At 61.4% G+C, this 114,789-nt stretch carries 103 protein-coding genes, 1 tRNA gene and 1 pseudogene (1 of these 105 running past the window's edge); 51 read left to right on the plus strand and 54 right to left on the minus strand.

All coding sequences use genetic code 11. The features are described 5' to 3' along the window. Positions 1-242: 242 nt before the first annotated feature. On the minus strand, positions 243-851 hold the full coding sequence (locus tag G6K99_RS09160; protein ID WP_174196351.1) for a hypothetical protein: 609 nt from the start codon (positions 849-851) through the stop codon (positions 243-245). Between the two features lie 193 nt (positions 852-1,044). After that, positions 1,045-1,121 (minus strand) — tRNA-Arg (locus tag G6K99_RS09165). 235 nt (positions 1,122-1,356) lie between these two features. Between G6K99_RS09165 and G6K99_RS09170 the strand changes: the two genes are divergently transcribed. Beyond that, positions 1,357-1,644, plus strand: coding sequence for a hypothetical protein (locus tag G6K99_RS09170; protein ID WP_062455412.1), 288 nt, complete (start codon positions 1,357-1,359; stop codon positions 1,642-1,644). 9 nt (positions 1,645-1,653) lie between these two features. Here G6K99_RS09170 and G6K99_RS09175 read toward each other — a convergent pair whose 3' ends face one another. The 4 genes and pseudogenes from G6K99_RS09175 to G6K99_RS09190 form a co-directional block, all read right to left on the minus strand. Next, positions 1,654-2,211, minus strand: coding sequence for a hypothetical protein (locus G6K99_RS09175; protein ID WP_174196352.1), 558 nt, complete (start codon positions 2,209-2,211; stop codon positions 1,654-1,656). Between the two features lie 232 nt (positions 2,212-2,443). Next, positions 2,444-3,268: pseudogene (locus G6K99_RS09180) on the minus strand (transglutaminase domain-containing protein); the annotation flags it as partial. 36 nt (positions 3,269-3,304) lie between these two features. Beyond that, the gene (locus G6K99_RS09185) at positions 3,305-4,246 is read right to left on the minus strand and encodes an alpha-E domain-containing protein (RefSeq protein ID WP_062455418.1); all 942 of its coding nucleotides are present in this window, start codon (positions 4,244-4,246) and stop codon (positions 3,305-3,307) included. 12 nt (positions 4,247-4,258) lie between these two features. After that, positions 4,259-5,668: a circularly permuted type 2 ATP-grasp protein gene (locus G6K99_RS09190; protein WP_062582734.1), complete on the minus strand. Its 1,410-nt coding sequence runs from the start codon at positions 5,666-5,668 to the stop codon at positions 4,259-4,261. 370 nt (positions 5,669-6,038) lie between these two features. Between G6K99_RS09190 and G6K99_RS09195 the strand changes: the two genes are divergently transcribed. Further along, positions 6,039-6,920, plus strand: a complete 882-nt coding sequence (locus G6K99_RS09195) for a DMT family transporter (protein ID WP_174196354.1) — start codon at positions 6,039-6,041, stop codon at positions 6,918-6,920. A gap of 942 nt (positions 6,921-7,862) precedes the next feature. Here the strand turns inward: G6K99_RS09195 and G6K99_RS09200 are convergent. Both G6K99_RS09200 and G6K99_RS09205 read right to left on the minus strand, forming a co-directional pair. Further along, on the minus strand, positions 7,863-8,681 hold the full coding sequence (locus tag G6K99_RS09200; RefSeq protein ID WP_174196355.1) for a calcium-binding protein: 819 nt from the start codon (positions 8,679-8,681) through the stop codon (positions 7,863-7,865). A 201-nt stretch (positions 8,682-8,882) separates the two neighbouring features. Then, positions 8,883-9,773: a LysR substrate-binding domain-containing protein gene (locus tag G6K99_RS09205; protein ID WP_371816152.1), complete on the minus strand. Its 891-nt coding sequence runs from the start codon at positions 9,771-9,773 to the stop codon at positions 8,883-8,885. 103 nt (positions 9,774-9,876) lie between these two features. On the opposite strand from G6K99_RS09205, the gene G6K99_RS09210 reads away from it, so the two are divergent. Further along, positions 9,877-10,893 carry an NADP-dependent oxidoreductase gene (locus tag G6K99_RS09210; protein WP_174196357.1) on the plus strand — a complete coding sequence of 339 codons (1,017 nt, stop codon included), beginning with the start codon at positions 9,877-9,879 and terminating at the stop codon, positions 10,891-10,893. A gap of 70 nt (positions 10,894-10,963) precedes the next feature. Then, positions 10,964-11,266, plus strand: coding sequence for a putative quinol monooxygenase (locus G6K99_RS09215; protein ID WP_174196358.1), 303 nt, complete (start codon positions 10,964-10,966; stop codon positions 11,264-11,266). Positions 11,267-11,440: 174 nt separating this feature from the next. Here the strand turns inward: G6K99_RS09215 and G6K99_RS09220 are convergent, their stop codons facing one another. After that, entirely contained in the window at positions 11,441-12,157 is a 717-nt protein-coding gene (locus G6K99_RS09220; protein WP_174196359.1) for a YafY family protein, read from the minus strand. Positions 12,158-12,278: 121 nt separating this feature from the next. On the opposite strand from G6K99_RS09220, the gene G6K99_RS09225 reads away from it, so the two are divergent. After that, the gene (locus G6K99_RS09225) at positions 12,279-12,914 is read left to right on the plus strand and encodes a LysE family translocator (RefSeq protein ID WP_113110876.1); all 636 of its coding nucleotides are present in this window, start codon (positions 12,279-12,281) and stop codon (positions 12,912-12,914) included. A gap of 133 nt (positions 12,915-13,047) precedes the next feature. Here G6K99_RS09225 and G6K99_RS09230 read toward each other — a convergent pair whose 3' ends face one another. From G6K99_RS09230 to G6K99_RS09240, 3 genes are all read right to left on the minus strand, one after another. Next, positions 13,048-14,799: a DEAD/DEAH box helicase gene (locus G6K99_RS09230; protein ID WP_244631417.1), complete on the minus strand. Its 1,752-nt coding sequence runs from the start codon at positions 14,797-14,799 to the stop codon at positions 13,048-13,050. Between the two features lie 477 nt (positions 14,800-15,276). Then, positions 15,277-15,630 carry a hypothetical protein gene (locus G6K99_RS09235; protein ID WP_062455439.1) on the minus strand — a complete coding sequence of 118 codons (354 nt, stop codon included), beginning with the start codon at positions 15,628-15,630 and terminating at the stop codon, positions 15,277-15,279. 276 nt (positions 15,631-15,906) lie between these two features. Continuing rightward, the gene (locus G6K99_RS09240) at positions 15,907-16,236 is read right to left on the minus strand and encodes a hypothetical protein (protein WP_113110811.1); all 330 of its coding nucleotides are present in this window, start codon (positions 16,234-16,236) and stop codon (positions 15,907-15,909) included. Positions 16,237-16,474: 238 nt separating this feature from the next. On the opposite strand from G6K99_RS09240, the gene G6K99_RS09245 reads away from it, so the two are divergent. Next, positions 16,475-20,185, plus strand: coding sequence for a response regulator (locus tag G6K99_RS09245; protein ID WP_174196360.1), 3,711 nt, complete (start codon positions 16,475-16,477; stop codon positions 20,183-20,185). A gap of 12 nt (positions 20,186-20,197) precedes the next feature. Here G6K99_RS09245 and mnmD read toward each other — a convergent pair whose 3' ends face one another. Continuing rightward, positions 20,198-20,938 carry a tRNA (5-methylaminomethyl-2-thiouridine)(34)-methyltransferase MnmD gene (gene mnmD / locus G6K99_RS09250; protein ID WP_174196361.1) on the minus strand — a complete coding sequence of 247 codons (741 nt, stop codon included), beginning with the start codon at positions 20,936-20,938 and terminating at the stop codon, positions 20,198-20,200. On the opposite strand from mnmD, the gene G6K99_RS09255 reads away from it, so the two are divergent. The 10 genes from G6K99_RS09255 (at position 20,937) to G6K99_RS09300 (ending at position 27,706) form a co-directional block, all read left to right on the plus strand. Further along, on the plus strand, positions 20,937-22,139 hold the full coding sequence (locus G6K99_RS09255) for an FAD-binding oxidoreductase (RefSeq protein ID WP_174196362.1): 1,203 nt from the start codon (positions 20,937-20,939) through the stop codon (positions 22,137-22,139). The genes mnmD and G6K99_RS09255 overlap by 2 nt on opposite strands. Positions 22,140-22,251: 112 nt before the next feature. Beyond that, entirely contained in the window at positions 22,252-22,959 is a 708-nt protein-coding gene (locus G6K99_RS09260; RefSeq protein ID WP_062582757.1) for a DUF1045 domain-containing protein, read from the plus strand. 71 nt (positions 22,960-23,030) lie between these two features. Beyond that, on the plus strand, positions 23,031-23,987 hold the full coding sequence (gene puuE, locus G6K99_RS09265; protein WP_180215471.1) for an allantoinase PuuE: 957 nt from the start codon (positions 23,031-23,033) through the stop codon (positions 23,985-23,987). Beyond that, complete coding sequence (uraD, locus tag G6K99_RS09270; RefSeq protein WP_174196363.1) at positions 23,984-24,481, plus strand: 2-oxo-4-hydroxy-4-carboxy-5-ureidoimidazoline decarboxylase; 498 nt, start codon at positions 23,984-23,986, stop codon at positions 24,479-24,481. The genes puuE and uraD overlap by 4 nt, the downstream gene beginning before the upstream one ends. A gap of 62 nt (positions 24,482-24,543) precedes the next feature. Continuing rightward, a complete protein-coding gene (locus G6K99_RS09275) occupies positions 24,544-24,834 on the plus strand; it encodes a nucleotidyltransferase family protein (protein ID WP_062455459.1) in 291 nt (96 codons plus the stop codon). Next, positions 24,831-25,193: a DUF86 domain-containing protein gene (locus G6K99_RS09280; RefSeq protein ID WP_174196364.1), complete on the plus strand. Its 363-nt coding sequence runs from the start codon at positions 24,831-24,833 to the stop codon at positions 25,191-25,193. Before G6K99_RS09275 ends, G6K99_RS09280 begins: the two co-directional genes overlap by 4 nt. A gap of 1 nt (position 25,194) precedes the next feature. Then, positions 25,195-25,701 carry an ureidoglycolate lyase gene (locus G6K99_RS09285; protein ID WP_371816153.1) on the plus strand — a complete coding sequence of 169 codons (507 nt, stop codon included), beginning with the start codon at positions 25,195-25,197 and terminating at the stop codon, positions 25,699-25,701. Further along, positions 25,698-26,054 carry a hydroxyisourate hydrolase gene (uraH, locus tag G6K99_RS09290; RefSeq protein WP_174196366.1) on the plus strand — a complete coding sequence of 119 codons (357 nt, stop codon included), beginning with the start codon at positions 25,698-25,700 and terminating at the stop codon, positions 26,052-26,054. The genes G6K99_RS09285 and uraH overlap by 4 nt, the downstream gene beginning before the upstream one ends. After that, positions 26,054-26,800 (plus strand): metallophosphoesterase, encoded by a 747-nt coding sequence (locus G6K99_RS09295; RefSeq protein ID WP_174196367.1) that lies wholly within the window; start codon positions 26,054-26,056, stop codon positions 26,798-26,800. The genes uraH and G6K99_RS09295 overlap by 1 nt, the downstream gene beginning before the upstream one ends. A 120-nt stretch (positions 26,801-26,920) precedes the next feature. Continuing rightward, positions 26,921-27,706, plus strand: a complete 786-nt coding sequence (locus G6K99_RS09300; RefSeq protein ID WP_174196368.1) for a hypothetical protein — start codon at positions 26,921-26,923, stop codon at positions 27,704-27,706. A 31-nt stretch (positions 27,707-27,737) separates the two neighbouring features. Here G6K99_RS09300 and G6K99_RS09305 read toward each other — a convergent pair whose 3' ends face one another. Further along, positions 27,738-28,499, minus strand: a complete 762-nt coding sequence (locus tag G6K99_RS09305; protein WP_174196369.1) for an SDR family NAD(P)-dependent oxidoreductase — start codon at positions 28,497-28,499, stop codon at positions 27,738-27,740. Positions 28,500-28,699: 200 nt separating this feature from the next. Here G6K99_RS09305 and G6K99_RS09310 point away from each other — a divergent pair, with 200 nt between their 5' ends. Next, positions 28,700-29,116: a response regulator gene (locus G6K99_RS09310; protein WP_062455479.1), complete on the plus strand. Its 417-nt coding sequence runs from the start codon at positions 28,700-28,702 to the stop codon at positions 29,114-29,116. Positions 29,117-29,131: 15 nt separating this feature from the next. Here G6K99_RS09310 and G6K99_RS09315 read toward each other — a convergent pair whose 3' ends face one another. The 4 genes from G6K99_RS09315 to puuD all read right to left on the minus strand — a co-directional run bounded on the left by G6K99_RS09315 (position 29,132) and on the right by puuD (position 35,345). Beyond that, entirely contained in the window at positions 29,132-30,277 is a 1,146-nt protein-coding gene (locus G6K99_RS09315) for an alpha-hydroxy acid oxidase (RefSeq protein WP_062582781.1), read from the minus strand. Between the two features lie 188 nt (positions 30,278-30,465). Next, positions 30,466-32,436: a methyl-accepting chemotaxis protein gene (locus G6K99_RS09320; protein WP_174196370.1), complete on the minus strand. Its 1,971-nt coding sequence runs from the start codon at positions 32,434-32,436 to the stop codon at positions 30,466-30,468. A 315-nt stretch (positions 32,437-32,751) separates the two neighbouring features. Further along, on the minus strand, positions 32,752-34,095 hold the full coding sequence (guaD, locus tag G6K99_RS09325; RefSeq protein WP_174196371.1) for a guanine deaminase: 1,344 nt from the start codon (positions 34,093-34,095) through the stop codon (positions 32,752-32,754). A gap of 8 nt (positions 34,096-34,103) precedes the next feature. Further along, positions 34,104-35,345 (minus strand): urate hydroxylase PuuD, encoded by a 1,242-nt coding sequence (gene puuD, locus G6K99_RS09330; protein WP_174196372.1) that lies wholly within the window; start codon positions 35,343-35,345, stop codon positions 34,104-34,106. A 183-nt stretch (positions 35,346-35,528) separates the two neighbouring features. Here puuD and G6K99_RS09335 point away from each other — a divergent pair, with 183 nt between their 5' ends. Beyond that, the gene (locus tag G6K99_RS09335; protein ID WP_113166803.1) at positions 35,529-35,957 is read left to right on the plus strand and encodes a GFA family protein; all 429 of its coding nucleotides are present in this window, start codon (positions 35,529-35,531) and stop codon (positions 35,955-35,957) included. A 5-nt stretch (positions 35,958-35,962) separates the two neighbouring features. Here G6K99_RS09335 and G6K99_RS09340 read toward each other — a convergent pair whose 3' ends face one another. After that, the gene (locus tag G6K99_RS09340) at positions 35,963-36,916 is read right to left on the minus strand and encodes a GGDEF domain-containing protein (RefSeq protein WP_371816154.1); all 954 of its coding nucleotides are present in this window, start codon (positions 36,914-36,916) and stop codon (positions 35,963-35,965) included. 179 nt (positions 36,917-37,095) lie between these two features. Here G6K99_RS09340 and G6K99_RS09345 point away from each other — a divergent pair, with 179 nt between their 5' ends. The 3 genes from G6K99_RS09345 (at position 37,096) to G6K99_RS09355 (ending at position 40,052) form a co-directional block, all read left to right on the plus strand. Next, positions 37,096-39,102, plus strand: a complete 2,007-nt coding sequence (locus tag G6K99_RS09345) for a GAF domain-containing protein (protein WP_062455494.1) — start codon at positions 37,096-37,098, stop codon at positions 39,100-39,102. Continuing rightward, a complete protein-coding gene (locus tag G6K99_RS09350) occupies positions 39,103-39,486 on the plus strand; it encodes a response regulator (protein WP_174196373.1) in 384 nt (127 codons plus the stop codon). A 257-nt stretch (positions 39,487-39,743) separates the two neighbouring features. Next, a complete protein-coding gene (locus G6K99_RS09355) occupies positions 39,744-40,052 on the plus strand; it encodes a hypothetical protein (protein WP_180215472.1) in 309 nt (102 codons plus the stop codon). A gap of 13 nt (positions 40,053-40,065) precedes the next feature. On the opposite strand, the gene G6K99_RS09360 is transcribed toward G6K99_RS09355, so the two are convergent. Continuing rightward, positions 40,066-40,962, minus strand: a complete 897-nt coding sequence (locus G6K99_RS09360; protein ID WP_174196374.1) for a LysR substrate-binding domain-containing protein — start codon at positions 40,960-40,962, stop codon at positions 40,066-40,068. 116 nt (positions 40,963-41,078) lie between these two features. On the opposite strand from G6K99_RS09360, the gene G6K99_RS09365 reads away from it, so the two are divergent. Continuing rightward, positions 41,079-41,303 carry a hypothetical protein gene (locus G6K99_RS09365; protein ID WP_210261661.1) on the plus strand — a complete coding sequence of 75 codons (225 nt, stop codon included), beginning with the start codon at positions 41,079-41,081 and terminating at the stop codon, positions 41,301-41,303. 8 nt (positions 41,304-41,311) lie between these two features. Here G6K99_RS09365 and xdhC read toward each other — a convergent pair whose 3' ends face one another. The 5 genes from xdhC to G6K99_RS09390 all read right to left on the minus strand — a co-directional run bounded on the left by xdhC (position 41,312) and on the right by G6K99_RS09390 (position 48,555). After that, complete coding sequence (gene xdhC, locus G6K99_RS09370) at positions 41,312-42,166, minus strand: xanthine dehydrogenase accessory protein XdhC (RefSeq protein ID WP_174196376.1); 855 nt, start codon at positions 42,164-42,166, stop codon at positions 41,312-41,314. A gap of 32 nt (positions 42,167-42,198) precedes the next feature. Continuing rightward, a complete protein-coding gene (xdhB, locus tag G6K99_RS09375) occupies positions 42,199-44,538 on the minus strand; it encodes a xanthine dehydrogenase molybdopterin binding subunit (protein ID WP_174196804.1) in 2,340 nt (779 codons plus the stop codon). Then, positions 44,538-46,010, minus strand: coding sequence for a xanthine dehydrogenase small subunit (gene xdhA / locus G6K99_RS09380; protein WP_174196377.1), 1,473 nt, complete (start codon positions 46,008-46,010; stop codon positions 44,538-44,540). Before xdhA ends, xdhB begins: the two co-directional genes overlap by 1 nt. Before the next feature lie 662 nt (positions 46,011-46,672). Then, positions 46,673-47,449, minus strand: coding sequence for a 3-hydroxybutyrate dehydrogenase (locus G6K99_RS09385; protein ID WP_062455520.1), 777 nt, complete (start codon positions 47,447-47,449; stop codon positions 46,673-46,675). Between the two features lie 155 nt (positions 47,450-47,604). Continuing rightward, entirely contained in the window at positions 47,605-48,555 is a 951-nt protein-coding gene (locus G6K99_RS09390; RefSeq protein WP_082472015.1) for a sensor domain-containing diguanylate cyclase, read from the minus strand. 248 nt (positions 48,556-48,803) lie between these two features. On the opposite strand from G6K99_RS09390, the gene glpK reads away from it, so the two are divergent. After that, positions 48,804-50,297: a glycerol kinase GlpK gene (gene glpK / locus G6K99_RS09395; RefSeq protein WP_062455523.1), complete on the plus strand. Its 1,494-nt coding sequence runs from the start codon at positions 48,804-48,806 to the stop codon at positions 50,295-50,297. A 42-nt stretch (positions 50,298-50,339) separates the two neighbouring features. Here glpK and G6K99_RS09400 read toward each other — a convergent pair whose 3' ends face one another. Beyond that, positions 50,340-51,629: a hypothetical protein gene (locus G6K99_RS09400; protein WP_174196378.1), complete on the minus strand. Its 1,290-nt coding sequence runs from the start codon at positions 51,627-51,629 to the stop codon at positions 50,340-50,342. A 316-nt stretch (positions 51,630-51,945) separates the two neighbouring features. Here G6K99_RS09400 and G6K99_RS09405 point away from each other — a divergent pair, with 316 nt between their 5' ends. Then, on the plus strand, positions 51,946-53,280 hold the full coding sequence (locus tag G6K99_RS09405; protein WP_062455530.1) for a D-alanyl-D-alanine carboxypeptidase: 1,335 nt from the start codon (positions 51,946-51,948) through the stop codon (positions 53,278-53,280). Between the two features lie 4 nt (positions 53,281-53,284). Here the strand turns inward: G6K99_RS09405 and G6K99_RS09410 are convergent, their stop codons facing one another. The 4 genes from G6K99_RS09410 to mqo form a co-directional block, all read right to left on the minus strand. Beyond that, on the minus strand, positions 53,285-53,821 hold the full coding sequence (locus G6K99_RS09410; RefSeq protein WP_062455533.1) for an SH3 domain-containing protein: 537 nt from the start codon (positions 53,819-53,821) through the stop codon (positions 53,285-53,287). Positions 53,822-53,978: 157 nt separating this feature from the next. Next, a complete protein-coding gene (locus G6K99_RS09415) occupies positions 53,979-54,449 on the minus strand; it encodes a GFA family protein (protein ID WP_174196379.1) in 471 nt (156 codons plus the stop codon). A 50-nt stretch (positions 54,450-54,499) separates the two neighbouring features. Then, positions 54,500-55,207: a glutathione S-transferase N-terminal domain-containing protein gene (locus G6K99_RS09420; protein ID WP_174196380.1), complete on the minus strand. Its 708-nt coding sequence runs from the start codon at positions 55,205-55,207 to the stop codon at positions 54,500-54,502. 159 nt (positions 55,208-55,366) lie between these two features. Continuing rightward, positions 55,367-57,031, minus strand: a complete 1,665-nt coding sequence (mqo, locus tag G6K99_RS09425) for a malate dehydrogenase (quinone) (protein WP_371816181.1) — start codon at positions 57,029-57,031, stop codon at positions 55,367-55,369. A 255-nt stretch (positions 57,032-57,286) separates the two neighbouring features. Between mqo and G6K99_RS09430 the strand changes: the two genes are divergently transcribed. From G6K99_RS09430 to map, 6 genes are all read left to right on the plus strand, one after another. Further along, positions 57,287-58,312: an ABC transporter substrate-binding protein gene (locus tag G6K99_RS09430; RefSeq protein WP_174196382.1), complete on the plus strand. Its 1,026-nt coding sequence runs from the start codon at positions 57,287-57,289 to the stop codon at positions 58,310-58,312. Positions 58,313-58,383: 71 nt separating this feature from the next. Beyond that, a complete protein-coding gene (locus tag G6K99_RS09435) occupies positions 58,384-59,385 on the plus strand; it encodes an iron ABC transporter permease (protein ID WP_202048828.1) in 1,002 nt (333 codons plus the stop codon). Next, the gene (locus tag G6K99_RS09440; protein ID WP_062582826.1) at positions 59,382-60,143 is read left to right on the plus strand and encodes an ABC transporter ATP-binding protein; all 762 of its coding nucleotides are present in this window, start codon (positions 59,382-59,384) and stop codon (positions 60,141-60,143) included. The genes G6K99_RS09435 and G6K99_RS09440 overlap by 4 nt, the downstream gene beginning before the upstream one ends. Positions 60,144-60,229: 86 nt before the next feature. Beyond that, positions 60,230-60,694 carry an SRPBCC family protein gene (locus tag G6K99_RS09445; protein ID WP_174196383.1) on the plus strand — a complete coding sequence of 155 codons (465 nt, stop codon included), beginning with the start codon at positions 60,230-60,232 and terminating at the stop codon, positions 60,692-60,694. Positions 60,695-60,916: 222 nt separating this feature from the next. After that, a complete protein-coding gene (locus G6K99_RS09450) occupies positions 60,917-61,960 on the plus strand; it encodes an LLM class flavin-dependent oxidoreductase (protein ID WP_174196384.1) in 1,044 nt (347 codons plus the stop codon). A gap of 58 nt (positions 61,961-62,018) precedes the next feature. Beyond that, the gene (gene map, locus G6K99_RS09455; RefSeq protein WP_113167190.1) at positions 62,019-62,777 is read left to right on the plus strand and encodes a type I methionyl aminopeptidase; all 759 of its coding nucleotides are present in this window, start codon (positions 62,019-62,021) and stop codon (positions 62,775-62,777) included. A 53-nt stretch (positions 62,778-62,830) separates the two neighbouring features. On the opposite strand, the gene G6K99_RS09460 is transcribed toward map, so the two are convergent. Further along, positions 62,831-63,046: a hypothetical protein gene (locus tag G6K99_RS09460; RefSeq protein WP_062455558.1), complete on the minus strand. Its 216-nt coding sequence runs from the start codon at positions 63,044-63,046 to the stop codon at positions 62,831-62,833. 306 nt (positions 63,047-63,352) lie between these two features. Between G6K99_RS09460 and G6K99_RS09465 the strand changes: the two genes are divergently transcribed. Both G6K99_RS09465 and sbmA read left to right on the plus strand, forming a co-directional pair. Then, positions 63,353-64,540 (plus strand): YbfB/YjiJ family MFS transporter, encoded by a 1,188-nt coding sequence (locus G6K99_RS09465; RefSeq protein ID WP_174196385.1) that lies wholly within the window; start codon positions 63,353-63,355, stop codon positions 64,538-64,540. 129 nt (positions 64,541-64,669) lie between these two features. Continuing rightward, positions 64,670-65,947 (plus strand): peptide antibiotic transporter SbmA, encoded by a 1,278-nt coding sequence (gene sbmA, locus G6K99_RS09470; RefSeq protein WP_062455562.1) that lies wholly within the window; start codon positions 64,670-64,672, stop codon positions 65,945-65,947. A 358-nt stretch (positions 65,948-66,305) separates the two neighbouring features. Here sbmA and G6K99_RS09475 read toward each other — a convergent pair whose 3' ends face one another. Together G6K99_RS09475 and G6K99_RS09480 are read right to left on the minus strand one after the other, a co-directional pair. Further along, positions 66,306-66,671: a VanZ family protein gene (locus tag G6K99_RS09475; protein ID WP_174196386.1), complete on the minus strand. Its 366-nt coding sequence runs from the start codon at positions 66,669-66,671 to the stop codon at positions 66,306-66,308. Positions 66,672-66,747: 76 nt separating this feature from the next. Continuing rightward, positions 66,748-67,734, minus strand: a complete 987-nt coding sequence (locus G6K99_RS09480) for a polysaccharide deacetylase (protein ID WP_174196387.1) — start codon at positions 67,732-67,734, stop codon at positions 66,748-66,750. Positions 67,735-67,949: 215 nt separating this feature from the next. Here G6K99_RS09480 and G6K99_RS09485 point away from each other — a divergent pair, with 215 nt between their 5' ends. Further along, positions 67,950-68,621 (plus strand): tetratricopeptide repeat protein, encoded by a 672-nt coding sequence (locus G6K99_RS09485; RefSeq protein ID WP_062455572.1) that lies wholly within the window; start codon positions 67,950-67,952, stop codon positions 68,619-68,621. Positions 68,622-68,651: 30 nt separating this feature from the next. Further along, positions 68,652-70,082, plus strand: coding sequence for a ribosome biogenesis GTPase Der (gene der / locus G6K99_RS09490; RefSeq protein WP_062455575.1), 1,431 nt, complete (start codon positions 68,652-68,654; stop codon positions 70,080-70,082). 361 nt (positions 70,083-70,443) lie between these two features. Here the strand turns inward: der and G6K99_RS09495 are convergent, their stop codons facing one another. Continuing rightward, complete coding sequence (locus G6K99_RS09495) at positions 70,444-71,478, minus strand: glycosyltransferase family 1 protein (protein WP_174196388.1); 1,035 nt, start codon at positions 71,476-71,478, stop codon at positions 70,444-70,446. Positions 71,479-71,669: 191 nt separating this feature from the next. On the opposite strand from G6K99_RS09495, the gene G6K99_RS09500 reads away from it, so the two are divergent. Then, on the plus strand, positions 71,670-73,715 hold the full coding sequence (locus tag G6K99_RS09500; protein WP_174196389.1) for an acyltransferase family protein: 2,046 nt from the start codon (positions 71,670-71,672) through the stop codon (positions 73,713-73,715). Here G6K99_RS09500 and G6K99_RS09505 read toward each other — a convergent pair. Next, positions 73,676-74,587, minus strand: a complete 912-nt coding sequence (locus G6K99_RS09505; protein WP_174196390.1) for a sugar kinase — start codon at positions 74,585-74,587, stop codon at positions 73,676-73,678. The genes G6K99_RS09500 and G6K99_RS09505 overlap by 40 nt on opposite strands. A 156-nt stretch (positions 74,588-74,743) precedes the next feature. Here G6K99_RS09505 and G6K99_RS09510 point away from each other — a divergent pair, with 156 nt between their 5' ends. Next, entirely contained in the window at positions 74,744-76,405 is a 1,662-nt protein-coding gene (locus tag G6K99_RS09510; protein WP_174196391.1) for an alpha-glucosidase family protein, read from the plus strand. Between the two features lie 269 nt (positions 76,406-76,674). On the opposite strand, the gene G6K99_RS09515 is transcribed toward G6K99_RS09510, so the two are convergent. Beyond that, entirely contained in the window at positions 76,675-78,216 is a 1,542-nt protein-coding gene (locus G6K99_RS09515; protein WP_092660281.1) for a sodium:proton antiporter, read from the minus strand. Positions 78,217-78,503: 287 nt separating this feature from the next. Here G6K99_RS09515 and G6K99_RS09520 point away from each other — a divergent pair, with 287 nt between their 5' ends. Together G6K99_RS09520 and G6K99_RS09525 are read left to right on the plus strand one after the other, a co-directional pair. Beyond that, positions 78,504-78,854: a restriction endonuclease gene (locus G6K99_RS09520; protein WP_092661059.1), complete on the plus strand. Its 351-nt coding sequence runs from the start codon at positions 78,504-78,506 to the stop codon at positions 78,852-78,854. 193 nt (positions 78,855-79,047) lie between these two features. Beyond that, the gene (locus tag G6K99_RS09525; protein ID WP_113110776.1) at positions 79,048-79,287 is read left to right on the plus strand and encodes a hypothetical protein; all 240 of its coding nucleotides are present in this window, start codon (positions 79,048-79,050) and stop codon (positions 79,285-79,287) included. Between the two features lie 120 nt (positions 79,288-79,407). Here G6K99_RS09525 and G6K99_RS09530 read toward each other — a convergent pair whose 3' ends face one another. From G6K99_RS09530 to G6K99_RS09550, 5 genes are all read right to left on the minus strand, one after another. Continuing rightward, complete coding sequence (locus tag G6K99_RS09530) at positions 79,408-80,649, minus strand: saccharopine dehydrogenase family protein (RefSeq protein ID WP_174196392.1); 1,242 nt, start codon at positions 80,647-80,649, stop codon at positions 79,408-79,410. Positions 80,650-80,702: 53 nt separating this feature from the next. Beyond that, on the minus strand, positions 80,703-81,800 hold the full coding sequence (locus tag G6K99_RS09535) for a carboxynorspermidine decarboxylase (protein WP_062455601.1): 1,098 nt from the start codon (positions 81,798-81,800) through the stop codon (positions 80,703-80,705). Positions 81,801-81,956: 156 nt separating this feature from the next. Continuing rightward, positions 81,957-82,373: a GFA family protein gene (locus G6K99_RS09540; RefSeq protein WP_062455604.1), complete on the minus strand. Its 417-nt coding sequence runs from the start codon at positions 82,371-82,373 to the stop codon at positions 81,957-81,959. A gap of 71 nt (positions 82,374-82,444) precedes the next feature. Further along, on the minus strand, positions 82,445-82,978 hold the full coding sequence (locus tag G6K99_RS09545; RefSeq protein ID WP_062455606.1) for an SRPBCC family protein: 534 nt from the start codon (positions 82,976-82,978) through the stop codon (positions 82,445-82,447). Next, positions 82,975-83,385 carry a helix-turn-helix transcriptional regulator gene (locus G6K99_RS09550; protein WP_113167198.1) on the minus strand — a complete coding sequence of 137 codons (411 nt, stop codon included), beginning with the start codon at positions 83,383-83,385 and terminating at the stop codon, positions 82,975-82,977. The genes G6K99_RS09545 and G6K99_RS09550 overlap by 4 nt, the downstream gene beginning before the upstream one ends. Positions 83,386-83,564: 179 nt before the next feature. Here G6K99_RS09550 and G6K99_RS09555 point away from each other — a divergent pair, with 179 nt between their 5' ends. After that, positions 83,565-84,407, plus strand: a complete 843-nt coding sequence (locus G6K99_RS09555; RefSeq protein WP_174196393.1) for an alpha/beta fold hydrolase — start codon at positions 83,565-83,567, stop codon at positions 84,405-84,407. A 163-nt stretch (positions 84,408-84,570) separates the two neighbouring features. Here G6K99_RS09555 and G6K99_RS09560 read toward each other — a convergent pair whose 3' ends face one another. The 5 genes from G6K99_RS09560 to G6K99_RS09580 form a co-directional block, all read right to left on the minus strand. Beyond that, positions 84,571-84,891, minus strand: coding sequence for a helix-turn-helix transcriptional regulator (locus G6K99_RS09560; protein WP_062457893.1), 321 nt, complete (start codon positions 84,889-84,891; stop codon positions 84,571-84,573). A gap of 114 nt (positions 84,892-85,005) precedes the next feature. Next, the gene (locus G6K99_RS09565) at positions 85,006-85,782 is read right to left on the minus strand and encodes a HugZ family protein (protein ID WP_174196806.1); all 777 of its coding nucleotides are present in this window, start codon (positions 85,780-85,782) and stop codon (positions 85,006-85,008) included. Between the two features lie 103 nt (positions 85,783-85,885). Beyond that, positions 85,886-86,959: a choline ABC transporter ATP-binding protein gene (choV, locus tag G6K99_RS09570; protein WP_244631419.1), complete on the minus strand. Its 1,074-nt coding sequence runs from the start codon at positions 86,957-86,959 to the stop codon at positions 85,886-85,888. Further along, positions 86,956-87,831 (minus strand): choline ABC transporter permease subunit, encoded by an 876-nt coding sequence (gene choW / locus G6K99_RS09575; RefSeq protein WP_092660294.1) that lies wholly within the window; start codon positions 87,829-87,831, stop codon positions 86,956-86,958. Before choW ends, choV begins: the two co-directional genes overlap by 4 nt. Positions 87,832-87,976: 145 nt before the next feature. After that, a complete protein-coding gene (locus tag G6K99_RS09580) occupies positions 87,977-88,924 on the minus strand; it encodes a choline ABC transporter substrate-binding protein (protein ID WP_371816182.1) in 948 nt (315 codons plus the stop codon). Between the two features lie 193 nt (positions 88,925-89,117). Here G6K99_RS09580 and G6K99_RS09585 point away from each other — a divergent pair, with 193 nt between their 5' ends. From G6K99_RS09585 to G6K99_RS09595, 3 genes are all read left to right on the plus strand, one after another. After that, the gene (locus tag G6K99_RS09585; RefSeq protein ID WP_062455623.1) at positions 89,118-89,699 is read left to right on the plus strand and encodes a thymidine kinase; all 582 of its coding nucleotides are present in this window, start codon (positions 89,118-89,120) and stop codon (positions 89,697-89,699) included. Between the two features lie 129 nt (positions 89,700-89,828). Beyond that, positions 89,829-90,767, plus strand: a complete 939-nt coding sequence (locus tag G6K99_RS09590) for a hypothetical protein (protein WP_174196395.1) — start codon at positions 89,829-89,831, stop codon at positions 90,765-90,767. A gap of 111 nt (positions 90,768-90,878) precedes the next feature. Continuing rightward, a complete protein-coding gene (locus G6K99_RS09595; RefSeq protein ID WP_062455628.1) occupies positions 90,879-92,069 on the plus strand; it encodes a DUF2333 family protein in 1,191 nt (396 codons plus the stop codon). 21 nt (positions 92,070-92,090) lie between these two features. Here G6K99_RS09595 and G6K99_RS09600 read toward each other — a convergent pair whose 3' ends face one another. The 4 genes from G6K99_RS09600 to G6K99_RS09615 all read right to left on the minus strand — a co-directional run bounded on the left by G6K99_RS09600 (position 92,091) and on the right by G6K99_RS09615 (position 97,906). Beyond that, the gene (locus tag G6K99_RS09600; protein WP_062455631.1) at positions 92,091-92,810 is read right to left on the minus strand and encodes a LuxR C-terminal-related transcriptional regulator; all 720 of its coding nucleotides are present in this window, start codon (positions 92,808-92,810) and stop codon (positions 92,091-92,093) included. Between the two features lie 226 nt (positions 92,811-93,036). Continuing rightward, positions 93,037-93,558, minus strand: a complete 522-nt coding sequence (locus tag G6K99_RS09605) for a TIGR00645 family protein (RefSeq protein ID WP_082472017.1) — start codon at positions 93,556-93,558, stop codon at positions 93,037-93,039. A 190-nt stretch (positions 93,559-93,748) separates the two neighbouring features. Further along, the gene (locus G6K99_RS09610; protein WP_174196396.1) at positions 93,749-96,082 is read right to left on the minus strand and encodes a TonB-dependent hemoglobin/transferrin/lactoferrin family receptor; all 2,334 of its coding nucleotides are present in this window, start codon (positions 96,080-96,082) and stop codon (positions 93,749-93,751) included. A 228-nt stretch (positions 96,083-96,310) separates the two neighbouring features. Next, positions 96,311-97,906: a DUF2235 domain-containing protein gene (locus G6K99_RS09615; RefSeq protein ID WP_174196397.1), complete on the minus strand. Its 1,596-nt coding sequence runs from the start codon at positions 97,904-97,906 to the stop codon at positions 96,311-96,313. Between the two features lie 186 nt (positions 97,907-98,092). Between G6K99_RS09615 and G6K99_RS09620 the strand changes: the two genes are divergently transcribed. Together G6K99_RS09620 and G6K99_RS09625 are read left to right on the plus strand one after the other, a co-directional pair. Then, positions 98,093-99,772 carry a formate--tetrahydrofolate ligase gene (locus tag G6K99_RS09620; protein WP_113167205.1) on the plus strand — a complete coding sequence of 560 codons (1,680 nt, stop codon included), beginning with the start codon at positions 98,093-98,095 and terminating at the stop codon, positions 99,770-99,772. Positions 99,773-99,938: 166 nt separating this feature from the next. Further along, the gene (locus tag G6K99_RS09625) at positions 99,939-101,087 is read left to right on the plus strand and encodes a ceramide glucosyltransferase (protein WP_174196398.1); all 1,149 of its coding nucleotides are present in this window, start codon (positions 99,939-99,941) and stop codon (positions 101,085-101,087) included. A 15-nt stretch (positions 101,088-101,102) separates the two neighbouring features. On the opposite strand, the gene G6K99_RS09630 is transcribed toward G6K99_RS09625, so the two are convergent. Further along, complete coding sequence (locus G6K99_RS09630; protein WP_174196399.1) at positions 101,103-102,389, minus strand: extensin family protein; 1,287 nt, start codon at positions 102,387-102,389, stop codon at positions 101,103-101,105. Positions 102,390-102,678: 289 nt separating this feature from the next. Between G6K99_RS09630 and G6K99_RS09635 the strand changes: the two genes are divergently transcribed. The 4 genes from G6K99_RS09635 to queF all read left to right on the plus strand — a co-directional run bounded on the left by G6K99_RS09635 (position 102,679) and on the right by queF (position 107,051). Continuing rightward, a complete protein-coding gene (locus G6K99_RS09635; RefSeq protein WP_174196400.1) occupies positions 102,679-104,868 on the plus strand; it encodes an anthranilate synthase in 2,190 nt (729 codons plus the stop codon). Beyond that, positions 104,868-105,392, plus strand: a complete 525-nt coding sequence (locus tag G6K99_RS09640; RefSeq protein ID WP_174196401.1) for a GNAT family N-acetyltransferase — start codon at positions 104,868-104,870, stop codon at positions 105,390-105,392. Before G6K99_RS09635 ends, G6K99_RS09640 begins: the two co-directional genes overlap by 1 nt. Positions 105,393-105,649: 257 nt before the next feature. After that, a complete protein-coding gene (locus G6K99_RS09645) occupies positions 105,650-106,585 on the plus strand; it encodes a cation diffusion facilitator family transporter (protein ID WP_062457901.1) in 936 nt (311 codons plus the stop codon). 1 nt (position 106,586) lies between these two features. Beyond that, the gene (gene queF / locus G6K99_RS09650) at positions 106,587-107,051 is read left to right on the plus strand and encodes a preQ(1) synthase (protein ID WP_174196402.1); all 465 of its coding nucleotides are present in this window, start codon (positions 106,587-106,589) and stop codon (positions 107,049-107,051) included. Between the two features lie 77 nt (positions 107,052-107,128). Here the strand turns inward: queF and G6K99_RS09655 are convergent, their stop codons facing one another. Then, complete coding sequence (locus G6K99_RS09655; protein WP_174196403.1) at positions 107,129-107,989, minus strand: DUF2076 domain-containing protein; 861 nt, start codon at positions 107,987-107,989, stop codon at positions 107,129-107,131. Between the two features lie 160 nt (positions 107,990-108,149). Then, the gene (locus G6K99_RS09660) at positions 108,150-108,746 is read right to left on the minus strand and encodes a HupE/UreJ family protein (protein ID WP_062455661.1); all 597 of its coding nucleotides are present in this window, start codon (positions 108,744-108,746) and stop codon (positions 108,150-108,152) included. Between the two features lie 216 nt (positions 108,747-108,962). Here G6K99_RS09660 and G6K99_RS09665 point away from each other — a divergent pair, with 216 nt between their 5' ends. Next, positions 108,963-109,550 carry an ATP-dependent Clp protease proteolytic subunit gene (locus G6K99_RS09665; RefSeq protein ID WP_062457904.1) on the plus strand — a complete coding sequence of 196 codons (588 nt, stop codon included), beginning with the start codon at positions 108,963-108,965 and terminating at the stop codon, positions 109,548-109,550. Between the two features lie 142 nt (positions 109,551-109,692). On the opposite strand, the gene G6K99_RS09670 is transcribed toward G6K99_RS09665, so the two are convergent. After that, positions 109,693-112,392 carry an EAL domain-containing protein gene (locus G6K99_RS09670; protein ID WP_174196404.1) on the minus strand — a complete coding sequence of 900 codons (2,700 nt, stop codon included), beginning with the start codon at positions 112,390-112,392 and terminating at the stop codon, positions 109,693-109,695. Positions 112,393-112,633: 241 nt separating this feature from the next. Between G6K99_RS09670 and G6K99_RS09675 the strand changes: the two genes are divergently transcribed. Together G6K99_RS09675 and leuA are read left to right on the plus strand one after the other, a co-directional pair. Beyond that, entirely contained in the window at positions 112,634-113,821 is a 1,188-nt protein-coding gene (locus tag G6K99_RS09675; RefSeq protein WP_174196405.1) for a benzoate/H(+) symporter BenE family transporter, read from the plus strand. Between the two features lie 365 nt (positions 113,822-114,186). After that, positions 114,187-114,789, plus strand: the 5' portion of a protein-coding gene (gene leuA, locus G6K99_RS09680) for a 2-isopropylmalate synthase (protein ID WP_174196808.1). It continues 1,125 nt past the right edge of the window; 603 of the gene's 1,728 nt are visible here — the first part of the coding sequence; its start codon is at positions 114,187-114,189; its stop codon lies off the right edge, out of view.

The raw sequence follows: 114,789 nt of genomic DNA on the forward strand, positions 1-114,789 counted from the left end.
AGGGTGCCCGTCGTAATGGCGGGACCGTAACCTTTGAAACCCCAGGTCTGGGTTCTAAGGCTGCTCAGCAATTTTGTGGTGTAAATGATTGCCGTGCACTTGTGTTGTAGTTTTCGACTGGAAATGGTTAACGGACGGTTAAAAGCTGCAAGCAAAACTTGATATTACGCAAATTTCTGCGGCGGCAGTAAGGGGAGGTACTCTGTGGAAAAGCATTCCGACCGGCAGCCCGATCGCCCGGTCTACCGCCTACCAAGGACAGTCGCGACCAGTTCCAACTCCGGGTCGAAGTCGCTGACGAGCATCTTCAGCTGCGCTTGGATTTCCCCGGAATTGGTAATGTCGTTCAGCGGGATCACGTTCCTGCGCAAAAAGCGTGAGTAGAGCCTACCAGTTTCGGCTGCGTCCGGCTGGAACTGAATGCGGTCAAGATTGCTGGCGACGGCCGCGGTCTTGATCGCTTCGATCATGCCTTTCCGAACCTCGTGCGAAGAAGCCGGGCCGACCTCGGCATTCAATCGCAGATATCCTGATATGCCGTCCTCGCTCACCCGCATCTCGGCCAGAAGGATCATTGGATAACCCGCCCACCATCTTTCGCAACCCTTCCAGACAATACCCATCTTGTCGAGCTCATCCCGCCATTGGATAGGAAGGAAAGCCACAAGGTTCTTAGCCGATCCGGCATAGAGGAAATGGCGACCCCCGATCTCGACCTGTTGCTTGGGCCTCAGTTCGCTACCGAACACACTTCGGATCGCACTATCGAAACCGGTATTCGCATTCGCCTTTGCAAGCAGGCCAAGCAGTTTTTTGCTGTCGAGATAAAGCTGGCGCGTATGTTTTTTCATTTCGGAGCGTTCACGTTAAGTCAGTCGGTTATTATTTTGGCGCAGGTAGAAATAAGAAACTAGGGGACTGAATGCGTTGAGGAAAGAACCTTGGGGTGGAGAGGGTAATCATTGTGCTTACGCTGCGCTAGCGTATTTCCGATCCATTAGAGATCAAGAAGAAAAATAAAAATCAATGATTTCTTTGGTTTAGTGGCGCACCCGACAGGATTCGAACCTGTGACCTTTGGAATCGGAATCCAACACTCTATCCAGCTGAGCTACGGGTGCATGCCGAAAAGCGATGACTCGCTTCGTCCGATGAGACGGTTCTTAACCCAGGATGCTTGCGGCATCAATTGGCAAAATCGGGAAATCGCAGCCTGTGGGCAAGATAGCGGCCGTGGGCGTCCCGCGGGGCTGCGTCGGGGAGAGGGAAAGTGGGAGTGATCCCTTGCAATTTTCGCTGGGGACAGGGATATCGTCGGGGAAGGGCCGTATCTGGCCGCGAGGGGAGCAGGCACGCATGATCGATCCGAACCACCCGTTTTATGGGCCGCTCTGGCGGCGGATCCTCATTCCGGCGATCTGCTTCGGCTGGGCTGTGTTCGAGCTTTATGCCGGTTCGGTCACCTGGGCGGTCATTTCCGGGGGTCTCGGCCTTTATGCGGCCTACAAGCTGTTCCTCGAAAAGCGGCCGGCTGCACCGGTTACGATGGCCGACCCTGCACAGGACCAGGATGCGCTGGCCGACGATGCGCAGCTGCGCAATGCGCCTGAACAGCCTGCCGACAGGACGTTCGACAAGACCTGAACTTTAAAATCAGCCGAACATCCGCGCGTGGATTTCCCGCGCCCTGATCGCCTGGTCGATCAGCAGGTTGGCGATCTGCATCCGCGTGGTCGCCGCCGGACGGAACCGCTCGGCCACGCCGTCCGGATGGTTGGTCTTGGCAAACCGTCTTCGCTTGTCGTTAAGCGTGGCTTCCGTGTCGACGTCGACAATAGCAAGTTCGCCGGCAATCTCATCCGTCGTCAACCGGGTCAGGTGTACAGGTATGGACGGTTCTACCGGATCGACCGGCTGCGGCTGCGGGGTTTCGGATGTGAAATCACCTGGCGAAGGCGGAGCTTGCGCCTCCATCTCTTGCTGCGTGCCGGCTCCTGGTTCCAGTTCCGAGATGTCGGCGAGGTCTGCGAAATAGGCGTTGGTGTCGCCAGTCGCACCTGTCTCTGGTTCCTCGTCGGTCGTCGAGACGACGAAACCCGTTCCAAGGCCGCGGACGCGGAAATCCGCTGCCGCCTCTGTCGGTTGTTCGTCGTCGCGCTCGCGCTTCAGCCGTGTCAGCACCGACTGGAAGATCGATTGTCCCAGCAGCATTTCCGCTCCCTTGCTATCGGCGCAGACAATCATGCCTGGATGGTGCCGGGCTTGCGGGAGAGTCGGTTAAATTTACGTAAACAACGACGGCTGTCTTAAGCAGCCGATCCCGATGTCACGACTGGCTTTGTCCTTGCGTGGTCTGGCTTTGCCCGCCCTGAACCTGGCTCTGTCCACCTTGGCTTTGGCTCTGTCCACCGCTCTGGCTTTGCGAACCCTGGGTCTGTGAGCGTTCAGCTTGAGTCTGGCCCTCATCCTCCACCGTCAGCGACACCTTGAGGTTTTCGCCGAACGTCTCGGAGACCCGGCCGATGCGCATGCCTGAGATCGGGGCTGCGTCGCGGTAGTCGAGGCCGGTGGCGAGCCGCACATAGCGCTCGTCCGGGCAGACGTCGTTGGCCGCATCGAAGCCGACCCAGCCGAGGCCCGGAATATGCGCCTCCGCCCAAGCATGCGTCGCCACCTGTTCGGTCGTGCCCTCCATCAGAAGATAACCGGAAACATAGCGGGCAGGGATATCGCGCAGCCGCGCGGCGGCAAGGAAGATGTGGGTGTGGTCCTGGCAGACGCCGGTCTTTGCGGCAAGCGCTTCTTCGGCGGTGGTTTCTGTCGTTGTGGTGCCCGGCGTATAGGCCACGGTCTCGTGGATCGTTTCCATCAGCGCATGCATGCGGGCAAGCTCGCTGTCGCCGGTCAGGCCTTCTGCCAGCGCCTTTACCAGCGGGCCGGCTGCCGTGCGCGGGGTTTCGCGGAGAAACAGCCAGAGCGGGCAGAAGCCCTGATGGGTGCCGAAAACGCCGGCCTTGTCCACGGTTTCCACCTCGCCTGAGGCGACGATGCGGATCGTGTTCTCGCCGCCTTCCGACGACACCAGTTCGACGCGGTTGCCGTACTGGTCGGCATAGCCCGCCTCGACCGTGGCACCATCCACGCTCACCGTCCAGTTGATGATCTTCTGGGTGGATCCTGCGGTCGGCGTCAGGCGAAGCCGCTGCAGCGAATAGGGCAGCGGTTCGTCATAGGTATATTCCGTCGTATGGGAAATCTTCAGGCGCATTGTTTCAAATCCTCAAGGGACGCCAATCGGCCCGTCCTACTGGTAAAAGCGATAGCCTTGCGAAATCTCGGCGCTCAACTGGTTGTTGCGCGATACGAATTCCTCGAGAAACTCGTGCAGGCCGTGATCCATGATCTCTGTGATCGAGCCCCGCGTCAGCGTCGCGCGGATCGCGTCCGCCGTGTCGTGCGCCGTGTGCCGCTCTGCGTATTCCCGCTGCAGGTAGCCGAGATTGCTGACGATCTTTTCGTAGCAATAGGCAAGCGAGCGCGGCATCTGAACTTTCAGGATCAGGAAGTCGGCGATATTGCCGGCCTGATAGTCGCCGTCATAGACCCAGCCGTAGGATCGATGCGCGGAAACCGAGCGCAGGATCGATTCCCACTGGAAATTATCAAGCGCGCCGCCGACCTGGCTGACGGAGGGCAGAAGCACGTAATATTTCACGTCGAGAATGCGGCTCGTGTTGTCGGCCCGTTCGATAAAGGTGCCGATGCGCGAAAAATTGTAGAGATCGTTGCGCAGCATCGAGCCGTGGAATGCACCGCGGATGAGGGCGCAGCGGTGCTTGATGACGTCGATCAGTTCCGGCAGTTCGGTGGCCTTGAGGTTGCGCGCAAGCCGTGCCTTGAGATCGAGCCAGGCCTCGTTGGTGGCCTCCCAGGTCTCGCGCGTCAGGGCGGTTCTGACCATACGGGCATTGTTGCGGCCCGATTCGATGCAGGACAGGACGCTCGACGAATTGGCCGTGTCGCGCAGGAGATAATCCACCGCGTCGGCTGCCGTCAGCTTGGCATGCACCTGCTTATAGGCATCGCGCACGCCCGCACTTTCCAGAACGCCGTGCCAGTCCTCGTCGGAGGATCCGGCCCGCGTCAGCGAGACGCGCAGACCGGCATCGACGAGTCGGGCGATGTTTTCGGCACGCTCGATGTAGCGGAACATCCAGTAGAGGCCGTTTGCAGTTCTTCCCAGCATGTGATTACGCCCTCAATCTTCCAGTACCCATGTGTCCTTGGTGCCGCCGCCCTGGCTGGAATTGACCACGAGCGAACCCTGTTTCAGGGCCACGCGCGTCAATCCGCCGGGAATGATCTTCACCTTGTCGGACACGAGGACGTAAGGGCGCAGATCGACGTGGCGGGGCGCAACGCCCTTGTTGACGAAGATCGGCACGGTGGACAAAGCCAGCGTCGGCTGGGCGATGTAGTTGGTCGGTCGCGCCTTCAGCTTGGCGGCAAACTCGGCGCGCTCCGCTTTCGTCGCGGTCGGGCCAACCAGCATGCCGTAGCCGCCCGAGCCATGCACTTCCTTGACCACGAGTTCCTCGAGATGCTCGAGCACGTATTTCAGGCTGTCTGCTTCCGAGCAGCGCCAGGTCGGCACGTTTTCCAGAAGCGCCTTGCGGCCGGTATAGAATTCGACGATCTCCGGCATGTAGGAATAGATCGCCTTGTCGTCGCAGATCCCGGTGCCCGGCGCGTTGGCGATGGTGATGTTGCCGGAGCGGTAGACATCCATGATGCCGGGAACGCCAAGCGCCGAATCCGGCCGGAATGTCAGCGGATCGAGGTAATCGTCGTCGACGCGGCGGTAGAGCACGTCGATCGCCTCATAGCCGCGCGTCGTGCGCATCTTCACCTTGCCATCGATGACACGAAGGTCCGATCCCTCGACCAGTTCGACGCCCATCTGGTCGGCCAGGAACGAGTGCTCGTAATAGGCGGAATTGTAGATGCCGGGGGTCAGCACCGCGACACGCGGCCGTCCCTTGCAGCCGGGGGGTGCGAGCGAGGCCAGCGACTGGCGCAGCTGGCGCGGATAATCCTCCACGCGCTGCACCTTGTTCAGGGTGAACAGCTCGGGGAACATCTGCATCATCGTTTCGCGGTTCTCCAGCATGTAGGAGACGCCGGACGGGGTGCGGGCGTTGTCTTCCAGCACGTAGAACTGGTCCTCGCCGGTGCGCACGATATCGGTGCCGACAATGTGCGTATAGACGCCGCCCGGCGGCTTGAAGCCGATCATTTCGGGCAGAAAGGCCACGTTCTTCTCGATCAGCTCGCGCGGAATGCGGCCGGCCTTGATGATTTCCTGCTTGTGGTAGATGTCGTCGAGAAAGGCATTAAGCGCCACGACGCGCTGCTCGATGCCTTGCGCGAGCTTGCGCCACTCTCGGGCGGCAATGATGCGGGGAATGATGTCGAAGGGGATGAGTTTTTCGGAACTGTCGGCGTGACCATAGACCGCGAAGGTGATGCCGGTCTTGCGGAAGATGTTTTCGGCATCCTGCGTCTTGCGGATCAGATGCGCCGTATCCTGGCTGGCATACCAATCGTGGTAGGTCTTATAGGGCAGACGCGGCTGGTCGTCCGCGGTTAACATTTCATCAAATGCCAAAAGTATGTTCCCCATTTTTGGTCATAAGAATACAACGGCATTGGCAATGCAAGAACCATGCTCAGTTGCGTATGACAAATATACGACCCGTCCTGATGCGGTGAGATAGGGCCTGAACGACGATCAAAAAGGGCAACTGCCGATGGAATTAGCGACGGCTCATCTTCGGTCGTAGAAAGACCGCTCGTCAAAGCAGCAACTGCCTCATCGCTGATCACACCGGAGACCGGATCTTAGTCGCACACCGTCAGATGCGCTGATGGGAACGGTGAGTATTTCTACTTTGACCGCGTCGCCGCCACAGCCTAATTAGACGCCGGATCATTTCCCGCCCACCGGCCTTGTCAAAGCCACTCTCCGGAACCTTCTAATGCTCGACCGCCTGGCTCCGGCCGTTTTTGTTTTCCTGTGGTCGACCGGGTGGATCGTCGCCAAATATGCGTCCGCCCATGCGGACCCCGTCACTTTTCTGGCCGCCCGGCATGCACTGGCGGCCGTCGTCTTCCTTTGTCTCGGGCTTGCTCTGCGGGTCACGTGGCCAAAGACCGGACGCGAGATCGGCCATGCGGTGCTTTCAGGCATTTTTCTGCACGGGCTTTATCTCGCCGGCGTCTGGTATGCGATCGGGCAGGGCGTGCCCTCGGGGTTGTCGGGCATCATTGCCGGGCTGCAGCCGCTGATGACGGCGGCGGTCGCGCCGTTCCTGCTTAGCGAAACGCTCAGCCGCCGGCAGAAGCTCGGCCTCGCGCTCGGCTTTGCCGGTATCTTCATCGCCATCTCGCCGCAGCTTTTTGCAAGCCTGTCGGCCGGCATGACCGGGCTTGGCCTGCCGCTTCTCCTCAATCTCATGGCGATGGGGTCGGTCACCTACGGCACGATCTACCAGAAGCGCTACCTGCAGCAGGGCAACCTCGTTGCCATCGGCACGCTGCAATATGTCGGAGCGTTCATCGTGACGCTGCCGGTCGCCTATCTGATCGAGCCGATGCGGTTCGACTGGACCACCCAGGCGATCGCCGCCATGGCCTGGTCCGTCATCGGCATCTCGCTCGGTGCCGTCGCACTGCTCCTCTACCTCATCCGCCGCGGACAGGTTTCACGCGCAGCCTCGCTGATCTATCTCGTGCCCCCCGTTGTTGCCATCGAAGCGGCGATCCTGTTTGGCGAACCCTTGACCCTCCCCATGGTCACCGGCACCGCGATCGTGGTTCTCGGCGTGTATCTGGTGAACCGCAAGGCGAGGGCGGGGTGAGGGCCATTTGAGGCTGAACCTCTCTCGCTCCGACCTCCTCTGCGTCAACATGGCGGATGTTGTACGCAGCCGTTCTGATGTACTGCTCCGCCACGCCCGTTAATGCACTCAAAAGCCTGGATATCACCGACATGTGGGATTGGTTCCCGATCGTCTTCTTCCCGCTCAAGATCATCGTGCTCGGCACTGGCATGTTCTTCGCCATCAAGTGGCATAGGGATCAAGAGAAGAAGAAGTAGTGGGATGTCCGCACGGTGAGCGTACGAAGCTGGCCCTCGTACAAGCGGTCCGATTTCTGGAAAGTATGGGCAGTGAGACTACGTGGCTTTGAGCCGCTAGCGGACGAATGCGCTTCGGCAGCGTCGCGCCATTTGCAGTCATTCATAAGCTTCCACGCCGCTTTGCTTGGCTGTAGAAAAAGTGTGCTGAATAGCAAGTGAGCTGCGTGAACTTGGCGGCGATGATAACGAATGCGATAGCGGCAGCGTAGAAGATGACGGGGTTGTCCACGGCTCTTACGAGAGGCCCTCTTCTACCTGGTATTTCACCACCTAAGAGGCACGTTATTGCGAGGCCCAAGAAAATCGGTCCCGACAGCCCTACGCCTATTATGACGCACCACGTCTGCAATTTATCCTTCATGTTCGTCAATCTCCCGCAGCCGAAGATAGCGACTTTGCTGCATCAATTGAGTGAAGGAAAAAGGTAAAATTACATAGCGGAGCTATGACCGCTCCGGGCGGAAACCGGTCGCCGCTTCCGCACCATCACGTGCGGGGCAACCAAGAAAAGCGAACCGGGGCGAGTGCGCCGTGATCGTGATATTTCATGGCCACGATTGTTCCTCATCTTTTCCAAGATGAGGATCAGCAATGCTCGGAGACTATCGATCCCGCGCTCTCCACAGCCGCTACGACCGCGCCGTAACAGCGTCAATCCGCATCAGAGCAGAAAGTCGTCCGCATACATTTTGTGAGAGCCATGCAGGTCGATCATGAAATCGGCCTTCTTGTCACCGTTGACGTCGGCATAGACGTAGGTATGCGATTTTTCTTTCTCGTAGCGAAGCTCGCCAGCGTTGCCGGTAAATTTCTTGGCTCCGATCCAGTCAAAATCCTGGTTTCCGCTGATCTTGGTATCGGCATCGATGGCAGTGAGGTTGATCAGGTCGCGCGTAGCGGAATTACGTTCCCAGTCGGTGATAACGTCCGCCGCCTTGACGGTGCTTTCCTTGATCGACTTGAAAAGGAACGTGTCCTCTCCCCAGCCACCCGACAAAACGTCCTTGCCGGCGCCACCGTAAAGCACGTCGTCTCCGCGACCAGCGTAGAGCTTGTCATCACCGGCGCCACTGATGAGCTTGTTCATGCCTGTGTCGCCCTTCAGCGTGTCGGCACGTGCGGTTCCCCTGATATCATCCAGATAATCCACAACGTTCAGAGCAGAACCCGTGAGAGCGCCAACAGGATTGCCCGCCTTGTCGTGTGCGGAAACTTCCAGCTCATAGTGGAAAGAGTTGAGGTCGTAAGCCTGGTAGCGCACGTCTCTCACGGCAACGATCTGATTGCCTTCCAGAGCAAAGAGGTCACTGAATGTATCTACGTTGCCGACCGAGCCGTACCAGACCATGGCATACATGCTGAAATCGAACTGCAGGTCCGCCGTATCGTAGCCCTCGACCCCCAGGGTCGCCACGACCGTTCCCGCTTTCGTGTTTTCTCTGATCTCAGTCGGGAGACCCGTAATATCACCGATAGCCATGCTTTATGTCTCTCCGCCGGAGGTCGCCAACATCATCGACGGCCATCATAAAAGGTCTCAAATAACCCATTGCGAAATAGCGGCATCCGGCATTGAACGCAACAATAAGGTTAGCCCCAGACTGCCCCACCACCCATTATGGATTGATGACTAAATGGACGTGTCCGCTTCCGGCCCAACTGCGGTCATTCACTGCCAATTTTACGACAACGCTGCCAGGGTGTTGAGGAAGGCGCGGACGGCGGGGTTCGACCGTCGGCTCTCGGGCCACAGCGCCGTGATATTGTGCCGGTCTACCGCATAATCGGCCAGAACCGGCACAAGGGCTCCACGCCTCACCCAAGCGCTTGCCATGAAACTGGTTGCCATTCCGATGCCGCTACCCGCTGCGATCGTCGCAAGCACGGCTTCGCTCGCGTCCACGATAATGCCCGAGGACGGCACGATCTCGATCTCCCTGTCCCCAACGCGGAAAGGCCAGCGGAATAGCTGGCCGCTACTCTGGTAGCGCAGGCTGACAGTCTCATGCTCTGCCAATTGGTCCGGGTGCGTCGGCGGGCCGCGCCCGGCCAGATATTCGGGCGAGGCATAGCAGCATAGCCGATGCGGCAGGAGGCGGCGTGAAAGCAGGCGCGAGTCTGCCAGATCGCCAATGCGGACCGCGACATCGAAGCCGCCTTCGATAAGATCAACCATGTGATCGCTCAAACGCAGGTCTATGTTAACCTTCGGATGGAGCCTGCGAAACTGAGGAAGCACCGGCGCTATGACGTGCAGGCCGATCGGCAGAGATGCCGCGATCCGCAATGTGCCGGCGGGCTCGGTGCGCGCTGCTTTTGCCGCCTGCTCGATCTCTTCGGCGTCGTGCAGCAGCCTGAGCGCACGCTCATGCAGATCGCGCCCTTCGGCCGTCAGGGTCAGGGAACGTGTCGTGCGCGCAAAAAGCGAAACGCCGAGCTGTTTTTCCAGCCGCTGAATGCTTTTGCTGACCGCCGAGGGTGAGATGGACAAGGAGCGGGCGGCGGCAGTGTAACTTCCGAGCGAGCCGGCGCGAGCGAATGCAATCAGCCCCGTCAGCCTATCAATTCCCATTTGTTCCTTCATGGCACTACTAAAGCGAATTATCTGATGATTATCAATCGAAGGAGTTGATCGTATCTTCAGTCATCGAAACGACTATCCAAGCGAGGCCATGATGACTGACATGATGAAAGCCGTGCGATTGCACGAGTTCGGTGGACCAGATGTCCTCCTCTACGAGGATGCGCCCCGACCGGAAATCTCGGCTGTCGACGTGCTTGTTCGCGTCCATGCCACGAGCCTCAACCCGCCGGATCTCTATCTGCGCGACGGTTACCGAGCTCTCCCGCCGGAATGGCAGCCCAATCCAAGCTTTCCGCTGATCCTTGGTACCGACGTTTCCGGCACGGTTGCGGCCGTCGGCGAAGACGTGTCGCAGTTCAAGGTCGGCGACGAGGTCCATGCGATGGTCCGGTTCCCGCATGACCTCATGACGGGAAGCAGCGCCTATGCCGAATATGTTCGTGTTCCCGCATCGGACCTGGCGCTGAAGCCCGTCGGGATCGACCACGTCCAGGCTGCCGGCGCGCCGATGTCGCTTCTGACCGCCTGGCAATTTTTGGTCTATCTGGGACACGATGCGCCGAACCCCTTCCAGACCTTCCCGCATGCACCGGCTCCGCTCGACGGCAAGACCGTGCTGGTAAACGGCGCCGGCGGCGGCGTCGGCCATCTCGCAGTCCAGATCGCGAAATGGCAAGGCGCGAGGGTGGTTGCCGTTGCTTCCGGCAAGCACGAGGCGCTTCTCAATGATCTTGGTGCCGATATTTTCATCGACCACACGAAGACGGCTGCCGAACGAGTGGCGAAGGATGTTGATCTGGTGCTCGATGCCGTCGGCGGCGCGACTATGGAACGCTTTCTCCCCAGCATTAAGCCGAATGGCGCCCTGTTTCTCGTCAACCCGCTGGGCTTTTCAGGTTATGACGAAGCCGCGCGGCGAAAGATCACCGTCTCGACGACGCAGGTGCGCTCGAACGGCGCGCAACTGGCAGAGGCCGGCCGCCTGCTTGAGGACGGCTCCATACGGGTGGTGATCGACAGCACCTATCCGCTGGCCGAGGCATCGGCAGCGCATCGTCGTGCTTCCGAAGGGAGCATCCAGGGCAAGATCGTGCTGGTCGCCATCTGATCACCACTTGACCAGTCAAGCCCAGGCCGCCGCGAACAGTTGGTCGGGGCGCTGATAGAGGAGCTATCCCATGCTGATTATCACCGGCTACATGCACGTCGATCCAGCCTATCTGGCGCAATGCATGATGGAACTGAATTCGCTGGCATCTACAACACGAAAGCGTCCGGGAAGCATCACGTATGACGCTGCTGTGGACGATCCACAATCAGGTCGCTTGCTGATATCGGAACGTTGGGTCGATCAGGCCGCGCTTAGCGCTCATTTGCAGGCAGCCGACACGATCGCGTTCGTCAGCCGCTGGATCGGTAAGATGCGAGGCGAACTCAAGAAATACGACGCATTGAACGAACGCGACATCATGGATTGCTGATGCTGCTACTGGGTTGGAGGTCTGTGTCCGCATTGGGCCAACAGCCGACCTCGGCAGTTCTGCCCCTACACGCGACACTGCGGACGATCGTAGAACTCCCTAGTCTGCCACGTCGCAAAAAGCAGAAACACAAATGTCGCTTTCATCGCGAGTTTCCCGACACGCGGCGTTGGTTCACAATTGGGGTGCCGGATATGCTGGGTCTCTCTGATCGATCTGCCAGCCGGAAATCCAGACGCTGCGCAGCCTATCTCCCTCTTTGGGGAAGTGGTTTCCCGTCAAACTGCAGCTTTCCACGCGGTCAATCCGGAAATTCCGAATTGCCTGTCTCAGCTCGCACCATCCGACGATGACGGCATTGTCCAGATAGTAGATCAACGCCAGCGGCCAGACGATGCGACGCGTTGGATTGTTCTGCTGGTCACGGTAGTCGAGCAACAGCTTTTCCTCGTCGCGGATCGCACGACGGACAATCCCGAAATCGATGCCTTCCGGAGCTGGAGTGCTTGCGCCCCAGGCGTGAAGGGCACGCGATGTCAGTGCTTCGCGCAACGGCGCGGGCACGGCAGCTGCGATCTTGGCGACGACCCGTTCGGATGCCTTTTTGAGGTCAGTGTCGCCTGTACGCTCGATCAGCGCCATGCCGAGAACGACAGCCTCGGTCTCCTCAGCCGTAAACATCAGTGGCGGAAGATCAAAGCCGGGTCGGAGAATATAGCCGATCCCGCGCTCGCCTTCGATCGGCACGCGCATAGCCTGAAGGCCGGCAATGTCCCGATAGATCGAGCGCATGTTGACTTCCAGTCGGGCTGCCATCTTCGCCGCCGTTACAGGCGTCTTTGCCAGTCTCAGAATCTGGATGATCTCGAAGAGCCTGGAAGCTTTGCGCATGCTGATTACCTCATCACAACTGACACACCCCTGTCAGTTGAGCCCCTGTATAGCACGCCCAACAAGCTGCAAAACAGGCGGTATCGAGACCGTCAGTCGAATGGAACGGGGGGCAACTGACATGACCTACGTCGAAAATCTCTGGCTTTTCTTCCTTCTACTGACGGGCATTATCGCCGTTCCGGGCATGGACATGGTGTTTGTCCTTGCGAACACTCTTGCGGGTGGAAGACGCGCCGGTCTCGCAGCGACTTTCGGGATGATGGCCGGTGGAGCCTGCCACACCTTGTTCGGCGCTTTCGCCGTTGCCGGGCTTACCAGGTTGATCCCGGCTGTTTCCGGCCCCATGCTCATCATCGGGTCGGCCTATATGATCTGGATCGGGGTCAGTCTTGCCCGCAGCTCGATCGTGATCGGGTCCGTTGACAGCGGTGCGGCTCGATCTTCCGGGCGTGTCTTCATTCAGGCCGTCGTCACTTGCCTCCTCAATCCGAAGGCATGGCTGTTCATTCTCGCCGTCTATCCACAGTTCCTGAAGCCTGCTTTCGGGCCGCTCTGGCCCCAGGCACTTGCGATGGGTTTGATGACCGTGCTCGTTCAGCTTACCGTTTACGGTGGACTGGCTCTGGCCGCCGCGAGAGGACGCGATGCCATCGTCTCCAAACCCACTTTGACGATCTGGACAGGAAGGGTGGCTGGTGTGGTGCTGGTTGCGATTGCCGCATACATGTTTCTGCGCGGATGGAATGAACTGTGATCGAGCGATCCAGTTGTCGCAAAAATCCGAAGTGTCGAGCTGAAGGCGGCCTCACCAACCACGCCCAATACCCCACAAACAAAACGGCCAGGATCTCTCCCGGCCGTCTGAACTCTCTCAACCGCGTCTCGCGTTAAGCGCGCGTGGTGCGCTTGCGGCCCTGATGGCCGGCGGTGCGCTGGTCGATGGGGGCCTGGCCGCGGTTGTCGTTGCCGAAGCGAACCGGGCCGCGACCGTCGCCCTTGGGGGCTGCGGCCGGCGTGTGCCGGTTTGGCTTGGCTTCGCCGGATGCGGCGGCCGCATTGCCCTGATGGGCCTTGCGCTGGCTGCCGGCTTCATGCGCGCCGTGGCTTGCATGGTCGCGGTTGCCGGAACCGGCTGGCTTGGCTGAGCCACGGTTGTCAGGACGACCGCCAGTCTTTGCGCCCGGGTTGCCGAACTGCTTCTTGACCGGACGGAAATCCGAAGTCGAGGACAGATCGTTGTCGGGCGCTACGCTTGCCGCTGCCGGCCGTGCAGCCTGTGAACGGGGAGCCTGGCTTCTTGGCGCTTCTGCACCGTCACCAGCGAAGAACGGCTTGCGCGCCGGACGTTCGCGGCGCGGGCCACGGGCTTCGCCGGCGGCACCGCGGCCTTCGCCGCCGCCGCCATTGCCGCGTGGCTGGCCGCCACGGCCGCCCTTGTTGCCGCCGCGGGCATTGGCGCCGCCACGGTTGTTGTTGCCGTTGGCGCGAACCGGACGGTTCATCGTCTCAGGGCGCTCGCCGGTCAGCGTCTTGATCTCGATGTTCATCAGCTTTTCGATGTCGCGCAGCAGCATCGTTTCGTCCGGTGCGCAGAAGGCGATCGCGATGCCTTCGCGGCCGGCACGGGCCGTGCGGCCGATGCGGTGAATATAAGCTTCCGCGACATCAGGCAGATCGTAGTTGTAGACGTGGCTGACGGCCGGGATATCGATGCCGCGGGCCGCGACGTCGGTCGCAATCAGCGTCTTGATCTCCCCATCACGGAAACCCTTGAGTGCCCGTTCGCGCTGGCCCTGGCTTTTGTTGCCGTGGATCGAGGCGACCGAGAAACCGATGTTTTCAAAGTGCTTCATCAGCTTTTCAGCGGTGTGCTTGGTGCGCATGAAGACGATCGAGCGGCCATCCGGGTTGTCCATCAGCGACTTGCGAAGAAGGTCGGTCTTGTCACCCTTGCCGGCAACGAAGTGGACGAACTGGTCCACCTTGTCGGCAGCCTTGCCTGCAGGCGTCACTTCCACCTTGACCGGGTCGGTCAGGAAGTCGGCGGCGAGATCTGCGATCGCCTTCGGCATGGTGGCCGAAAACAGCATGGTCTGGCGCTTCTTCGGCACCATTTTGGAGATCTTGCGCAGGTCATGCACAAAGCCGAGGTCGAGCATCTGGTCGGCTTCGTCGAGCACGAGGAAGCGAACCGTCGTCAGGCCGATAGCGCGGCGCGAGATCAGGTCGAGCAGGCGGCCAGGGGTGGCGACCAGGATGTCGGTGCCCTTTTCCAGCTGCAGCTGCTGCTTGTTGATCGAGACACCGCCGACGACGAGATTGATCTTGAGCGGGCGGCCCTTGATGAAGGTCTTCAGGTTGGCGGCGATCTGGTTGACCAGTTCGCGGGTCGGCGCAAGGATCAGCGCGCGGGTGGTGCGGTTGTCGGGGCGGGTCGCGTCGGCCATCAGGCGCTCGATCAGCGGGAGGCCGAAAGCTGCGGTCTTGCCGGTGCCGGTCTGCGCAAGGCCGATCAGGTCGCGGCCTTCGAGGAGAAGCGGAATTGCCTGGGCCTGGATCGGCGTCGGGGTTTCAAAACCAAGCTCGGTGAGCGTGGCGACGATCTGCTTGGACACGCCAAGAGATTCAAAATTCGTCAAGTCGAATACCTTTCGGGGCGCCAAAAGCGGACGCTCCGAAATGGCACCATGCCATCCGGGCTGCTTGTGGCGTCAAGAACCCCGCGTGATTTGGGAACTTGTGTGTTGGAAATTACTTTCCAGCGCTTGAACCCTCATCCCGAGGGCGATCTATCTGTGCGCCTTGTTCCTTCTTCGCGCTGTCAGTATGGACGCGGGGCAGCTCACGCGGCTGCCGGAAGGTGAAAGCTGGCATGCATTTGGTTGATTTGCCGTCGAAAGTCAAGGTTCTTCTGCAAAACGACGCAGGCTGTCCGCTAGCGGCGACCCGGTAGGCACTCACGTCACAGGGGATTTTCTCGCGTCGTCAGCCCTCCGAGCGGCAGCCACACGGACGGCGATCCACAAGGTAATGGTCGCGCAGAGTGGCGGCGCAAAACGAAAAACGGCGGTGCATCGCACCGCCGTACCGCAACTCTTGATGGACGCCTGGACGCTCTAGTAGCAGACCCGTGCGCGGTAGGCTTCGCCATACTCGTTTTCCACCCATTCGTGGTGGCACCGCGGTGGTGGTGGCGGTGCGGCATAATAGGCGCGACGATAGACGACCGGCGGCGGTGGCGGCGGAGCATATTCGTATTGCGGCTCCACATAGACCGGACGCTGTGATCCGGACACGATCGCGCCGCCGATCAGGCCGCCGGCAATCCCTGCTGCCGCACCCAGCAGCACATCGTCGCCGTGGTGACGGTAGTGATCGCGGGCCTGCGCTGCCGGTGCCGTCGCAGCAAGTGCGCCGGCGACTGAGAGAGCCGCAATGCCAGCAGTAATGGTCTTCTTCATGATCGACATGCCTGGTTCCTTTCCCCGTGGTGTTTCGAGGTACGACCAAAGCGTCGCTCTCAATCAGGGCGGATTGATGGAAGTTTTATCGCCGTAGTCTGAACGCCTATTCAGACTCCACCGTGGAAAAATTGCTTTTCGAAAGGTGTCGGCAACCCAGGGTCTGCCCGGAGATTGGATTGCGGCGAAAACCCGGCAATTTTCGGGAGGAATTGTGGCTCGAGCTGTCTGGCGGTTTTGTCGGGCAAGAAAAAGCGCCGGGTCTGAACCCGGCGCTGGAGCTGATCAGCAGTTGTTCGTCGTGGTGCCGGAACCGTCGGTCGAACCGCTGGTTGCCGAAGGTGCGCCACCGACACCGGTCGTGTCGCAGCCGCCTTTGCTCGTGCCGTTTCCGGTCGTCATGCTCTTGGAGTCCGTGCTGCCCGTGGTCGTCCCATCGTTGGCGCTATTGGACGGCGTGTTGGACGGCGTCTGGCCGGTTGTGCCGCTGCTCGTTCCGGATGCAGCGCCTGCGCCAGACGCGCCGGAACCTGCGGATCCACCGGATGCACCTTGAGCGAATGCCGATGTTGCAAGGCCAAGCGTCAGCGTGGCAATCGTCACAAGTTTCATCATCGAAGAATTTCCTTTGTTCGCTTCACGTCAGGGTTAACCGGCGTCGGCGTTCAAGGTTGCCTGATGCTGCCGATTTAGTGTCATTGCGTTGATCCTCGATGCGTGAGACGCCCCCGGCCGCACTCCATTCGAACTTGCGAAAACGCAAATATTAAACAACCCTGTGTTCCGGGCAACGTGTTGTTAATACTCGCTATGGTGTTATCGGGTCGGTTTCCGAAAAATGGTGGGATCCCGCATGCGCGGGAGTGAGCGGGGCAGGGTGCACACGAAGAGCGAACGCCTGGAAAGCAAGTTTCTGGAGCGGGCCTGCGCCCGCATCGTGGATCTCCCCGAACCCGCCTATATCAAGAACTGCCGGCTCGCATATGTCGCCGTCAACCCCGCCTATGCGGCCATGGTCGGCGCTCGCCCGGAGGAGCTCGTCGGCCAGACAAGCCGCAGCCTCGGCAGCGATGGCGAAAAGGACGAGCGCAAGGAAAAGGAATGCCGCGCCCTGGTGTTCGGTGCCGAAGAAAAGGCGCTGGCGTTCAACGCCGACGGGATCTTTTCCCACGAGATCCATATCGAACGGTTTCTGACGGAAGACGATCAATCCTACGTCTTCGGCCATTTCCTGCCGGTCGGCGCTGCATCGCGCCCAACGGGTAATGGCGTCCCCGCGCCGCTCGAAACGACAGCGAAGCCGTTTTCGCTGTTTGAGAACGGTCTTCTCGACGACGCGATCGACATGCTCGAAATGGGCATCGGCATCTACGACCGCGACAATGTGCTCGTTTACTGCAATTCGCAGCTTGTCGACCATTTCGATGCCTGTGGCATTGTCATCAAGCCGGGCATAGCGCTGGAGGACATCATCCACCGCGCCTATGATCAGCGGGAACGTGCGGCAAGCGGCAATGCGTCCGTAACGCTTGCGCCGCGCGAGAAGTGGGTGGAACAGCGTCTCCGTGCCTTCCTCGTTCCCTATCACGAGCGGATCGACAAGCTGCCGGATGGGCGCTGGATGCGCAGTCTCAACAAACGGCTGGAAAACGGCCTGCTGATCGCCATCCGCCACGACGTCACCGACTTCAAGGACCAGGAGATGTTGCTGCGCAGCCAGGTGGCGGAAACCGGGCTTTTCCGCGCCATCCTGGAAGACCTGCCGGCCCCCGTGTTCGTTCGCAACGAAAAGCACGAGCTGACCTATGCCAACCACGCCTACGAGCAAATGCTGGGCAGCGAACGGGAAAACTATCTCGGCAAGACGGAAGCCCAGATGTTTCCCTGGGCGGCGGAGCGGTTCTGGAACGAAAACGCCCGCGTGTTGGACGGCGAGGCGATCGACAAGTCGGAGGATATGACCTTCCCGGACGGTTCGGTCATTCCGGTTCTTACACGCCTGCGCTCGATCGAGGTCGACGACGGCAGCCGCTATCTGGTCTGCTCGCGCACGGACGTGTCGCTGATCAAGGAAGCGCAGCAAAAAGCGGAAAAGGTCAGCCAGGATCTGCAGACGATCCTGTCGGCCCAGCCGGTCGGCATCGGTATTCTCGATGCGGATCTGGTGTTCGAATACGCCAATCCCGCCTTCTATACATCCTGGGATACGGACAAGCGCTTCGATCTGGCCGGCCGTTCCTACCGGGATTTCATGAAGGTCAATTACGACAACGGTATCTATGCCGGCTCGGACTTGGGTTTCGATGCGATCTACAATGCCCGCATCGCCGCACTGACAGCCAGCAACGATCATCCGCCGATCGAGATCCGCACGCATGGCGGCCATTACCTGCTGATTTCGGGCACGCAGCTGACCGATGGCAAGATCCTCATCAGCCATACCGATATCACCGCGATGCGCCAACGCGATGCGGACATCCGGCAAGCGCAGGAAGCGCTGCAGAAACACGGCGCGCTGATGCGCGACGCAACCAGCGCAATGTCTCAAGGGCTGCTCATCCTGCATGACGGCGCGATTATCTTTTCAAACGATGCGCTTGCCGCCATGCTGGAGATGCCGGCCGACATGCTGTCGATCGGCAAAAGCTGGCGCAACGTCTTTGGCTACTGCGCAAAACGCGGCGATCTTGGCGATGCGCGCACCTCGACCGCGGCGTTGCGCGAATGGGAAGCAAGCGTTGCCTCTGGAGAGCCGGTATTTACCTCGTTCCGCGTCGAGGACCGCCGCTGGATCCAGCTCGAGGCCCGTCCGACCGGGGACGACCACTGGCTTGCGGTCTTCACGGACGTCACCGAGAGCAAGGAACGCGAGGCGGACCTGACGCGCCTGCTCAACCGGGCGGAAGCGGCCGACCGGGCGAAGTCGGAATTCCTCGCCAACATGAGCCACGAGATCCGCACGCCGATGAACGGCGTGCTCGGCATGGCCGAACTGCTCGCCAAGTCCAGCCTCGATACCCGCCAGAAGACCTTCGTCGACATCATCGTCAAATCCGGCAATGCGCTTTTGACGATCATCAACGACATTCTCGATTTTTCCAAGATCGATGCCGGCCAGATGAAGCTGCGCAAGGCGCCGTTCGATCCTGTCGAGGCAATCGAGGACGTGGCGACGCTTCTGTCGTCGGCCGCTGCCGACAAGGATATCGAACTGATTGTCCGCGGCGAGGTTTCGGTGCGCGAAACGGTCCTCGGCGATGCCGGCCGCTTCCGCCAGATCGTCACCAATCTGGTCGGCAATGCCGTCAAATTTACCGAAAAGGGCCATGTCTTCATCGACTTGAAGTCGCGGCCGATCGATGGTGACCAGCTGATGCTGTCGATCCGCATCGAGGATACCGGCCTTGGCATTCCCGAAGAAAAGCTTCGGTCGGTGTTTGAAAAGTTCAGCCAGGTGGATACGTCGTCCACCCGCCGTCATGAAGGCACGGGGCTCGGCCTTGCGATCACCTCCGGTCTGGTCGAGCTGTTCGGCGGCTCCGTCGAGGTCGAGAGCGAGCTTGGCCGTGGTTCGGTCTTTACCGTCAACCTGCCGTTTGCCGTGGTTGCCGAACGCAAGATGGAAGTGACGCTGCCGGTCAACACCAGCGGCGCCCGCGTCCTCGTGATCGACGACAATGCCGTCAATCGCCGCATCCTCACCGAACAGTTGAGCATGTGGGGCTTCGAGACCGTGGCCGCTGAAGACGGGGCTGAAGGCATCGCCTTCCTGCAGGAAGCCGCTAGGCTCGGCATCGTCATCGATACGGTCGTGCTGGATTATCACATGCCGGAGATGAACGGGTTCGACTGCGCCAAGGCGATCCGGCGCGACAAGCGCTTCGATCTCACCGGCATCGTCTTTCTGACCTCGATGGACATGGCCAATGACGAGTCGATGTTTGCCGAACTCAACGTCCAGGCGCATCTGATGAAGCCCGCCCGCGCAGCCCTGTTGCGCAGCACGATCATCGACGTCGTCCGCGTCATCCGCACCCGGCGCCGCGCCTCCGGGCAAGCGGTGCCGCTCATTGCGTCGTCTGCTCCCTCCGTCGACACAGCGGGCTCAAAGCCTGCAGAACCGGTGGCGCAACAAAACACCGTCGCTCCCATCGTCAAACCAACGCTCGATGTTCTCGTGGCTGAGGACAACGAGGTCAACCAGATCGTCTTTACCCAGATCCTGCAGATGACCGGATGGCTGTTCCAGATCGTCAAGAACGGGGCGGAAGCCGTCGAGGCCTGGCAGAAGTATGATCCGGCGGTGATCATCATGGACGTGTCGATGCCGGTGATGAACGGGCATCAGGCGACCCGCAAGATCCGCGAACTCGAAAACTCGACCGGCACGCATGTCCCGATCATCGGCGTCACCGCCCATGCGCTCGAAAGCGACCGCGAACTCTGCTTCCAGGTCGGCATGGACGATTATCTGTCGAAGCCGATCAGTCCCGAAGCGCTGGAGAACAAGATCCGCCACTGGCTGGACGGCGCCGTCGTTGTTTCGGCGCTGGACGGCAACTGAGGCCTTGGAGCCTCAGTCCCGGCGTCCGCTCAACATCTCGCGCTTGCCCGCAAAACCAGGCTTGCGTTCCACGGTGAAACCCGCGGCCGTCAGATTGCGGCGGACGAAGCCTGCCGCCGCATACGTTCCGAACGTGCCGCCGGTGCGGGTCTTCTTGAACAGCGCCTGCATCAGCTCCGGCGACCACATGTCGGGATTGCGCGACGGCGCGAAGCCATCGAGGAACCAGGCGTCGAAGTCTGCCTCTTCAGCCGTGACGCCGTCGAGCGCTGGACCGCAGACAACCATCAGCGTCGTCTGGTCGTCGAGGTCGATGGTGATCCGTCCGCCTGGTTGATCCGGCCATGCTTGCGTCAGTGCCTGCCGCTGCGGATCGATTTCCGGCCACCGCGCCAGTGCCCGCTCGATCTCGTCGCGCTGCATCGGATAGAGTTCAAACGATGTGAAATGCAGCCGTGTGCCGGGTTTGCGGAAAAGCGCCCACTGGCGCCAGGTCTCGCAGGCATTGAGGCCGGTGCCGAAACCGAGTTCGCCGATCCGGAACGTGTCTCCAGCTGGCGACATCTCGTTCCAGCGCTCCGGCAGGCCGTTTCCGGCCAGAAACACATGGCCGCATTCCAGGCGGCCATCGGTGCGGCAATAAAAGTGGTCGCCAAATTCCGTCGAATACGGCATATCGCCGTCATGCCAGTCGAGCGCCGGGGCTTCAGGCGTGGCGTCGTGTTTTACAATTTCGGGATCGTGATTGCTCATGGAAGATGCGGATAATCCTCGAGGTCCCCGGGGTCAATCGCCAGCGATGCCGCATCTCCCCGGCGATCATGTCGATCTCCTGATCATCGGCGGCGGCATCATGGGCCTCTGGGCCGCGGTCAAGGCGGAACGGCTCGGCATCCGAACCCTTTTGGTCGAAGCCGGACGGTTGGGGCAGGGTGCCAGCGGCGGCATTCTGGGCGCGCTGATGTCGCATGTGCCCGACCGCTGGAACGACAAGAAACAGGCGCAATTCGACGCACTCGTCGCCCTCGAAGACGAAGTGGCGAGGCTCGAAGCCGAGGCCGGGCTGTCCTGCGGTTATCGCCGCTCCGGTCGGCTGATCCCGCTGCCGAAGCCGCACTTGAGACCCATCGCCCTACGCCATCAGCAGGAGGCAGAGGTCAACTGGCGGCACGACGGCGATCCGTTCCACTGGCATGTGCTCGATGCGTCGCCTTTCGACGGATGGCCGGACCCGGCCTTTACCGAAGCCGGCATCGTGCACGACACGTTTGCCGCCCGAGTTTCCCCCCGTCATCTGATGGCTGCGCTCGCCGCCTTCCTTGGCAACGCCCGGCATGTGAGCCTGATCGAAGGACTGCCGGCGGAGCGGATCGACCCGGTGGCAAACCGCGTCGAATTTGCCGATGGACGCTCGATCGGTTTTGGCCATTGCATGATTGCGGCCGGCCCGCAGTCGTTTCCGCTGCTTGGTCCCCTGTCTCCATCCATCTCGGTTCCGCTGGGACAGCCGGTGAAGGGGCAGGCGGCGCTGTTGAAGGCCGATATCGATCCGTCGCTGCCGATCCTCTTCCTCAACGGCCTCTATGTCATCGCCCATGACGATGGCCACGTGGCGGTCGGCAGCACCAGCGAGGAGGAGTTCGACGCGCCGTTTGCCACCGATGCCAAGCTCGACGATCTCCTGGTCCGCGCCCGCGCGCTCGTGCCGGCACTTTCCGGTGCGGAAGTGGTGGAGCGCTGGGCCGGCTTGAGGCCTAAGGCGATCGGCCGTGAGCCGATGGTGGGGCCGCATCCCGACCATCCAAGCGTCATCGCTCTCACCGGCGGCTTCAAGGTCAGCTTCGGGCTTGCCCACAGGCTTGCGGATGCCGCGCTCGGTTTCGTCATCGGTCAAGAGCACTCGCTTCCCGAGAGTTTTATACTTTGGGGTCATCTTTCGGTTGCTACGCGTTAAACGCGCGTTTCGGCCCTTTCTCGTCGTTAATCTGTCACGCAAATCGCGTAACCCAATTCGTGGGATTGATGAGCATGCGTGAATAAACGAACAGGGGCAGAAAAGGTGACGCATGCGCTACGCACTCTATTTTACGCCACCTGCGCATGATCCGCTGACGCTTGCCGCGGCGCAATGGCTCGGCCGCAGTGCCTATTCCGGCGAGGCGATGGAGCCGCCCGAGATCTGCAACCTTGGTTTGCATGAGATCGCCTATCATACCGCGCTGCCGCGCCGCTGCGGTTTTCACGCCACGCTGAAGGCGCCGTTCCGGCTGGCACCTGAAATCACCGAACAGATGCTGCTGCGCCATCTGATGCGCTTTGCCGGTGCCCATGATCCGTTCGAACTGCCGCCTCTCGAAGTGGCCCGCCTCGGCAATTATTTCGGGCTTGTGCCGGCACTTCCCTGCGAGCGGATGCGGTTTCTCGCCTGCGCCGTCGTGCAGGAATTCGATGCGTTTCGGGCGCCGCTCTCGGAAGGCGAACTGGAACGCGCCGATCCCGGCGATCTCTCGGCACCGCAGTTTTCCAATCTTCATCGCTGGGGCAACCCTTACGTGATGGAAGAATACCGCTTTCACATGACGCTGACGGGCCCGATGACACCGGCCGAGATGCCGCGTTTCGAAACGGCCTTGCGCGCCCATTTCAATCCGTATCTGCTGCGTCCCTTGGAAATCGCCAACATCGCGCTGTTCGTCGAGAATGAGCCCGGTGCACCGTTCCATGTGCATTCTCTGCATCCGATGGGGCGCGTTTCCGCCCGCAAGATCGCCTGAGCGATCACGTTCCGTCTCGACATCGGCGGAAAGGCTGGGCTACCTTCCACAAGAGATAATCGAGGTGGACCATGCCCATAACCATAAAAGACTACCCCCGCGATCTCGTCGGCTATGGCCGCCACACGCCCGATCCGAAATGGCCCAACGGCGCCAATATCGCCGTGCAGTTCGTGATCAACTACGAAGAGGGCGGCGAAAGCTCGATCCTGGATGATGATCCGGCGTCTGAAAACTTGCTGTCGGAAATCGTCGGCGCCGCCGCCTGGCCGGGCCAGCGCAATCTCAACATGGAATCGATCTACGAATACGGTTCTCGCGCCGGTTTCTGGCGGCTGCACCGGCTGTTTACCGAACTCAATGTGCAGACCACCGTCTATGGCGTGACGCTTGCCATGGCCCGTAATCCCGAAGCTGTCGCTGCCATGAAGGAAGCCGGTTGGGAGATCGCCAGCCACGGTTACCGCTGGCTGGAATACAAGGATTTCGACGAAGCGCGGGAACGCGAACACATTCTTGAGGCGGTGCGCCTGCATACGGAGCTTACCGGCGAGCGTCCTTACGGCATGTATCAGGGCAAGCCATCCGACAACACGCTGAAGCTCGTCATGGAAGAGGGCGGTTTCCTCTATTCGTCCGACAGCTACGCCGACGATCTGCCCTATTGGGTTCCCGGGTTGGATGGCAAGCCGTTCCTGATCATCCCCTATACGCTGGAAACCAACGACATGCGCTTTGCCACGCCGCAGGGTTTCAACACCGGCGATCAGTTCTTCACCTATCTAAAGGATGCGTTTGACACACTTTACCGGGAAGGCGAGGAGGGGGCGGCAAAGATGCTGTCGGTCGGCCTGCATTGCCGCCTCGTCGGGCGCCCAGGCCGCGTGGCGGCGCTGCGCCGGTTCATGGAATACGTGCTCTCCCACGACAAGGTCTGGCTGCCGCAACGCATCGAGATCGCCCGCCACTGGCATGCCCATCACAAGCCCTCAGATGTGTCGGCCCCAAGCACGGTGGCTGCACGATGACCGCCCGCAACGATTTCGTCGCGACCTTCGGCGGCGTGTTCGAACATTCGCCCTTTATCGCCGAGCGCGCCTATGACGGCGGCATGATCTTCGTGCCGTTGACGGCGAAGGGCGTGCATGAAGCGATGGTGGCGGTCTTTCGCGCCGCGGACCGGCAGGAGAAGCTCCGCATCCTCAACGCCCATCCGGATCTCGCCGGAAAACTCGCCATCGCCGGCGGACTGACCGAAGAGAGCAAAAGCGAACAGGCCGGCGCCGGGCTCGATCGTCTGAGCCCAGATGAGCACGCACGTTTCACCGAACTCAACGCCGCCTATGTCGCAAAATTCGGCTTCCCCTTCATCATCGCCGTGAAAGGCCTGACAAGGGACGACATTCTGGCCGCCTTCGAGACCCGCGTCGGCAACGACGCTGATCAGGAATTTGCGACCGCCTGCGCCCAGGTGGAAAGGATCGCGCATCTGCGGTTGCTGGCCCTTTTGCCGGAGACGTGAGGGGGTCGCTTTCTTCGCCGTCGCTTGTGGCCTATATTGGATGGATAACGAGTGGTGGCCACATGAGACCGTCGGAAGCGCTGGAGAAGAACAGGGGAGTGATCCGGGAGATTGTCGCCCGTCGGCAGGTCTTTAACGCGCGCGTCTACGGTTCCGTCCTGCGGGGCGAGGATCATGCTGGAAGCGATCTGGATATTCTGGTCGACCCGTCGCCGGATACATCGCTTTTTACTCTTGGCGGGCTGCAATGGGAGCTCGAACAAGCACTCGGCGTTCCCGTCGATATCAAGGTGCCCGGCGACTTTCCTCCCAATTTGCGCGAGCGCATCGTTTCTGAAGCGCTTGCCATATGACGGGCGGTCGGCTGGAGGTCTACCTAGAGCGCATATCTGTCGCGGGATCACGCGCTATTGCTTATGTCGACGGTGCGGACCGCGTATCATTCGGAGCGGACCAGCGGACGCAGGATGCGGTAATCGCCAACATCGCTGCGATCGGCGAATGCGTGACGAAAATCATGGACAGGTTTCCCGAATTCGCCGCCGCTCACCCGGAGGTGCCGTGGCAGGATATCAGGGCAATGCGCAATCGGGTCGCGCATCAATATTTCGATATCGACGTCGATACGGTGTGGCGCACGGTGACGATCGATCTTCCCGACCTTCTCGAGCAACTCCAATCTCTGCGCAACTTCCATGCCCAAGGCGAATGATTTGACCGACCATGAAACCCTCTGCATCCTCCCGCTCACTAAAGCCGCCTTCGCAGCCTATGGCGATGTGATCGAGGCCGATCCGGCGACGATGCGGCTGATCAACAACGGCACGACAGAGCGCTACCACGGGCTTGCCTCACCAGTTGTGGTCGGGCCGGCCGAGCGGCTGATCTTCAACATTTTTCGCGGCCAGCCGCGGAGTTTTCCGCACGAGGTCGGGATGATGGAGCGGCATCCGTTCGGCAGCCAGAGTTTCATGCCACTCTCCGGGCGGCCGTTTCTGGTGGGCGTTTCCGACGACGAGGACGGCCGGCCGGGGCGTCCGAAAGTCTTTCTGGCGCAGCCGCATCAGGGCGTGAACTATTTCGCCAATACCTGGCATCATCCGCTGATGGCCCTAAGCGAGGTCAGCGATTTTCTCGTCGTCGACCGGGACAACACGGCGGCAAACCTCGAGGAATTCTTCTTCGACAAACCCTATCGCATCACGGAGCCCAGCCTATGACCGGCCTCACCACCCATGTGCTCGATACCGCGAGCGGTGCGCCTGCCTCGGGGCTCGTCATCGACCTCTACCGCATCGACGGCGACGTTCGCGAAAAACTCATGACGGTCACGACCAATGCCGATGGCCGCATTGATGGCGGACCGATCCTGTCCGGCGACACCTTCATTGTAGGAACCTACGAGCTCGTCTTCCATGCCGGCGACTATCTGCGTGCTCGCGGCGTCGCGCTGACCGAGCCGGCCTTTCTCGACGTCATCCCGATCCGCTTTGGCATGTCCGATGTCTCGGCGCACTATCATGTGCCGCTGCTGATCTCGCCCTATGGCTATTCCACCTACAGGGGAAGCTGATGCGCTTTGCAGCGATCGCCGATATTCACGGAAACTGCGCCGCACTGCAGGCGGTGCTCGACGACATCGCAGACCTCGGCATCCGCGACATCGTCAATCTCGGCGATTGTTTCAGCGGCCCACTGGAGGCGGACCGGACCGGTGACCTGCTGCTTCTTCTCGATGAGGCCGCAGCGCAGACCGTGCGCGGCAACCACGATCGCTACCTCCTGGAAACGCCACCCGACGCCTTGGCGGCCTCGGATCGGCACGCGCACGGGCAGCTGGCACGGCGGCATTTCGAATGGCTGCGCAAACTGCCATTCACCAAGGTCTGGCGCGACGACGTTTACCTGTGCCATGCGACGCCGGAGAACGACAATCTCTACTGGCTCGAAACGGTGTCCTCGGACGGCCACGTGACGCTGCGGCCGCAAGCCGAGATCGAAGCGCTGGCCGAAGGCATCGCGCAATCGCTGATCCTTTGCGGCCACAGTCATGTCGCCCGGATCGTGCAGCTTTCGGATGGCCGGCTGATCGTCAATCCCGGCAGCGTCGGCCAGCCCGCCTATGACGACGATGCCCCCGTCTATCACAAGGTCGAAACAGGCCATGCTCTGGCGTCCTACGCGGTGATCGAAAAGACCGACAAAGGCTTCGTGCCGACACTGCGCACCGTGGCCTACGACCACATGGCAATGTCCCGGCTCGCCGCGAAAAACGACCGTCCCGACTGGGCAAGTGCACTCGCGACCGGCAGGGTGTGAGGGTCGGTCGGGCCGCGCCCATGCCCCTTCAATTCTCTATCCACCGCTAAAATTCCGACGGAAACCATTCCGCAAGGCTTCTTCCAGATACTCCCCTGCGACGAGACAGGGGATGATTCGATGGCTCAATCACGCGCAAAACCGGCTGCGAAACGCAAGCGCAGCGCCGCGACCAAACGCTCTTCCTCGCGTTCGGGCGGGTCGCTCTGGCTCTGGGGGGTAGCCCTTGTCGTGGTCGGCGGCTCGATCGCGCTTTATGATCATTCGACTGCCGCGCGCCGCTTCGTGAGCAGTCTCACCTCTTCAAAGCCCGTTCAGACAGCCTCGAAGCCGGTGCAGCGCGATGACAATCCGGTACCGCCCAAACCGGTCGTCGCCGCAGCACCTCTGCAGCGCCCGGTCACGCCGCGGCCGGCGGCTGCGATAGACCAGAGCCAGACGGCGGCGATCATTCCGCCGGCGCCGATCGGCAAGCCGGGCCTGGACGCGGTTGCCGCACAGTCGGCGGCTCAGCCGGGGGAGCCGAGAGTGGGTGAAAAGCTTGCCGGTGCCTATGAGGCAAAGTTCTTTCTCTGCGGCACCGCCAAGCAGGACGACTGCGTCGTGTCCGCCGACCGGTTCGTCTTCCATGGCCAGAAGATCCGGCTGGTCGGCGTCGAAGTTCCCAATATCGCCAAGCCCCGCTGCGAGGCCGAGCGGATCAAGGCGAGCGATGCCAAGCTCCGGGTCCGCGCATTTCTCGATTCCGGCCCGTTCGACCTGATGAGCTGGCGCGGCAACGATGCGGCGGTCGATGGTCACCAGTTGCGCGAAGTCACCCGCAACGGCCGCTCGCTCGCCGATATCCTCGTCAACGAGGGATTGGCGAAACGCCCGGGCGCCGGCAAATCCGGCTGGTGCTCCTGAGCCTCAGCCGCCTTTCGCCGTGGCCTCCGCCTTACTTCGAAGGCTGGCCGTTGGAGGCAGAGATTCCACCATCGACCGGCAGGTTGACGCCCGTCACGAAGCGCGCATCGTCGCTCGCCAGAAACGCGATCACGGCGGCGATATCGGCCGGCTCGCAGGGGCCTTCCAGCGCAAAGCGCGCGTTGAACTGGGCCAGCCGTTCCTGGTTGTCCATGATGCTGTCCGTCATGCCGCTGCGGGTCAGGCTCGGGCAGACCGCGTTGACGCGGATGCCATCCTTGCCGTGATCCAGCGCCATCGCCCGGGTGAGATTGACGACACCACCCTTGGCGGCATTGTAGGCCGCCATGCCCCAGTCGCCACCGGTGCCGGAAACAGACGCGACGTTGACGATCGAGCCTCTGGTCGTCTTCAAATGCGGGATTGCCGCGCGGCTTGCGAAGAACACGCCGTCGAGATCGGTCGCCATCACCTTGCGCCAGTCGCTGGTCGACAGCGATGACACATCGCCCTGCACCGCTACACCTGCATTGTTGACGAGAGTGTGCACGCGACCGAACGTCTTGACCGCGGCCTCGACCAGATCGTTCACCTGGTCCTCGTCCGCCATGTCGCAGGCCTGCACGAGAACGCGGTCCTCGGGGTAGGGCGCTGCAACCGCCTCGAGCTTTTCGGGGGTGCGGCCGGCGATCACGACGAAGGCGCCCTCATCCAGAAACCGTTCTGCGGTCGCCTTGCCGATGCCCGATCCCGCGCCCGTGACGATGACGACTTTTTCGCTGAAGCGCTGCATGAAATTCTCCTTGTAAGCGATGCTGTTAGGGCCATCCTCCAAGGCTTCGAACGGGCAGGAACGGGGCGCGGTTCCACCGGCAGACGCGGCGAATATGCGATTGTTCGCATTTTATTAATATTGTTAGCAAAGACTGACGGACGGGACACATCGAAATCAGATGGCAGGCGTTGAGGGAGCGAACTACATCGGAGGCGAACATGGCTTTGTATCAGCGTACCGTGCTTGTCGTAGAAGATGAGCCCCTAATCCGGCTGCATCTGGCAGACACTTTGGAGGATGCCGGCTATACGGTTCTCGAGGCATCGAACGTGCTCGAGGCGGTGGCCGTCCTTGGGCAGTCCCGAACCGTTGACGCGGTCATTACCGATATCGACATGCCCGGCGCCCTCGACGGTTTCGACCTGATGAAGCTGATCTGCAGCTGCTACCGGGATACCGCCGTCATCGTCACGTCAGGCGGTCATGTCCTGTGCGAAGCCGAGCTTCAACCCGGCTGCGCGTTCATTCCCAAACCCTATGACCTGCCGAAAATGCTCGACATGCTCGCGGCACGGATTGCCCAGGCATCGACCCGGTCGTCCCAGGCCTGGCCCTGCGGCAGACTGTGGGCCTAGGCTCAGAAGAAGAAATCAGAACCTCACGTCGGCAATGATGTCGCGGCCGCAGGTTTCGATATCGCGCTTTCCGCACAAGGCCATCGAGATGTCCATTTCCTTGCGGATGATGTCGAGCGCTGCAGTCACGCCCGGCTTTCCCATCGCGCCGAGGCCATAGAGGAAGGGGCGGCCGATATAGGTGCCCTTGGCCCCCAGCGCCACGGCTTTGAGCACATCCTGACCGGAGCGGATCCCGCCGTCGAAATGCACCTCGATACGGTCACCGACGGCTTCGACGATCTTCGGCAGCATGCTGATCGAGGAGGGGGCGCCATCCAGCTGGCGGCCGCCGTGGTTGGAGACGATGATCGCATCGGCGCCGGTATCGGCTGCGGCGCGTGCGTCTTCCTCGTCGAGAATGCCCTTGATGATCAGCTTGCCGCCCCACAGGTCCTTGATCCAGCGGATATCGTCCCAGGAGAGGCGCGGGTCGAACTGTTCGGCGGTCCAGGCACCAAGCGACGACAGGTCCGAAACGTTGCTGGCATGGCCCACGATATTGCCGAAGCCGCGACGCTTGGTGCGCAGCATTTCCAGGCACCATTGCGGCCTGGTCGCCAGCTGCAGCGCGCTGTTCAGCGTCCATTTGGGCGGCGCCGACAGGCCGTTTCTGATGTCCTTATGACGCTGGCCGAGGATCTGCAGATCGGCGGTGACGACCAGCGCCGAGCAGCCGGCCTGCTTGGCGCGGCCGATCAGCCGTTCGATAAAGCCGCGGTCTTTCAGCACGTAGAGCTGGAACCAGAACGGCTTGGTGGTGACCGAGCGCACATCCTCGATCGAGCAGATGCTCATGGTGGACAGCGTGAAGGGAACGCCAAATTCTTCGGCCGCCTGGGCTGCCAGCATCTCGCCATCGGCATGCTGCATGCCGGTCATTCCGGTCGGCGCGAGCGCCACGGGCATCGCCGCCGCCTGTCCCACCATCGTCGTTGCCAGCGATCGGTTGGTCATGTCGACCAGCACCCGCTGGCGCAGCTTGATCTTGGAAAAGTCATCCTCGTTGGCACGGTATGTGCCTTCGGTCCAGGCGCCGCTATCGGCATAATCGAAGAACATTTTGGGCACACGACGGCGAGCCATGGTCTTCAGATCGGCAATGGTCAGCGGCTTGGACATGCGCAAAACTTCCTCCTCGATGGTTGTCCGACAACTACCATATCCGGGCGACCTTGCCAGCGGAAACGTCGGTTTGGGGGAGCAGTTTTCTCAACCGCACCGCAGGTGCCGCGCCGCAACGGAAAACGGGCGGCCAAGGCCGCCCGTCGTAGTTTACTCAATCTGTGGCCGGGTTTTGTGGCTGAGCCTCAGAATTCTTCCCAGGACTGGGCCTGTGCCGCGGCCGATGACGAACCGCCGCCGAAGGCTGAAGCGATGCGGTTGCCGAGTGCTCGTGCCGGCGATGGTGTCTGGCGCGAGGCCGGCGATACGGCCATCGGAGCCGACGGAGCATGGCCGCGACGGCCAACCGATGCGGAGCGGTTTTCGCCCTGGCCGAGGTTGAAGCGCGACAGGAGGTCGTTCAGCGAGGCTGCTTCCTTGGCAAGCGAGTGGCTGGCCGCAGTCGATTCTTCCACCATGGCGGCGTTCTGCTGGGTGCCCTGGTCCATCGTGTTGACCGCCGTGTTGATCTCCTGCAGCCCGACCGCCTGTTCGCGTGCGGAGTCGACGATTGCGTTGACGTGCCGGTTGATCTCCTGGACTTCGGCGACGATGACTTCCAGCGCCCTGCCGGTCTCGCCGACGAGGTGGACGCCGGAGCGGACATGCTCGCTTGATGCGGTGATCAGTTCCTTGATCTCCTTGGCGGCCTTGGCAGACCGCTGTGCGAGTTCGCGGACTTCCTGTGCGACGACGGCAAAACCCTTGCCCGCTTCACCGGCACGCGCGGCTTCGACACCGGCGTTTAGGGCCAAAAGGTTGGTCTGGAAGGCGATTTCGTCGATGACGCCGATGATGCTGGAGATCTCGCCCGAGGACTTTTCGATCCCCTGCATGGCGGTGACCGCATCGCGCACGACTGCGCCGGAACGCTCGGCGCCGGCACGGGCCTTGGTGACGAGGTTGCCGACTTCTTCGGCGCGCTTGCTGGAATCCTTCACCGTGGTGGTGATCTGCTCCAAGGCGGCTGCGGTTTCTTCGACCGATGCAGCCTGCTGTTCGGTGCGCTTGGACAGATCGTCGGCGGCCGCACGGATCTCATTGGCGCCGCCGTCGATGCCGCGGGCATTGTTGCCGACGGCCTGCAGGGTTTCCTGAAGGTTGGCAACCGAATCGTTGAAGTTGTTGCGCAGTGCATCGAGATGCGCGACGAACGGCGTGTCGAGGCGGTAGGCGACATCACCCTGTGCAAGCTTCGCCAGTCCGCCGGCAAGCTGGTCCACCGCGAACTGTGTGTCAGCTGCGTCCTTTGCCTTTTGCGCGTCGCGTTCGATGCGTTCGCGATCGGACAGGCTCCGGTTGGCATCGGCTTCGCGCTCGAGGCGGATGCGCTCCAGCGCGTTGTCGCGGAACACGGCAACGGCTGCCGCCATGGCGCCAAGCTCGTCGCGGCGATCCTGACCTTCGATCGGTGCCTCTGTTTCACCCCGTGCCAACGACGCCATGCGTTCGCGCAGGTTGGCAATCGGCTTGGTGATGCCCTTGGCGGAGACGAGGAGCGCTCCGACGATACCGGCCGAAAACACGACTGCGAGAACGAGCAGTGCGTTGAAGATCGTCGAGTTCGTTTCGTCGGTGATCGCGTTGCTCTTGGTATTCACATCTGCGCTCAACCGCTCGAGGAATGCCGCGAGGTCCTTCGCCAGCGGCAGAACCTGCTGATCGACCTTCACAAGAGCTGCCTTGGCGATTTCGTCCTGGTCGTTTTCACCGAGGGCAACAGCCTCGTCAGTCAGCGTAAGGACTGCCTTGACGCGGGTCACGAGCGGGTCGAGGTCTGCCGCTCTGGTTGGCACGAGTGTACGGATATGCTCGAGACGCACCATCAGGTTGGTTTTGCTTTCCTTGTAGAAAGCAGTGGCAGCCGTCATCCCCTCGCTGCCCCTGGGATAGGCAAGGGTCTGGTAGGCGGCATAGCCCGTCGCCGCAAGATTGCGGTTGGCGCGGGCCATTTCCACAGCCGCAACGGTGTCTGTCGAAATAAAATCGGAGTAGCTGGTATCGGCAGCCTTGTAGCGGCTTGCAACGAAGCTTGTAGCGCCCAGGCCAACGACGCAGAGCGGGATAAGGACAGACAGTATCTTGGTGCGAATACTCGCATTTTTCAAAAACGACATATAACCCCTCGTGGAGTAGCGGAGAAGCCTCCATTCCATCAGCGTTGCTGGCGCCAGCCGGGATCGCTGGAGCGCATGCAAACTGATCGATTGGTCAGGCAAACTTGTGTGGCATGACAGCTGCGCTCTGCCTTCATGGCTGCCAGGGGATATTCTGTCGCAGACAGGCGTAATAAGTTATAGTTTAAATATAATTAAGCGCTGATATTACAGTGAAAATGCATCACGACTGGATTCTAGACTTGGTGTTTCGTTCGCCGGTGGCGCCCGGAGGGATGGGGTATCCTGTCCCGACAGCCAGGCTACGTCGAGACGTCAGGCCTCCACGGCACCAGTCTGCACTTCATCGCCGCCCAGCCCCGTCTTCATCGCCTTGCCCGCAACATAGGTTTCCACCACCGCGCGGTCGTCGCCCATGGTCTGCAGCAGGAACAGCTCTTCGGGCAGGGTCTTCACCGTTTCCATCCGAAGCCGCATTGCGGGTGTCGATCCGGCGTCGAGGATGACGAGGTCGGCCATCGATCCGATGTCGAGCGTGCCGATGTCGGCCTCCATGCCCAGCGCCTCGGCATTGCCGCGGGTCATCAGGTAGTAGCTTTCGAGCGGATTGAGACGTTCGCCCAGCAGTTGCTGGATCTTGTAGGCCTCGTCCATGGTCTTCAGCATCGAATAGCTGGAACCACCGCCGATATCGGTGGCCACGGAAACCCGGACCGGCTTTTCCCGTCGTCTCAGCGCTTTCAGCGGAAACAGGCCGGAACCGAGGAACAGGTTGGAGGTCGGGCAATGCACGGCAATGCTGCCGGCTTCCGACAGCGCATCTGCCTCACGCTCGGAGAGATGGATGGCGTGGCCGAGCAGCGTCTTTTTCCCCAGCAGGCCGTAGCGGGCATAGATGTCGGTATAGTCCGTCGCTTCCGGATAGAGCTCGGCAGTATACTTGATTTCGTCGTGGTTTTCCGAGAGGTGCGTCTGGATGAACAGGTCGGGAAATTCCTGCGCCAACGCTTCCGCCGCCTTCATCTGGCCCGGCGTCGAGGTGATCGCAAAGCGGGGCGTGATGGCGACGTGGTTGCGGCCCTTGCCATGCCATTCGGCAATCACGGCTCTGGTTTCGTCATAGCCCATCTCGGCGGTATCGAGCAGGCCCTGCGGCGCATTGCGATCCATCATCACCTTGCCGCCGACCATGCACATGTTGCGCTTCATCGCCTCGGCGAAAAACGCGTCGGCGGAAGTCTTGTGGACGGAGCAATAGGCAACCGCCGTCGTCGTGCCGTGGCGCAGGAACTCGTCGTAGAAATGCGTGGCGATGCGCGTCGCGTGATCGCTCTCGACGAAGCGGCATTCCTCGGGGAATGTGTAGGTGTTGAGCCATTCCAGAAGGTTGCCGGCATAGGACGCAATCACCTGCATCTGCGGAAAATGCACATGGGTGTCGATCAGCCCCGGCAGGATGAGGTGCGGCCGGTGATCGATCTCCTCGATATCGGCTGGCGCCTGCGCCTTGACCTGCGCGTAGTCGCCGGTTGCGGTGATCCGGCCGCCGGACACGAGGAGGGCGCCGTCGTGCTCGTACGAATAGCTGTCGGTATCGGTCATCGCGAGGGGCGCACGCTTGAATGAAAGAAGGCGGCCGCGGATCAGGGAATCGGTCATCTAAAACTCTATTTCGACGCTATTGCACTTTCATACCACGCAACGAGAAGAAGGCGCTCCTCGAGGGTGATGGCGGACACGTTGCCTGGCGGCATGGCGTGGCTCCGGCCGGCCTGGATATAGATCTCGCGGGCGTGGGCGGCAATCTCCGCATCGGTTTCCAGTTTCACCGATTTCGGCGTGAATGTGATGCCCTCCCAGACCGGTTCCGCCGCATGGCACATCGAACAGCGCCCTTGGACGACATTGCGCGCCGCGACGAAATGCGTGTCGGATGCGAATGTCTGCTGGATCGGCGTCATGGCCGATGCGCTCGATATCTCGGTCTCGCCGGTCAGCACTTTCGGCACCGTCGAAAGCCACATGATGGTGATGAACAGGAGCACCGTCACCAGCCAGGTCCAGGTCGGCTTGCCCTTGCGCGCATGGGTAGTGTTGAACCAGTGCCGGATCGTCACGCCCATCAGGAAGATCAGCGCCGCGATCACCCAGTTGAAATGGGTGGCAAACGCCAGCGGATAATGGTTCGACAGCATGAAGAAGATGACGGGCAGGGTCAGGTAGTTGTTGTGCAGCGAACGCTGCTTGGCAATCGCGCCGTATTTCGGATCGGGCGTGCGTCCGGCGATCAGGTCGGCGACGACGATGCGCTGGTTGGGCATGATGATCATGAACACGTTGGCCGACATGATCGTGGCGGTGAAGGCGCCGAGATGCAGGAAGGCGGCGCGGCCGGAAAAGATCTGCGTGTAGCCCCAGGCCATCGCGACCAGAACCACATAGAGAATGCCCATCAGCGCCCAGGTGTTCTTACCGACAGGCGATTTGCACAGCTGGTCATAGATGACCCAGCCGATACCGAGTGACGCCAGCGAAAGGCCGATCGCCTGCAGGGATGACAGGTCCATCACCGTGCGGTCGATCAGGAACAGGTCTGCGCCGCCATAATAGACGATGCACAGCATCACGAAGCCGGAGAGCCAGGTGGCGTAGCTTTCCCACTTGAACCAGGTCAGGTGCTCCGGCATCTGCGCCGGCGCCACCAGGTATTTCTGGACGTGATAGAACCCGCCGCCATGCACCTGCCATTCCTCGCCATAGGCGCCGACGGGAAGATGTGCCCGCTTCACCAGCCCAAGATCAAGCGCGATGAAGTAGAAGGACGAGCCGATCCAGGCGATCGCAGTGATGACGTGAAACCAGCGCGCTGCAAAGCTCAGCCATTCCCAGGCGATCGCGTATTCGTACATTCCGTGTGTTCCCGATTCAGTTCCCCTGCAGCGCACTTTGGGGAAAAAATCGCGGAGAGGGAAGAGGGGCGGACGCCACCGTCATTGCGATACAGATCATATGGCGATGAGGGGAGCGGACGAGGTTGCCGTGCCCGTCCATCCGGACTAGCTTTTGGGCCAATCAGGATCGAGGAGCTACCCATGAGCGAAACCGCAGAACCCCATCATGCCTCGTGCCACTGCGGCGCGGTGCGCTTGCGGGTCAAGTTGTCGGATGGGTTCAACACGATCCGGCGCTGTGACTGCTCGTTTTGCCGCATGCGGGGAGCCGTCGTTGCCTCTGCGCTGCTGAGCGATCTCACCATCCTTGAAGGCGAGGACAGCCTGACGCTCTATCAGTTCAATACGGGGACTGCGAAACACTATTTCTGCAAGACCTGCGGCATCTATACCCATCACCAGCGACGCTCAAATCCGGAGCAGTTCGGCATCAATGTCGCCTGCATCGAAGGTGTCAGTCCGTTCGATTTCCCCGAAGTGACGGTCATGGACGGCGTCCGTCATCCGGCCGATACGGGTGCCGATCCAAATTCGGGGATTGCAGGTGTCCTCAGATACTCGACATCCTGAGGCTGTCAGACAGCGGCAGTAATCCGTCCCAGGCGTGTTTCCGGATCGAGGCAGACCTGGTTGCGGCCCCGCATCTTGGCGGCATAAAGGGCCAAGTCGGCGCGCCGGTAGAGGTCGGCGGCGCTATCGCCGCTGTCGCCGGACGCGATGCCTGCAGAAAACGTGTAGCGGAAGCTCTGCTGTTCCGCGACGGGCCGCGAGTGACGCACCGCCTCCAGCATCTTGCCGACGATCGTCAGCGCGTTTTCCGGTGATGCATTGGGCAGGATCAGCACGAATTCCTCGCCGCCGACACGGCCGAGTACGTCGGTCTTTCGCACATGGCTGTGCAGTGTCTTGGCAAAGTCCTTCAGCACCGCATCGCCGACCGAATGGCCGAAACGGTCGTTGATATATTTGAAATTGTCGATGTCGAGCACGGCCAGGCATCCGGCCGGCTGCGATGGCGCCCCACCTTGCGAGCGCAACAGATCGTCGATCTTTGCCATCGCGAACCGCCGGCTTGGAATGCCGGTCAGTTCGTCGATCTGGGAGACCCTGATCGCGTCGTCGCGGTCCTGCCGGAGCGTTCTTTCGTCGGGGCGCATCGAGGTGATGTCACTTGCAACGCACAGCATCCAGCCGTTCGGCTGCATGGTTTCCGTCATCCAGAGCCAGCGGCCGTCGTGAAGGTCGGTTTCGTAGGCGCGAAAGCCGGTCTTGCCGCGCCGCGAAAGGGTGGAGCGCAGCCATGTCTCGAAATCCGTCGCCTTGATGACCGTGCCGCGCGCTGACAGGAAATTGCGGCGCATCATCTCCGACCAGAGCGGATTTTCGGTCTCGTCGAGGCACCAGGCGTCCCGGAACGCACGATTGGCGAAACGTAGCCTGTCGTCCTGATCGAACACTGCGATCAGGACGCCTGCAACTTCCATCAGCCCGGCCATCTGCCGCAGCGTCGCGTCGTCGTTCAAGGCCATGATGTCCCAGAATGTGAGTCTCTGTCTGCGTATTTCTTAGCTGTTACTTATGAATGATCAGTTAGGCAATTTGTTTCAACCCGCGGTATACGCGGTTGAGCAGCAGCAGTGACCGTGCAGTGGTGACAAATCATTTTTGCGCCCTATCTTAGCGTCAATTGCAATTTTCAGAGTTTCCCTTGCTCATCGCCGATCTCGACGAACACGCCGCCCTTCTCGATCGTCTCGAGGCCCTCGAAGCCTACGACATCATGGATTCTCCGTCTGAACCGGAGTTCGACGGGATCGTCCAGATCGCCACCGCGCTTTGCAAGGCGCCGGTGGCGCTGATCAGTCTTGTCGATGCGGAACGCCAGTGGTTCAAGGCGCGTGTCGGGTTCAGCCCGTCTGAAACGCCGCTCTCCCAGTCGGTCTGCCGCCATGCGCTCGCCAGTTCCGATCTTCTGATCATTCCCGATCTCAAGGACGATCCGCGCACGCGCGACAACACGCTGGTGACCGGCGAGCCATTCATCCGCTTTTACGCAGGCGCACCGCTGATCACGCCCGACAATATCACCATCGGCAGCCTCTGCGTCATCGACAGTGTGCCGCGGCCGCACGGTCTCGACAACGAACAGCGCGAAGGACTGCGCGCGCTTGCAGGCCAGGTGATTGCGCTGTTTGAAGCGCGCCGGCTGTCGCAGCGCAAGGACGATCTGTTTCGCCGGCAGAAGAGCCTGACATCGCATATGCGGGCCGCTGCAAACGAGACGCTGGCTGCCCAGGAGGCTGGCGGCGTCGGCACGTTCGAAGTGGATATCGAGACCGGTCAGGCCAAGACGTCGCCGGCCTTTTGCCGCATCTTCCATCTGCCCGTCGCACCAATCTATCCGTCCTCCCTGTTTGAGGGAATGGTCGTGGAGAGCGACCGGGGCTTGCAGTCGAGCGACCTCGGCCGTCGGGAGGCCACGGATTCACTCGACGTCGAGTATCGCATCAACACGGATGTCGGAATCCGCTGGATTTCGCGCACCGCCAGTTTCGTTCACGACGAGAGCGGACGGCCGATCAAGATGATCGGTGCGGTGAAGGACGTCACAGTCATCAAGCGGGCGGCCGCCCGCGTCCAGGCTCTGCTCGATCTCGGCGACCGTCTCAATCATCTGACCGACACAGAGTCCATGGCGATGGCGGCGGCCGACCTGATGGCCAAGGCACTGGACGCCACCCGCGCCGGTTTCGGCATCGTCAACCTTGCTGACGAGACGGTGATGATGCAGCCGGAATGGACCGCGCCCGGTGTCGTGTCTCTTTCCGGCCGGCATCACTTCCGCGATTACGGCTCGTTCATCAACGATCTGAGGCTTGGCAACCCCGTCGTCATCCCCGATGTCACGCAGGACCCGAGAACCCGCGACAATGCGCAGGCACTGCTGGATCTGGATATCCGCGTCCTCGTCAATGTGCCGATCATGGATCAGGGGCGTTTCAATCTGGTCGTGTTCGCCCATCACACGCATCCCTATGCGTGGAGCACCGAAGAACTGGCTTTCCTGCGCAGCTTTGGCGATCGCATCCAGGCCGCGATTGCCCGCGTGCATGCCGAGGCCGAACAGATGGTCCTGCAGCGTGAGCTCGGGCACCGTCTGAAAAACACGCTTGCCATGGTGCAGGCCATCGCCTCCCAGACCCTGCGTCCGGTTAAGGAACGCAACCACGTGGATGCTTTCGAGCGTCGCCTGCATGCGCTGAGCACCGCGCACGAAATCCTTCTCGAGCGCAACTGGAGTAGTGCCCCCGTTTCCAACGTCGTTGAAAAGACGCTTGACCGTCTCTCCGTGCGCGAGCGGATCGACATTGTCGGCGACCCGATCATGCTTGGACCCAAGGGTACGCTGTCGCTGTCGCTCGTGCTGCACGAGCTCGCCACCAACGCGATCAAGTATGGCAGTCTCTCCAACACGACAGGCCGCGTTGCCATTAACTGGCACGTGGAAGGCGAGGGCGATCTTTCGTCGTTCAACTTCAGCTGGCAGGAAAGCGGCGGGCCCCAGGTTGCCGAACCGCAGGCCAATGGGTTTGGATCGAAACTTATTCGTATGGGACTGGCCGGAACAGGCGGCGTTAACGTTCGTTATGAACCATCGGGCTTCGTCGCCCAGATGCACGCGTCTCTCCCTCAGCTCCAGCAGGCAGATATCTGAATGGGATCACTTACCCCGCCTTCAAGGCACGTCGTACTCGTAGTTGAGGACGAACCGCTGCTCTTGATGATGGCGACGGACCTCGTAGAAGAAGCCGGTTTCGAAGCAGTCGAGGCTCGAAGTGCCGATCAGGCAGTCGAAATTCTCCAGGAACGTAAGGATATCCGCATCGTCTTTACCGACATCGATATGCCGGGCAGCATGAACGGAATGCGGTTGGCCGCCATGGTGCGCGACCGCTGGCCGCCGATCGAGATCATCATCGTGTCCGGCCATGTGAAGCTTGGCAAGGACGATATGCCGGCCCGCAGCGTGTTCTACAGCAAGCCCTACGATGCCGCCAAGATCGCCGCCCAGCTGCACCGGATGGTCTCGCACCTCTGAATGCCTGCGTAACTGGCGTTTCTTTAAGAAAAATCTAATACGCAAGTTGTGCGCCGCACTATTTTGTTTAGCGGCACCAGCCGACTCGCGTATTGTAAGCTTTGCAAGTCCTCCGGCGGTGCCGGGTATTGCGTTGAGCGCGTCGCCGGAGATGACATTCATCAACGGAGAACAGGCTTATGCGTAGTGACATGACGCCGAGCAGGCGGTGCCTTCCAACGGGCGCGGTGATTGCGTTTGTATCCGGTGTATCCACGTTGAGCATTCCCACTGCTCAGGGGCGGGCGCACGAGGCCGTGAGCGGCTTCAAGTACGATTCCTACTGCTGCAACGGCAACAATCATACCGGCGACTGCCAGAGGATCCCGACCAGGAATGTCAGGATCACAAGCGGCGGTTACGAAATCATCCTGAAGCCCGGTGACCACCGTCTGGTCACCCGCACCCATGATTTCCAGCTGCCGCAGAGCGCGGCCCGTCGCAGCACCGATTCCGAATATCACATCTGTCTCTATCCGACGGAAGACACGCTGCGCTGTTTCTACGCGCCCGACATGGGCTTTTGAACGACCAGCATGATCAGTCTCTGAAACTCGGCATCATAAGGCGCATGAAATCACGGAAGGCGCGGATCTTCTTCGAATGCCGCCGCGTCTCCTGATAGGCGAACCAATAGTCGTTGCCGTCCGAGGCCCTCAGTTCGAACGGCTGGATCAGTCGTCCGAGTGCAACGTCGTCGGCGTAGAATTCGGGCTTCAGGATCGCCACGCCCTGTCCGGCGATCGCGGCCGCCGCCTCGAAAGCCTGTGCCCCGAAACGGCTGTTGGGTCGTCCCCCGAGATCCGCATCGGGAATGCCGGCCGCGGCAAGCCACAGCCGCCACCAGACATCGCCCGCGTCGATGATCCGCAGCTTCAGGATGTCGGCCGGCTCGCGAACGCCGCCGATCGTTTCGGCCAGCACCGGGCTCAGCATCGGCGTAAAATCGCTCTTCATCAGGAAATGCGAGGTCAGTCCCGGCCAGTGGCCGGTGCCGCTGCGGATCGCCACGTCGGCTTCGGTCCGGGTGAAGTCCACCACGGTCTGGGAGGTTTCGAGCCGCACCGCGATGTCGGGGTTCTGCATCTGGAATGTGCCGAGATGAGGGGCGAGCCACCGGTATGCGAATGTCGCGGTCGTGTGGATGACCAGCGTGCTCTCTGACAGTTCCTTCGTTCCCGCCACAGCCTCGTCCATGATGCCGAACGCTTCCGATATTTTTGGTGCCAGCCGTTCGCCGGCGGTCGTCAGCAACACCTGTCGCGGCCGGCGCAGGAACAGCTGGTCGCCGAGCGTCTCCTCGAGAAGCTTGATCTGATAGCTCACGGCCGTCTGCGTCATGCCCAGCTCTTCGCCGGCCTTGGTGAAACTCAGGTGCCGCGCTGCCGCTTCGAAGACGCGAAGGGCGTTCAGCGGAAAGTTCGTCGACATTTTCATGGATAAGCCCTCTTCATCCATACAGACGGATGTTCCATTGGAAACGGAGCATTTTTGCGCGTATCTTCCAAGCACAAACATCAAATCAGTGATGACTCAACAAGGGAGAAGCGGCCATGTTCAGTGGTTTGCGCGCTGCATTTCTGCGCCTGAAAACAAGCGTGGGTTTTTTGACATCGATGATCTCGGGCTCCCGCCAGCGGTGCGACGTGGAGAATGTCAGCGAGGACGAACTGCGGGCCTTCGGTCTGCTCGACGAGAGGATCACGCCCAGCACCGTCAAGCGTCGCTTCCGTTCGGAGGCGTGGGCCGAGGTGGATCGCTACCAGCGCTTTCCGTGAGGCGCGTGTCAGACCGAAGAACGCGCCGAGACACTTTCGACCGGATGCCGGGCCGGGACGCGGTGCAACAGTTCGGCGGCCACGAGCGCTGCGATCACGGCCGGGCGCTTGTCCTTGACGCTGCCATCAGCCGACACACTGCCCACCGGCAGCGTCAGCCTGGACATCATCGCCGAACTCATGTCGCGGTTCTCCGTCTGCCGCTGCAGCCAGTTCGAGAATGTGGCGCGCTTTGTGGCCGAGCCGATCATGCCGACATAGGCGAGGTCTGCCCGCAAAAGCGCCCGTTCGGCGATGAGGAAATCCAGCGCATGGTCGTGGGTGAGGATGACAGCCGCGCCACCCGGCGCAATCTCCGCCACATGTGCTTCCGGCATGGCGGTCAGCCTTGCGGACACTTCTAGCGGCAGTCCCTCCAGCGCCTCGGCGCGTGTCTCGATGACCGTGACGGCAAAGGGCAGGGGCACGAGGGCGCGTGCCAGCGCCAGACCCACATGGCCGCAGCCGAACAGGTAGATTTCGGGGCGCGTGTCCTCTTCGCGGCGCATACGGGTTTGCAGATCCGTAGCGACTTCAGGCGTCACGACGGTAAACACGAGTTTCGTGCGACCGCCGCAGCACTGGCCGATCTCAGGCCCCAGCGGAATATCCATCACCGCTGCGCCCGAGCCTGCCAGGATGGCACGCGCATTGTCGATCGCCATATATTCGAACTGGCCGCCGCCGATCGTGCCCCAGATCGCCGTGCTGCTCACCAGCATGAACGTACCTTGCTCACGCGGAGTCGAGCCCTTCGCCTCCGCGATCGCGACGAGGACCGATGCGGGGTTGGCGGCGAGAAACGCGGCAAGCGGCAGGGTCATGGTTGGGGCTCATGCGGCTGCAGCATCGCTCTTCACCCCAAAGCCTTCATCCGCTCGACCGCCATCAGCACCCTTTCCGGCGTCGCGGGCGCATCGAGCCTCGGGCAGGCGGTGTAGTCGGCAACGCTTGCCACCGCCATCGAGATCGCTTCGAGAACCGAGATCGCCAGCATGAACGGCGGTTCGCCGACGGCTTTCGAGCGGCCGACGGTCGGTTCGGCGTTTTCCGACCATTCCGCAAGCTGCACGTTAAAGATCTTCGGCCGGTCTGAGGCGAGCGGGATCTTGTAGGTGGAGGGCGCGTGCGTTCTGAGGCGACCCTTGGCATCCCACCACAGTTCTTCGGTGGTCAGCCACCCCATGCCCTGCACGAAGGCGCCTTCGATCTGGCCGATATCGATCGCTGGATTGAGCGATTTGCCGACATCATGGAGAATGTCGGTGCGATCCATCATGTACTCGCCGGTCAGCGTGTCGATCGAGACTTCCGACACGCAGGCTCCATAGGCGAAATAGTAGAACGGGTGGCCCTTTCCGGCCGCCCGGTCCCAATGGATCTTCGGCGTCTTGTAGAAACCGGCCGCAGAAAGCTGGACCCGGTCGTAATAGGCGGCCTTCACGAATGTATCGAAGGGCACCGTGTCGCCGCCGATGCGGATGCGGTTGGGCAGGAATTCCACCTCCGACTTGTCCACCTTCCACTGCCGGCAGGCGAAATCCACCAGCCGCTCCTTGATCTGCCGGCAGGCATCGTAGGCGGCCATGCCGTTGAGATCGGAGCCGGAAGAGGCAGCCGTCGCGGATGTGTTCGGCACCTTGCCGGTGGTGGTCGCCGTGATCTTCACCCGGTCGATATCCACCTGGAAGGCGTCGGCCACGACCTGCGCCACCTTGGTATAGAGACCTTGGCCCATCTCGGTGCCGCCGTGGTTCAGGTGGATCGAACCGTCGTTATAGACATGCACCAGCGCGCCCGCCTGATTGTAGGCGGTGAGCGTGAACGAGATGCCGAACTTGACCGGCGTCAGCGCGATGCCCTTGCGAATGACGGGGCTTTGCGCGTTGAACTCGAGGATTGCCTGCCGCCGCGCCTGATAGTCGCTCGACTGTTCTAGTTCGTCGACGATGCGGGCGATGACGCAGTCCTCGACCTCCTGATGATAGGGGGTCGTGGTGCGGCCGGAGCCGGGCTGTCCGTAGAAATTGAGCTTGCGCACCTCGAGCGGGTCTTTGCCGACCGCATAGGCGATTTCCTCGATCATCCGCTCGGCGCCGAGCATGCCCTGCGGCCCGCCGAACCCGCGAAAGGCGGTGTTGGACACCGTGTGGGTCTTCAACGGCTGCGACGTCAGGTGCACATGCGGGTAGAAATAGCTCGAATCCGCATGAAACAACGCCCGGTCCGTGACGGGACCGGAGAGATCGGCGGAAAAGCCGCAGCGCGCCGCGTAGGTCGCATCGACCGCGTGGATGCGGCCGTCCTCGTCGAAGGCGATATCGTAATCGACCCGGAAATCATGGCGCTTTCCGGTCATCGACATGTCTTCGTCGCGGTCCGGCCGGAATTTGACCGCCTGGTTGAGCTTCTTTGCCGCGACGGCCGCAAGGGCCGCGAACTGGTTGCCCTGGGTCTCCTTGCCGCCGAAACCGCCGCCCATGCGCCGCGTGCGAACCTCGATCGCGTGGTTCGGCACGCCCAGCACATGCGCCACCATATGCTGCACCTCGCTCGGATGCTGGGTGGAGGACCAGACGATCACGTCGTCGTCCTCGCCCGGAATCGCAAAGGCGATGTGGCTTTCGAGGTAGAAATGCTCCTGGCCGCCGATCTCCATCGAGGCCTGGACCCGAAGCGGCGGCTTGCCGATCTCGGCCTCCGGCTCGCCGCGCTTCAGCGTCATCGGTTCGGTCACGAATGGCGCGCCATTGTCGCGGGCCCCTGCGATGTCGCTCCAGTGGGGAAGGTCGCTATACTCGATCTTTGCCAGAAGTGCTGCACGCCTGGCCTGGTCGCGCGTTTCCGCAAACACCGCAAAGATCGGCTGGCCGTGGAACTGCACGAGATCGGTCGCCAGCAGCGGCTCGTCATGGCGTCCGGTCGAGCCGACGTCGTTGGCCCCCGGAATATCGTCCGCCGTCATCACCCAGACGACGCCGGGTGCGGCCTTGACGGCTTCGAGGTCGATCGACACGATCTGGGCATGGGCACGATCGGCAAGGCCCAGCCCGCCATGCAGCGTGCCCGCGGGTTCCGGAATATCGTCGATATATTCGGCCTGCCCGGTCACATGCTTGTGCGCCGAATCATGCTTCAGCGACACATGCATCGGGCCGTCGATCACGGGTTTCATCGGAAAGCTTGTGTTGTCCATCATGCTTCCTCCAGCTCGAACCGGTGCAGCTCGCTCGGTGCTCCGGCGGTCTCCAGGAAGAACCGCGTCAGCAGGTTCTTGGCGGTCAGGCTGCGGTATTCAGCGGTCGCCCGCCAGTCGGTCAGGGGCTGGAAATCCGCATCGAACGCGTCGCGCACGGCCGATACCACGCCCCAGCTCCAGGGCTGTCCTATCAGCATATCTTCCACATGGGTCGCCCGTTTCGGGATTGCCGCCATGCCGCCGAAGGCGATGCGGATCTCCTCGACCAGCCCTTCCGCATCGAGCATCAGGTAAAACGCGCCGCACAGCGCCGAAATATCCTCGTCACGACGCTTGGAAATCTTGTAGACGGCGAAATGGCTGTCTTCTGCCGGGCGCGGCACGACGATCTTTTCGACGAACTCGCCGGGCTGCCGGTCCTGCTTGCCATAGGCGATGAAGTAATTCTCGAGCGGCATCGTGCGGCGACCGGAATGGGAACGCAGCGTCAGTTCGGCACCCAGCGCGATCAGGGGCGGCGGCGTGTCGCCGATCGGCGATCCGTTGGCGATATTGCCGCCGATCGTGCCCATGTTGCGCACCTGGCTGCCGCCGATCCGGTCGATCAGCCGGCCGAAGGCGGGAACCACCGCGTCCATCACGCCTTGCGCATCTGCATAACTGACGCCGGCGCCGATGGAGACGCCTCCATCCTCGATGGTAATCGCCTTGAGTTCGCTGAGGTGGTTGATGAAGATGACAGGATCGAGCAACCGCAGCTGCTTCGTCACCCACAGTCCGACGTCGGTGGCACCGGCCACGACCGTTGCATCAGGGTTTTCGGAAAAGACTTGGGCAAAGGCCTCGACCGAGGCCGGAACGATGGAACGGGCGCCGTCTTTCTCCACGACGATCGTATCGGTCGCCGACTGCATGGAGAAAAGCTTGCCCATGATTTCGGTGCGGTCGCGTTCCAGCGGATCAAACAGCGCGCTCGGGCGGCTTTCCGCCACCTGTTCGGCCGCCTTCACGATCGGCTCGTAACCGGTGCAGCGACAGAGATTGCCCTGCAAGGCGCTTTCGATGTCCTGGCGCGACGGCTGTTCGTTGGAAAGCCAGAGCCCATAAAGCGACATCACGAAGCCCGGCGTGCAGAAGCCGCATTGCGAGCCGTGACAATCGACCATCGCCTGCTGCACCGGATGCAGAACGCCATCCTTTGCGGCCAGATGTTCGACCGTGACGATATGGGTTCCGTGCAGCGATCCGAGCAGGCGGATACAGGCATTGACGCTTTCATAGATCAGGCCGCGTTCGCTCAGCCTCCCCACCAGCACCGTGCAGGCACCACAATCGCCCTCGGCACACCCTTCCTTCGTCCCCGTCAGCCGCCTTCTGAGGCGCAGATAATCGAGAAGCGTTTCCGTGGGGCCGAAATCTCCAAGGCTCAACTCTTCCGTGTTGAGAATGAAGCGGATCGCTGAACTCATCTGTCTCCTTCGTCCGCCGTTCCCGGCTTCTGCTTTCAATTTCATTGGCGCGGATGCCGAGGCATCCGCTCAAAGTCTCTGCCGCGACGCGACGCCCCGACGTCTCCGCCGCGACACCCGCCCAACTCTCCTCATTCCTGTGCTCGTCACAGGAATCCAGCAGCGTCGCGTCCGCGACGCGGAAGGGCCTTTTCACGCGAAAGACTTCACGTGACTGGATTCCTGTGACGAGCACAGGAATGAGGGAAACGGGGGTGGCGCCGTCACCACATCGCTTGCTTCGTGCAAGTCTACTGCGCAGTGCGGTCGACGTCGATGGAGATATTTTTGGCGGGGACGCGGGAGGCAACCTTTCCGCCGAGACAGCTGTCCGGATCTCTCCACCGCAGCGACCACCTAGCGTCTCCGTCGCAACACCCGCCCAACTCTCCTCATTCCTGTGCTTGTCACAGGAATCCAGCAGCGTCGCGTCCGCGACGCGGAAGAGCCTTTCCACGCGAAAGACTTCGCGTGACTGGATCCCTGTGACAAGCACAGGGATGAGGGTCGTGGGGAGGACAACGCGCGGCCACGGAGAGCACGCGCAGGGAGACGGAATGAGGGAAGCGGAGACGTGCCGTTTCCTCAGTTGCACTCGCTCCCAATCGCCTCCCACGCCCAAACTACTGCGCCGTCCAGCCGCCATCGATCGAGAGATGCGTCCCCGTGATGCTTCGTGCCGCATCGCTCGCGAGGTACAGCGCCGCGGCGGCCACGTCCTCGACCGCGACGAATTCCTTCGTAGCCTGTAGCCGCAGCAGCACTTCGTCTCGCACCTGCGCTTCGCTGATGCCCTTTTCGCGGGCCTGGGCGGGGATCTGTTTTTCGACCAGAGGCGTCAGCACGAAGCCGGGGCAGATGGCGTTGACGGTGATGCCGGATTGCGCAACCTCGAGCGCGACGCTTTTGGTGAGGCCCATGATGCCGTGCTTGGCGGCCACATAGGCGGATTTGAACGGCGAGGCGACGAGGCCGTGGGCGGAGGCGACGTTGATGATGCGGCCCTTGCCTTGCGCTTTCATCAGCGGGATCGCGTGGCGCATCGTGTGGAAGGCGGATGACAGGAGGATGGCGATCAGCTGGTCCCATTTTTCCGGCGGAAAGTCCTCGATCTTTGCCACATGCTGAATGCCGGCATTGTTGACAAGGACGTCGACCGTTCCGAATGTCTTCGCCGTGCTCCGGATCAGATCCTCGATCTCGCCGGGCCTCGTCATGTCGGCCGGGTGGTAGAGGACGGTTGCGGCACCCGCCTCGTCGAGCATCCGGCAGGCGGCCTCGATTGCGTCCTTTTCTCCAAAGCCGTTGATCACGACCGTATCGCCCGCGGCTGCAAAACCCTTTGCGATGCCGAGACCGATGCCGGACGTTGAGCCGGTGACGACGACGGTTCTTGCCATTTTATAAAACCCTCCCTAGGCCAAAGCGCCCGCGCTTGAGCGGTGCCTCGACCGGAAAGGTACGCTCAAACCTTGCGCCCTGGCAATTGCCAAGGAGTGCCGAAAGAAGGGGAGCGAGCAAGGGCCAGGCGCCAGCCTTGCCCTTGCAGCAAGCTTCAGTTTGCCGGCTTGCCCGCACCGGTTGCGGCATGGGTCGCCTGCGCGTGAGACGGGGATCGCGCCGGGTTGCCGGCAGTGTTTCTGGCGGCCTGACGCACGCGGTTGCGCCCGCCTTGCTTGGCGTCGTAGAGCAGCGTATCGGCCACCCGCAGCATCTGTGCGAAGCTCTCGCCGGCCTCCCCCTGGTAGACGCCGAAGCTTGCGGTGAGACGTCCTTGCGCGAGCGGCGTGACGGTGGTCTTCGCGAGTGCTGCGCGCAACCGCTCGGCGATATCGGCGGCCTCCGTCTCGGTCGTCTTCGGCAAGACGATGCAGAATTCCTCGCCGCCGATCCGCGCCGCGAGATCGTAGGGGCGGACATAATTGGTGGCGATTTCGCCGGCTGCCACCAGAACCTGGTCGCCGACATCGTGTCCGTGACTGTCGTTGATGGTCTTGAACTTGTCGAGATCGAACAGGATGACCGAGATCGGTTCCGCCTGGCGCTCGGCGCGTGCCAGTTCCTGCGCAACGCGTTCGCTCAGCCAGCGGCGGTTGCCAAGCCCGGTCAAAGGGTCGGTCATCGCCTGGTGGCGCAGCTTCTGCATCAGCGTTTCGACTTCGGCGACCATCGAGGTCACAGCCGTCGCGAGCACGCCGATCTCATCATCGGCTTTGGAAAACATCCGCACCGGCTGGCCTTCGTCGCGATAGGTTTTGACCGCGCGCGTCAGGCTGCGGAGCGGCCGCAGCAGCAGCCAAAGGCCCGAAAGGCAGGCCACGGTGCCGATCAGCGTGGCGCCGAGCAGCAACAGAAGAAGCGTGAGCGGCTGGGTTTCGAAACCGATCGCGAGATAGGCGATCACGGCGATCAAGGGCACGTGGATGGACAAAAAGCAGATCATGAAGATCTTGGCCGTCAGTGATTTCCTGAAAGGCTGCAGCGCCATCGGGGGGGTCGGATTCATCCCGGCTCCTTTTGAAGATACAAGTCCCCCTGCGGGGTCCAAAGACCGCATAAAGCTATGGGTGCGTCCAAAAGAGGGCGCTCGCTCAAAAAGGCAAATGCGAAATTTAGCAGTTTCGCCGCTGATCCTGTGGATAACGGTGCGGCACCCGCTCGATTCCAGCTTCCATGGCGGGGAGTTGCGGTTTGACGGCGACGGCGGCATCTGCTCAAACCGTGATCAACGCGCAAATGGTGAGGGAGGGCAGCATGGCGGGTTACATCCTGGCGATCGATCAGGGAACCACGTCGACACGGTCAATCGTGTTTGACGAAACAATGCAGATCGCCGGTGTCGGCCAGACCGAGTTTCCGCAGATCTTTCCGAAATCGGGCTGGGTGGAGCACGATCCAGAAGCGATCTGGGAGAGCGTGCTCGTGACGGTCAAGCAGGCGCTGAAGGCCGCAGGCCTTGAGGCATCGCAGATCGCCGCAATCGGCATCACCAACCAGCGCGAGACCGTCGTCGTGTGGGACCGCCAGACCGGCAAGCCGATCCACAACGCCATCGTCTGGCAGGATCGTCGCACTGCATCCTATTGCGAAAAGCTCAAACGCGAGGGTCTGGAAAAGACATTCTCGAAGCGCACCGGCCTGCTGCTCGACCCGTATTTCTCCGGCACCAAGCTTGCCTGGCTGCTGTCCAACGTGAAGGGTGCGAGGGCGCGCGCCGCAAAGGGCGAACTCTGCTTCGGCACGATCGATACGTTTCTGATCTGGCGGCTGACAGGGGGAAAGAGCTTCGTCACCGACGCCACCAATGCCTCGCGCACATTGATCTACAATATCGCCGACAATGCCTGGGACCAGTCGCTGCTTGATATCCTCAAGATCCCGGCCGCCATGCTGCCCGAGGTGAAGGACTGCGCCGACGATTTCGGCGTGACGGAAAAATCCCTGTTCGGCGCCGAGATCCCGATCCTCGGCGTTGCGGGCGATCAGCAGGCGGCAACGATCGGCCAGGCCTGTTTCGAACCGGGCATGATGAAATCCACCTATGGCACCGGTTGTTTCGCCGTTCTCAACACGGGACGCGACATGGTGCCTTCGAAAAACCGGCTGCTCACCACCATCGCCTACCGGCTGGACGGCGAGACGACCTATGCGCTGGAAGGCTCGATCTTTATCGCGGGCGCTGCCGTGCAATGGCTGCGCGACGGAATCGGCGTCATCGACAAGGCGTCGAAATCGGGAGATCTTGCCGCAAAGGCGGATCCGCAGCAGGACGTCTATCTGGTGCCCGCCTTTACCGGCATGGGCGCGCCGCACTGGGATGCGGAGGCGCGCGGCGCCATGTTCGGCCTCACACGAGCGACGGGACCGGCGGAAATTGCCCGCGCGGCACTCGAAGCCGTCTGCTACCAGACCCGCGACCTCTTGGATGCCATGTGCCGCGACTGGAAGAACCGCAGCGGCGACACGGTGCTGAGGGTCGATGGCGGCATGGTTGCTTCCGACTGGACGATGCAGCGCCTCTCCGACCTCCTTGACGCGCCGGTCGATCGCCCCAAGATCCTCGAAACCACCGCCCTTGGCGCCGCCTGGCTCGCCGGCTCCAAGGCCGGCGTCTGGCCAGACCGCAAGGCTTTTGCCAAAAGCTGGGCGCGAGAACGCCGGTTTGAGCCGGAGATGGACCCGAAGACACGGGTTGCCAAGATCAAGGGCTGGAAGGACGCGGTAAGGCGGACGTTGACGAAGGGGTGAGGGGGAATTTTGGCCTCAGCCCTCTTGCTTATCTAGCACCAGTCAATTTGTCGCTTGTTGACCGACCGCTCCCAGGTCGGGCTTGTAGCCGGGTTGACTGAATGGAGCCGGCTGTTTCCGCATCGATCGTGCTTTCAACTTGGAACGAACTGCGCCGACCGATGCTGCTCCGAGCATGATTCCCAAAAGTGCGGACGTCTTGATCGAGAGAAACGCGCCGCCGAACAGCGCCGTCGTGGTGATGTAGATCGATGCCATCAGTGGCAGGATCGGCGGCGTCAGGCGGGTCGAACTCAGGACGCCTGAAAAGAGGTAGAGGCAGAGCAACATGCCTGGCAGTGTGGCAGCGTAGACGAGATAGAGGATGCCGCTGTCGCCGAACCGGCTCACGTTCAAGGCGCCCGAGAACAACTCGAAGATGTTGGTACTGGTGACGACATCGAATGTGATGGCGATGCGTCGAGGGGTTTCGGACTCGGCAAGCCGGCCATCACTCATCATGTAGAAGAAAAATGCCGCGACCAGCACGATGGCCGGACCCCAAGCCGACCATGCCATTCTGATATGCGACTGGAGACATGACAGACCGAAAAAGAGGATGATCATGGCGGACGGCACACGCGAGTCGGCCAGCAGTGCCAGGACCAGGCAGGCGGCAAATGCACCCGCGCGTTGCCAGGGGTAGTGCCGGAACCAGACGGCGAAGAACATGCAGGCGACGACTGCGAAATATCCGAGCGACAGAGGTTCCAGAAACGGTCCACCGATCCGGTGATCGGTCAGGAAGCCGAAGAAACTTCCGCCGCCGCGGTTGGCGCCGAGATAAAGCCCCATCTCGTCCGAGCCGCTGGCGAGCTGGTCGGAGACCCAGACGCGGGTGTTGCGGAAGAACGAGAGGGGATTGAACAGCGTGGTATAGAGGCCGACCAGGAACGCATCCAGAAAGCAGATGACACCGACCGCAGCGATGATCAGCTTGAAGGCCTTGAACGGAAATTGCCTGATGACACTTCCGAAGATGATGAAGATCGGGATGACCATCAGGTCGTAGTAATGTTTGGAATTGAGCTCGTTCCAGATCGACGCCAAGAGTGCAAAAACACCAAGGCAGGCGCAGGCGATCCAGAAGCTCAACGGAAGCTGCGGCCGCCGCAGGACAGCAACAGCAATTGCTGCTGCAGTAATGGCTAATTGAGCGACGGACGCGATAGTCGAATTGACCGGAAACAGAAGGCTGTTGGAGAAAGCAAGGGCCGTATTCAAGAGCGTTGCGGCAAACAAGACTATGCTTGCCGGCCTGTCGACGTCGTTGTTTTTTCTGTAGGTCTGCAATGGCTGCCCCAATCCCGTCAACCGCCCCCGGTTTGTGGAACTGTTCTTAGCAGATCGATGTATTCATCGACAATCGGTCAGGATTTATTTCTCGCGCTGTCGTCCGCCCGCAGTTTGAGCAGTATCTTACGGACGGGTTGCTTATTTATCGTCTTCGCACAAGACGATCCGTTCCGACTGGATCAGCGCAGGCCGCGGTCGCCGTCCGATCGGTGTCCCATAAAAAGACACATCATACCGGGTAAAATTCGGCAGCGCCATTTTCATGCCGGTATCGCTCGCCTATGGTCGCACCGCAAATTCGAGAAGGTGAAGAATGGTTCGGCTGCTGCGTGTTCTGTCGTTTTTTCTGGTGTCATGCTTGGCGGTCGCTGCCGGCCGGACCGAGGCGCAGGCAGGTTACGCGCATTTCATCTATGATGTGAGCGCGGGCAAGATTCTTGCGTCCGAAAATGGCGACGTGCTCAACCACCCCGCGTCGCTTACCAAGATGATGACGCTTTATCTCACCTTCGAGGCGATCAAGAGCGGCCGGATGACCTGGGACGAGCAGATCGTCATGACGCCGAACGCGGCGTCGAAGATCCCGTTCAAGCTGGGGCTGAAGCCCGGCGAGACGCTGTCCGTGCGCGAGGCGGTGCTTGCCACCGGCATCCGATCCGCCAACGACTCGGCGGCGGCGCTCGGCGATCGTCTTGGCGGTTCGGAAGAACGGTTCGCGACGATGATGACGGCGAAAGCCCGGGCGCTCGGCATGTCGAAGACGGTGTTCCGCAATGCGTCCGGCCTGCCGGATCCGGCCCAGATCACCACCGCCCGCGACATGGCGATCCTGGCTTTGTCGCTGATCCGCGACTATCCGAGCGAGTACCAGCTGTTTTCGATGCGGTCGTTCGTGTTCCGCGGCCGGACCATCCGCGGCCACAACAATCTCATGTACCGCTATCCCGGCATGGACGGGATCAAGACCGGTTTCGTGAACGCGTCCGGCTACAATCTGGCAAGCGCCGTTGTCGTCAACGGCAAGCGCTATATCGGCGTGGTGATGGGCGGCAAGTCCGCCCGCAAGCGCGATGACCAGATGGCGGCGCTGCTCGATCAGTATACCAACCCGATGCGGCCGGCAGGCGGTGCGCTTGTGGCAACGGCGGAGCCGCAAAAGCGTCCCGGCGTCCAGCCTGGGGGCCAGGCGGGAGCTCCGGCGGCGGGCCAGGTCCTCTCCTATGCCGAACAGCCGCGCCGTCAGATTTCGCCCGGCATGGCATCGTCGAGCCAGAGGACTGTCGCTGCCAGTGCCGGCGGCAGAACCCAGTCGCGCACCGGTATCGAACCGCCGGTTCCCTTGCCTTCCGCGCGGGTCGCCGATGCGTCGAGCGCCGCGTCGCAGGTGGATGCCGCGTCGAACGCCGCAGGCTGGAGCATCCAGGTTGCCGCCGCCGGCAGCCGCAGGGCAGCCACCGCGATGCTGGAGCGGGCACTGCCGGTTCTCGCAGGCGGGTTCGGCCCGGCGGCACCAAGCGTCGAGGGTTACAAGGACGGCGCCCGCGAGTATTTTCGCGCACGGTTTGTCGGATTTGCCAGCCGGGAGGTTGCCGCCAGCGCCTGCGCCTCGCTGCAGGCGAAGTCGATGACCTGTTTCGTGGTGCGCTGAGGCCTTACTCGATCGTTTCGCCGGGATAGACGCCCCACAGGTCCGCCTGTCTGACGAAGCCGGCAAGCCGCCGGTTCTGCAATTGCGCGCGGCACCAGCGGCCGTCGCACCTGACGATATCGAGTTTCACCTCGGCTTGCAGTTGCGCCACCGGCCGCCCGTCGGATGCGGGCGCGATGCGCAACGGCACCGTCTCCTTGATCCAGGGGCCGACCACGGCGGTGCGGTTTCCGGAGAGAAGCGCTGCAAACATCCAGCCGCTCGCGCCCTGCTGGTCACGCACGCGCCGCCAGTTTCCGTATTCCTCGATGATCTCAAGCGGCAGGCCGCGGGCGGAATAGACATAGGATGTCGGGTGATCCAGCGAGGGTCCGACGCGCATATGCGCCGTTCGTGATTTCAGCGACACAAAGCGGGGGATCGGAAACCCGGTCGAGCGGCCTTTCTTCCAGCCGTCGTTGAACGCGGCTTGCGCCTGCGGCACGCTGCCCCCCGTTTCGACCGGTGCCAGGATGGCGATCAGGACTAGGAGAGCGGGCAAGGCTCTTCTGGCGCGCGTTCCGATTTTTCCGTTTGTTTTCATTAACCCGCCATCGTTGCTGCAGCCAGCTAAGGCCGGCTGCGGCATTCAAGTCGGTCGTGGTTAGCAGGGCGTTAATCAACGCCGGCTCCGGGGACACGATGCACTCACGATGGGGTTATCGGTCGTCGCTCCCGGCCTGCGCCCGGTAGTCCCTGACGAGCCCTTCGTAAGCGTCCATCGGCGGAAATTCCGCGAAGCTGTGGGTGGCGCCCGTGTTTGCCCAGGGGAATTTCGTCGAGGTGAAGGTTTCGATGAAGGGCGCAAACCAGTCGGCATCGTCAAGCATGGTCGGCCGGATGTTGACGAACCCGTCCATCCCTGTCGCCTTCGTGTAGAGCCAGCTCTTGCAGCGCGAGCAGTGGTAGTGATGGACATCGTCGCCATGCATGCCGCCGATGACAGGCTTTCCCGCTGTGACCTCGAAACCACCGGCAGGAATGGCGGCCGAGCAGGAGAAGGCGCTGGCGCTCATCTTCTGGCAACCCTTGCAGTGGCAGGCCATCGTGACCAGCGGCGCTGCACTGATCCGGAAGCGGATTTCGCCGCAGCGGCAGGACCCATCGATCGGCAGTTTCGGGATCGGCATGGTGATCTCCTCAGGTGATCCCGAGGAGATAGCGCATCATGCTGGCAATGTCAGGCGGGGCGTTTCGGGATGTCCAGTCCGCGCTGCACGGCGGGACGGGCTAGGCCGCGTTCCAGCCATTTCGGCACATGGACGAGCTCGTCATAGCCGACGAGGTCGCCGGCACCGTAAAAGCCGATCAGGTTGCGAACCCATCCGAGCATGGAAATGTCGGCGATCGTGTATTCGTCGCCCATCACCCAGTCGCGCCCGGCGAGCCGGGTTTCCAGCACGCGGATCAGCCGGGCGCTCTCCTTGGCGTATCGGTCACGCGGGCGCTTGTCTTCGAAATCCTTGCCGGCGAATTTGTGGAAGAAGCCGAGCTGGCCGAACATCGGACCGAGCCCGCCCATCTGGAACATCACCCACTGGATCGCCTCGTAACGGCCGGCCGGGTCGGCGGGCAGAAACTGTCCCGTCTTTTCGGCAAGATAGATCAGGATCGCACCCGATTCGAACAGCGCCAGAGGCTTGCCGCCGGGACCATCCGGATCGAGGATTGCCGGGATCTTGCCGTTCGGGTTGAGCGACAGGTACTCCGGCTCCCAGGTCTCGTTCGCGCCGATATTGATGAAATGCGGCTCGTAAGCCAGGCCTGTCTCCTCCAGCATGATCGAAACCTTCACGCCATTCGGCGTGGGCGTCGAATAGAGCTGAAGGACTTGAGGGTTTTGGGCGGGCCAGCGGGTGGTGATCGGATAAGCGGAAAGATCGGCCATGGGGGATCCTCGGGTTGAACTATCCAGAACACCCTAGTTCGGTGACTGTCCGTGGAAAAGAGGAAACGTTTCCGTGGCTGTCAGCCCGAATTGCACCACAAAAAAGCCGGGCGTCCTTGCGGACACCCGGCTCCATTCATTCCGTCCAGGCCGCCGCGATTACAAAGCGATGTCCGGGACTTTCTTGACGTCGCCAGCGGGAGTTACCGTTGCGCTGGCGGCGGCTGCTGCGTTGACCGCCGGGGAGGCGATGGCCAGCTGCAGACGGGCTTCCGTGGCGGCCCATGCCTTGGCAAGCATGTCCGGGTTGTCGTTCAGCTTCTGGCCGTAGCTCGGAACGATCGTGTGGACGCGTTCCTGCCATTCCGGTGTCTTCAGCTTTTCGGCGAACACCTTCTTCAGAACGTCGAGCATGATCGGGGCTGCGGTCGAGGCGCCAGGCGAAGCGCCGAGAAGGGCTGCGATCGAGCCGTCCTTGGCTGCGACGATCTCGGTGCCGAGCTTCAGCACGCCGCCCTTGACGGGATCGCGCTTGATGATCTGCACGCGCTGGCCGGCCTGCCACAGGCGCCAGTCCTCGGCCTTGGCATTGGGGAAGTAGACCTTGAGCGCTTCGAAGCGGTCTTCGTCGGACATGATCAGCTGGCCGGCGAGATACTGGACGAGCGCGAACTCGTCGGTGCCGACCTTGACCATCGGCCAGATGTTGTCGAGCGTGACCGAAGCCGGCAGATCGAACAGCGAGCCTTCCTTGAGGTACTTCGTCGAGAAGGTGGCGAAGGGGCCGAACAGGATGTGGCGCTTGCCTTCGAGCACGCGCGTGTCGAGATGCGGCACCGACATCGGCGGAGCGCCGGTCTCGGCCTGGCCATAGGCCTTGGCAAGGTGGCGTTCGACGATCTCAGGCTTGTCGCAGACGAGGAACGAGCCACCGACCGGGAAGCCGGCATAGTCGTCGCCTTCCGGAATGCCGGACATCTGCAGAAGCGGCAATGCGCCGCCGCCGGCACCGATAAAGACGAATTTCGCCCGGACCGTTTCGGATGCGCCGGTGTCACGGTTGGAATAGCTGACCGTCCAGGTGCCGTCGTCGTTCTTCTGCATGTCGTCGACTTCCGACGAGGTGCGCAGGGTGAACGTCTGCTGGGCCTTCAGGTGCGCCACGTACTGGCGGGTGATTTCGCCCCACTCGACGTCGGTGCCGAGCGGGCTCCAGGTGACGGCGAGCTTCTGGTTCGCGTCACGGCCTTCCATCATCAGCGGAACCCATTCGGCGATCTTGGCGTGATCGTTGGAGAATTCCATGCCGGAGAAGAGCGGGCTCGCCTTCAGCGCCTCGAAGCGCTTGGCGAGGAACGCGGTGTTGTCTTCGCCCCAGACGAAGCTCATGTGCGGCGTCGAGTTGATGAACGAGCGCGGATCCTTCAGAACGCCGACATCCACCTGGTGGGCGAGGAACTGACGTGTGACCTGGAACGCTTCGTTGATTTCGATTGCGCGGTTGATCTGGACATTGCCGTTGCTGTCCATCGGCGAATAATTGAGTTCGGCAAGCGCCGAGTGGCCGGTGCCGGCGTTGTTCCAGCCGTTGGAGCTTTCCATCGCGACCTTGTCGAGGCGCTCGATCATTTCGATCGTCCAGGTCGGCTCGAGCTGCGAGATGAGAACGCCGAGCGTGGCGCTCATGATGCCGCCGCCGACGAGGAGAACGTCGACCGTCTTTTCGGGAGAAGTGGTTTGCGCCCAGCTCGGAAGCGTCGTCGCGCCAAGTGCAGCAGCGCCGCCCGCAGCGGAGCCGAGAAGCTGGCGACGGCTGACCGCCATGCCGCTTGTGGAGGACGAAATGTTATTGTTCTTGGAAGGCATCGCCACCTCGGAATTGTTGGTGTTTCGCTCCTCCCGCGGCGGTCTCTAAGGGATTTATCATAGACCGACAAGCCCCCGTTGCGGCATTTTGTCGGTAGGACAGCGTGACGCGGCGGCTGTTCTTCAAAAGATGATTGAATTCATCTTGTTTTGATCCGGCGGCGTGGATATAGGGCGCGTGCGCCCATCGTCCTTCAACAGGGAACCACTCTCGTGACAGCGATTAAGTCTCTTCTGGCCGTCTCCGGCCTCTGCGCCGCTCTTGGTCTCGCGACTGCCGATCTTGCCGAGGCGGCAACCCAGTATCCGCTGACGATCGACAATTGCGGCGCCTCCGTCACCTTCCAGAAGGCACCGGAGCGGGCCGTCGGGCTTGGCCAGAACAGCGCGGAAATTCTTTTGATGCTCGGGCTCGAGGATAAGATGGTCGGAACGGCTTTCTGGCCGAGCAAGGTTCTGCCGGAACTTGCCGAGGCCAATGCCAAGGTGAAGCTGCTGACTGTCGAATTCCCGACATTCGAGAGCATTCTGGCGCAGAACCCGGATTTTGCCGCCGCCGCGCTGCCGAGCCTGATCGGCCCGACCAGCAAGGTTGCCAAGCGCGAGGATTTCGAGAAAGTCGGCGTCCCTACCTATATCTCGCCCAGCACCTGCCTTTCCACCGAAAAGGTGAAGAACGAATACGGCAGCCGCGACCAGCTTTGGAATATGGACCTGCTCTATAAGGAGATCGCCGAGCTTTCGCAGATCTTCGACGTTTCCGAGCGTGGCGAAGCGGTCATCGCCGATTTCAAGGCGCGTGAGGCTGCCCTTCGTTCGAGCGTTGCCAAGGACGGCAAGACACTTTCCTACCTGTTCTGGTTCTCCAGCCAGTCGCCGACCGCCGATGCCTATCTCGGCGGCAAGAACGCGGCCTCCGGCTTTATCGCCGATCTCTTGGGCGGCAAGAATGCTGTGACTGCGGAAGCCGAATGGCCGACGCTTGGATGGGAAAGCATCATCGCTGCCAATCCCGATGTGATCGTGGTCGCCAATCTCGACCGCAACCGTTGGGAGCTGGACAAGCCGGAAGCCAAGATCAAGTTCCTGACCACGGATCCGGCCGTCAGCCAGATCACGGCCGTCAAGAACAAGGCCATGGTCGTGATGGACGGTCAGGCGATGAACCCGACCATCCGCACGATTTACGGCGCCGAACAGGTGGCCTCGCAGCTCAAGGCGCTTGGTCTCCTGAAGTGAGCGAAACGCCACGAACGATTCCGCAGCAAAGCCGGCAGACGGGCCGGCAGAATGGGCGGCAGTTTGCCGTCCTGTTCGGCCTGCTGCTGGCGTCGCTCGCCGCCATCGGTCTCGTGGTCGGGATCAGCGTCGGGATCGGCGACCTGCCGATCCCGCTTTCGACGACCTATGCGGCGATCACCAACCGGTTGGGTTGGACCGCGATCGAGCTCAACCGCATCCACGAGACTGTTATCTGGGACTACCGCCTCAGCCGGGCGCTGGTCGCATCCTTTTGCGGTGCGGGTCTTGCGCTGTCGGGTGCCATCATGCAGTCGCTGCTGCGCAATCCGCTTGCCGAACCCTACGTGCTCGGCATTTCCGCCGGCGCCTCTACCGGGGCGGTGGCGATCGTCATTCTCGGGCTTGGCGCCGGCACGGTGTCGCTTTCGGCCGGGGCCTTTGCGGGCGCATTCGCGGCCTTCTTTTTCGTGGCGCTACTGTCCAACGGCGCGCGCGGCGGGGCGGATCGCACCATTCTTGCGGGCGTTGCGGCATCGCAGCTGTTCAACGCGGCAACCTCCTATATCGTCACCACATCCGGCAATGCGCAGCAGGCGCGCGACGTGATGTTCTGGCTGCTCGGCAGTTTTGGCGGCGTGCGCTGGCCGGAATTCATGCTGGTGTCTGTCGTCGTCGGCGCCTGTCTGATCGTCTGCCTGTTCTATGCGCGGGTGCTCGACGCGTTTGCCTTCGGAGATGAGGCGGCCGCCTCGCTTGGCGTCAATGTCGGGCAGGCGCGGATCGTGCTGTTTGCGCTGACGGCGATCATGACGGCGACGATCGTCTCGATGGTTGGAACGATCGGCTTTGTCGGTCTCGTCGTGCCGCATGCGGCCCGGTTCATCGTCGGGCCTTTGCATATCCGGCTGCTGCCGGCCTGCGCCATCGTCGGCGCGATCTTTATGGTGCTCGCCGATATCGCCTCGCGGGCGCTGATCCCGCAGCAGGTTCTGCCGATCGGCGTCGTGACGGCTTTGGTGGGCGTGCCGTTCTTTTCCGTCATTCTCTACCGGTTCCAGAAGTCGTCATGAGCATCGAAGCGGAAAATCTCAGCTGGAAGATCGGCCGCAAGACCATTCTCGACGGCGTGTCCTTCGCGGCCGAACCGGGCAAGATGGTCGGGCTTCTCGGGCCGAACGGATCGGGCAAGACCTCGCTGCTGCGCCTGATCGCCGGACTGAAGACGCCGCATGCGGGCAAAGTGACGCTCGATGGCCGCGATATCGGCACGATCGGCCGACGCTCGATCGCGCAGAGGGTGGCGTTCGTGGAGCAGCATGCGACGACCAATTCCAGTCTGCGCGTGATCGACGTGGTCAAGCTCGGGCGGTTTCCGCACCGCTCGATGTTTTCAGGCTGGTCGATGGCCGACGACGAGGCGGTGAGTGAGGCGCTGGAACGATCCGGCATGGTGGAAAAGCGCAACGACCGCTGGCAGAGCCTGTCGGGTGGCGAGAGGCAGCGCGTGCATATCGCCAGGGCGCTCGCGCAATCGCCAAAGGAACTGATCCTCGACGAGCCGACCAACCATCTCGATGTCCAGCACCAGATCAGCCTCATGCGGCTGGTTGCCGGCCTGCCGGTGACGAGCGTGATCGCGCTGCACGATCTCAACCACGCCGCGATGTTCTGCGACAGCCTGATCATCCTGCAGCAGGGCAGGATCGTTGCATCAGGGACACCGGAGGAGATCATCACGCAGGAACTTCTGCGGGATGTGTTTTCGGTCGATGCGCGGGTGGAAACCTCGTCGCATCACGGGCGACCGCATATCCACTATCTGCGATAGAAAATCCTTGATTCACACTTCCCTTGCAACGCATTCGTTGTAGGCTCATGTCTTCAGCACGTTGAACAGGCACGGGAGAGAGACGGATGACACACGCCGCTTATGCACTGCAGATCGTCCGCGAATTCGATGTGCCGGCCGAAAAACTCTACAAGGTGTGGACGACGCCGGAACGGTTCGGCGAGTGGTTCTGCCCGCTGCCCTGGAAGGTGACGCAGGCGCGCGCGGACCTTCGCCCCGGCGGCGAGAGTTTTGTGCTGATGCAGGGGCCGGAAGGCGAAACGGTGCCGAATGCCGGAGTCTATCTGGAAGTCGTGCCGAACAAGAAGATCGTCTTCACCGACGCCTATACCGCCGGGTGGGTGCCCTCGGCCAAGCCGTTCATGACCGGCATTATCGAGTTCGAGGATATCGGCGGCGGGCGCTCGCGCTATACGGCGACTTCCGTTCACTGGTCCGAGGAAGACATGATCGCCCACCGCGACCTGGGCTTCGAGCAGGGCTGGGGCGTGGTCGCGGACCAGATGGCCGAGATTGCGAAGACAATGTAGGTTTCACCGAGTCCTTTCAAGCTGTTGGGCCCTATCGCTCGTGTCCTGAGTCCGAACACGGTGCGGCTGACGATGTGAATCCGCTCTAGGATCCAACTGTCTGAAAACGGATTCCTTTTTGCCTATCCACTCAATCGAACGAACCGTTCGAGAAAATCCGGTTTGCGGGATGTCTGTCCGGTGACTATGTGACTGGCATCAGCAACCGGATATCTTCTGACGATGGAACTCGGCCTTTACACTTTCGGTGATCTCGACCCGACCGCGCTCAACAAGGGTGGGGAGGCGGCACGGCGGGTGACGAACCTTCTGGAAGAGATCGAGCTTGCCGACCAGGTGGGGCTCGACGTGTTCGGGCTCGGCGAACATCACCGGGCCGACTATGTGATATCGTCGCCGGCGACGGTGCTTGCGGCGGCGGCCGTGCGCACCAAAAACATCCGGCTGACGAGTGCGGTCACGGTTCTGTCGTCGGAAGACCCGGTGCGGGTGTTTCAGGAATTTGCGACGGTCGACCTCATCTCCGGCGGGCGGGCCGAGATCATGGCCGGGCGAGGCTCGTTCATCGAATCCTTCCCGCTGTTCGGCTACGACCTTGGCGATTACGACGACCTGTTTTCGGAAAAGCTCGATCTTCTGCTGGCGCTTCGCGACAACGAGATCGTGACCTGGCAGGGCGAAAAGCGGGCGCCGATCAATGGCCGTGGCGTCTATCCGCGGCCGTTGCAGAACCAGATGCCGGTGTGGATCGCGGTCGGCGGTACGCCGCAGTCTGTGGCGCGGGCAGGGGCCATGGGCCTGCCGCTTGCGGTCGCCATCATCGGCGGGGAATATCCGCGCTTTGCGCCGTTCTTCAAGCTTTACCGCGAGGCGGCGACGCGGGCCGGGCACGATGCCGCCGCTCTGCCAACCAGCATCGCTGTCCATGGTTTCATCGCCGACACGACCGATATGGCTGCCCAGCAGTTCTACGGGCCGCAGGCTTCTGTGATGGACCGGATCGGTCGCGAGCGCGGCTGGGGGCCGACCAACCGGGCGCATTTCGACCAGGCCCGTGGTCCGATCGGCAATCTCTTTGTCGGCGAGCCGGAGCTGGTGGCGGAAAAGATCATCGCTGCCCACACGGTGTTCGGCATGAGCCGTTTCATGCTGCAGATGGCGATCGGCCTGATGCCGCATGATCAGATCATGCGCGGCATTGAACTCTACGGCACGAAAGTGGCGCCGATCGTCAGAAAAGAGATCGGGAGCCCAAAAAGCATTTGACGGGCCGGGTCGTTGGCGCGAAACCGGCGACCTTACAGAGAGTGGACGCGCGGGACGGATGATCATTTCGAACGAAGACGAGCTTGCAAAGCTCAAGGAGATCGGCAGGCTCTGCGCCCGTGCGGTGGATCTGATGGGCAAGGCGCTCGAGCCCGGGATCACCACCCGCGAACTGGATGCGATCGGCCGCAAGCTTCTGGAAGACAGTGGCGCGCAGTCGGCACCCGAGCATGACTACCAGTTTCCGGGCGCGACCTGCATTTCCGTCAACGAGGAAGTGGCGCACGGAATTCCCGGCGACCGGGCGATTGCGGCTGGCGATCTCGTCAATATCGACGTTTCGGCGCTCAAGGATGGATTTTACGGCGATACCGGCGCGTCATTCTGCGTGCCGCCGGTCAAGCGCGAGGTCGAAAAGCTGTGCCGCGACGGCAAGCGGGCGCTGTGGACCGGGTTGCAGCAGGTGAAGACGGGAAAGCCGATTGCCGGCATCGGCAACGCGATCGGGGCGTTTGCCAAGAAGAACCGCTATACGCTGATCACCAATCTTTCCAGCCACGGCATCGGCCGCTCGCTGCACGAGGAGCCGGGTGAAGTGCCGACATGGCCGGATCCGCAGGAAAGCCGTATCATGGAGGAGGGGCTGGTGTTTACCATCGAGCCGTTCCTGTCTCTCGGCGGCGAATGGGCCGAAGACGGCGACGACAAGAGCGATCCGTGGACGCTCTACAGTGAACCCAAGGCGCCGACCGTGCAGTTCGAACACACGATCGTGGTGACGCGCAACGGGCCGCTGATCCTGACGCTGGCAGACTAGGCTATCCTAGCTCTGTCAGCAGACCGGCCGAAGAGTCGGCCGGGTCGATCCGATCAGCTTTTCTTGTGTTTGCTGCAGACGATATCTAGCCTGCGATAGAAAGCGTCGGCGCGCTCCTGATTGAGCTTGTCCATCATCAGGCTGGTCTGGCGACGGGCAGCGCTTTCGAGCAACTGGGCAAACGCCGCGTTGCCGATCTGGTCGGCCTCGCGCAGCTGCGAGATCAAAGGGTCGGACATCACGTCCGAACGGGTAAGATCCTGGTTCATCAATATAAACTCCATCATCCCTACAAAATCGATCCGAACACCTGAAACGGCATTCGAAGGGTACGATGCGTAGATTTCCTAAAATGAACGCCGGCCGGGACATCCGAATCACCGGAGCCCCTGTCGACCTTCATATAATGCCCGTCATTCGTGTCAGCAAAGCGACAGAAGTCGTGATTTGTGGTGTCGGGAATGGGATTGCAGGTGACCCGAAGTTGAGACTGCCCGACCACCCATCAGCGCTCGTCATCGCAGCGATGACAATTTCTTCATTGTGCAGCGCAACCGCCGCTGGGATAAGGCGACATGTTGCAGATCTCTACGCCTCAGCTTCGAGCCCCCCTTATGATCGGCGTGTCCGGCGGCGTCGCTATGGCGGCGGCGATGGGGTTCGGCCGGTTCTTCTATACACCGGTGCTGCCGGGGATGATCGCGGGCATCCCGATCTCGGCTGCCGACGCGGGCACGATTGCAGCCGGTAACTTTGCGGGTTATCTGGCCGGTGCCGTGCTTTCGGCCTATGCCTGGGCGTCAGGTCGCGAGCGGCAGGTGGCGCTCGGAGGATTGCTGGCGACAGCGGTTCTTCTCGCTGCCATGGGTCTTTCGACATCGGTCACGGTGTTTGTGGTGATCCGTTTTCTCGCCGGGCTTGCGAGTGCGTTTTCGATGATCTTCACCTCGGCCGTGGTGCTGCCGCATGCGGCGGGCCGTCCGACTGTCGGCATGCTGCATTACGGTGGCGTGGGCGCCGGCATCGCGCTGTCTTCGGCGCTTGCCTTCATCGTCAACACGGTGGCGGGTGATGCGGCGCACGGGTGGCGGATCAACTGGTTTGCGGGTGCGGCGATCGCGCTCCTTGTCTTCCTCCTCGTGTCGCGCGGATTGCCGCGGCCGGCCGGGGAGACGCGGGCGCCTGCCGAGCCCAGGCTCGTCTGGAACCGTCCGCTTGTGCTGATAACGCTGTCCTATGGCCTGTTCGGCTTCGGTTACGTGATCACAGCCACCTTTCTTGTCGCGATTGCGCGGATGGGCAATGCCGGGTCGGTGGTCGAGTTTCTGGCCTGGTTCGTCACGGGATGTGCGGCGGCGGTTTCGCTGTTTGCCTGGCAGCCCTTCGTCAGGCGGCTGGGGCTCGGGGCCGCCTATTGCGCCGCCATCGCGTTGCTGTGGCTCGGCGTGCTCGGCTCGGTGATACTGCCTGCGGTTCCAGGTGCGCTGTTCGGCGGGTTGCTGCTTGGGGCAACATTCATGGTCGTTACCGCCTACGGGCTGCAGCTCGGCCGCCAGCTTGCGCCGCAAAGCCCGCGCCGCGCCTTTGCCTTCATGACCGCCGCCTTCGGCACCGGCCAGATCGTCGGGCCGCTCGTGGCGGGGTTTATAGCGGAGCGGAGCGGCAGTTTCACGCTACCGTCGCTGATTGCAGCCGGTGCCCTTGTCGTGTGCGTCGGGCTGGCATTGCCGCTGATCCGGTATGTGCCTCGACGGGACGACTGAGGGCTGATGCTTACATTTATGTAACAATGGTGGGGAGCCATTGCCGCTCCCTTGGAACTGCCTTAGTTTCCGGCCACATCGTCCACCCCGACATCATCCTAGAATCGAACTCAGGAAAGCGCGCGCTCCGTGTTCCACTCCTTCTTTCCCCGACCAAAACTGTTTTTCCTTTCGGCGATCGCATTTGCGTTTGTCGCTGTCCTCGCCTGGTATTTTGTTTTTGCCGGTATCGGCGACAGTCTTGGCTTCGGCGCGCCGGAGGGGGCGGTGGAACCATATGACCTCACCTTCTTCCTGATGCCGTCCAATGTCTTTTTCTATGCCTATTTTGCAATCTGCATGCTGTTGTTCGGCGCCGCATGGAGTTTCATCGATCGCTACAATCCGTGGATCGGCTGGTCGGTGTGGGGATCCCTGTTGATCGTCGCCGTCACCTATTTCGGCGTGCAGGTGACCGTCGTCATCAACAACTGGCGCCGTCCTTTCGGTGATACGCTGATGAACGCCCTGCAGGGCAAGCCGGGGACGACGGCATGGGACTTCTACAGTCTGATGCTGATCTTCGCGCAGGTGGCTTTCCTCAGCATGGCCGTATCGATCCTCACGGATTTCTTCACCAGCCACTACATCTTTCGCTGGCGCACGGCGATGAACGACTTCTACATGTCGAAATGGGAGCAGTTGCGCCATATCGAAGGCGCATCGCAGCGTGTCCAGGAAGATACGATGCGGTTCTCCGCGACGCTGGAAGGCCTTGGCATCACGCTGATCAATTCCGTGATGACCCTGATCGTCTTCCTGCCGATCCTGTTCGGACTGTCGAGCTACGTGACGGAACTGCCGATTATCGGGCAGATACCGCATGCGCTGTTCTGGTTGGCGATCTTCTGGGCAACCTTTGGTACCGTTCTTCTGGCAACTGTCGGCGTCAAGCTTCCGGGGTTGAATTTCCGCAATCAGCGCGTTGAAGCCGCCTACCGCAAGGAACTTGTTTACGGCGAGGACCATGCCGATCGCGCCCAGCCTGCGACGGTCAGAGAACTCTACGGGAATGTGCGGAAGAACTATTTCCGCATGTACTGGCATTACCTCTATTTCAACGTCGCCCGCTATTTCTACATCCAGGCGGACGGGCTTTTCCTGCTGTTCATGCTGGTTCCAACCATCGTCGCCGGCAAGATTACCTATGGTATCTACCAGCAGATCGCCACGGCCTTCGGGCAGGTGTCGAACTCGTTCCAGTATCTGGTCAATTCCTGGACCACGATCATCGAGCTTCTATCGATCCACAAGCGCCTCAAGGCCTTCGAGGCGGCGATCGATGGCGAGCCGCTGCCGGAGATCGACCGGAACTATCTGGTGCGTGAAGCGGAAGGCGGGGAGATGGCGGCGAACAAGCCGACCTGATCGGCTCGAGGCTTCCAGATATTGGACAGCAGTTTTGGCCGCGCCGGGTGCCTAGTCCGGCGCGGTTTCTCGTTCAGGGGAAGGGCAGGCGGCGCAATAAGGGTATTTTGTAGTTCAGGCTTCCGCCTGCCGGGACCGTTTCCGATGATTTTCGGGATGCCGAAAACCGTCACGGCCATCATCGGAACCGGTTCTTTCGAACCTTTTGGTGATGCCGGTTCGCGAACCCGGTTTCCCGCCCGATGACGCAATCATTATCGCCCGGCACGACTGTGTGAGGACGAGCGTTTCTCAGGAAAACGATAATCCGTTGGTTTTAAACGGAGATAACGTGCATTAGCGGATTTTTCGGACGCCTTTAGGCGACAGCTTTGCGGCGGAACCGCATCTGGTTCAGCGTCCAGCCGGCAAGGCAGCCGATGGCGGCGCCCGCAGCCTTGACCAGTGCGTCATCCATATGGGCATGCCGGGAGGGCGACAGGAGCTGCAGCATCTCGATGCCGCCAGCACCGATCAAGAGCAGAACCGCGCAGAATATCCACTGGCGCGGATAGGCGGCGACGAAGAGAAAAGCCATTACCGCAAAGGCCGCCGCCCGGTCGACTTCCACGGGCAGGAGGTCGTGCGGCCGCAGGTCGATCGGCGAGATTGTCACGAAGACGACAGCGGCGAGCGCCAGCCAGGCCATGGTTCTGGCCGGATTTGCGAGAAGGCGGTTTGTCATCAGGGTGTCATACCGAATTGTGCTGCATTGCGAAAATTGAATCGGTGCCCGCGGTTAACGGCGTAGCGGCAGATTGCTACAGGCCGGAGGTTGCCTTGGACTTGGCGCGCTCCGCGATCATGGCAATGGCCTGGGAATAGCTGACGCAGGCGACATCATCCCTGTGGCAGACTTCCGAGACCAGCCGCTCCACCGCCCGCCAATAGGCGCCGCCGTTCATCTCGACGAAGTGAAAGCCGAGCTGCAGGGGAATACGGTCGCCATCATATTCCCGGTCGAAGGCGGCGCGGAATGCGGAATAGGCGCGATCCTCGAAGGTGGACGACTGGCTGGGATTGTCGATGCCGCCGGAATGGCGGATGAAGAGATTGTAGTCCATGGCGATGATCGGCCGCTGCGACGGGCCTTCGGGAATGAGCGGCAGGCCGAAGCGGATCAGCCCGTCCTCCTCTTCCGGCATCATCGGCCCCTTGGTGACAAGGCTTGCATCATAGGTAAAGCCCGCTTTTTTCTCGGCGACAGTCATGCCGGCACTGGTGGCGAAATAGGGGGCGCGGAAACCATGGATGTCGTTCGCCACGAAATCCTTCCAGCCGTCGGGTTCGCTGTCGCCAGCACCGACCGCGGTCCAGGCATTGCCGAGCACGCGCGAGAAGGTCGTCATCTCGGCGCTCCAGTCTGCCGCGGACCAGTCCTTGCCGTCGAAGTGGCCGCAGGTGTGGCTGGAAATGTCGTGGCCTTCCTGATGCGCCTGCCAGATGTGGGAGAGCCGTTCGCGCGCTTCGTCTTTCGTCTGGGCAAAACCGATATTGGAGCGGCCGGGCTTGTGGCCCGGTCCCTGATAGCTCGACCGCTCGGCGCGCGGGATCAGCAGGGTGCAGGACAGGAAGTAGGTGAAGTGGGCGTTGTTGGCCCTCGCAAAATCGCGGCTGCGCTGCCAAAGGTGGTTGGGACCGGCGCCATCGAAGGAGACGATCAGCAACTGTTTCGGCCGCTCGTCTGCGCTCAACGCCGGGGAGGCGAGGCAGAGGCAAAGGGCGATGGAGGAAAAGAGCAAACGCATGGCAACCCGGTACTGTGTCCAAAGGGGAGAATCGAGGCGAATTTCCCTGCGCCCGGATTAAGGCGAAGCTTTGAATTGGGATATGATAGAAGGGACCAAGGCTCCTTGCATCAACAAGCTTGTTTGAGAATTGCGTGAGGGGCCTTACATCCTTAGCAAAATAAGCTATTAGGCGCTCTTTAGATGGATGGGGCCCCAGCAAGGCCGGAGTGATCATGGCGCAGAACGACGACAGCTTTTTCCGTGAGGTCAACGAAGAACTTCGTTCCGACCAGTTGCAGTATGTGTGGAAGCGCTACAGCCGTATCCTGATCGGTGTTGCCGTTCTTGTCGTCCTCGGCACGGCCGGCTGGCGCGGGTACGAATACTGGGAAAACCACGGTTCGTCGCAGTCGGGTGACCGGTTCATCGCGGCGCTCGATCTGGCCTCGAAGGGCAAGAACGATGAAGCGCTGGCAGCGCTGTCTGCGATCGAAAAGGATGGCTCCGGCGCCTATCCGGTTCTCGCCAAGATGCGCGCAGGCTCGGTCCAGGCCGCCAAGGGCGATACCGGCGCTGCCATCTCCACCTTTACCGCGATCGGCGGCGACACTTCAGCGCCGGCCGCAATCCGTGATCTCGCAAAACTGCGCGCCGCATGGCTGCTGATTGACGCCGGCACCTACGATCAGGTGTCTGCACAGGCGCAGGCAATGGCCAACCAGGGCCAGACGCTTGCCAATTCCGCCCGCGAAGCATTGGGTCTTGCCGCCTACAAGGCCGGCAACATGGCGGAAGCCAAGACCTGGTTCCAGCGGATCGCCGAGGATGCCAGTGCGCCGCGCAACGTTGCCAACCGCGCCCAGATCATGCTCGACAACATCGCCGCATCCGGCAAGGCGCCCTGATTTTTCGCCACAGGGCAGCAAGGAACGACTATGAGCTTCACCGTCGCCATCGTAGGACGCCCGAATGTCGGCAAGTCCACGCTCTTCAACCGGCTGGTCGGCAAGAAGCTCGCGCTCGTCGATGACACGCCGGGCGTTACCCGTGACCGCCGTCCGGGCGATGCCAAGCTGATCGACCTCAGGTTCATCATCATCGATACGGCCGGTCTCGAAGAGGTCGGTCCCGATACGCTCGAGGGCCGCATGCGGGCCCAGACCGAGCTCGCCATCGAGGATGCCGACCTGACGCTGTTCGTGGTCGATGCAAAATTCGGCCTGACGCCGCTCGACAAGACGTTCGGCGAACTGTTGCGCCGCAGCGGCAAGCCGGTCGTGCTGGTGGCCAACAAATCCGAAGCCAAGGGTTCCGACGGCGGCTTCTACGATGCCTATACGCTGGGTCTCGGCGAGCCGGTGCCGATTTCTGCCGAACACGGCCAGGGCATGATCGATCTGCGCGACGCGATCGTCGAGGCGATCGGCGAAGACCGGGCGTTTCCGGAAGGCGACGACGACGAGGCCGAGACGGATATCGACGTGCGCGACAGCGTGCTGGGCGAAGAGGCCGACGACGAGTTCGAGCCTGCCTATGACGATACCAAGCCGCTGCGGGTTGCCATTATCGGCCGTCCGAATGCCGGCAAGTCGACGCTGATCAATCGCTTTCTGGGTGAAGACAGGCTGCTGACCGGCCCGGAAGCGGGCATTACCCGCGACAGCATTTCCGTCGACTGGGAGTGGCGCGGCCGCACGATCAAGATGTTCGACACGGCCGGCATGCGCAAAAAGGCCCGCGTCCAGGAGAAGCTCGAAAAGCTGTCCGTCGCCGACGCGCTGCGGTCGATCCGCTTTGCCGAGACGGTCGTGATCGTGTTCGATGCGACCATTCCGTTTGAAAAGCAGGACCTGCAGCTGGTCGATCTGGTGCTGCGCGAAGGACGCGCCGCCGTGCTCGCCTTCAACAAGTGGGATCTTGTCGAAGAGCCGCAGGCGGTGCTGGCCGAGCTGCGCGAAAAGACCGAGCGGCTGCTGCCGCAGGCGCGCGGCATCCGCGCCGTGCCGATTTCCGGCCAGACCGGTTATTCGCTCGACAAGCTGATGCAGAGCATCATCGACACCGACATGGTGTGGAACAAGCGCATCTCGACGGCCAAGCTCAATCGCTGGCTGGAAGGCACGCAGGTTCAGCATCCGCCACCGGCCGTTTCGGGCCGTCGCCTGAAGCTCAAATACATGACGCAGGTCAAGGCCCGCCCGCCGGCCTTCATGATTTCCTGCACGCGTCCCGATGCCCTGCCGGAAAGCTACATCCGCTATCTGACCAACGGCCTGCGCGCCGATTTCCAGATCCCGGGCGTGCCGATCCGCATTCACTTCAAGGCGGGCGAGAACCCGTTCGAAAACCGCCGCAAGAAGCGATAAACCTGCTCGATGATCGCGTTTAGTGCAGAGCGTCGATCATCAGCAGCACGAGCGATTTCGCCAAATGGTTGAAATATAAGCCAGAACGTGGGCTGAACGCAGCGCCCGCTAAGGCATTTCGCGCTCTGCTTGCATTCGGTTCGTCTTTATGATCCACTCCTTCTTGTCGACCCGGTGCTGTGGAGGGCGTTGGGCGGCCTTTTGGGAGGTTTTTCATGATCGTACTCGGTCTGCTGACTGCCGTGGGTCTTGGTGCTGGTGGTATCGGCTATTTCATCTGGCGCGGATAGGCATCAGCGGGACGTGCCGGTTCGACATGCAGGCTAGCGCATAGAACCCCGGCCACAGCAGCAATATTCGGTTATCGCGCAGTCAGCGCCTTGACGCCCTGTACCTTGAGCACGTTGCCGAGAAACTGTTTCGAGGCGGCTTCCCAGGTGTAGCGGCGGGCAAGGCGACTTGCGTCCTCGCGCCGACACGTCAGTGCTTCCAGGCAGGCAAGCCGCAGGTCTTCGTTGAGGGCACCGGCGCCTGAGCCCTGTTCGATGATGTCGATCGGACCCATGACCGGATAGGCCGCGACCGGGACGCCGCTTGCCAGCGCCTCGAGAATGGTGTTGCCGAACGTATCGGTTCTGGACGGGAAGACGAACACGTCGGCCTGGGCGTAGGCGCGTGCCAGGTCTTCTCCCGTTTTCATTCCCGTGAAAAGCACATGTGGGTAGCGCCGTTGAAGGTCGGCGCGGGCAGGTCCGTCGCCGATCACCACCTTGGAGCCCGGCAGATCGAGATCGAGAAAGGCGGGCAGGTTTTTCTCCACGGCGACTCGGCCGACCGTCATGAAGATCGGACGAGGCAGGTCGAACGGCTTTGCCTCGAGTGCCACCGGGTGAAACACCGTCTGATCGATGCCGCGGCTCCAGCGCAGAAGATTTTTCACGCCGAGCTTGTGCAGTTCGCGCTCAAGGCTCGCGGTCGCCACCATGCAGCCGTTGCCGGCATTGTGGAACCAGCGGACGAAGCCGTTGAGCAGCCGGATCGGCACCGGAAAGCGGGCGGCCACATATTCCGGAAAACGCGTGTGATAACTGGTGGAGAACGGCATGCCGTTCTTCAGGCACCAGCGGCGGGCCGCAAGTCCGAGCGGTCCTTCCGTTGCAATATGCACGGCGGATGGCTGAGTTCCTTCGATGGTCGCGGCGACGCTGCGGAAGCTTGCGACCGAAAGGCGGATTTCCGGATAGGTCGGGCAGGGGATGCTCGAGAAATCTAGCGGCGTCACCATCGAGACTTTGATGCCCATGCATGCCAGTTCGCGGTTGGTATTTTCGATCGAACGTACGACGCCATTGACCTGTGGATACCAGGCGTCGGTTACAATGGTAATCCTTGTCATGGTTTGACCCGGCCCCGTTGCCATGCCGGAACCGACTCGCGGCTGCCGACCATGTTTTCCGTTCCTTCATCGGAAAATATTGTAACAGGGCGATGAAGACGCGCTCTCAACGTTTGATTGTCGAAGCCGAACGCTGCTCGCAGCACCCCTCAGCAATGGACTTCCGCGGCCGGGATTGGTAGAGCCCCGGCATGCAGTACAGACCAGAAATCGATGGGCTGCGCGCGATCGCCGTCGTTCCCGTCATCCTCTTCCACACCGGTCTCGGGTTAATGCCGGGTGGCTTTGTCGGCGTCGACGTGTTCTTCGTCATCAGCGGCTACCTGATCACCGCGATCATTCTCAACGACCTGGCGAAAGACCGTTTCAGCATCGTCAATTTCTACGAGCGGCGGGTGCGGCGCATCGCGCCGGCGCTGCTTGTGGTGTGCATTGCCTGTCTGCCCTTTGCGGCACTGTGGATGCTGCCATCGGAACTGGACGATTTCGGCAAGGACCTGTTCCACTCGCTGCTGATGGTTTCCAACTTCGAGCTCTGGGACAATACGGGATATTTTTCGCCCAGTACCGAACTGAAGCCGCTGCTGCATACGTGGTCTCTATCGGTGGAAGAGCAGTTCTATCTGGTGTTTCCGGTGCTTCTGTGGATGGTGCGCAAGCAGACGCGGCGGGTGATCTTCCGCATCGTGGCGATTTTGGCGCTGATCAGCCTGTTTCTGGCATGGCCGGTTTCAAGGGTCGATCCGGTCGCGAATTTCTATCTCCCCTTTACCCGTTTCTGGGAACTTGCCGCAGGCGCGCTTTTGGCGATCGGCGGCATACCGACCCGTTACTCTGAGCGGACCCGATCGGCCCTGGGGCTTGCTGGCCTTATCCTGATCGTCGGCAGTTGCCTGTTCCTGACATCCGAGCTGAAATGGCCGGGACCGGTGACGCTGGCGCCGGTCGTCGGCACGCTTCTGGTGATCGCCTTTGCCGGTCCGGGCAATCTTGCCGGACGGCTGCTTTCGCTTCGGCCGCTGGTGGCGATCGGGCTGATCAGCTACAGCCTCTATCTCTGGCATCAGCCGGTGTTCGCCTTTGCCCGTCTGCGCTCGATGGACATGCTGCCGGGCTGGTCCTACGGGCTGCTGGTGGCGCTCGTGTTTGCGCTGGCAATCGCAAGCTATTTTCTGGTGGAACAGCCGTTCCGGAAGCCGCAGGTCGGCCGTCGCTTGGTGTTTTCCCTCAGCGGGTCCTTAGCGGCGGTGCTGGTGGTGCTCGGCATCGTGACCACCAACGCGCAGGGCTTTCCGGGCCGCGATCCCGTGCTTACAGCCATGGGGGAGCCGAGCCTCGGCATCGGCAAGATCTGCAACGGCGAAGTGCGGCCGGATGTCTGCACGATCGGTCAGGGCCCGGAAATGGCGGTCTGGGGCGATTCGCTGGCGATGCATCTGGTCGACGGGCTGGCGGCGTCCATGCACGATACGCCGTCCGATCAGGGCGAGGGGCTGGTGCAGCTTAACAAGAACAGCTGCGCGTTTCCAACCGGCATCGCGCCCATTCCGCTCAACGATTCCGCGTCATGGCCGCTCGACTGCATTCGTCACAACGAGGCGGTAAAGGCCTATCTTGCAAAGACGCCCTCGCTGCGCACCGTCGTGCTCGGATCGCAGTACCTGACCTATCTCCGATCTGACCGCCGGGTGATGACGGCGCAAGGCCAGGCGATGCGGACGGATTACGGCCGGATGCTTGCCGAGGTCGAGGCGACTGCCGACTGGCTGCGCTCGATCGGTCTGGGGCCGGTGTTCATGGCGCCGCCGCCGCGCGATGGTCGCGATATCGGCCGCTGTGTCGTGCGAAGCGCCATGCTGGATGTTGCAGACACGCCCTGCATGATGGAGCGGGACGAACAGCGCGCCCATGATGCCCTCGTGGAGCGGCTGATGGCGGACGTTTCGAAGCGGTTCCCGGTCGTGTCGCTCGAAGATTATCTCTGCGACGAAAAAAGCTGCCGGGTTGTGGATGACGGCGTTTCGCTGTTCCTCGACGACGAGCATTTTTCGCATCTGGGGTCGATCCATCTCGGTAAGACGCTCGATCTCTACGACGCGCTGACGGATGCCGCGCAACACGGTTGCGAGGCTGGCGTGAAGGTGGGCGAGCCGAAAGGGATCTGCCAGCTCAAGCCGACACATCCGGTCGCGGTGGTTCAGCCGGGCAGAAGCTCCGGACTGATCAGCGCGCCGTGATGGCCGATGACGGTGGCGGCGACTGCGGCGCCGTAGGCTGCGGCTTCGTGCGGTGTGGCGCCGCTTAAGTACTTCGACAGGAAGCCGGCGTTGAAACTGTCGCCGGCGCTGGTCGTGTCGACCACCTTGCCGGTGGTGACGGCCGGTGCATGACCGGTCACGCCCGACAGGCTGAAGGTTGCGCCTTCTGCGCCGTTCTTGACCACGACATCCGTGACGCCGAGACCATGGTAGCGGGCGATCGTATCGGCCACCGTGGCATCGCCGAAATAGGTCGCTTCATCGTCGAAGCTTGGGAGAACGATGGTGGCGGCTCTTGCGCCATCCTCGATCGTCTTCAGCATGATGTCCCGGCTCACCCACAGGCGCGGGCGAAGGTTCGGATCGAAGGCGACCGTCTTGCCGGCGGCCTTGGCGCGGCGCAGTTCCGATAAAAGCGTCTCGACCGCTTCCGGTGCCAGGATGCCGAGCGTGATGCCGGAGAAATAGATGATGTCGGCGGTTTCGATTGCCGAGCGCAGGTGCTCGGCGTCGTCTGCGAGCTTGCGCGCGGCAGCGCTGTCGCGCCAGTAGCTGAAGGTGCGCTCGCCATCCTTGAGGGTGATCAGGTAGAGGCCGGGCGTCTTGCCGGGGATGCGGCGGATGAGGCCGGTGCCGATGCCGGCTTTCTCCATCATCCCAAGCATATCCGACGACATCGGATCGTCGCCGACTGCGGTCAGGTAATCCACCGACCAGTCTTTGGAGAGGCAGGCGCGGGCATACCAGGCCGTGTTGAACGTATCGCCGGCAAAGCCCTTGCGCAGCAGGCCTTCACCCGCCTGCGACAGTTCCACCATGCATTCGCCGATCGAAAGAAGCTTTCCGCCCAATTGTCATCCCTCCCATGGGTTTGACGCTCGAATAAGCTGAAGCGTCCGCCATGACAAGAGTGTGTGGCGGTTCGTTTCCGCGTTGTCTTTTGATGGCATGGCTCTAGTTTGGGACCAAGGTTGGAATGAGCGATTTTCAAGAAGGAGCATTGTGGAATGGTATTGGAGACCACGAGGGACACCACTCGCAAGGTTGACGGCAACTGGTGGCGCGGTGCGGTGATCTACCAGATCTATCCGCGATCCTTCCAGGACACGACCGGCGACGGACTGGGCGATATCAAGGGGATTACCCAGCGCCTGCCGCATGTGGCTTCGCTCGGCGTCGATGCGATCTGGCTGTCGCCGTTTTTCACCTCGCCGATGGCCGACATGGGCTATGACGTTTCCGATTACTGCAATGTCGACCCGATGTTCGGAACGCTTGCCGATTTCGATGAGATGATGACAGAGGCCCATCGCCTTGGCCTCAAGGTGATCATCGACCAGGTCATTTCGCATACATCCGATCGGCATCCGTGGTTTATCGAAAGCCGCTCGAGCCGCACCAATCCCAAGGCCGACTGGTATGTCTGGGCCGACCCCAAGCCCGACGGCACGGCTCCGACCAACTGGCTGTCGATCTTCGGCGGACCGGGCTGGGAATGGGACGGCGTGCGCAAGCAGTATTACATGCACAACTTCCTGATCTCGCAGCCGGACCTCAACTTCCACAATCCCGATGTGCAGGACGCGATGCTGGATACGGTGCGCTTCTGGCTCGACCGCGGCGTCGACGGCTTCAGGCTCGATACCGTCAACTACTATTTCCACGACAAGCAACTGCGCAGCAACCCGCCGATGGTCTACGACACCGACGGCGCCGGCATGGAGACGGATACCAATCCGTATTCGATGCAGAACCATCTCTACGACAAGACGCAGCCGGAAAATATCGGCTTTCTGAAGCGGTTGCGGGCGCTGCTCGACAGCTACGACAACCGCGCCTCGGTGGGCGAAGTGGGCGACGGGCCGCGTTCGCTGAACACGTTGGCGCTCTATACGACCGGCGACGACAAGCTGCATATGTGCTACACGTTCGACCTGCTGGGCCCGGCGTTTTCTGCCGCCTATATCCGCAAGGTGATGCAGACCGTGCTCGATACGGTGGTGAACGGCTGGGTGTGCTGGGCGTTTTCCAACCACGACGTGGTTCGTCATGTTACCCGCTTTACTGAGGATCCGTCCGAGCAGGACCGCGTCGCCAAATTGTCTGCAACGTTGATTTCGGTGCTGCGCGGTTCGATCTGCCTCTACCAGGGCGAGGAGCTGGGCTTGAGCGAAGCGGAACTGACTTACGAGGATCTGCGCGACCCCTACGGCATCCGCTTCTGGCCGGCCTTCAAGGGCCGCGACGGATGCCGCACGCCGATGGTGTGGGAAGCGGGCGAGGCCCATGCGGGCTTCAGCGAGGGCGCCAAGACCTGGCTGCCCATTCCGGCCGATCACGCCAGCCGTTCGGTGGATGCGCAGGAGGCAATGCCGGATTCGGTGCTGCAGCACTACCGCGAAACCTTCGCCTTCCGCAAAAACCACCATGCGCTGATCGACGGCGACATGACGTTTATCGAGACCAACCAGGACCTGCTCGCCTTCGTCCGCGAAAAGGGCGGTGAGAAGCTGCTGTTCGTGTTCAACCTGACCCGCGAGCCGCAAAACTTCGTGCTGCCCAAGCGGATGGGCGACGTGATGCCGGTCGATCTTCCGGGGTTTGTGTCGAAGCTGGAAGCGGGTGCCGTGAAGCTCGATGCGCTGGATGTGTTCTGCGCGCGGGTGTGATGGCGTAGGTGTGAGTGGGATGGGAGGGGGAGGCAATCTTCCCCTCTTTCCTGTGATTGCCACAGGAATTTTGCCGACGCGTCGGTAGGGCGACGACGGTTCTTTCAGCCCAAGGACTTGGGCTGGCTGGGTTCCTGTGACGAGCACAGGAATGCGGGAGCGTAGGGGACTGTCGGCGCAAAACTATCGGCGCCGTTGCCTGTGGATTGGTGCGGGAGCAAGACATTTTGGTGGTTCAACGCCCGTTGATCCCCCACCGCTTTCCCCAATCAGATCTCCTCGATCCGTCGGTCGTCTTCGGGGAGGATCGAGAGTTCGCGCCAGTCGATTTCCTCGAGCAGGAGATTGTATTCGTCGACATTCAACTCGTAGGAGGCGCGGAGGTTTTCGAGTTCGGTGCGTTGTCCGGCGATGAACAGAAGTACCAGTCGGCGGTAGGTGTCCATCGACGCGGCACGGTCCGGGTCGTCGAAGGCCTGGTGTTCCATCGTGAGCTTTGCGCGCAGTTTTTCGGCTTCTGTTCCCGTCTCGCCGTCGAGGCGGCCGATGCCTGCCTTGACGACGCGGCGGCGCATCTCAGACAGTTCCTGCGCGCTGGTATGGCGCCGGTCGAGGCCGAGCCAGCGGATGAGCGGTGACAGCGTCAGGCCCTGCAGGACGAGCGTGGCGATGACCACGGCGAAGGCGGTCAGCACGACCATGTCGCGTTCGGGGAAATCGGCGGGAAGCGCGTAGGCCGTGGCAAGCGAGAGGAGGCCGCGCATGCCGCACCAGGAGGCGAGGATCGCCTGTCTGGTCGATGCCGGTTCCTCGCGTCCGTCGCGACGTGCCCGCCAGGCTTCGATGCGGTTATAGGCGAGGCAGAGCGCGAAGCGGGTGGCGATGACGATGGCGACGATCACGGCGGAAAACAGCAGGGCTTCGGCGAAATGGCCGACCTCCATGTCCGCGTAGATGTCGCGTACCTGCATGCCCATCAGCAGGAAGGCAACGACGTTGAGGACGAAGACGACGACCGTCCAGACCGCGTAGGACTGCACCCGCATGCGCGCCGACGACAGGCTTTCGCTGGTGCTGGCGATCGTCATGGCGAAGGTGACGATGGCGAGCACCGCAGACAGTTCCAGATGTTCGGCGAGGATCCACAGAAGGAAGGTCTGGACGAATTGCAGGAGATTGCCACCAAGCGTGCCTGTGACGTAGGCCGACAGGCGGCGGATTACCAGCGCCGCGACCCAGCCGAGCAGGATGCCGCCGGGAACGGCAAGAACGAGATGGGTCGTTACTTCGCGATCAAGCCCGCCGGCCGACTGGACCGCAAGGGCTGCTCCAAAGATCAGAAGTGCTGCCGCATCGTTGAACAGGCTTTCGCCGCGCAGGATGGCATCGGTGGTGCGCGGCACCGACATGGTGGAGAGGACGGCGGTGGAGGCGGCGGCGTCCGGCGGCGCGACGATGGCGCCGAGCACGATGGCGGCCGCAATCGGCAGGCCGGCCATCACATAGCCGGCGACCGCGACCGTCGCCGTGGTGACGACGACGCCGCCGAGCGCAAAGACCACGAGCGGCAGCCAGAAGCGCCTTGCGGTATTCAGCGGGAAATCGAAGGCGGCATCGAGCAAGGCCGGCGCGATAAACAGCGCCAGCGCGATCTCCGGATCGAGCGCGAAGTAAGGCGCGCCCGGCACCAGCGCCACCGCGACGCCTGCCAGCGCCAGCATCGACGGATAGGGCACGGAGAGCCGCCGCGACACCTGCAACAGCACGATCGCGACCAGCATCAGGATGAGCAGGCTTTCGAAAAAGGTCATGGGGGTGGCGTCATTCGCTGCAGGGGTGATCGACCGGGCGCGTCACAGCGCATCCGTCGATGCATCATGTAGGGCAGGCGGACGAAAGGGAAAACGGTTTTCGGGCGGGATGAGGGTGATGGCGGGTCCGCGTGGGAAGCGGGATTTGGGCGATTCCAGGTCCAAGGTCTGTTTCGAACGGCATTGCTCCGGGTTGCAGGACGCGATATCTGCTGGGGGCAAGAGCTTTGCATCGATCCAGCCAGATGGAGATGCAAAGCCGGCAGCGCTCAACAGGTGATGGACCGATGGCCCGCAAGAACAGAGATGAACCGGCTTCATGGGACGAGGCTGCGCCGGAGCCCGTGTATTGTCCCATGTGCGAGCGGGTGATCCCGGAGGATCAGCAAGAAAAGCATTATCTTGTCCCCAAGAGCAAGGGCGGCAAGGAAACGGTTTGCCTGCACCGCATCTGTCACGACCAGATCCATGTGAATTTGACGGATGCCCAGCTCGCCAAGAAGTTCTCGACGATCGAGGCTATCCTTGAAGACCCGGCGATACGGACATTCGTTGCCTGGGTGAAAACAAAGCCTCCGGGGTATGCGGCTCCGCCGAAGGAGCCGCGACAGGGTCGGGGACGCGGGCCGAAAGCTTAAAGTCAGACGATGGCCCGGGCTGATATCGGACGCCATCAAGTGTGCGGTGGGCGTAGATGCTGGCGAAGTCCGCCGACGCCGTCGTTCCCTTCTTTGGATCGTCTGCGCACAGGTTTCTCCGGGCAAAACAAGCGGTTACCCTTGCGGTCTTAATCCGGACTATCTACGACCGGGGCAAACGTAAGGGATTTTCATGAGCAGAATTATTTTGGTTGTTTTGGTTGTTCTCATCGCAGCGACCGGGTTTATCGGGCAGCGCTGGTATAGCTACGTGTCGAACACGAGTTCGGCGTATGACGAGGTCGGTATCGAGATCAACAGCCGTCTGCCGGGACCGTTGAACAAATGGGGCTGCGACAAGCTGCATGCGACGTTCGGCGAGGTGCCGCCGCCCTATGGCTGCGCGAGCGCCGACGGGACGTCCTGGCGCTGAGTGGACGGGCCTGACTTTGCCTGGATGGTGAGGGCAGCCTCGTTTTCACATCGTTACAAAGAAAAAAGCCCGCGATCGCTCGCGGGCTTTTTTGATGCTTGAAGGGCTGATGTTCCGATCTCAGTCGAAATGCAGCTCGCGTTCGCCATTTTCGTCGCGGATGCAGGTCTGCAGGCCGATCTTGTTCAAGATGTTGAGGAAAGGCTTTGGCGCCAGTTCTTCGACGTTTGCCATCTTCTTCACATCCCATTCACCTGATGCCACCAGCATGGCGGCGGCGACCGGGGGAACGCCCGCGGTATAGCTGATGCCCTGGGAGCCCACTTCGTTATAGGCTTCCTTGTGGTCGGCGACGTTGTAGATGAACACCGTGCGTTCCTTGCCGTCCTTGATGCCCTTCACGAAATCGCCGATGCAGGTCTTGCCTTCGTATTCCGGCGCGAGCGACGACGGGTCGGGCAGGCAGGCCTTGACGACCTTGAGCGGCACGACTTCGGAACCGTCGGCAAGCTTGACCGGCTGCTCCGAGAGAAGGCCGATCGACTTCAGGACGGTGAAGACGTTGATGTAGTGATCGCCAAAGCCCATCCAGAAGCGCACGTCGGCGCCATCCATGTTCTTTGCCAGCGAATGCACTTCGTCATGGCCGCAGAGATAGGCGCGGCGGGTGCCGACGACCGGCAGGTCGTAGTCCTTGCCGATTTCGAACATCTTGTTGACGGTCCATTCGCCGCCCTGCCAGGCGTAGACGACACCGGTGAATTCGCGGAAGTTGATTTCCGGATCGAAGTTGGTGGCGAAATACTTGCCGTGGCTGCCGGCATTGATGTCGACGATGTCGACGTCGGTGACCTTGTCGAGATAGTCGTCCTTGGCGAGCCGCGCATACGCGTTGACGACGCCCGGATCAAAGCCTGCGCCGAGGATGGCGGTGATGCCCTTTTCCTCGCATTCCTGCGCACGCTTCCACTCGTAGTTTCCGTACCACGGCGGGGTTTCGCAGATCTTGTTCGGCTCTTCGTGGATGGCGGTGTCGATATAGGCGACGCCGGTATCCATGCAGGCGCGCAGCACCGACATGTTGAGGAAGGCGGTGCCGACATTGATGACGATCTGGCTGCCGGTCGCCTTGATGAGGGCTTTGGTGGCTTCGATGTCGAGGGCGTCGAGGGCGTGGCCTTCGAGCTTGCCTTCGGTCTTCATCGCCATCTTGTCGTGGACCGAGGCGATGATGGCATCACATTTCGACTTGGTGCGGGAGGCGATATGGATATCGCCGAGCACGTCGTTGTTCTGGGCGCATTTGTGCGCCACGACCTGGGCGACGCCACCGGCGCCGATGATGAGTACGTTCTTTTTCATGGTGGGGACGAGTTCCTTCAAGTCCAATCGTCAGAAGCCGCTGAGCTTTGTGCTCAGGATAGGCTTTGTTCGTAGTCCGCGTAGCCGAACTCGCGGACCGTCCTGAGGCTGCCATCCAGTTCACGGATGGCGATTGCCGGCATTTGCACGCCGTTAAACCAGTTTTTCTTGACCATCGTGTAGCCGGCGGCATCCTGGAAGGAAATGCGGTCGCCAACTTTCAGTTCATTCGGAAAATCGAACTCGCCGAAAATATCCCCGGCAAGACAGGACTTGCCGCAGACCATGGCACGATAAGGCCCCTGGTTTGGATGAACCTTTGCGTTTTCACGGTAGATCAGAAGATCCAGCAGGTGCGCTTCGATGGAGCTATCCACCACGACAAGGTTCTTGCCGTTGTAAAGGGTATCGAGGACGGTGGTTTCCAGCGTCGTCGAGCGGGTGATCGAGGCTTCGCCCGGTTCGAGATAGACCTGGACGCCGTATTCGCCCGAAAAGCGCTTGAGGCGCTCGGCAAACAGGTCGACCGGGTAGTCGTCGCCGGTGAAATGGATGCCGCCGCCGAGGCTTACCCATTCGGCCTTTTTCAGCAGGGGGCCGAACTTCTGCTCGATTTCGCCCAGCATGCGATCAAACAGCGAGAAGTCGCCGTTTTCGCAGTTGTTGTGGATCATGAAGCCGGAGATCAGGTCCATGACCGGCTCGACCTGTTTCTGGTCCCATTCGCCCAGCCGCGAGAAAGGGCGGGCGGGATCGGCGAGATCGAAGGTGGACGAGGAGACGCCGGGGTTGAGGCGCAGGCCGCGGGTAATGCCCGACGACTGGCTCTCGAAACGCTGCAACTGGCCGATCGAGTTGAAGATGATCTTGTCGGCATGCGAAACGACCTCGTCGATCTCGTAATCCGCATAGGCCACTGAATAGGCGTGGGTTTCCTTGCCGAAGCGCTCGTGGCCAAGGCGGACTTCGTTGAGCGACGAGGACGTGGTGCCGTCCATATAGTCGCGCATGAAATCGAATACCGACCATGTGGCAAAGCATTTCAGCGCCAGCAATGCCTTGGCGCCCGACGTCTCGCGGACAGCAGCGATCCTCTCCATGTTGCGGAGAAGTTTCGACTTGTCGATGAGGTAGTAGGGTGTCTGGAGCATATCGTGCGGTCGGCCTCGTGACGGTCCTGGGAAAGCGTATGGCGCCTATTGCCTCAGGCGGCTGTCATCTTCAAGACCCGAGGGGCAAGAATGTCGAAAGGGTCGCGGTTTGGCGGCCCTTTTGACAGAGACAGAGACGGTCCCGTTTGCCTCGCGTCAGGCTGCAGGCGGCATCTTCGCAAAGCGCGCGAGGGCCGGGTCGAGGTGGTCCCATGGCTGGGCCGCGTCGGTCCACGTGATGATCTGCGGCCGATATTGGTCCGGTGCGTCGAGGCTTGCTGCGCGGATGACAAACATGTCCGGCATGGCCGGAAAGGTCATGGAGACGGGCGCGCCGCAGGTTGGGCAAAAGGCGCGTCTTTTCACGGTGCCGCCATCGCCTGTTGCTTCCCAGTGACTCGGCTGGCCCTCGATCGTCACCGTCGCTCCGACGAAGACGAGATTGGACGTGTGGCCGGTGCCGCTTTCGCGCTGGCACTGACGGCACTGACAATCGACCATGGCGACGGGTTCGCCGGTGACGGTGTAACGGACGGCGCCGCAGGTGCAGCCGCCGGTAAAGGGTTCATGCATGGACGCTGCTCCATTTCTGGTTGCCGGTGCCTGAGGCTCGCGCCGGGGCGGGGTGTGGTCGCTAGAGGATCTCAGGCGGGAACGATGGCTTCGTATTCCTCGCGCAGGCGAAGCCATGCGGGCCAGAAGGCGGCAGGATTTTTGCCCGCTGCCTTGACCTCGAGGATGTCGAGGTGGGCATGCCAGCCGGCGCCGACCATGACCATGTTTCGACGGTCGGAAATGCGGCGGTGGGTGAGGGTCAGAAGAACATCCTTGCCGACGGCCTGCAGTTCGATCGAGACCTCGCCTGAAGGTGGCCAGGAGAAAACCACCCGGTGGGGTGCTTCGAAGGCGATCATCTCGCTCTGCATGCGCTGTTCTTCGGGAAAGCCTTCCGGGCGGCCGGCGGAATCATCGCTGAGTTCGTCATTGCGCCAGACGAGCTCGAACGTGCCGCCCGGCTGACTCGGCATCGTGCCGGACGCGAGCCACTGGCGGCGCAGATCGCTGTCGGTGACATAGTCCCAGATGCGTTCGATCGGCCCTGGTAGCTTGCGCTGGATCGTCAGGGCGAGGGGTTCTGTCATGAAGGCGTGCCTGCTCAACGATGTCATGTCGGTCATTGATCGTCTCCCGGTTTGCTGTGCGGTTTTCCTTCGGCTTTGGTGGTGGCCTCGTTTTGCGGGCCGGTGGTCTTGATCGCATCGTCCTCGCGCAACAGCCGGTCGAGCGTGTCGAGGCCGGCGGTCCAGAAGCGTTCGTAGAAGACAAGCCAGTCGTGGGCGGCGGCGAGCGGGCCTGGCGATAGGCGGCAGAGATGCGTACGGCCCTGGATTTCCCGGCGGACCAGCCCGGCTGCCTCCAAGACCTTGATGTGTTTCGACGCGGCTGCCAGCGACATGTCGTAGGGGGCTGCCAGTTGTCCGACAGTCTGCCCGCCGCTTCCAAGAGCCGTCAGCATCTGCCGGCGCGTGGTGTCGCTCAGAGCCTGGAAAACCGCATCGATCTGATGTTCCGTTAATTCAACCATAAGGTTTAACTTAGAACCTCCGCCGCAATTGTCAACCATATTGTTGAATGTTCGGTTCTGGCTTTTATCAAGAGTTGCAAAAGCGAGAGGGAATCATAATCTGCAGGCGCTGCCCGATGTACCGGTCAGCCAAATGCAGACGTTCACCTCTCACCTGTCAGATCAATCGAGGGTAAGCCATGAGCAGCAGCTACATCACCACCAGCGACGGCACGCAGATCTACTTCAAGGACTGGGGCAGCAAGGACGCCCAGCCGATTGTCTTCCATCATGGATGGCCGCTTTCGTCCGACGATTGGGACGCCCAGATGCTGTTCTTCCTGGGTCAGGGTTATCGCGTGATCGCGCATGACCGTCGCGGGCACGGCCGCTCCAGCCAGACCGATACCGGCAACGAGATGGATACCTATGCGGCAGACGTGGCCGAACTGGCGGCGCATCTGGACCTCAAGGAAGCCATCCATGTCGGTCACTCGACGGGTGGCGGCGAGGTAACGCGCTATGTCGCGAAATTCGGCCAGCCCAAGGGCCGTGTCGCCAAGGCCGTGCTGATCGGTGCTGTACCGCCTGTCATGGTGCAGAGCGACAGCAATCCGGGCGGTTTGCCGCTGTCGGTGTTCGACGGATTTCGTACCGCACAGGCAGCCAACCGGGCGCAGTTCTTTCTCGATATCCCGACCGGACCGTTCTACGGCTACAACCGCGACGGTGCGAAGGTTTCCGAGGGCGTCATCCGCAACTGGTGGCGTCAGGGCATGATGGGCGGCACAAAGTCGCATTACGATTGCATCAAGGCGTTTTCCGAAACCGACTTCACGGAAGACCTCAAGGCGATCGACCTGCCGGTTCTCGTCATGCATGGCGACGACGACCAGATCGTGCCGATCGCCGATTCGGCGATGCTATCATCCAAGCTTTTGAAGAACGGTACGCTCAAGGTCTATGAAGGTCTGCCGCATGGCATGGCGACGACGCATGCCGACGTCATCAACGCGGATCTCCTGGCCTTCTTCAAGGCATAGTCAAAACAGAAATGGCTCGTCGCGAGACGAGCCATTTCCAGAGATTTCATCGGTTTCAAAAAATCTTACAAAGCAAATTTCAAAAAGAAAAAATGCTACCAGCCATGCCGGCAACGCTGTGTGGATGCGTTCTGACCCGCCGCGTCATGCAGCGGACAAGATTTCAGGCGGCTGCAGATTTCGTCTCAGCCGGGATGCAGTAGATGTTTTCAAGCGTCGACAGGACCTTGAGAACCGAGTCCGCGGAACTCGAATAATAGATCGTCTGCGCATCGCGGCGCGTCTTCACCAGTTTCTGCGCGCGCAGCTTGGACAAGTGCTGTGACAGTGCAGACTGGCTCAGGCCAACTTGAGTAGCCAGTGCCCCCACAGCTACTTCGCCCTTGACCAGGCAGCACAAAATCATCAGCCGCTTTGGATTTGCCATCGCAGACAGCAAATTCGCTGCTGCATTCGAGTGGTCTGAAAGTGGCATCGTTTCCATCATATCTCTATCCCCTCTTCCTGAGCATGCCGTGCTCCGGTAATGCCGTAGTCCCTGGAACTGACTAAACCAGCAGACATCAAAGTTGTATATCCCTAGATTTTGGGTAGTCGACTACACTGTTTTAGACATATTGAAAATATACTGGGACGCGTGCTCGGGGGACGATTGCAACGTCCTGAACTCATGTCTCAGCAATGTGTCTCCGGCGATCAGATCTAGCCCGGCGCTATCTGCACCGACGAACCGCCATTGACCAGCATTCTTTGCGCCGAGCCGTGCGGCAAGGCTGTTCGCTTCGTCCGTCAACTCTCTGATATCGCGCGAGAAATTACTCCATTCCTCGCCGCTTCCAGGGTTCGCGATGACAAAGTCGCTGCCATCCAAGGCATAGGCCCTGCCAAAGCCGCCGTTGAGCGAGGCCGACTGCGGAACAAGGCGAAAAAAGTAGAAATCCGGAAAGTCGATATAGAGTTTTGCTTTCGGATGACGGTCCAGAAACCGCTGGCGGATGCGCAGATGGACGGGACTATCTCTTTCCACTTTTTCCGCAATGCACTGAACGGTGATTCGCGGATGGGCGAGCGGATCGCCCTTGCCGGTCTCGCCGGCGAGGAGAGAACAGCGGGGATCGCCTGCCAATCCCTTCGTATGACCCGACAGCGCCGATACGAGAATCACCGGCACGCCATCAAGATCGGTTCCGGTCAGCACGCGGCTTGCGGAGGGAAAACCGCTTGCGGGATCAAGCACCGCAAGCGCCATGTGACGGGCGCCGCGCACCAGCATCCGCGCAAGGTGGCGTGCTTCCTCATCCGTGTCGCGCAACACGCTTTTATCGTTCGAAGGTTCCTGCGCAGAGGTCGGTGGAAGAGCCTGTCTCACCGTCATTGCGCCCTGCAGCTCGTCGGTCAAAATATTCACCAGTTCTAAATTTCAAATCTCTATAACAGCAGATCATTAACAAACGAGTGTCAGTCCGCCTTGATTTGCATCAAGTCCGGCGTCGATGGCGTGTCAGACCTGCAATCACGTCGTCAGCCGTAATCGCGCCGACGACGGCGCCGTTATCGACGACCGCGATCGATCCCCTCTGCCGGGCCAGCGCATCCATGATGTCGACCAGCGGCGTGGTGCTCTTCGCTGTTGCCGACACCGGCGGTGCCCCGGCATCGGCGGTTACCCCTTGCCGCATCACGTCGCCGGCGGTGAGCAGGCTGATCGGGTTCATGTGCTGGACGAAATCGGCGACATACTGGTTTGCGGGTGCCTGGACGATCTGCTGCGGGGTGCCGCACTGGACGATACGGCCGCCTTCCATGATGGCGATGCGGTTGCCGATGCGGAAAGCCTCGTCGAGGTCGTGGCTGACGAACAGGATGGTCTTTTTCAGGCGGCGCTGGAATTCCAGCAGCTCGTCCTGAAGGCGGGTGCGGATCAACGGATCGAGCGCCGAAAACGGTTCGTCCATCAGCAGGATCGGTGCGCCGGTGGCAAAGGCGCGGGCAAGGCCGACACGCTGCTGCATGCCGCCGGAGAGTTCACCCACCTTGCGATCCGCCCACTGGCTGAGGTTGACGAGTTCCAGCTGTTCGTCGACGCGCTTGCGCCGCTCCGGTTCGGCGACGCCGGCAAGCTCCAGCCCGAAGCCGACATTGTCGGCGACGGTACGCCACGGCAGCAGCGCGAACTGCTGGAAGACCATCGAAACCGTGTGCATCCGAAGATCGCGCAGGGTGCGGGTGCCGGCCTTGTAGGGATCGACCGGTCCGGACGGGGTGCCGACGCTGACCGCGCCGCGCACGACCGGCGCCAGACCATTGACGGCGCGCAGGAGCGTCGACTTGCCGGATCCGGACAGGCCCATCAGCACCAGGATTTCGCCTTCGCGCACCGACAGCGTGGCATCGGCGACACCGAGCACGATCCCGGTTTCTTCCGAGATCTGGTCGCGCGTCATGCCCTGGTCGAGCAGTTTGACAGCCCGTTCCGGGTTGTTGCCGAAGATGATATCGACATTCGAGAAGGTGACGGCGGCAGGCGCGGTCCGGTTCATCGCGTCGGTCATGACTTGCCTCCCGGTTCTGCCGTTCTGAACATGCGGTCGAGAATGATCGCCAGGATGACGATGCAGAAGCCGGCATCGAAGCCGCGGGCGATGTTGACGGTGTTGAGCGCCCGCACGACCGGTACGCCGAGACCGGGGGCACCGACAAGCGCTGCGATTACCACCATCGACAAAGACAGCATGATTGTCTGGGTAAGGCCTGCCATGATCTGCGGCATCGCGTAAGGAAGCTCGATCTTGCGCAAGACCTGCGACGGCGTCGCGCCGAAGGCGACGGCTGCTTCGGTCAGAGATCCGGGCGTCGAGATGATGCCGAGGCGGGTGAGGCGGACCGGGGCGGGGATGGCGAAGATGACGGTTGCGATAAGGCCCGGCACCATGCCGAGGCCGAACAGAATGAGCGCCGGGATGAGATAGACGAAGGTGGGAATGGTCTGCATCAGGTCGAGGATCGGCCGCAGGATTTCGTAGAGCCAGGGGCGACGGGCAGCAGCGATGCCGATCGGAATGCCGACCGCCATGCAGACGGCGGTGGCTGCAAGCACTAGCGCCAGCGTCTCCGTCGTCTCCTTCCAGTAGCCCTGGTTATAGATCAGCAACAGACCGATTGCGGTGAAGGCTGATATCGAGACGGATCGTCTCAGCCCGAAGGCGAGCGCTGTGACGATGGCGATCAGCACGAAGGGGTTCGGCCCCTGCAGCACGTACAGGATCGCATCGATGACCGCCGACAGCACGGTGGCAAGCCAGTTGAAGAACCAGTCGGCATTGGTGGTCAGCCAGTCGACCGCATCTTTCGCCCAGTTTCCAAGGCGGATCTTGCCGGTGGAATCCACAAGCCAGTTCGGGAGCGAGTTGGTTAGCCAGTTCACGTCGCGTGCCTGCCTCGTCTGGAAGGAAATACAAGGAGCGAAAGCGTTACCATCGAGGGCGCCCCCAAGGGTCTACCAACGTCAGCGGATCCTCGGGACGGGCCCGAGGATCACACCGCCGGCATTCGCCGGTTTGCGACGCGTCTTACAGGCCGAGTTCGGCCTTGACCGCTGCCTCGGCGGGCTTGCCGTCCTTGGTGGTGACGCCGGCAAGCCACGGGGTGATCGCAGCGCCATTGGCCTTCAGCCACGTGGTCGCGGATGCTTCCGGCTCTTCACCGTCGTTGAGGATGCCGCCCATGATCTGGTTTTCCATCGGCAGCGAGAACTTCAGGTTCTTGATGAAGGTGCCGACATTGGGGCATTCCTGCGTGTAGCCGGCGCGGACGTTGGTATAGACTTCGGCGCCGCCGAAATTCGCGCCGAACACGTCATCACCGCCGGTGAGGTAGGTCAGCTTGAAGTTGGCGTTCATCGGATGCGGTTCCCAGCCGAGGAAGACGACGGGTTCGCCGGCCTTGTCGGCGCGGGCGACCTGGGCCAGCATGCCCTGTTCAGAAGATTCCACCACTTCCAGCTTCTTGAGGCCGAATGTGTCCTTCTCGATCATGCCGAGGATCAGGCGGTTGCCGTCATTGCCGGGTTCGATGCCATAGATCTTGCCGCCCAAAGCATCGGCCTTGGCTGCGATATCCTTGAAGTCCTTGATTCCGAGTTCGGCGCCCTTGGAATTGGTTGCCAGCGTGTACTTGGCGCCGACGAGGTTGGGGCCGATGGATTCGACCGACTTGTCGGTGAGGAAGGGCCGGACGTCGGCTTCCTGGGTCGGCATCCAGTTGCCGAGAAAGACGTCAATATCCTTGTTTTTCAGCGACGAATAGGTGACCGGCACCGAAAGCACCTTCACATCCGTCTCATAGCCGAGCGCCTTCAAAAGGACGGAGGCGGTGGCGGTCGTGGCGGTGATGTCGGTCCAGCCGACATCGGAGAAACGGACGGTGCCGCAGCTTGCCGGCTCGGCGGCCGAAGCAGCTCCGCTCAGCGCCATCATGGAGACGGCGGCGGCCAGAATGGTCTTGGTCGAAACGGTCATGGTCATTTTTATGCTCCCCATTAAAATCATGCCCAACCTTATCAATATCTCTCCGAAACAGGCAAGCTTGTGCATCACGGCGTCTGAAGCCACCATTTGCGACAAGGCGCCGATTGATGGGTCGTTCGCGTATTTTTTGTGGGTTTTGCGTGGCAGCGCTTTTCTTCGATGCCGATCGGCATCACAAAGCCGCATGGCCAAGCTTTACTTCCACTATGCAACGATGAATGCCGGCAAATCGACCATGCTGCTGCAGGCATCCTACAACTACCGCGAACGCGGCATGCGCACGGCAATCTTCATCGCCGACTTCGACCACCGGGGCGGCCAGGGGCGCGTTGCATCGCGGATCGGGTTGTCGTCCGAGGCAATCCCATTCAGCCCGGCGGACGATCTCTATGCCGAAATTTCAACCTTGCATGCGCAGGAGCCGCTGACCTGCGTCTTTATCGACGAGGCGCAGTTCCTGACCTCCGAGCAGGTGTGGCAGCTTGCCCGCATCACCGACCGCGTCGGCATTCCGGTCATGGCCTATGGTCTGCGGACCGATTTCCGCGGAAAGCTGTTTCCGGGGTCGCAGGAGTTGCTGGCGATTGCCGACGAACTGCGTGAAGTCCGCACGATCTGCCATTGCGGGCGCAAGGCAACGATGGTCGTGCGTGTGGATGCCGATGGCGAGGCGCTTCGCGAAGGCGCACAGGTTGAAGTGGGCGGTAACGACCGCTACGTCTCGCTTTGCCGGCGGCACTGGGAAGAAAAGATGCGTTGCTGGTGAGCGGCGACGCGAAGAATGTCACTGTTCCCGTTTGCGTTGAAACGCCGTAGCGATTTTTCCAGCCTGTGATACCTTGAAATTCTCCCGGACGGTGGCATGGCCCCGGGAGTGCTTTGGGGAGGGCAGGGCATGGGAGATTACCGGCGATTTCACGAGGAAATATCCCGGATCGCGACGGCGTTTCAGGCAATGTGGGACGAGCTCGCCACATCCGAAGCGATGCTTTCGCGAGGGGTGAAGGACAGACACGTTCCAGATGTCGCAGACCTCGAAGCCGAGGCCGAGCGGCAGGCACGGGTGGCGATGATGGGCGACGGCCTGCAGGCGGATCTCGCCAAAGCGGTCGGCGCGTTCGGCGATGCGGTGACGAGGCTGCGGCAGACCTTCGACGATCCTGTCGAGCCCACCAGTTTGAAGCGCATACTCGGCTGGACCACGAAATGGTCCGGTCAACGTTCGGGGCAAAACAGGACGGGCATCGAGCCCGTGAAGCAGCTCCTCGATGTTGGAAATGCTTTCTACACGCTGCTCGACAAGGAACGTGTCGCGCTGATGATGGGACGCTACCGGTTCGAGAGGGGGCTTCTCGACCTTGCCGACCACCGCAGGGAGCTGGTGCGCGGGTTGATGGGCGAGGATCTGTCCAAACCCGACGCGGTGGGCCGGACGGAAGGCCTTTTCCGGCTGATGAACGGTATAACCGACCGGATGAATGCCAGCGTGATGACGCTCAATATCTTGCGCCACAAGGTGCTTTTCGACACCGGCGACCTGCTGGCAGTTCATCAGGCGCTCTGGCAGCGCGATCCACCGCTGCAGGGTCTTCTCCCCTACAGTGTTCCGGTAGCAGGGGTATTTGCCGAAAGTGCCTGGCGGGCCTCCGGTGCCGGGCAAGCAAAGCGGGCGGCGCAACAGGCCTTTGCCGACCGGTTCCTGCCGAAGGCGGAGACCGATCCGGTGTCCGTGACCGATGGGAGCGAGCCTGGAGAGGTGACGGCTGTGACGAGCGCCAGTGACGGGCGTTGGAGGATGCCGCACTGGCCGTTTGGCGGCTATCTGCGATCGTAAACCCGTGCTCCGCTGCCGATTTTTGTGCAGCGCGGTTGTTTGCCTGCTTGCGGAACCATATCTGTTGGAACAACCGGGCGGACCTATCGGCCCCACAGACAGGAGAACAGGATGCTCGATCGGCTCAAGGCCTCACTTCAGACCCTGGGCAAGGCGATCGCAAGGGGCATCGGACTGCTCGTCGCCGGGATCGTCTGGCCGTTTCGCGCCGCTCACGGCTGGTATGGCGAGCGGCACCTGATGGTGAAGGCGCCGATCCTGGCATTCCTCGTTATCCTGTTTGGTCTTTACGGCTATTTCTTCGTGCAGACCCAGATCTGGACCGGGTTCAACCCGAGCTTTGTCGATGCCTATCGCTGGAATGAGCGCACCGTGCCGGCCGGCCAGGATCTTCCTGCGACGGCGCCCGTGGCGGCTGCTGCTGCCGAAACATCGAACGGGACGGCCGCGTCTTCTCCGGTGCCCGCCGCGCCTGTTGTGGCTGCCCGCCAGTGCCAGTCGTCGGCGATCGTCGATGCGGCGGCGGATCTGACCGACGCCAACGTGAACCAGAATGCGTGGATCTCGTCCATGCTGCTCTACCGGCTCGGCTTCTTCGGCATCAGCTGGGACAACACGCCATTTCTCGACAACAAGGCTTCGTTCCAACGCGGCGTGAACCAGGCCGTGCGGCGCACGTCCAGCGAACTTGTCGATACGCTCGGCCGCGTGCGTGGCACGTCGGGTGTCAACACCAACCTACAGGATGCCCGCGGCAACCTGCAGTTTGATGAGTATTCCTGGTATTTCGGTGTCGATCCGTTTGGTTTCAAGACGCCGACGCCGAGCTACTATCGCACCGCGATCGAAAAGCTGCGCGCCTTCAACGCAGATCTCACCGCCTGCAACGCGACCTTCGACAGCCGCTCCGACAATCTCGTGCAGTTCGTCGACCGGATCGCCAATGATCTTGGTGCGACGGCTGCGATCCTGCGCGACCGGTCGGAAAACCATGCGGCGGGCTGGTTCGATACCCGTGCCGACGACCGTTTCTGGTTCGCCTATGGCCAGCTCTACGGCTATTACGCCGTGCTTTCCGCAGCTGGTGCCGACTTCTCGCAGGTCATTCGCGAGCGCAACCTGACGCAGCTTTGGAACGAGACGCTGTCGCGTTTCCGCGCAGCACTTCGCATCCAGCCGTCGATCGTGTCCAATGGGGCGGAAGATGGGATGATCATGCCGAGCCATCTGTCGGTGATGGGCTTCCATACGCTGATGGTGCGCTCCAACCTCGTTGAAGTGCGCGGCGTACTGGATCGGTAAGACGGTGCGGCTGCGGCAGCGCTAGCTGATCAGCCGCAGTCTCAGCGCTTTTGCCACAAGCTGGGTGCGGTTGACGCAATCGAGCTTCTTGATGGCATTGGTCATGTAGGCGTTGACCGTGTGATCGGAGAGGGACAGGATCTTGCCGATTTCGGACGAGGTCTTGCCCTGTGCCGTCCAGCGTACGACTTCAAGTTCCCGCGTGGTCAGCGGCCCGAAGGTCGATGCCTGCTCCGATCGGCGGATGCGATCGAACACCGCGAAGGCGTGCAAAATCACCATGCCGATTTCGTTCAGTTCCGCCTGGGTCAGGCGCGGACGATCTCCCGACATGCGGATGCGGAAGCCGGTACCATCGACCGAATGAAGCGCCATCGCCACGCTGGTGATCATGCCGTACTGACGGCGCAGGGCGATCAGGTCCGGCGGGAGCTGGCCAGGCGAGTTGCGATCATCGAGACAGCAACAGTCCGGGAGCGACCAGCCGCTCGTGGCATCCGCCATCCGGGTGCGTGGCAGCAGCCGCAGTCGATCGAATTCGCGGATATAGTCCTTGGGAAGATTGGTCTCGACGATGATGCGGGACAGAAGCGTCTCGCTTGCAGGCGGAAGCTTGACCAGAGCGAAATGGCGCAAGCCAAATTCGCGTGTGGCCCGTTCAAAGACCGTCGAAATCTCCGCACGGGAGTAGGCTGCAGAAATTTCGCCGTTGAGGATCGATTGCCGCTCCAGCGTGATCATATTAGCTTCGAAAAAAGTGAATGGTTATTATGTTAAGCGCAACAAATATACTAATCGCTTTGTAAATCCAGCGGAAAAGTGAGCAAAAGCCCCCGTGTGGAGTAATTTTCCGAGATACTGTTATATTTGTCTCATGTATCGCCGAGATGGGCTCATTCGCAAGCCCTTTTGCGGTTCGTCAATCACCGGTCCGGCCTGATCCGGGGTAATTTAGACCCTGAGTCGGTCAAAGCTTGGTTTCGTGTTTGTGGGCCTTTGTCGTCGCCATGATCTTCTCCAGCCAGCCGAGCATGACGGCCGAGACCACAAAGGTGAGGTGGATGATCGTGTACCACATCAGCGTGGTATCCGAGTACTGGTTGGCATTGAGGAAGATCTGCAGGAGATGGATCGACGAGATGGCAACGATGGAGGAGGCGACCTTGATCTTGAGGCTTCCGGCATCCAGTTTGCCGAGGAACGAAACGTCGGCTTCCGTTTCGTCGAAGCGGCTAACGAAGTTCTCGTAACCAGAGATCATCACCATCACGATCAGGCTCGCAACGAGTGCCGCATCAATGAGACCCAGCATGGCGAGGATCATTTCGGCTTCACTCAGCGTGAAGACTTCCTTGGCGACTTTCCAGAACTTGAACATGAAAGACAGCGCGTAGACGGCGAGTGCGGCAACCAGGCCCAGATAGAAGACGACGAGCAGCCAGCGACTGGAGAGGATGATCTTCTCGACAAGCAGTTCCAGCGATTTCATGGGGGCCGTTCTCCGTTGCAGGCGCTGGAGATTCCCATAAGCCGGGCCGAAAACCGGTGCAAGATGTCTATTCTGACGAAAACGCCGCACCCCTCGGGAACTGCCCCCGGAAAGCTGTGTTCAACTTTCCTGGCTCCGTTCGATGGGGAATGCGGCGTCTGGGATCAAAGGGGCGATCGTCGGGGAGGGATCAGAACTTCTTGGTCACTGACAGTTTGAAGCTGCGGCCGGGCTCGCTGTAGAAGTCTTGCGCCGAAGCCGAAACGCCGTCCGGGACGCTGACCGCGTCAAAGTACTTCTTGTCGAACACGTTGAAGACGCCGGCCTGAACCTTGAGGCCCGAGAGATCGACGGTACCAACCTTTTCGGGTGCCCACCACACGGTCGTATCGACGAGACCGTAACCGGGTGCTTCGAAGCCGGTGCCGCTGACCTTGTTGCGGGAGGACGCAAGCGTCAGCGAGACGTCCGAGCCCCAGGTCTCGGATGAATAGCCAAGGCCGATGATGGCGCGCAGCGGCGCGACCGAGTTCAGGTAGTCGCCGGTATCGGTATCCTTGCCGTGCGAATAGGCAAACGAGCCCCAAGTGCGCCAGCTTGGATCGAAGCGCCATTCGCCGCCCACCTCGATGCCGTAGATGCGGACGTGGTTGAGGTTTTCGTAGCCGGTGATGCCGCCGACCGGGTACTCACCGCCTGGAGGCGCGATGGTGACCGTGTCGATGAAGTTCTTGTAGTAGTTGTTGAAGGCGGTCGCCTTGAACGAATAGTCGGCCGCGTCGTATTTGGCGCCGATTTCAAAGCCGTTGCTGGTTTCGGTTTCGAGATCAGGATTGCCGATGCGGGCATAGGAGCCCGGAGCCCCGTAATTCTGGTAAAGCTCGGTCGCGGTCGGCGCGCGGAAGCCGCGGGCATACTGGGCAAACAGTTCCAGTTCCTGGGTCGCCTTCCAGCCGAAACGGAGTTTTGGCGAGATGCCGAAATCATTGTTGCTTTCGAGATAGGCCGGATCGTAGTTCGGGCTGTCCTCGAAGCTTGCGGTCGATTTCGGATCGTAATCGTACCAGTCGAAGCGCACACCGGGCGTCACCGTCAGGCGGTCCTCGAAGAACTTGATGTCGTCTTCGGCATACATGCCGAAGATCATCCCGTCGACGTCAGGCATATCGGACGAATTGGAATGGAGCATGCGGCAGGACTGGGGACCGAAGGGTTGCGGGATGGTCGTCCAGTCGACATCAGGGCAATTGTCGACGCCGGAGGAGTATTGATAGGTCTTCTGCCAGGAGAGCTCGCCGCCGAACCGGAATTCGTGGCTGACGCCGCCGATGGTCAGTTCCTTCGAGGCGCTGCCGGAGATGCCGTAGCTATCCTGTGTCAGCTGGTTGTCTCGGCTGTAGATACCGCTTGGGGAGCCGTAGAAGAAGGGGTCGCCGGGAATGATTGAGCCGCGTGGGTCGGTAAGGCGGAACCCGTCCGTCGTGTTGTTCAGTCGCTGCTTTTGCCAGTAGGTGATGATGCTCGCCTGATCGACGATGTCGCCGCCGCTGGGGGAGGTAAAGTCGTAGGATGCCGACAGCCGCTTGCGATCGACCTCTTCGCCGCTCTTCAGCGTGCCCTGCTGGTAGCTCGTGGTCGTGCCGCGCATGTTGTCGCTGTCGATCTCCTTGTTGAAGAGTTCGCCGGTCAGGCCGAAACGATGGCCGCCCTCGATATACTGGTGGAACTTGGCGAGCAGGTTGCGCTGCCAGTAATCGCTTGGATTGGCCTCCGTGCGGGTGGTGCCGTAACCACCTATTTCGCCCTCGTTATCGGTCTCGTTGCCGCGCTTGTAGCCGCCCTGGAGCATGAACCAGCTGTCATTGTGTCGTGCGGCGATGGCGGCATTGTTGCCGAGGCTGCGGTCGGCGCTGTCATAGGTGCTCTTGGTCAGAGCGCCGAAATTACGGCCGTCCTCGATCAGGTCTTCCGGATTGATCGTGTAGAGCTGGACCGCGCCGCCGAGGGCGCCGGATCCGACGCGGCTCGAATCGGCACCCTTGGTGATGTCGATCGTCGAAAGCGTGTCGAAATCGAAGGCGTTGTTGCCACCACGGGCGCTATCGCGCGGGTCGGTCAGCCAGGGCTGGCGGATCCCGTCGATCGTCGTCAGGACGCGCTCGTTTTGCAGACCGCGAATGTTGATGCTCTGGCTCTGCCGGTTGAAGGTGACGCCGGCATCGACGCGACGGGAGAAATCCTTGAAATCGGTGACCATCCGGTCCTGGATGACCTGACGATCTGTCGTTTCGGTCAGCGGCGAGTCGGACTTGCCGACGGAAGTCCCGTCGCGCAACACGATCGGCTTCAGGGCGGTCGTATCCTGGCCATCGGCAACCTGGGTCGCGGCGGTCGTTCCAGCGGCGGTCGTTCCAGCGGCGGTCTGGGCAGTCTCTTGCGCCCATGCCGGCGGCGCGGCCGTGATCAGCAGAAGTGCGGCAGTTCCGGCGTAGAGATGGCGATGCCGCGACGAACGGGTAGGCATGGTGGTTCCCCTCAAAAAGACATGCAGAGACATCGGGCGCGGCGATAGCCTGCGTCCGGGTAACGTTCGGATTGTTTGATTTCCGCCGAAGCAGAAGCCCCGCAAAAAGCCTTAGAAATCTAAACTAAATGAGTCAAGTTTGAATCTGAGTGTAATACTCATGTTTTTGCGCGGCGTATGGTGAGAGCACGCCGTGACGAGTGTTAGTCGTCGTCACGGCGTGGTTGGTCAGTGGCTCGGTGGTGGGTTTGCGGAAGACGGGGAAGGGGCGACTGTCAGCCTGACGCTGCCGCGGTTGTTGCCGTAGGCGCCCCAGGCATCGTTGGCGAAGCAGTAAAGATAGCCGTCGCCCTTCGGTGTGAATTTCGCCTTGCTGCGGATGAGAAACACCTCGTGGGGCAGTTTGAGAATGCCGTTCTTGGGCGTCTGCTGCTGAGCGGGCGGCGGCACGTCGTTGGCGATCACGCCGATCAGGCTGAACCAGGGAAGCTCCTCCTCGCGACGGGTCCACCAGAAATCCACCTGCTGGTTTCCGGTCGACCATTTCCACGCCTTCTCGAGCTGGCCAAGGCCGCTCGAGGCAATATGGGCAATCTCACCGGCCTGGAAGTTTCCTCCATCTTTCGGGCCATCGGCGTTGCACAGGACCGTGCCATCGGTCCACTCGCCTTTCGCGACGAACGTGTAGGTGATGCCCTTCTGCAGAAAGATGCCGGTGTCGTTCCAGTGGTCGCGTGCGAAGACGTCGACCTCTGCGGGCAGGTCTGCGTTGGCGTGCCGGTAGCGCCCCTGCGACAAGGGCGGGGTGCGGTGCCGCTCGGAGGCGGAGCTGTGCAAATCTTCTGAAGGCGTTGCGGTCACGTGCGGTACGGCGCGCGGTCTCGTTTTCAGCTTGGCGAAGATGCCACTGGCGGAATCATGCAGCACGCCGCGCGGATCCGGCCTCAGCTGGTTTTCAGCCCCTTCGCGGAATACGAGGCCGCAGCTTTTTGCCTCGTTCATCATCCACAGGAGAGCGCCGTCCGAAAGGCCTGTTGCGGCATAGCCACCGCCGACATCACCATGCACGCCCGGGAACCAGACCTGTTTCAGCGTTCCGGTCCAGCCATCCGGCTTGACCCAGAGCGTCGGCATGAAACTTTGGCGGAACTCGTCGAGCGCCACCGCATGGCGGGCGTTGAGGACGGCGGAACCGAGTGTCGTATCGTGAAACTCATGGTTCTCCGGGTTGTCGAGAAGGTTGAGAAACCCCATGTCATCGGGAATGCCGAGCGCGCCAACCGTATCCCAGACGCCGATGAACTGGATGAGCGTTGAGGCATTGCGGGTGCCGCCTGGGGCGACGTTGTGGAAGTGGATCTTGCCGGACTGTTTGCGCTTGGTGCCGGCTTCGCTCTTGGCGCGGTACTCCGTGAAAATCGCCTCGATCGCCTTCCAGGTTCCCTCTTCGTCGAGCTTAGAGGCTTTGATATCCAGAAGGCCGCATTTGGAGATCATGCCGCCGAGGCTGCGGACCGTGTAGGCGCCACGGCTGAAGCCGAACAGATAGATTTGATCTCCGGATTTGTAGGTGCTGGCAAGCCATTTGTAAGCGCCCTTGATGTTGTCAGCGAGACCCTTGCCGGTACCGCCTTCCACCGCACGTCGCCACCAGGTTCCGTCTGTGCCGACACCGGGGTGATAGTAGGCATCCTGTTTGATGCCAGCGGCATCCTTGTCGGCGACTGCATTGTAAATCTTGCGAACATTGGTCGGGCTAGGCTGGCCGCCATCCATATCGTCGGGCGTGTTCCAGGTGCCGTCGCAGCAGAGAATAAGGTTCATTGGTCGTTCCCCCTCGATCCCCCATGGATCAGAGATATATAAGATTGTATCGAATTAAATTGCAACTTTGGTGTGTGGATGAGCGCGTTGTAGTGTGCATAATCAGGGCGCTGTTCCCGTTCCGGGCTTGTCGTGGGGAAGCGGCTGTGGCCATGGTTCACGCAAACCAACAAGCGAGAGACAAGCATGGCCCCCGTTCCATCCGACATCGAGATCGCCCGCGCGGCAAAAAAGAAACCGATCGCGGACATTGGCGCGGCGCTTGGCATCTCTCCCGAGGCGTTGGTGCCCTACGGCCATGACAAGGCGAAGATCGGGGCCGATTTCATCGGCTCGCTCCAGGGCCGCCCCGATGGCAAGCTGATCCTCGTGACGGCGATCAATCCGACGCCTGCCGGCGAGGGCAAGACGACGACCACGGTAGGCCTCGGCGACGGGCTGAACCGGATCGGCAAGAAGGCCGTGATCTGCGTGCGCGAGCCGTCGCTCGGCCCCTGTTTCGGCGTCAAGGGCGGGGCTGCCGGCGGCGGCTATGCGCAGGTCGTGCCGATGGAAGACATCAACCTGCATTTCACCGGTGACTTCCACGCCATTACCTCTGCGCACAATCTCCTGTCGGCGATGATCGACAACCATGTCTACTGGGGCAACGCGCTCGACATCGACACGCGCCGCATCACCTGGCGGCGGGTGATGGACATGAACGACCGGGCGCTGCGCCAGACCGTGACCTCGCTCGGCGGCGTGTCGAACGGGTTTGCCCGCGAAAGCGGCTTCGACATTACCGTCGCATCCGAAGTGATGGCGATCCTCTGTCTGGCGCAGGATCTGGCCGACCTCGAAAAGCGGCTCGGCGATATCGTCATCGGCTACCGGTTCGACCGCTCGCCGGTCTATGCCCGCGACATCAAGGCCGACAAGGCGATGGCGGTGCTTTTGAAAGACGCGATGCAGCCGAACCTGGTGCAGACGCTGGAAAACAATCCGGCGCTGGTGCATGGCGGGCCGTTCGCCAACATCGCCCATGGCTGCAATTCCGTGATCGCGACGAAGACGGCGCTGAAGCTTGGCGACTACGTGGTGACCGAAGCGGGGTTCGGAGCGGATCTGGGGGCCGAAAAGTTCTTCGACATCAAGTGCCGCAAGGCAGGGCTGAAGCCCGACGCAGCCGTGATCGTTGCGACCATCCGGGCGCTGAAGATGAATGGCGGCGTGAAGAAGGACGATCTCGGGACAGAGAATGTCGAGGCGCTGACGCGCGGCTGTTCGAACCTGGGACGCCACATCGCAAATGTGCGCAAGTTCGGCGTGCCGGTCGTGGTCGCGATCAATCACTTCATCTCGGATACCGATGCGGAAGTGGCGGCGATCAAGGACTACGTCTCGCATCACGGCGCCGAGGCGATCCTCTGCCGTCACTGGGCGGAAGGTTCCGCCGGCATCGAGGAACTGTCCTACAAGGTGGTGGAACTGGCGACAAGCGGTGCCGCCAACTTCAAGCCGATCTATCCTGACGACATGCCGCTGATGGAAAAGATCGAGGCGGTCGCCACCAAGATCTATCATGCCGGCGAGGTGACGGCGGAAAAGCCGGTGCGCGATCAGCTGAAGGCCTGGGAAAGTGCTGGTTACGGCCATCTGCCGGTCTGCATCGCCAAGACGCAGTATTCGTTCTCCACCGACCCCAACCTGCGCGGTGCTCCGGAAGGGCATGTGGTGCATGTGCGCGAAGTGCGGCTGTCGGCCGGCGCCGGCTTTATCGTGGCGATCACCGGCGAGATCATGACCATGCCGGGCCTTCCGAGCGCGCCTTCGGCCGAGCGGATCCATCTCAACGCGGATGGGCTGATTGAAGGGCTGTTCTAAGCATAGAGGCTGCCCAGCGGGTATTCTCCGGATCGTCCTTGCCTCTCGCCTTCGCGGGTGAGGGGCAACGTCATGCGTCTGTCACACCGAAATGGTCTGTTTGTCCTTACTCTTCAGGCACTGGCGGTGACCCGACGATTCGGGGCCGGCCATCGGGAACATCAGGATGGATCTTGTTCTTGCGACACTCGCCATGGCCCTTCTGGCGATCAATCTCTTCAGCATCGCTATCGCCGGGCGGCGGCTTTCGCATCGTGACAAGGCGAGCGACACGCCGGCGGCCATCAAGCCGGACGGGGTCTCGATCGTCATTCCGGTGCGCGGCATCGAGGCCTATTCCAGTCTGACGCTTACGCATGCATTCAAGCTTGAGTGGCCGGATTACGAGCTGATCTTTTGCGTACAGGACGAGGGTGATCCGATCATCGCGGAAATCCGCTCGGCGATGGCCGCGCATCCGGCCGTGCCGGCGCGGCTTCTGATCGGCGATGACCGGATCAGCGCCAATCCCAAGCTCAACAACTGCGCCAAGGGCTGGCATGCGGCGCGCCACGAATGGGTGGTGCTTGCCGATTCCAACGTGCTGATGCCGAAGGACTATATCCAGAACCTCGTTTCCGGATGGCGGGCCGATACCGGGCTTGTCTGTTCGACACCGATCGGATCGCGGCCGGACGGGTTCTGGGCGGAAGTGGAGTGCGCGTTCCTGAATACGCTGCAGGCGCGCTGGCAATATGTCGGCGAGGCGCTAGGGCTCGGCTTTGCGCAGGGCAAGAGCATGCTGTGGCACAAGCCGTTTCTGGATGCGGCCGGCGGCATCCAGGCGCTGGCGGCCGAGATTGCCGAGGACGCGGCGTCGACCAAGCTCGTCAACCGGCATGGCAAGAAAGTGCATCTGGTGTCGGCGCCGTTCGAGCAGCCGCTCGGGCGCCGGGGGCTGGAGGAAATCTGGTCGCGCCAGACGCGCTGGGCCCGGCTGCGGCGGGTGACATTTCCGCTGTTCTTCACCCCGGAGATCCTGCTCGGGGCGCTGCCGCCTCTGGCACTCGGGCTGATCGCAGCCGTCCTGCTGGATCTCAATTCGGCAGTGGTGGCCGCAACTGTGTTTGCCGCAACCTACCTGCCGGAACTCGCCCTTGCGCTCGCCAAGGGCTGGCGGCTGTCGATCCTGTCGCTGCCGGCGATGATGGTGCGCGACGTGATGCTGCCGGCGATCTGGATCAGAAGCTGGCTTTCCGGATCGTTCGAATGGCGCGGCAATGCGATGACGATCGGCACCCAGGAAAGCCGGCTGACCGGCTCCTCGCCGGCCTGACCCTACCCTCAACGACTACTCGCAGATGCGGTAACCGCCATCCCGCTCGATGATATCGAGGTGGAGGTGATCCTCGTGGGCGGCATCGCTTCCCGGTGCGAGGACCGTCGTGAAATGCAGGCAGGCGCCGGCGGTGGCGGTCATCTGGAAGGCACCTTCCAGCGTGTGATCGTCCTCACGCCGTTTCATCACGACCTTCTCGCCATTGTCTAGCTTGAAGGCGGCGACATCGAAGGCGTTGCCGCGTCCATGCTCGGAGATCTTGCCGGTCGAGGCGCTGTTTCTGAGGCGGCACTGGTAGGTGGAGCCCGGGACAAGACCGGTGATCTTGCGGCCTGGCATGGCGATGTTGAGCGCGGGCTGGACCGTATCCTTCAGCCAGTGGGCCATGGTCAGCGCCGTCTTGCAGCGCATAGTGGCGCCGCCGAGATCGACGCCGGGCAGAACCTGCGCCACCTCGATCGGCTGCTTGATGCCGCAGCCATTGCCGTCGTCGATCGGTTTGACGGATTCGAACTTGGCGCCGATGGCACCGAGGTCTGCAAGGCAGGCTTTCAGTTCTGCGGCGTCTTCCTCGACGAGAGGCGGAGGAGGCGGGGTCTCGGCCTGTTCCTGCTTTTCGTCCGCAGGCTTGTCGGCCGGAGTTTTGTCATCAGCGGCCTTGTCCTGCGGTGCCTTGTCGTCTGGCTTGGCGGCGTCCGGTTTGGCAGGTTCAGTCTTGCCGTCGTCGCTCGATGCGGCGGGCTTCTGTTCTGCGGGTTCTTCCGGCTTGGGAGTGGGGGTCGGGATGGTTTCTTCAGGAGCTTTACCGGTCTGTTCCGGGCTCTGGGTCTGTTCGGGGGCCGGGACAGGTGGCTCTGCGGGGCGCTCTGCAGGCTTCTCCGCAGGGGTTTCGGGCGGGTTCTCGGGCTTTGCTTCGACGGGCTTTGCGGCGACCTCAGGTGTAGCAGCGGCTGCGGCCGTTGCCGCCGTTGCCTCGGGCACGGGTTCACCACCCGGCTTCGCCATGGGAAGCGGAACGGTAGCGAGGGCGGGGGCGGCGGGGATCGCGGCTCGGCTCTGGTTCTGGGCACCCTGTGCGGGGCGGGTCGACTGGTTTTTGCCGGACGAGGATTTGCGCGTCGACTGTTTGCGGGTGCGTCCGGCATCGCGCATGAACTGGTCGATGATGTTGATTTCGACAACGTTCGGCGTCGAGCCTTGCGGTGCTGGGCGGGCGGGCAGAGGCGCTGCACCCAGTGTCAGCGGTGCGCTCATTGCCAGCGAAGTGCTTAAAGCGAGAAGGCATAGAGTATGCTTCATCCTTCGGTCGTCCTTTCCCATGTTTCGGAGACGCAACGCGGATGACCCTGTTTTGGTCGCATTGTGGCCAAATAAATCCACTTGCGCGTTTGCCGGAGCCGCGCTAACAATTCGCTCCATGATGATTTCGATGAGCAACAACGGTAACTGGTGGTGGGCACGCTGACGCGGCCTTGACCAGTCATGTCCATCGACAAGACTATGAACAAGCCGCCCGATTACCGAGGCGGCTTTTTTGTTGGCCGCTTCTCAAAACCCGGGCAGATCAACAGGGATTTTAGAGGCAGACATGGCGACGATCATTCACGACGACGGGTCCGAGACCTACGAAACCAAGGGCGGAATCAGCGTCAGCCGAGCCCGCAGGCCGGCCGAATATGCAACCGCAATCTCGTCTTATGTCGACCGGCTCGACGAGCGCCGTGGCGCGGTGTTTTCCTCCAACTACGAATATCCGGGGCGCTATACCCGCTGGGATACGGCGATTGCCGATCCGCCACTCGGCATTACCTGCAACGGCCGCGCAATGTGGATCGAGGCCTATAACGTTCGCGGCGAAGTGCTTCTGTCGTTTATCACCGACAAGCTTGCGACGATTTCCGACCTGACGCTCGGCGAGCGCACCGACCGCCGTCTGGATCTGACCGTCAACCAGCCGTCCCGCGTGTTTACCGAGGAAGAGCGCTCGAAGATGCCGACGGTGTTTACCGCGCTGAGAGCCGTCGTCGATCTCTTCCATTCGGATGCGGATTCGGCGATCGGTCTGTTCGGGGCTTTCGGCTACGATCTTGCGTTCCAGTTCGATGCGATCAAGCTTTCGATGCAGCGTCCGGAAGACCAGCGCGACATGGTTCTCTATCTCCCCGACGAAATTCTGGTCGTCGACCACCATGCGGCAAAGGCTTGGGTCGATCGCTACGACTTTGCCAAGGACGGCGTGACGACGGAAGGCAAGGCGCAGGATATCGCGCCCGAGCCGTTCCTGCGCACCACGGTGACGCCGCCGAAGGGCGACCACAAGCCGGGGGAATACGCGAGCCTCGTTACCCGCGCCAAGGAAAGCTTTCGCCGCGGCGATCTGTTCGAAGTGGTTCCGGGCCAGAAGTTCATGGAGCGCTGCGACAGCAATCCGTCGCAGATTTCCAACCGGCTGAAGGCGATCAACCCGTCGCCCTATTCGTTCTTCATCAATCTCGGCAACCAGGAATATCTGATCGGCGCATCGCCCGAAATGTTCGTGCGGGTGTCCGGCCGTCGCATCGAGACCTGCCCGATTTCGGGCACGATCAAGCGCGGAGAGGATGCGATTTCCGACTCTGAGCAGATCCTGAAGCTGCTCAATTCCAAGAAGGACGAATCCGAGCTCACCATGTGCTCCGACGTCGACCGCAACGACAAGTCGCGCGTCTGCGAGCCGGGTTCGGTCAAGGTGATCGGCCGCCGGCAGATCGAGATGTATTCGCGGCTCATCCACACAGTCGACCATATCGAGGGACGGCTGCGTCCGGATATGGATGCGTTCGACGGGTTCCTGAGCCACGCCTGGGCAGTGACCGTGACCGGTGCGCCAAAGCTGTGGGCGATGCGGTTTGTCGAGGCCAACGAAAAGAGCCCGCGCGCCTGGTATGGCGGCGCGATCGGCATGGTCGGCTTCAACGGCGACATGAATACGGGGCTGACGCTGCGCACCATCCGCGTCAAGGACGGCATTGCCGAAGTGCGTGCCGGTGCGACGCTGCTCAACGATTCGGATCCGCATGAGGAAGAGGCCGAGACTGAGCTCAAGGCATCGGCGATGATTTCGGCGATCCGCGATGCGCGCGCCGGCAACACGGCCAAGGCTTCGCGTGACGTCGCCAAGGTGGGCCAGGGGGTGAAGATCCTGCTGGTCGACCACGAAGACAGTTTCGTCCACACGCTTGCCAACTACTTCCGCCAGACGGGAGCGACGGTCTCGACCGTTCGCTCGCCGGTGCCGGAAGAGGTGTTTACCCGGATCGATCCGGATCTCGTCGTCCTGTCGCCGGGGCCGGGCAATCCGAAGGATTTCGACTGCAAGGCGACGATCAAGGCGGCGCGGGCAAAAGACCTGCCGATCTTTGGCGTGTGCCTTGGCCTGCAGGCGCTGGCCGAAGCCTATGGCGGCGAGTTGCGGCAACTGGCGCTGCCGATGCACGGCAAGCCTTCGCGGATCCGGGTTCTGGAGCCGGGCATCGTGTTCTCGGGGCTGGCGAAGGATGTCACCGTCGGGCGCTATCACTCGATCTTTGCCGATCCATCGACGCTGCCCTCCGATTTCATCATCACCGCCGAAAGCGAGGATGGCACGATCATGGGGATCGAACACGCCAGCGAGCCGATCGCCGCGGTGCAGTTCCACCCGGAATCGATCATGACGCTGGGCGGCGATGCCGGCATGCGGATGATCGAGAACGTGGTGGCAAACCTTTCGAGAAAGCGCGCGACAAAGGCGGCCTGATGGACGATGCCGACACGGTGGGCGGCGCTGACGGCGTCACCATCGAACCGCTCCGGGACGAGTATATCGAGGGCTTTCACAAGGCGCTCGATATCGTCTGCCGGGAGCGGCGCTACATGGTGTTTCTGCGTGCCCCGCCGATCGACGAGATGCGGGATTTCGTGCGCGAGAGCGTGGCTGCTGGCAATCCGCACATCGTCGCAGTCGCTGACGGTGAGGTCGTCGGCTGGTGCGATATCCGAAGGCTGGAGCGCGATGTGCATGCTCATCGCGGCCTGCTCGGCATGGGCATCATTCCCGGGTTTCGCGATAGAGGCCTAGGCCGTCGGCTGATCGTTAACGCGGTCGAGGCCGCCAACCGGTCCGGCATTCACCGCGTCGAACTCGACGTGCATGCGGACAATCACCGGGCGATCGCGCTTTACCGGAAGGTGGGATTTCAGGTGGAGGGCGTGGCGCGCGATGCGTTGAAGATCGACGGATGCTACCTGGACAGCGTGCGGATGGCGCTAATCTTTACCTGACGCCTGGTCTCTGACGCCCGATGCCCGCCTGCGACGATGCCCCGTTGTTGATAACGTCTGACGACGAGCATACCCGGCGACTGGACGCGCAAGACCGGCTTTGACAAACCGCGAGGCTTGCGCCATACAGCCGGCCATTATTCGAAACCGCCGCTGCGAGACGCTCTCGCCGCGGCGGTTTCGTCGTTTTGGGCATAGCTTCCTGCAAATCGCTTGCAGATGCAGGAGGACGATTAGTGAAGACGGGTATGGGCGATATGGACAGAGTGGCAAAGGACGACAAAAAGGTCGAGAGACTGGCGATGTGGGGCATCCCGATCTCGATCGGCGTGCTGTTCCTCAAACTTGCTGCGTGGTGGGTAACCGGCTCGGTGGCGCTGCTGTCGGACGGTCTGGAATCACTGGTCAACGTGGCGGCGGCATTCATTGCCTATTTCGTCATCCGCTATGCGCAACGGCCGGCAGACGATGACCACCACTTCGGCCATCACAAGGCGGAATACATATCCGCCGTGGCGGAAGGCGCGTTGATCGTGCTGGCGGCGATCCTGATCATTCAGGAAGCCTGGGGCGCTCTAGGCGCCCCGAGCATGCCGGAAACGCCATGGCTCGGGCTTGCCATCAACGCTACGGCAGGCGGAATCAATGCGGTCTGGGCGACCGTGCTAATCAGGGTCGGACGGTCGCACCGGTCTCCGGCGCTTCTGGCAGACGGCCAGCACATCATGTCGGATGTGGTGACGTCGGCCGGCGTATTCGTCGGTCTGGTGCTCGCGGTTCTGACGGGTTACCTGATCCTTGATCCGCTGCTTGCGATCTTCGTCGCCTTCAACATTCTCTGGCAGGGTTACAAGGTCATCACCCACTCGCTGGGCGGGCTGATGGACAAGGCGCTGCAGCCGGAGGAGGAGGCGGCGGTGCGTGCGGCGATCACCGCCCATTGCGACGGGGTTCTCGATGTGCACGATCTGAAGACGCGACGGGCGGGATCGGCTGCGTTTATCGATTTCCACCTGGTGGTGCCATCGCGAATGTCGGTCGGCGAAGCCCACGAAATCTGCGACCGCTTGGAAGATGCGATCAAGGAGGCTATTCCCGGTGCCACCCTGGCCATCCATGTGGAGCCGGAAAGCGAACACGCGCATGGCAAGCGTGTTGCCATTGAAAGCCATGCGAATCTGAAGGGAATATGAAATGACGATGACGGATGTCAGCGGACTGTCGCAGCTCGGCAATCAGGTCGAGGTTCCAACGAGCCCCGAGACGGCGGTTCTGGAGAAGGTGCCGAACGGCAACCAGGGCACCGACTACGTGGTGCGCTTTACCGCACCCGAATTCACCTCGCTATGCCCGATGACGGGCCAGCCGGATTTTGCCCATATCGTGATCGACTATATTCCCGACGGGTTTCTGGTCGAATCAAAGTCGCTGAAGCTGTTCCTGCATGCGTTCCGCAACCACGGCGCCTTTCATGAGGACTGCTCGGTCTATATCGGCAAGCGGATCGTTGACCTGCTTAATCCGAAATGGTTGCGGATCGGCGCTTACTGGTATCCGCGCGGCGGCATTCCGATCGACGTGTTCTGGCAGACCGGCGAAGCGCCAAAGGGTGTGTGGTTGCCGGACCAGGGCGTGGCGACCTATCGGGGACGTGGGTAAGATTTATTGGCAATTAGCCCGGCACGCACCGGGCTAATTGCGACACTCAACCCGTTCGGGGAGAGGGCCATTCCGCCTCAGACATTCATGTTGTCGTCGCCGCCGAAATCGCCGCCGCCGAAGTCGGACTGATCGTCGTTGCCGAAATCGGCCTGTTGCCAGCCGCCGTCATTGCCACCGGGATCGGGTGTTACGTCGTTGCCGTTATCTGCGTCCGTATTGGATGCCTCACGGATTGCGTCGTCGCCGATATAGGTGTTGTTGATGACGGTTTCCTCGGTCGGGCCGCCTGTGAACGGATTGGCTTCGGCTGCGGGATTGCCCAAGCCGAGGCCTGACATGTGGTTGCCGAACAGGCCCGAAAGCGAATTGGCAAGCAGCATGCCGCCCGCCACGCCGGCGGCCGTGCCAAGTGCGCCGCGCAGAAAACCGCCGCCAGCAGATGGTGCCTGACCCTGCTGATAGCCTTGTGCCCCCTGCATCTGTGATGACCAGGGACCTGACGGGGCCGATGGGCGATAGCCGTCGTCGTTGCCGCGGTATGGCTGAGGCTGCTGATATCCCGGTCGCGCACCCCAGGGGCCGGATGGCTGCTGGCCGGCCTGTTGGGACGGCATTTGCGGTGCCGGAGGGCGAGGCGCCTGACCGGAGCCGAAGATCGAGCTCAGAAAACCGCCGCCTTGTTCGTCGCGCCTGGTGTCGCTTTCGCCGGCCTGAAGCTGCTTGACCTGTTCTTCGAGCTCGCGGATGCGGGCGGATGCGGCCTCAAGGCCCTTTTCCTGAACGATCACCGCCTGGGCGAGGTAATAGGCGGAATAGGGCTGCTGGCGGGTCGCGTCATCGATCAATGCCTCCGCATCACGGTCGCGCGGGGTGGTCGAGGCTGTTTTCACGCGATCGAACAATGCGGTCAGAAGCTGGCGTTCTTCCGGTGACATGGTCTCACTCCTTGTGGACGTCCCAAGCGGCCGTCATCTGACAAGGAGTTAGTCGGCATTTTCGGGATTTCAAACCCGCTGCCGGGTTAAATCTTGTTCATGTAGAACATGCGCCGCCTGACACTATGATTCAGGCGGCGCAGCCTATCTTGTTGTAATATCAGCCGAATGCGAGCGTCAGGCCGAGCACTGCGGTTGCTGCGCCGAGGATGCGGGTTACAGCTGGCGCAAAGCGCGCGATACCGAGGCCGAGCGCGATGCCGGCTGCGTGAAGAAGAGCTGTCGCGATGACAAAGCCGAGGCCGAACTGAAGCGCACCGGCACTGCCGAGTTCGCCGCCATGGGCATGGCCGTGGAACAGCGCAAAAACGCCGACGATTGCAGCGCAGGCGGCTGTCGGAAGCTTGACGGCGGTGGCGACCAGAAGACCGAGTGCGATGACCGAGGCGAGGATCGCCGGTTCAACGAAAGGCAGATCGAGACCGGAGACCGCGAGCACGAAGCCGAGCGCCATGGTGCCGACGAATGCGGCAGGCACGGACCAGATGGCCTTGCCGCCGATCTGTGCTGCCCAGAGGCCGACGGCGAGCATGGCAAGCACGTGGTCGAGGCCGAAGATCGGGTGCGAAATGCCGGCCATGAACGAGCCATGTGCTTCAGGATCGAGATGGGCAAAGGCGGGAGCGGCAGCAACGACGACTGCGCCCGTTGCGAGCGAAATATGCTTCAGGGCGGTTTGGAAAGGTCTGGTCAACATTTTGATCCCCGATGAAATACATGATGCGTGAAGCGTAAAACGATAGGCAAGAGCAGTCACCGCGTCCATTGCCAATTGTAACGATCCGGCGATGCGGACTACGTCATTCACCTTAGTCGTTGGAAGCTTGCCATGTTCAGGCCGGGGTGCATTGTTTTGTGACCGCGAACACATTATGTCCCGTATATGAATTTCATGCAGGAGACTTTGACCGTGCTGAACGACGAAGACGACACAGAAGACAAGACGAAGGAACTGCCGCTCGGTAAGGAAACGGAGGCGAATCTTTTCAAGTCGCGTTCGATCTTCATCTACGGAGCGATCACCCAGGAACTGGCGCAGAAGGTCAACACGCAGCTCGTGGCACTTGCCGCAGCCAGCGACGAAGACATCCGCATCTACGTGAATTCCCCGGGCGGCCATGTCGAGTCGGGCGATTCGATTCATGATATGGTCAAGTTCATCAAGCCGAAGGTCTGGATGATCGGCACGGGCTGGGTCGCTTCTGCAGGCGCCCTGATCTACGTGTCGGTTCCGAAGGAACGCCGCATCGCGCTGCCGAACACCCGCTTCCTGCTTCACCAACCATCTGGCGGTACGCGCGGCATGGTCTCCGACATCGAGATCCAGGCCCGTGAAATCATCAAGATGAACGAACGCCTGAACAAGATCATGGCAGAAGCAACCGGCCAGCCGATCGAAAAGATCGCAGCCGATACGGACCGCGACTACTGGCTGTCGGCACAGGAAGCCGTCGCCTATGGTCTCGCATCCAAGATCGTGACGTCGCAGAGCGAAATCTGATCCAGACGTCGTTCTGACAAATCAAAATCCCTCGTCGGCTTCAGGCCGGCGGGGGATTTTTGCGTTTGAGGGCAATCGTTTCAGGCGCGGGTAGGGGCCGACAGGTCCGGATGACCGGAACCCTTTCGACCACCGCGCGATATCAGGCGAGCTTGCGGGTGGGTACGGCGGTTGCCGGGACGCGGCCCTGCTGCCAGTGGGCGGCAAAATCCATGAACGCATCGGGCGACATCGGTTCCGCGAAGGCATAACCCTGCAGCACCTGGCAACCGAGGCCACGCAGGATATCCATATGGGCTTCCGTTTCGACGCCCTCGGCGACGATTTCGATCCCTTGCGAACGGCCGATCTCGATGATCGAAGCCACAAGCCGGTGCTGGGGACCCGACGCCTGAAGCGGCGAAATCAGCTGCCGGTCGATCTTCAGCCGTTTGGGGCCGAGTTCCAGCAGACTGACGATCGAAGCGTGTCCGGAGCCGAAATCATCCAGCTCGATATCGATACCCAAATCCTTCAGCGTGCCGATGATCTTGCGCAGGCCGCGGTCGTTTCCTTCAAACGAGATCGATTCCAGAAGTTCGAATGCAATGCTGCCCGGCGCAAACGACAGGTGCGAAAGCTGCTCCAAGAGGTTTTCGTCCTTCAGGCGCTGGGCCGAGACATTGACAGAGACCCTTGGGACGGCAAGCCCGCGGGCACGCCAGCGGGTGGCCTGGAACAGCGCTTTTTCGAGGATGAGCGCGTCGATTTCACCGGAGCGATGAAGACCTTCGGCGATATCGAGAAACGCTTCGGGCGCGAGCAGGCCGCGGGTCGGGTGGACCCAGCGGGCCAGCGCCTCGACACCGACGATATCGAGGGTGACGGCATCGAACTGCGGCTGGAAGAAGGGAACGATCTGGTCGTTCTCGATTGCCGCGAGAAGCTCGTCGGACGTGCGCTTTACCTGAATCGCCGTCAGAAGCAGGGACTCGGAAAACACCTCGGCGCGGTTACGGCCGCGTTTCTTGGCCTCGTACAGTGCGACGTCGGCATTGATCAGCAACTGGCGCGGTTCTTCGCACGCAAGCGTCTGCATGGCGATGCCGGCGCTGCAGCCGACATGGCATTCCTGGCCGTCGATCGTCATCGGTTTGGCGATCGCCTTGACGATCGAGCGGCCGAGATGTTTTGCCCGCTCTTCCGGGGCCGGGCCGCTGGTGACGACCACGAATTCGTCGCCGCCGATCCGCGAGACGAATTCGTCATGGCCGATCAGTTCCAGGAGCCGAGCCGTCGTCTGGCGCAGGACCTCGTCGCCGGCCGCGTGGCCGAGCGTGTCGTTGACTTCCTTGAAGCGGTCGAGATCGAAATGGATAAAAGCCAGGCGGTGACTGTGCGTCGTCGCGTTCGAGGCTTCCATGAACTGGTCGAGAAAGCGCCGGTTGGGAAGGCCGGTCAGGGCGTCGTGCAAAGACTGGTGCTGCAACGTGCGGCGTGTTGCGCGCAACCGCTCGTTCTGTTCTTCCGCGCGGGCGCGCTCTTCCCGCAGTTCGATCTGCAGATTGACGTCATCAGTGACATCCCAATTGGCGCCAACGACGCGTTCGACGCCTCCCGATGTTTTGTAGGCCTTCCCGTGCGCGCGGATGTGACGGATCTCGCCCGAAGGTCGGACAATCCGGAACTGGGTAATATAGGGCTCGGTGGCACCGATGACCTCGTTCAGCCGATTTTCAGCCGTCTCGATATCGTCGGGATGGACGGTCGAACGCCAGTCCTCGTAGGTGAAGATGTCCTTGCCCGGAGGCGCAGAATAGAGGTCCTTGAGCCGCTCGTCCCAGAAAAGGCGGTCTGTGGCGCCCTCGTATTCCCAGACGCCGATCTGCGACGCTTCGAGCGCCAGCGTCAACCGGTGGTGAATGGTCTCGAACTGCTCCTCCCGGTGTTGCAGATCGACGATGTGGCGATTGCGCTGCCTCATCAAGATCCCCACCCAGATCATCGGGGCGACGATGCAGAGTGCGATCAGCGTCGCGTAGGCATAAAGCCAACCGATATCCGGCGGGGTCGTCTTCCAGCCGGCTTTCGGGACTGCTGCGAGATACCAGGTGTCGTATCCGAGCTCGATGCGGGCACGAACCGCATCGGCGGAGAAGATCGCCGGGTCACCGGTAAAGACGTCCTTCGCAACCGGTGCCGGCCGCCTGGAGATCGCGATGCTGAGGGGTTGCCGTTCGGTATCGAGGTCGATGTCGCGGAACAGGCGCTCCACGTCGATCACGCTCGAGACGATGCCCCAGAAATGTCCGTTGGCTTGCGAGAAAACCGGGTAGCGGGCCAGCAGTCCCAGTCCGCCCTGAGCGAGTTCGACAGGTCCGGCGATCGTGGTGGACCGGCGCTTGATCGCCTCCATGACGGACACTGACCGTTTGGGGTCGGCCGTGTAGTCTCGTCCGACGAGCTGCTTGTTCTGGTCGTAAGGGTAGACGTACCGGATCACAAGATCGGGCGCCACGGCGACGTTCTTCAGCTGCGAGGGAACAGCGAAAACTCGCTCCGAGAGCGCCGCAAATTGCGTTTGCGTGATGGATGGGTTTGCAGCGATCGCGGCAACGAGACCCTGGACCAGATTGACGTTGCCGCGAATATTGGTTTCAAGGCTTGATGACACGCGCGCCAGTTGTTCCGACGCGACGAGCCGCTGCTGCGCCATGTATTGGGCGCGCTCTTCCAGATCGGCCCGGACAATTCCGAAAATGACCGCGGCGACCATAATGAAGGCGGGCAAATACCAGCCGAACCGGTAGAATCGCCGTCCCCGGCTTCGGCCGGGCTTTATCATGGAGGAAGAGAAGAGCATGCAATGTTCCAACAGGTCTCCCGCCAACATTTCAGACAAGGCTTAATTTAGTCTGAGATGGAACGGCGCCGGACGGGTCGTCGAGCCGAAATACTGGTCTCCACTCCAATATTTTTGAGAAATCCGGCCCTTTATACATGACTGAAAATCGGAAAAAATCAGTCGGCCTGGTCATCTCTTGGGCTTGTCTCGCGGCGGCGGGTCGTGCTCCATGCACCCTTCACCGCGTCGGGTTCTCATCATGTTCAAAGACTTCTCTTTTTCCGCCCTGACGATGGGGATGCTGACCGCGTTTGTCGGTTTCGTCAGTTCGTTTGCCGTGATCATCCAGGGTTTGCAGGCAATGGGCGCCAATAGCGATCAGGTCGCCTCCGCGCTCCTGGCGCTTTCCCTGGCGCTCGGCATTCTTGCCGTGAGTTTCTCGGCGGCTCTCAAGATGCCGATCAGCATTGCATGGTCGACGCCTGGTGCCGCTCTTCTCTCGGGGATCGGGATGATCGAGGGCGGATTTCCCGCAGCCGTCGGCGCCTTCGTCATCTGTGGCGGGCTGATCATGCTGTCGGGCCTGTTCCAGCCGCTCGGGCGCGCGATCCGGATGATCCCGGGGCCGCTTGCCAATGCGATGCTGGCCGGTATCCTGCTTGGCCTGTGTCTCGCGCCCGTGAAGGCGGTGGCGTTCGACCCGATGCTGGGACTGCCGATCGTGCTGACCTGGGCGGTCGTCGTGTCGCGCTGGCGGCTTCTTGCCGTGCCGGCCTCGCTTGCGGCGATGATGCTGGTGCTGATCTTCGGCGTCGACCTGCCGACAGATACGCTGAGCCAGATCGGCGCTGCGATCCATCCGCAATTCGTGTTCGTCGAGCCGGTGTTTACCTGGCACGGCGCGATTTCCGTGGCGGTGCCACTGTTTATCGTCACCATGGCGTCGCAGAACATACCCGGCATCGCGATCCTCAAGGCCCACGGATACGAGCCGCATCCCGGACCGATGTTCGTGGCAACCGGCGCCCTGTCCTCGCTTGTCGGCGTTTTTGGCGGCGTGCCGGTCAACATGGCGGCGATCACGGCAGCGATGTGTGCCAGTACCGACGCTCATCCGGATCCCGCCCGGCGTTACGTAGCGGCGATCATCGGCGGCTTCAGCTACGCGGCGCTGGGGCTGGTGGCCGGCGGCATTATCGCCTTCGTATCGCTCGCGCCGCCGATCCTGTTGCAGGCCGTCGCCGGGCTCGGGCTGATCGGCGCGTTCTCGAACGCGGCATACGCCGCCTACCACAATCCCGCTACCCGCGAGGCTGCGGCCATCACCTTTATGGTCACCGCTTCCGGAATCGCCTTCGCCGGGATCTCGGGGGCGTTCTGGGGTCTGCTGGCCGGTGGCGTGATGATGGGTTTGCAGAAGGCTCTCAGACGCGAAAGATTGCCTTGAAAGGGAACCGCGGCCGTCGTTGCAACATCAAATGCCGTTCGAAAGTGCACTTGCACGTTCTCTGCCCGCCCGCTATAGATTCTCCCATGACCATGACAGGTGCGATCATGTCCGACCGTTTGCCGACCCGCAGCTTCGCTGCCGGGGCGACGGTTTTCGCGCCTCTCTCGCTTCTTAGCCTCGACCTTACACTCGGTTGCCGGGTCCGTTGAGGAGCGCCCGGCGGCCGAAAGCCCGCCGGCGTAAGAGCTCCTCGCAAGATTTACCGATATAGCTGAGACAGACCTTAAGAGGTCGCCATCCTCACCAAGCAGGCCCCAAAAGTGCGGCGCGCGGCGGATGGATAGGACGAGGACTTGAAGACCATGGACGCCAAGAATTCCAACGTGACTACTGCCAACAAGGCTAAGGGTATGGCCGACGCGGCGGTGAAATACCGTGCCTATCCCGCCATCAACATTCCCGACCGGACCTGGCCGTCGAAGGTGATCGACAAGGCGCCGATCTGGTGCTCGGTGGACCTGCGTGACGGCAACCAGTCGCTGGTCAACCCGATGGGCCACGACCGCAAGGCCCGCATGTTCAAGCTGCTCTTGGATATGGGCTTCAAGGAAATCGAGATCGGTTTCCCGTCGGCTTCGCAGACCGATTTCGACTTTGCCCGCTGGTGCATCGAAGAGGGTGGCGTTCCCGACGATGTGTCGATGCAGGTGCTGGTTCAGTGCCGGCCGGAACTGATCACCCGCACGTTCGAATCGCTGGAAGGCGCCAAGCATCCGATCATCCACTTCTACAACTCGACATCGGAACTGCAGCGCCGCGTGGTGTTCGGCAAGGATGTCCGCGGTATCAAGCAGATCGCCGTCGACGCGGCGAAGATGATCACCGACATGGCTGCCAAGGCCGGCGGCGATTACCGGTTCGAATATTCGCCGGAAAGCTTCACCGGCACCGAGCTGGAAGTGGCG

Source organism: Neorhizobium sp. AL 9.2.2 (genome assembly GCF_013317225.1).
Taxonomy (GTDB): Bacteria; Pseudomonadota; Alphaproteobacteria; order Rhizobiales; family Rhizobiaceae; genus Neorhizobium; species Neorhizobium soli.

Bases quoted from the DNA above. Each gene is read 5' to 3' on its own strand.
- G6K99_RS09160 (WP_174196351.1), bottom strand. From the start codon at position 851: ATGAAAAAACATACGCGCCAGCTTTATCTCGACAGCAAAAAACTGCTT.
- G6K99_RS09170 (WP_062455412.1), top strand. From the start codon at position 1,357: ATGATCGATCCGAACCACCCGTTTTATGGGCCGCTCTGGCGGCGGATC.
- G6K99_RS09175 (WP_174196352.1), bottom strand. From the start codon at position 2,211: ATGCTGCTGGGACAATCGATCTTCCAGTCGGTGCTGACACGGCTGAAG.
- G6K99_RS09185 (WP_062455418.1), bottom strand. From the start codon at position 4,246: ATGCTGGGAAGAACTGCAAACGGCCTCTACTGGATGTTCCGCTACATC.
- G6K99_RS09195 (WP_174196354.1), top strand. From the start codon at position 6,039: ATGCTCGACCGCCTGGCTCCGGCCGTTTTTGTTTTCCTGTGGTCGACC.
- G6K99_RS09200 (WP_174196355.1), bottom strand. From the start codon at position 8,681: ATGGCTATCGGTGATATTACGGGTCTCCCGACTGAGATCAGAGAAAAC.
- G6K99_RS09205 (WP_371816152.1), bottom strand. From the start codon at position 9,773: ATGGGAATTGATAGGCTGACGGGGCTGATTGCATTCGCTCGCGCCGGC.
- G6K99_RS09210 (WP_174196357.1), top strand. From the start codon at position 9,877: ATGACTGACATGATGAAAGCCGTGCGATTGCACGAGTTCGGTGGACCA.
- G6K99_RS09215 (WP_174196358.1), top strand. From the start codon at position 10,964: ATGCTGATTATCACCGGCTACATGCACGTCGATCCAGCCTATCTGGCG.
- G6K99_RS09220 (WP_174196359.1), bottom strand. From the start codon at position 12,157: ATGCGCAAAGCTTCCAGGCTCTTCGAGATCATCCAGATTCTGAGACTG.
- G6K99_RS09225 (WP_113110876.1), top strand. From the start codon at position 12,279: ATGACCTACGTCGAAAATCTCTGGCTTTTCTTCCTTCTACTGACGGGC.
- G6K99_RS09235 (WP_062455439.1), bottom strand. From the start codon at position 15,630: ATGTCGATCATGAAGAAGACCATTACTGCTGGCATTGCGGCTCTCTCA.
- G6K99_RS09240 (WP_113110811.1), bottom strand. From the start codon at position 16,236: ATGATGAAACTTGTGACGATTGCCACGCTGACGCTTGGCCTTGCAACA.
- G6K99_RS09245 (WP_174196360.1), top strand. From the start codon at position 16,475: ATGCGCGGGAGTGAGCGGGGCAGGGTGCACACGAAGAGCGAACGCCTG.
- G6K99_RS09255 (WP_174196362.1), top strand. From the start codon at position 20,937: ATGGAAGATGCGGATAATCCTCGAGGTCCCCGGGGTCAATCGCCAGCG.
- mnmD (WP_174196361.1), bottom strand. From the start codon at position 20,938: ATGAGCAATCACGATCCCGAAATTGTAAAACACGACGCCACGCCTGAA.
- G6K99_RS09260 (WP_062582757.1), top strand. From the start codon at position 22,252: ATGCGCTACGCACTCTATTTTACGCCACCTGCGCATGATCCGCTGACG.
- puuE (WP_180215471.1), top strand. From the start codon at position 23,031: ATGCCCATAACCATAAAAGACTACCCCCGCGATCTCGTCGGCTATGGC.
- uraD (WP_174196363.1), top strand. From the start codon at position 23,984: ATGACCGCCCGCAACGATTTCGTCGCGACCTTCGGCGGCGTGTTCGAA.
- G6K99_RS09275 (WP_062455459.1), top strand. From the start codon at position 24,544: ATGAGACCGTCGGAAGCGCTGGAGAAGAACAGGGGAGTGATCCGGGAG.
- G6K99_RS09280 (WP_174196364.1), top strand. From the start codon at position 24,831: ATGACGGGCGGTCGGCTGGAGGTCTACCTAGAGCGCATATCTGTCGCG.
- uraH (WP_174196366.1), top strand. From the start codon at position 25,698: ATGACCGGCCTCACCACCCATGTGCTCGATACCGCGAGCGGTGCGCCT.
- G6K99_RS09295 (WP_174196367.1), top strand. From the start codon at position 26,054: ATGCGCTTTGCAGCGATCGCCGATATTCACGGAAACTGCGCCGCACTG.
- G6K99_RS09300 (WP_174196368.1), top strand. From the start codon at position 26,921: ATGGCTCAATCACGCGCAAAACCGGCTGCGAAACGCAAGCGCAGCGCC.
- G6K99_RS09305 (WP_174196369.1), bottom strand. From the start codon at position 28,499: ATGCAGCGCTTCAGCGAAAAAGTCGTCATCGTCACGGGCGCGGGATCG.
- G6K99_RS09310 (WP_062455479.1), top strand. From the start codon at position 28,700: ATGGCTTTGTATCAGCGTACCGTGCTTGTCGTAGAAGATGAGCCCCTA.
- G6K99_RS09315 (WP_062582781.1), bottom strand. From the start codon at position 30,277: ATGTCCAAGCCGCTGACCATTGCCGATCTGAAGACCATGGCTCGCCGT.
- G6K99_RS09320 (WP_174196370.1), bottom strand. From the start codon at position 32,436: ATGTCGTTTTTGAAAAATGCGAGTATTCGCACCAAGATACTGTCTGTC.
- guaD (WP_174196371.1), bottom strand. From the start codon at position 34,095: ATGACCGATTCCCTGATCCGCGGCCGCCTTCTTTCATTCAAGCGTGCG.
- puuD (WP_174196372.1), bottom strand. From the start codon at position 35,345: ATGTACGAATACGCGATCGCCTGGGAATGGCTGAGCTTTGCAGCGCGC.
- G6K99_RS09335 (WP_113166803.1), top strand. From the start codon at position 35,529: ATGAGCGAAACCGCAGAACCCCATCATGCCTCGTGCCACTGCGGCGCG.
- G6K99_RS09340 (WP_371816154.1), bottom strand. From the start codon at position 36,916: ATGGCCTTGAACGACGACGCGACGCTGCGGCAGATGGCCGGGCTGATG.
- G6K99_RS09350 (WP_174196373.1), top strand. From the start codon at position 39,103: ATGGGATCACTTACCCCGCCTTCAAGGCACGTCGTACTCGTAGTTGAG.
- G6K99_RS09360 (WP_174196374.1), bottom strand. From the start codon at position 40,962: ATGAAAATGTCGACGAACTTTCCGCTGAACGCCCTTCGCGTCTTCGAA.
- G6K99_RS09365 (WP_210261661.1), top strand. From the start codon at position 41,079: ATGTTCAGTGGTTTGCGCGCTGCATTTCTGCGCCTGAAAACAAGCGTG.
- xdhC (WP_174196376.1), bottom strand. From the start codon at position 42,166: ATGACCCTGCCGCTTGCCGCGTTTCTCGCCGCCAACCCCGCATCGGTC.
- xdhB (WP_174196804.1), bottom strand. From the start codon at position 44,538: ATGGACAACACAAGCTTTCCGATGAAACCCGTGATCGACGGCCCGATG.
- xdhA (WP_174196377.1), bottom strand. From the start codon at position 46,010: ATGAGTTCAGCGATCCGCTTCATTCTCAACACGGAAGAGTTGAGCCTT.
- G6K99_RS09385 (WP_062455520.1), bottom strand. From the start codon at position 47,449: ATGGCAAGAACCGTCGTCGTCACCGGCTCAACGTCCGGCATCGGTCTC.
- G6K99_RS09390 (WP_082472015.1), bottom strand. From the start codon at position 48,555: ATGAATCCGACCCCCCCGATGGCGCTGCAGCCTTTCAGGAAATCACTG.
- glpK (WP_062455523.1), top strand. From the start codon at position 48,804: ATGGCGGGTTACATCCTGGCGATCGATCAGGGAACCACGTCGACACGG.
- G6K99_RS09405 (WP_062455530.1), top strand. From the start codon at position 51,946: ATGGTTCGGCTGCTGCGTGTTCTGTCGTTTTTTCTGGTGTCATGCTTG.
- G6K99_RS09415 (WP_174196379.1), bottom strand. From the start codon at position 54,449: ATGCCGATCCCGAAACTGCCGATCGATGGGTCCTGCCGCTGCGGCGAA.
- G6K99_RS09420 (WP_174196380.1), bottom strand. From the start codon at position 55,207: ATGGCCGATCTTTCCGCTTATCCGATCACCACCCGCTGGCCCGCCCAA.
- mqo (WP_371816181.1), bottom strand. From the start codon at position 57,031: ATGGCGGTCAGCCGTCGCCAGCTTCTCGGCTCCGCTGCGGGCGGCGCT.
- G6K99_RS09440 (WP_062582826.1), top strand. From the start codon at position 59,382: ATGAGCATCGAAGCGGAAAATCTCAGCTGGAAGATCGGCCGCAAGACC.
- G6K99_RS09445 (WP_174196383.1), top strand. From the start codon at position 60,230: ATGACACACGCCGCTTATGCACTGCAGATCGTCCGCGAATTCGATGTG.
- G6K99_RS09450 (WP_174196384.1), top strand. From the start codon at position 60,917: ATGGAACTCGGCCTTTACACTTTCGGTGATCTCGACCCGACCGCGCTC.
- map (WP_113167190.1), top strand. From the start codon at position 62,019: ATGATCATTTCGAACGAAGACGAGCTTGCAAAGCTCAAGGAGATCGGC.
- G6K99_RS09460 (WP_062455558.1), bottom strand. From the start codon at position 63,046: ATGAACCAGGATCTTACCCGTTCGGACGTGATGTCCGACCCTTTGATC.
- G6K99_RS09465 (WP_174196385.1), top strand. From the start codon at position 63,353: ATGTTGCAGATCTCTACGCCTCAGCTTCGAGCCCCCCTTATGATCGGC.
- G6K99_RS09475 (WP_174196386.1), bottom strand. From the start codon at position 66,671: ATGACAAACCGCCTTCTCGCAAATCCGGCCAGAACCATGGCCTGGCTG.
- G6K99_RS09480 (WP_174196387.1), bottom strand. From the start codon at position 67,734: ATGCGTTTGCTCTTTTCCTCCATCGCCCTTTGCCTCTGCCTCGCCTCC.
- G6K99_RS09485 (WP_062455572.1), top strand. From the start codon at position 67,950: ATGGCGCAGAACGACGACAGCTTTTTCCGTGAGGTCAACGAAGAACTT.
- der (WP_062455575.1), top strand. From the start codon at position 68,652: ATGAGCTTCACCGTCGCCATCGTAGGACGCCCGAATGTCGGCAAGTCC.
- G6K99_RS09495 (WP_174196388.1), bottom strand. From the start codon at position 71,478: ATGACAAGGATTACCATTGTAACCGACGCCTGGTATCCACAGGTCAAT.
- G6K99_RS09500 (WP_174196389.1), top strand. From the start codon at position 71,670: ATGCAGTACAGACCAGAAATCGATGGGCTGCGCGCGATCGCCGTCGTT.
- G6K99_RS09510 (WP_174196391.1), top strand. From the start codon at position 74,744: ATGGTATTGGAGACCACGAGGGACACCACTCGCAAGGTTGACGGCAAC.
- G6K99_RS09515 (WP_092660281.1), bottom strand. From the start codon at position 78,216: ATGACCTTTTTCGAAAGCCTGCTCATCCTGATGCTGGTCGCGATCGTG.
- G6K99_RS09520 (WP_092661059.1), top strand. From the start codon at position 78,504: ATGGCCCGCAAGAACAGAGATGAACCGGCTTCATGGGACGAGGCTGCG.
- G6K99_RS09525 (WP_113110776.1), top strand. From the start codon at position 79,048: ATGAGCAGAATTATTTTGGTTGTTTTGGTTGTTCTCATCGCAGCGACC.
- G6K99_RS09530 (WP_174196392.1), bottom strand. From the start codon at position 80,649: ATGAAAAAGAACGTACTCATCATCGGCGCCGGTGGCGTCGCCCAGGTC.
- G6K99_RS09535 (WP_062455601.1), bottom strand. From the start codon at position 81,800: ATGCTCCAGACACCCTACTACCTCATCGACAAGTCGAAACTTCTCCGC.
- G6K99_RS09540 (WP_062455604.1), bottom strand. From the start codon at position 82,373: ATGCATGAACCCTTTACCGGCGGCTGCACCTGCGGCGCCGTCCGTTAC.
- G6K99_RS09545 (WP_062455606.1), bottom strand. From the start codon at position 82,978: ATGACCGACATGACATCGTTGAGCAGGCACGCCTTCATGACAGAACCC.
- G6K99_RS09550 (WP_113167198.1), bottom strand. From the start codon at position 83,385: ATGGTTGAATTAACGGAACATCAGATCGATGCGGTTTTCCAGGCTCTG.
- G6K99_RS09555 (WP_174196393.1), top strand. From the start codon at position 83,565: ATGAGCAGCAGCTACATCACCACCAGCGACGGCACGCAGATCTACTTC.
- G6K99_RS09560 (WP_062457893.1), bottom strand. From the start codon at position 84,891: ATGGAAACGATGCCACTTTCAGACCACTCGAATGCAGCAGCGAATTTG.
- G6K99_RS09565 (WP_174196806.1), bottom strand. From the start codon at position 85,782: ATGACGGTGAGACAGGCTCTTCCACCGACCTCTGCGCAGGAACCTTCG.
- choV (WP_244631419.1), bottom strand. From the start codon at position 86,959: ATGACCGACGCGATGAACCGGACCGCGCCTGCCGCCGTCACCTTCTCG.
- G6K99_RS09580 (WP_371816182.1), bottom strand. From the start codon at position 88,924: ATGACCGTTTCGACCAAGACCATTCTGGCCGCCGCCGTCTCCATGATG.
- G6K99_RS09585 (WP_062455623.1), top strand. From the start codon at position 89,118: ATGGCCAAGCTTTACTTCCACTATGCAACGATGAATGCCGGCAAATCG.
- G6K99_RS09590 (WP_174196395.1), top strand. From the start codon at position 89,829: ATGGGAGATTACCGGCGATTTCACGAGGAAATATCCCGGATCGCGACG.
- G6K99_RS09595 (WP_062455628.1), top strand. From the start codon at position 90,879: ATGCTCGATCGGCTCAAGGCCTCACTTCAGACCCTGGGCAAGGCGATC.
- G6K99_RS09600 (WP_062455631.1), bottom strand. From the start codon at position 92,810: ATGATCACGCTGGAGCGGCAATCGATCCTCAACGGCGAAATTTCTGCA.
- G6K99_RS09605 (WP_082472017.1), bottom strand. From the start codon at position 93,558: ATGAAATCGCTGGAACTGCTTGTCGAGAAGATCATCCTCTCCAGTCGC.
- G6K99_RS09610 (WP_174196396.1), bottom strand. From the start codon at position 96,082: ATGCCTACCCGTTCGTCGCGGCATCGCCATCTCTACGCCGGAACTGCC.
- G6K99_RS09615 (WP_174196397.1), bottom strand. From the start codon at position 97,906: ATGAACCTTATTCTCTGCTGCGACGGCACCTGGAACACGCCCGACGAT.
- G6K99_RS09620 (WP_113167205.1), top strand. From the start codon at position 98,093: ATGGCCCCCGTTCCATCCGACATCGAGATCGCCCGCGCGGCAAAAAAG.
- G6K99_RS09625 (WP_174196398.1), top strand. From the start codon at position 99,939: ATGGATCTTGTTCTTGCGACACTCGCCATGGCCCTTCTGGCGATCAAT.
- G6K99_RS09630 (WP_174196399.1), bottom strand. From the start codon at position 102,389: ATGAAGCATACTCTATGCCTTCTCGCTTTAAGCACTTCGCTGGCAATG.
- G6K99_RS09635 (WP_174196400.1), top strand. From the start codon at position 102,679: ATGGCGACGATCATTCACGACGACGGGTCCGAGACCTACGAAACCAAG.
- G6K99_RS09640 (WP_174196401.1), top strand. From the start codon at position 104,868: ATGGACGATGCCGACACGGTGGGCGGCGCTGACGGCGTCACCATCGAA.
- G6K99_RS09645 (WP_062457901.1), top strand. From the start codon at position 105,650: ATGGACAGAGTGGCAAAGGACGACAAAAAGGTCGAGAGACTGGCGATG.
- queF (WP_174196402.1), top strand. From the start codon at position 106,587: ATGACGATGACGGATGTCAGCGGACTGTCGCAGCTCGGCAATCAGGTC.
- G6K99_RS09655 (WP_174196403.1), bottom strand. From the start codon at position 107,989: ATGTCACCGGAAGAACGCCAGCTTCTGACCGCATTGTTCGATCGCGTG.
- G6K99_RS09660 (WP_062455661.1), bottom strand. From the start codon at position 108,746: ATGTTGACCAGACCTTTCCAAACCGCCCTGAAGCATATTTCGCTCGCA.
- G6K99_RS09670 (WP_174196404.1), bottom strand. From the start codon at position 112,392: ATGCTCTTCTCTTCCTCCATGATAAAGCCCGGCCGAAGCCGGGGACGG.
- G6K99_RS09675 (WP_174196405.1), top strand. From the start codon at position 112,634: ATGTTCAAAGACTTCTCTTTTTCCGCCCTGACGATGGGGATGCTGACC.